The organism is Janthinobacterium sp. CG_23.4, assembly GCF_029892305.1.
Lineage (GTDB): Bacteria > Pseudomonadota > Gammaproteobacteria > Burkholderiales > Burkholderiaceae_D > Janthinobacterium > Janthinobacterium lividum_D.
Genome location: NZ_JARXUX010000001.1, coordinates 3,390,423 through 3,505,765 on the forward strand (window position 1 = coordinate 3,390,423; position 115,343 = coordinate 3,505,765).

Genomic DNA, 115,343 nt, shown 5'->3' on the forward strand with positions numbered 1-115,343 from the left:
CGAAGTAAGGTGACGCTTAGAAGTTCAGCGTACGCTTGTCGACGGCCAGGGCCGCTTCCTTGGTCGCTTCCGACAAGGATGGGTGTGCGTGGCAGATACGCGCGATGTCTTCAGCCGAGGCCTTGAACTCCATCGCCACGACGGCTTCGGAAATCAGTTCAGAGGCCATCGGGCCGACGATGTGCACGCCGAGAATTTCATCGGTGGTCGCATCGGCCAGGAATTTCACCATGCCCGAAGTATCGCCCAGCGCGCGCGCACGGCCGTTGGCCATGAACGGGAAGGTACCAGCCTTGTAGGCGATGCCTTCGGCCTTCAGGGTTTGCTCGGTCTTGCCGACCCACGCGATTTCCGGCGAGGTGTAGATCACCCAAGGAATCGTGTTGAAGTTGGTGTGGCCGTGCTGGCCGGCGATACGTTCGGCCACGGCAACGCCTTCTTCTTCCGCCTTGTGCGCCAGCATCGGGCCACGCACGACGTCGCCCACCGCCCACACGTTCGGCAAGTTGGTCTTGCAGTCGCCATCGACGGCGATGAAGCCGCGCTCGTCGAGCTGCAGGCCGACTTTATCTGCACCCAGACCATTCGTGTTCGGCGTACGGCCGATCGAGATGATCAGTTTGTCGAACACGGCTGTTTGCGCTTCGCCCTTGGCGTCCACGAATTGCACGCTGACGTCTTTCTTGCCTGGCGTGATCGCACCGATCTTGCAACCGAGGTTGATCTTCAAGCCTTGCTTGGTGAACAGCTTCAACGCTTCCTTGGCAATCTGCTCGTCCACGGCGCCGAGGAAGACCGGCAGGCCTTCCAGCACGGTGACATCGGAACCCAGGCGGCGCCAGACGCTGCCCATTTCCAGGCCGATGACGCCGGCACCGATGACGCCCAGCTTGGCTGGAACGGCGTCGATGGCCAGTGCGCCCGTGTTCGACAAGATCAATTTCTCGTCAAATGGTGCGCCCGCCAGTTCGCGTGCGTTCGAGCCCGTGGCGATGACCACGTGCTTGGCGCTCAATGTTTCGTTGGCTTCGCCCGTCACGCTGATTTCATACGTGCCAGCGGCGGCAGCGGCGAAAGCGGCGCGGCCATGGAAGAAGGCAATCTTGTTCTTCTTGAACAGGTACAGGATGCCGTCGTTGTTTTGCTTGACGACGGTATCTTTGCGCTTGAGCATCTGGCCCAGGTTCAGCTTCAGACCGGCGACATCGATGCCGTGCTCGGCGAAGCTGTGGCCGGCGTGCTCGAAATGCTCGGACGATTGCAGCAGCGCTTTCGACGGGATGCAGCCGACGTTGGTGCAAGTGCCACCAGGAGCGGCACCGCCCTTGGCGTTCGACCACTCGTCGACGCAGGCGACGGAAAAGCCCAGCTGCGCTGCGCGGATGGCGGCGATATAGCCGCCAGGGCCCGCACCGATGACAACTACGTCAAATTGTTTAGTACTCATGTTTTGTTATTCCAATCTCTTCGTCTGGTACGAAAATCCACAATAGAAGGTAAATCACCACGCCGAAGCCGAAGGTCAATGTAAACAGGACGAAGACGAGGCGCCAGATCCACGCTTCCATGCCGGAAGCGCGACCCAGACCACCGCAAACGCCACCGAGCCAGCGGTCGTTGCGCGAACGGCGCAGGCGATTAAATTCCTGCACCAGGTCATTCGACGCGCCGGCAGACGCGTTGGCGTCGGACGTGTCGTCCGCCTTGTCCAAGTTGATATTGCTCAGGAGCTTGGCTTTCGCTTGCGCGAACTCGGCATCGCTCAGGGCGCCCGCCAGGTGTAACTCGTGCAGACGCTTGATTTCTTCAGAGACGTTCATGGGAATCCTCTTTCATTGAGATCAGCCAGCTGCGTCTTCTGGCAAGGGGTATCAGCTACATTGCCCCGGCGGCGACGCCGGGGTGCTACAGTGCTTACAGGTCCAGCAGCAGGCGTGCAGGATCTTCCAGCGCTTCTTTCATCGCCACCAGGCCGAGGACTGCTTCGCGGCCGTCGATGATGCGGTGATCGTAGGACATGGCCAGGTAGTTCATCGGACGCACCACGATCTGACCGTTTTCGACGACAGCGCGGTCCTTGGTCGCATGCACGCCCAGGATGGCCGATTGTGGCGGGTTGATGATCGGGGTCGACAGCATGGAGCCGAAGGTGCCGCCGTTCGAGATCGAGAACGTGCCGCCCGTCAGGTCGTCCAGAGTCAGCTTGCCATCCTTGGCTTTCGCGCCGAATTCACCGATTTTTTTCTCGATGTCGGCGATCGACAGCTGGTCCGCATTGCGGATGATAGGCACCACCAGGCCACGTGGCGAACCGACGGCGATGCCGATGTCGAAGTAGCCGTGGTAGATGATATCGTTGCCGTCAACGGAGGCGTTGATGATCGGGTATTTTTTCAGGGCGGCGACGGCGGCCTTGACGAAGAAGGACATGAAGCCCAGCTTGACGCCGTGCTCTTTCTCGAACTTGTCCTTGTACTTGTTGCGCAGGTCGATGACCGGCTGCATGTTCACTTCATTGAACGTGGTCAGGATGGCGTTCGTCGATTGCGATTGCAGCAGGCGCTCGGCGATACGTGCGCGCAGACGGCTCATCGGCACGCGCTCTTCCGGACGGTCGCCCAGGCTGGCAGCCGATGGCGTGGCAACTTGCTGCAGCGCTGGCTTGGCAGCAACTGGCGCCAATGGCGCGACAGCTGGCTTGGCGGAAGCGGCCAGGGCGTCGCCCTTGGTCACGCGGCCATCTTTGCCCGAACCGGCGACGTCGCCAGCGGACAGACCTTTTTCGGACAGGATCTTGGCAGCGGCAGGCATGGCGACATCGCCTTTGCTTGCAGCAGCTGGGGCGGACGCGATAGCGGCGTCTTGCGCGGCGGCGGCCAGCGCTGGCGCAGGCACGGCCGATACTTCCATCGGGCTGACCTTGGCCGAGCCGTCGGTGTCGATAATGGCGATGACTTCGCCGGCGACGACGGTAGCGCCGTCAGCCTTGATGATCTGCACGATCACGCCAGCGACAGGCGCCGGCAGTTCCAGCACCACTTTATCGGTTTCGATATCGATCATGTTTTCGTCGCGCGTCACTGCCTCGCCGACTTTCTTGTGCCATGCCAGCAGGGTCGCTTCTGCAACCGATTCCGACAACTGGGGAACTTTGACTTCGATTTGTGCCATGTAAAACTCCGTTTATTTTGTTATTGCGGCGCCGCCCCTGCGTAGCAAGGGCGGCGCTCCGTCACGATGTATGCGAGCAGGCGCCATGCACTAGGCATGGCACCCGCCATCCTGCCAATTACTTGGTCAGGATAAAACCCTTCAGCTTCGAGAATGCTGTTTCCAGCAGATCTTTTTGCTGGGCGTAGTGCTTGTCATAGTAACCGACAGCAGGCGACGCCGAAGCAGGACGACCGGCGTAAGCCAGACGCTGGCCCGATTCCAGGCCTTCGAAGATGTTGTGCTGGATCTGGAACCAGGCGCCCTGGTTTTGCGGCTCGTCCTGGGCCCACACCACTTCAACCAGGTTCGGGAACTTCTTCAGTTCAGCAGCGAACGACTTGTGCGGGAACGGATACAGCTGTTCCAGGCGCACGATGGCCGTGTCGGTCTGACCGCGTGTCTTGCGTGCGTTGACCAGGTCGTAATAGACCTTGCCCGAGCAGGCGACGACGCGCTTGACTTTCTTGGCATCGATTTTGTCGTCGACTTCGCCGATGACGGTCTGGAAACCACCCTTGGCCAGGTCGGTCAGCGGCGAACCGGCATCCTTGTTACGCAACAGCGACTTCGGCGTCAGGATGACCAGCGGCTTGCGGAACTGGCGCACCATCTGGCGGCGCAGCAAATGGAAGATCTGTGACGCCGTCGTCGGCTGCACTACTTGCATATTGTTGTCTGCGCACAGCTGCAAGAAACGTTCAGGACGCGCCGACGAGTGCTCAGGACCCTGGCCTTCGTAACCGTGCGGCAGCATCATGACCAGGCCCGAAGCGCGGCCCCACTTCACTTCGCCGGAGCTGATGAATTGGTCGATCACGACTTGCGCGCCGTTGGCGAAGTCGCCGAACTGGGCTTCCCAGATCGTCAGCGTATTCGGTTCAGCGGTCGAGTAACCGTATTCGAAGGCCAGTACGGCTTCTTCGGACAGCACGGAGTCGATGACGGTAAACGGTGCCTGGTTGTCCGACACGTTTTGCAGCGGAATGTAAGTACCTGCATCCCAACGCTCGCGGTTCTGGTCATGCAGCACGGCGTGGCGGTGCACAAAGGTGCCACGGCCTGCATCCTGGCCCGTCAGGCGGATGGCGTAACCGGACGATACCAGCGATGCGTAGGCCAGGTGTTCGCCCATGCCCCAGTCCAGGTTCATTTCGCCACGGCCCATGGTGCCACGGTCGCCCAGCACTTTTTCAACCAGCGAATGGACCTTGAAGTCTGCCGGCACGCTGGTGATGCGCGTCGCCAGGCGTTTCAGTTCCGTCATCGGCACGGCGGTGTCGGCCGAATCGGTCCATTTCTTGTTCAGGAACGGCAGCCAGTCAACCGCGTACTTGTTCTTGAAGTTCGAAATGACTGGATCGACGGTATGCTTGCCGGCGTCCATGGCGTCGCGGAAAGCGGCCACCATCTTGTCGCCGCCATCGGCAGGGATCACGCCTTGCGCTGCCAGCTTGTCCGCGTACAGCTTGCGGGTGCCTGGATGCTGGCCGATCTTCTTGTACATCAGTGGCTGCGTCAGTGCCGGCGTATCTTGCTCGTTGTGGCCAAGCTTGCGGTAGCAGATGATGTCGAGGACGATGTCCTTCTTGAATTCCATGCGGTAATCGAGCGCGATCTGCGTCGCCAGCACCACCGCTTCCGGATCATCGGCATTGATGTGCAGGACCGGCGCTTCGATCATCTTGACGACGTCCGAGCAGTACAGGGTCGAGCGTGCATCGCGCGGGTCAGAGGTGGTGAAACCGATCTGGTTGTTGATCACGATATGCACCGTGCCGCCTGTATGGTAGCCACGGGTTTGCGCCAGATTGAGCGTTTCCATGACCACGCCCTGGCCGGCGAAAGCTGCATCGCCGTGCACCAGAATCGGCAGCACTTGTGCGCCCTGCGCGTCGCCGCGGCGATCCATGCGGGCCTTGACGGAACCTTCGACCACGGGATTGACGATTTCCAGGTGCGACGGGTTGAATGCCAGCGACAGGTGGACCGGGCCGCCTGCGGTGGAAATGTCCGACGAGAAGCCTTGATGGTACTTCACGTCGCCGGCAGGCAGGTCATCGCCATGCTTGCCTTCAAATTCTTCGAACAGTTCCTGTGGCGCCTTGCCCAGGGTGTTGACCAGTACGTTCAAGCGGCCGCGGTGGGCCATGCCGATAACGATTTCCTGCACGCCTTTTTCGCCGGCGCGCTGGATGGTTTCATCCATCGAGGCGATGAAGGTCTCGCCGCCTTCCAGGGAGAAGCGCTTCTGGCCCACGTAACGGGTGTGCAGATAGCGTTCCAGGCCTTCCGCCGCGGTCAGGCGGTCGAGGATGTGGATTTTTTTCTCTGCGGTGAAATTCGGGGTGGAGCGGATCGATTCCAGTTTCTCTTGCAACCAGCGCTTTTCGGCCGGATCGGAGATGTACATGAATTCGGCACCGATCGAACGCGTGTAGGTATCGCGCAGATAGTTTTGCAGATCGCGCAAGGTGGCGGTCTCGGGGCCAAAATAGGTGTTGCTGATGTTGAACACGGTGTCCATGTCCGCGTCGGTGAAACCATAGAAGCTCAGCTCGAGCTCAGGAATCATCGGACGTTCCTGACGTTGCAGCGGATCCAGATTGGCCCAGTGCGAACCGAGGTAGCGATAAGCGGCGATCAGTTGCGTGGCAGCGACGCGCTTACGACCCATTTCAGCATCGAAGGAAGCGGTCACAGTGCGAATCGGGCCTGCTTTTGCGCGCTCGGCGAACGAGGCGACGACGGAGGCATGCGCCACGTCAGGCTTGTTGCTGCCGTCGACTGCAGGCACATGCTGCATGGCGTCGAAATAAGCGCGCCAGTTGTCCGGTACCGAACCTGGGTTATTGAGATACGCTTCGTACAGATCTTCGACGTACGGAGCATTCCCACCGAACAGGTAGGAGTTGGACGTTAATTGTTGCATCATATTGCTCACCTTTCTTCGCGCTTCGCGAGATTAGCGGGTTAATCTAACCTTCCGCGACACGGCCTGACCGGTTAGCGGATTGCACATCAAGTTGTGGAGGAAGGGATTTTTTATTGCGCCAGCATTCTGCATACCGTCATTTAGAATAGCACGCGGTATTGTAACGCAACAACCACTAGTTGAATTTTATTTGGCAAGCAAATGTAAGCCGGGCCGTTGCATTTGCGTGCCTTGCCGGCCAGTGACTGTTGCGCTTACGGCACTTCCTTGGCCACGCTGGCGTGCCGCGCGCGCCCGACTTGCCTGCCAGACAACGGCGATAGCGCGATGGCTGCCAGCCACTCGGGGTCGCCGGCAAACCAGTCCACCAGAAAGTCGAGCATCGTGCGCAGCAAGGGCGACATGTGCTGGCGCGACGTATAGATGCCGTAGATGCCCATGTCCTGCGGCTGATACGCGGGCAGCAGTTCCACCAATTGTCCGCTGGCGATCAGCGGCGCGGCCGAATAGCGCGGTTGCAGCGCGATGCCCGCCCCCGCCACCGTCGCCACTAGCAAGACCTGCGATTCATTTGCCGACAAGCGGCCACTGACAGGCACAGTGAGCGCTTCCCCATCGTGCGTGAACTGCCACAGGCTTTTGCCGAAGTAGGTATAGGTCAGGCAGTTATGCAAGGCCAGATCTTGCGCCCGACGCGGCGTGCCGTGCGCTGCCAGATACGATGGTGCAGCGCACACCACCGACGCGCAACTAGCCAGTTGGCGCGCGATCAGGTTCGGTTCGAGCGCATTCGTGATGCGGATCGCCAGGTCGATGCGCTGGTCCACCAGGTTGACGGCGCGGTTCTCCATCTGCAGGTCGACGGCGGTCTGCGGGTAGCACTCCAAGTAAGCAGTCACTGCGCCAGCGAGCGCGGTCTGGGCAAGTGATTGCGAACAGCTAATGCGCAGCAAGCCGTGCGGCGTATGGCTACCCCCGGGTGCCGCCACGAGCATGGCGCCGGCCACTTCAAGCATTTGCCGGCAGCGCGCTAGAGTCGCCTCGCCCGCATCCGTCAAGCTAAGGCGGCGCGTGGTGCGATGCAGCAGACGCGCCCCCGTCCACTGCTCCATCGCGGCCAGGTAACGCGTCACCATGGCGCGCGACATATCGAGCGACTCGCTGGCAGCGACCATGCTACCGCGCTCGGCGATGGCGACAAACACCTGTGCGGCAGTTATGCGGTCCATTGGTACGCCTTCATTAATTAGTCTGACTCAGGCAATGCAGCATGGCAATCGACCCTACTTCACACCTATTCGCGTCACGATCATATGCCATCGCGGTGGCATCCTCAAGCACCATGCGCAGCGGCAGCATCCTGCACCAGCCCGATGAAAGACCGAGCCTGCCAAGCGAAGGACGGCGCGTCGAACTGCATCAGCGGGTAGCGGCACGGCACTGCGCCAGCACAGTCCTGCCCTGCCCTGCCACTCCATGCGATCGGGCAAGGCAAGGCACATACGCTTGCAGGCAGGGCGCACCATAAAAAAAGCGAGCTGGTCGGCTCGCTTTTTTTGCGCCGGGCTGCAAGGCCTGGCAGGAACACGGCGCCGTAACTTAGGCGCGCTTGTCCAGTGGCAGCACTTCGCGGGTCGTCGAACCGACGAACAGCTGACGTGGACGGCCGATTTTTTGCTCAGGATCGGCGATCATTTCGTTCCACTGGGCGATCCAGCCGATGGTGCGAGCCATGGCGAAGATACCGGTGAACAGCGACACAGGGATGCCCAGCGCCGATTGCACGATGCCCGAGTAGAAGTCGACGTTCGGGTAGAGTTTGCGCGAGACGAAGTAATCGTCGCTCAGTGCAATCTTTTCCAGTTCCATCGCCAGCTTGAACAGCGGGTCGTCTTGCAGGCCCAGCTCTTGCAGCACTTCGTAGCAAGTTTCACGCATCAGCTTGGCGCGTGGGTCGAAGTTCTTGTACACGCGGTGGCCAAAGCCCATCAGCTTGACGCCGGAGTTCTTGTCCTTGACTTGCTCGATGAAGGCAGGAATGTTCTCGACGGTGCCGATTTCCTTGAGCATGTTCAGTGCCGCTTCGTTGGCGCCGCCGTGGGCAGGGCCCCACAGGCAGGCGATACCGGCAGCGATACAAGCGAACGGGTTGGCGCCCGAAGAACCGGCCAGACGGACGGTCGAGGTCGATGCATTTTGCTCGTGGTCCGCGTGCAGGATCAAGATACGGTCCAGGGCGCGCACCAGCACGTCGTTGACCTTGTACTCTTCGCACGGGTTGGCGAACATCATGTGCATGAAGTTGGCGCTGTACGACAGGTCGTTGCGTGGGTACACGAAAGGCTGGCCGACCGAGTACTTGTAGGTCATCGCGACCAGGGTTGGCATCTTGGCGATCAGGCGGATGGCCGACACTTCGCGGTGATGCGGGTCGTTAATATCGAGCGAGTCATGGTAGAACGATGCCAGCGCGCCAACGGTGCCCACCAGGACCGACATCGGATGCGCATCGCGGCGGAAGCCACGGAAGAAAAATTGCATCTGTTCGTGCACCATCGTGTGCTTGGTGACGGTGTCGACGAACTTGGCTTTTTGCTCCGCATTTGGCAATTCGCCGTTCAGCAGCAGGTAGCACGATTCCATGAAGTCGGCGTTGACGGCCAACTGTTCGATCGGGTAACCACGGTACAGCAGTTCGCCCTTGTCGCCGTCGATATAGGTGATCGACGAATTGCAGGCGGCCGTCGACATAAAGCCTGGGTCGTAGGTGAATTTGCCGCTACCGGCGTACAGTTTGCGGATGTCGATGACATCCGGGCCAACCGTGCCTTTGTAGATTGGAAATTCAAGCGATGGGCTGCCATCGGAGAACGACAGGGTAGCTTTTGTGTCAGAGATATTCATGGGCTCTTCCTTCTCGGGAGTGAGTCGAAATTAAAATCAAAAATTCTGGCTGCAATTCGCACCGCAATTCGGCAGTGCTACAGCGCGCCACTCGCACCGTTTGCAATGTATCGCCCAGGCGTCTAGGCAATGCGCAGTCGTTGCAGCAGTGCGCACACATGCGGCAGGTCGACTTCGCCTTCCGGCTCTTTACGGGCCAGTACCAGATCCATTAATGCATTGTCCGACAAGTCCAGCAAACGCGTCAGCGCGTCAACTTCTTCATCGGTCAATTCAGTTTCATACGCATCGAGAAAACGGGTCAGGATGATGTCGTTTTCGACCAAGCCACGACGTGAACGCCAGCGCAGGCGGGCGCGGTTGGCCGGGTCGGCCTGATGCGAGGACAAAATTGATTCTGTCATTTGGTTTACCACCTTACATGTGCCTTGCGGCACGGTGTTACTTTGCAGGCGCCGCCTGCAGGCAAGAGAAAATATCCTCTACCGGCAAACGGCGCCCAGCGGATGCAATCAGACGTATCAGATCGCGCGGCGTACCATCAATTCCTTGATCTTGCCGATCGCCTTGTTCGGGTTCAAGCCTTTCGGACAGACATCGACGCAGTTCATGATCGAGTGGCAGCGGAACAAGCGGTACGGGTCTTCCAGGTTGTCCAGACGCGCAGCGGTTGCTTCGTCGCGCGAATCGGCGATGAAGCGGTAAGCTTGCAGCAAGCCGGCCGGGCCGACGAATTTATCCGGATTCCACCAGAACGACGGGCACGACGTGGAGCAGCAAGCGCACAGGATGCACTCGTACAGGCCATCGAGTTCTTCGCGCTGTTCAGGCGACTGCAGGCGCTCTTTTTCAGGCGGGATCGAATCGTTGATCAGGAAAGGCTTGATCGAATCGTATTGCTTGAAAAATTGCGTCATGTCGACGATCAGGTCGCGGATAACTGGCAGACCTGGCAATGGACGCAGCACGATAGGCTCGGACAGCTCGTTCAGGTTGGTGGTGCATGCCAAACCGTTCTTGCCGTTGATGTTCATCGCGTCCGAACCGCACACGCCTTCGCGGCACGAGCGGCGCAGGGCCAGCGAGTCATCGACGTCCGCCTTGATGCGCTGCAGTGCGTCGAGCAGCATCTTGTCGGTGTCTTTCAGTTCGACCGTCAGGTCTTGCATGTACGGCTTGGCATCCTGGTCAGGATCGTAGCGGTAGATTTTGAATTTAAGAGTGCGTGCCATGATATAGCCTTAGAAAGTACGTGGTTTCGGTTTGAAGGTGTCAACCGTCAGCGGCTTGGTCACGACTGGCTTGTATTCCAGTCGGTTGCCTTCCGAATACCACAAGGTGTGCTTCATCCAGTTGTCGTCGTCACGCAGCGGATAGTTATCCTGGGCGTGCGCGCCCCGCGATTCCTTGCGGGCCGCTGCCGAAACGATGGTCGCTTTCGCCGTTTCGATCAGGTTATCGAGTTCCAGCGCTTCCACGCGGGCCGTGTTGAAGACCATCGACTTATCTTTGAAGGAGACGTGCTTGCGACGCTCGTCAAGCTTCATGATTTCTTCGACGCCCTTGTTCAGCATTTCGTCGGTACGGAACACGCCGCAGTACTTCTGCATCGTGGCGCGGATGTCGTTCGCCACGCCCTGCACGGTTTCCGTGCCGGTCGAGTTTTCCAGGCGCGCCAGGCGGCCCATGGCGAAGTCGGCAGCATCGGCTGGCAAAGGCTTGTTTTCCTTGGCTTTCAGACCGCTGCCCACGATGTGGTTGCCGGCCGCGCGGCCAAAGACCACCAGATCGAGCAAGGAGTTCGTGCCCAGACGGTTAGCGCCGTGCACCGAGACGCAGGCGCATTCGCCGATCGCGTACAGGCCGTTGACGACCTTGGCCGAATTATCGGGGCCGGTCGGGGTGACAACCTGGCCGTGGATGTTCGTTGGAATGCCGCCCATCTGGTAGTGAATCGTCGGCACGACAGGAATTGGTTCCTTGGTGGCGTCGACGTTGGCGAACTTGTGACCGATTTCCAGAATCGACGGCAGGCGCTTGGCGATGGTGTCGGCACCGATATGGCGCAGGTCGAGCAGCACATAGTCCTTGTTTGGACCGCAGCCGCGACCTTCCTTGATTTCCTGGTCCATCGAACGCGACACGAAGTCGCGCGGCGCCAGATCCTTCAGGGTCGGCGCATAGCGCTCCATGAAGCGTTCGCCTTCGCTATTGATCAGGATACCGCCTTCGCCGCGCACGCCTTCGGTGATCAGGACGCCCGCACCAGCCACGCCGGTCGGGTGGAACTGCCAGAATTCCATGTCCTGCAGCGGCAGGCCGGCACGCGCCGCCATACCCATGCCGTCACCGGTATTGATGAAGGCATTCGTCGAGGCGGCGAAGATACGGCCTGCGCCGCCCGTTGCCAGCACCGTCGTTTTTGCTTCCAGGATCATGCATTCGCCGGTTTCCATTTCCAGCGCGACAACACCAATCACGTCGCCTTCGGCGTCACGGATCAGGTCGATTGCCATCCATTCGACGAAGAAGTGCGTGCGTGCACGCACGTTGCGCTGATACAGCGTGTGCAACAGGGCGTGACCGGTACGGTCCGCTGCCGCGCAAGCGCGCTGCACCGGCTTTTCGCCGAAGTGGGCAGTGTGGCCGCCGAACGGACGCTGGTAAATCGTGCCGTCAGGATTGCGGTCGAATGGCATGCCGAAGTGTTCCAGTTCATACACGACCTTCGGTGCTTCACGGCACATGAATTCGATGGCATCCTGGTCGCCCAGATAGTCGCCACCCTTGACGGTGTCGAACATGTGCCAGAACCAGTTGTCTTCGGCCATGTTGCCGAGCGATGCGCCGATACCGCCCTGCGCCGCAACAGTGTGCGAGCGGGTCGGGAAAACTTTCGACAGGACAGCGACGTTCAAGCCGGCTTCAGCCAGTTGCAACGACGCGCGCATGCCGGAACCGCCGGCACCAACGATCACCGCATCAAAGCGGCGGGTAGGAATTGCAGATTTATATGCTGCCACGATTACACACTCCAGAGTATCTGTACCGTCCAAGCGGCACAAGCGATCAACCACAGCATGGTGGCAATTTGCAGGGTAAGACGCAGGCCTGCGCTTTTCACGTAATCCATCCAGATGTCGCGGACGCCTACCCATGCATGAAAGAACAGCGCCAGGAAGGTCACCAGGCTGAACAATTTAAACCACTGCTGTGCGAACAGACCAGCCCAGCCTTCATAGCTGAAGTTGCTGCCAGTCAGGAAAGAAATAAGCAGGATGGCCACATAAGCCACCATGACGATGGCGGTGACGCGTTGCGCCAGCCAATCGCGTAAGCCGTAATGGGCACCGACAACGATGCGTTTCGGTCCGATATTATTGTCTGCCATGTTTAAAATACTCCAAACAGTTTCAAAGCGACCAGTGCCGTCAGCAGCAGGCTCACGACCAGCACGGAAGAAGCGGTCTTGCGTGCCGAATCTTTTTCGATGGCAACGTGCACATCCATGAACAGGTGACGGATACCGGCACAGAAGTGGTGCAAGAAGGCCCACACCAGACCCAGGGTGATCAGCTTGACCAACCAGTGCGAGGCGATGCCATGGAAGTAGGCATAGGACATCTCGGAGCGCAGGCTCAGTTCCAGCATGTACAAGATGCACGGCAGCAGGGCGAACATGATGAAACCACTGATGCGATGCAAGATCGAGACGATGGCGCCGACAGCCATGCGGTAGTTTGACAATTCGGTAACATGAATGTTACGGAATTGCGGCCGTTCTTTTTTTGGTACTTCTCTTACGGCTTCAGACATAACAAAAACCTCCCCTTTGAATTTCAACTAAATATTGAAGCCGCGATTTTCGTTGATTTTCGCAACCCTTAACAGTACCTATTGTTACATATAACCAAAATGGCGTTTTACTACAAAATACCGCGCTACTTTCCGTAGTTCACGTAATTTAATTACAGAATCGCCGGCACCGCATGACCCGCCGGAGCGGACCATACTTTAGCTGCGTATTCTGCTGTCTCCGTTGCCCGCCTTGCGGCAGGCGTCTTGCAAGCGACGCGCCTCAGCCTTGCCGCTTGTCTGGGCAAGCACAGCTGCCCCGCTGCTTCAGCTGAGTTCATTCTGGTAATGATGGCGACTTGTCAGATACAAGCCGCGGCGCAATTCGACCGGCTTGTCGCCGTAGGTAAACGACACGCGCTCGGAACTGAGCAAGGGCGTGCCGAGATCGATATTCAAGAGCTGCGCGGCGCCAGCGTCGGCGCACACGGCGCGGATCTGCTCGGACGCACGGATCATGCGCGTGCCAAATTCCGTTTCAAACAGGCCATACATCGGGCCCTTGTATTCCACCAGGCGCTCGGCCGTCAGGCCCTTGAAGATCAGGCCGGGCAGCCACAGCTCCTCAAGGACGGTCGGCACGCCGTCGAAATACTGCACGCGTTTGATGAAGATGACGGCGTCGCCGGACTTCAGCTCCATCAGGCGCGCCACGTCGGCGGGCGCGCGCACGCGCTTGACTTCAATAAACTTGCTTTCAGGATAATGCGGCACGCCTTCGTCCGGCACCAGGCGCAGGAAGCGGAAATGCGCGCGCGCCTCATGGTGGGTGGACACAAACGTGCCCTTGCCCTGGCGGCGCATGACGAGGTTCTCGGCGGACAGTTCATCGATGGCTTTGCGCACCGTGCCCTGGCTGACCTTGAAGCGCCCTGCCAGCTCAACTTCGCTGGGGATCAGCTCGCCCGGCTTCCACTCACCCGTTTGCAAGCTTTGCGTGATGAGGGCCTTGATCTGCTGATACAGGGGACTGAAGGTGGGCGAGGCAGTGACGGCCGGCGTGGCGACGGGCATCGCAGCAGTGGTATTGCTGCTAACAACGACGGCGCCTGGCGTACCAGCGACAGCGGCACCGGGCGCAGCCGGGGAGCTCGCGGTCGGACTGACCGCCCCGCTTGCGGCAGTGGCATTGTTGGTCAGGTTGGACGAGGCGGAATTCATAGTCCGCCATTTCAACACAAATCACCGCCCGCGTCCAGTAAAACACTCGCAGTTATCTGTCTTATATAAGACATAAGATATGATTGACAGATACAGATCAGAGGCCTAAACTGCCCTCGATAAAACTCGTGAACCACCATTTTATGTTGTCGGCCAGCCACTCTGGCCTTGTGCAGCACGAGCTTGACGGCCGCGTACGCCAGCAATTCGGTGGCGCGTGCCGGTTTTGGTATCATTGTAGCTTTTCCGGATAAGCGTAAGCCCAGCTTCAAGCCCGTTTTCTTTCCCATTTTTGGAGATTCATCATGGCTAAAACCCCAATGCGTGTTGCAGTAACCGGCGCCGCCGGCCAGATCGGCTACGCTCTGTTGTTCCGCATCGCCAATGGCGACATGCTCGGCAAAGACCAGCCTGTCATCTTGCAACTGCTTGAAATTCCGGACGAAAAAGCCCAGAAAGCGCTCAAGGGCGTGATGATGGAAATCGACGACTGCGCCTTCCCGCTGCTGGCCGAGATGACCGCCCACGCCGATCCGCTGACGGCATTCAAAGATGTCGACGTGGCCGTACTGGTCGGCGCGCGTCCACGCGGTCCAGGCATGGAACGCAAGGACCTGCTGGAAGCGAACGCGCAGATCTTCACGGTGCAAGGCAAGGCGCTCGACGCCGTCGCTTCGCGCAATGTCAAAGTTCTGGTGGTCGGCAACCCTGCCAACACCAACGCTTACATCGCCATGAAATCGGCGCCATCGCTGCCAGCGAAAAACTTCACCGCCATGCTGCGCCTGGACCACAACCGCGCGCTGTCGCAAGTCGCTGCCAAGACTGGCACCGCCGTCAAGGATATCGAGAAGCTGACCGTCTGGGGCAACCACTCGCCAACCATGTACGCCGACTACCGTTTTGCTAGCGTCAACGGCAAGGCCGTCAAGGACCTGATCAACGACCAGGAATGGAACGCCAACACCTTCCTGCCAACCGTCGGCAAGCGCGGTGCAGCCATTATCGAAGCGCGCGGCCTGTCGTCGGCAGCATCGGCAGCGAACGCCGCCATCGACCACATCCATGACTGGATGCTGGGCACCAACGGCAAGTGGACCACCATGGGCGTGCCTTCCGATGGTTCGTATGGCATCCCTGAAGGCACCGTCTTCGGTTTCCCGGTCACCACCGACAACGGTGAGTACACCATCGTTCAAGGTCTGGAAATCGATGCCTTCTCGCAAGAGCGCATCAACCTGACCCTGAAAGAATTGACCGAAGAGCGCGAAGGCGTGAAACACCTGCTGGCCTAAGTCCAGTTCTGGCGACGCGGCGCAGACCCGCCGCCCGCCAAGAAGGCCGCACCGCGCATGTCGCGGCGCGGCTGTTTTATCAAGTAATCTTTACCTGCAGAAATGCCTTAAGCATGCACCCTTCCGAGGTTTTATTCCAAGGCAAACGCCAGCCGCTATTGCTCGCCGCTTGCGACCACTACGCCGGCTCTGAAAAGCTGATGCGTAAATCGATTGCTTTGCAACAAGAGCTTGGCCCCCTGTTTGACATCACCTTCGACTGCGAAGACGGCGCCAGCGCCGGCAGTGAAGAAAGCCACGCCCAGATGATCGCTGGCCTGCTGCTCAGCGACGAAAACCAGTTCAACCGCATCGGCGTGCGCGTGCACGACGTCGACAGCCCATTTTTTGCGCGCGACGTGGAAATCATCTGCGCCGCTGCAGCCCGCCTGGCCTATATCGCCGTGCCCAAGGTGGGCGGCGTGCAAGACGCCATGCTGGCGATCGACCTGATCAACCACCACGCGCGCCGCGCGGGCCGCGACAACTTGCCCGTACATATATTGATTGAAACGCACGGCGCGCTGCGCGACGCCTACGCGATCGCCGCCCTGCCCCAGGTCGAATGCCTGTCCTTCGGCATCATGGATTTCGTCTCGGCCCATTATGGCGCCATTCCCGCCGCCGCCATGCGCACGCCGGGCCAATTTACGCACCCGCTGGTGGTGCGCGCCAAACTGGAAGTGGCAGCCGCCTGCCACGCGCATGGCAAGGTGCCATCGCACAATGTGACGACGGACGTGCGCGATTCGGCCGTAGTGGCAAATGACGCCCAGCGCGCAACGGCCGAGTTCGGCTACACGCGCATGTGGAGCATCCATCCCGACCATATCAAGCCCATCATCAAGGCCTTCACGCCGCGCCTGTCCGAAGTCAACGAAGCGAGCAACATCCTGACCGAGGCGCAGCGCGCCGACTGGGGACCGATTGCGCAAAATGGCCGCTTGCACGACCGCGCCAGCTACCGATATTATTGGACCGTTTTGCAACGCGCCAAACTGGCAGGCCTGGGCCTGCCCGAGGCGGCCGCAGCATTACTTAACGCCCCCTCTTCCAGCACTACTGAAAACTGACAGGAATTACACGATGTCCATCTCCAAATTAGCCATAGCCTGCAGCGTTGCGCTGAGCGCCATGAGCCTCACGCTGGCGCCAGTCAGCTTCGCCGCTACGGATACCAAGGAGCCGGCAAAAGCCAAGGCAGCCAAGGCCAAGCCGAAAGCCAAGGCCAGCAAGACCACCGATACCAAGGAAGCGCATCCGCTGGCCATGTCGGTGCTCGACAAGGAAGAAGCCGACGAACCCGATACGCTGGGCTCGGCCTCCACCGATTTCAACTGCGAACTTGGTAATAAAATTACCATCTACACCAATGCCAGTGACGACAAACACATCGCCCTGCGCTGGAAGAAGCGCCTGCACCGCCTGAGCCGCGTTGGCACCACCACCGGCGCCAACCGCTTCGAAAACCGCATGTATGGCCTGGTCTGGATCGGCATCCCGGCCAAAGGCATGCTGCTCGATTCCAAGCAGGGCCGCCAGCTGGCCAATGAATGCAAGGATGCGCAGCAAGCCAAACCGGCCGCCTTGGTGGAAGCTCCGGCCTCGCTGGGCGTCTTGCCAGTCGCCGGCGGCTGATGTGCGTAGCAAGGGCCTCTTCGGGGGCTCAGTCATGTTTTGTAATTTGAATCATCAATAAATAGACGATACCCAACAAGGAGAGGTCATGTCCCGCAACACTCTGAACACGCTCAAGGACTTTAATATTTCGGCTAGCAAGAAGGGCAAGCTGTACTCCCTGCCTGCTCTGGAAAAAAGCCTGGGCATCAATGTCTCCCGCCTGCCAGTGTCGATTCGCATCGTACTCGAATCGGTATTGCGCAATTGCGACGGCAAAAAAGTCACCGAAGAACACGTCAAGCAATTGGCGAGCTGGGGCCCGACCGCCGAGCGCACCGACGAGATCCCGTTCGTAGTGGCGCGCGTCGTGCTGCAAGACTTCACCGGTGTTCCACTGCTGGCCGACCTGGCAGCGATGCGCAACGTGGCCGCCAAGATGGGCATCGACGCCAAGAAAATCGAACCGCTGGTGCCGGTCGACCTGGTGGTCGACCACTCGGTCACCATCGATCACTACCGCGAAAAGAAAGCGCTGGACCTGAACATGAAACTGGAATTCTCGCGTAACAACGAGCGTTACCAGTTCATGAAATGGGGCATGCAAGCCTTCGACACCTTCGGCGTCGTGCCACCAGGCTTCGGCATCGTCCACCAGGTCAATCTGGAATACCTGGCGCGCGGCGTGCACTACGCAGGCAAGAAAGCCGGCGACGTGTACTACCCTGACACCCTGGTCGGCACCGACTCGCACACCACCATGATCAACGGCATCGGCGTAGTCGGCTGGGGCGTGGGCGGCATCGAGGCGGAAGCGGGCATGCTGGGCCAACCGGTCTACTTCCTGACGCCAGACGTGATCGGCGTGAACCTGTCGGGCGCGCTGCGCGAAGGCTGCACCGCCACCGATCTGGTACTGACCATCACCGAACTGCTGCGCAAAGAGAAAGTCGTCGGCAAGTTCGTCGAATTCTTCGGCGACGGCACCGAATCGCTGACACTGACCGACCGCGCGACGATCGCCAACATGGCACCGGAATACGGCGCGACCATGGGCTTCTTCCCAGTCGACGAAGCGACCATCGATTACTTCAAGGGCACCGGCCGCAGCAAGGCTGAAATCGCCGCGTTCGAAGGCTACTTCAAGGCGCAAAACCTGTTCGGCGTGCCGAAAGCTGGCGACATCGACTACACCCGCGTGGTGGAACTGGACCTGGCGACGGTCGCTCCTTCGCTGGCCGGTCCGAAACGCCCGCAAGACCGTATCGAAATTGGCAACGTCAAGGCGAACTTCGCCGAACTGTTCTCCAAGCCAACCACGGAAAACGGCTTCAACAAGAATCCAGACGACCTGAACGTCGTGTACGAAACGACGAATAAGGTGAAAGTATCGAACGGCGACGTGCTGATCGCCGCGATCACCTCGTGCACCAACACCTCGAACCCGAGCGTGATGCTCGCTGCCGGCCTGCTGGCCAAGAAAGCCGTCGAAGCCGGCCTGAAAGTGGCACCACACATCAAGACCTCGCTGGCTCCCGGCTCGCGCGTCGTGACCGAGTACCTGACCGCTGCCGGCCTGCTGCCCTACCTGGAAAAACTGGGCTTTGGCGTGACCGCCTACGGCTGCACCACCTGTATCGGCAATGCGGGCGACCTGACGCCTGAGCTCAATGCTGCGATTGCCACGCATGACATCGTCGCCTCGGCCGTGCTGTCAGGCAACCGCAACTTCGAAGCGCGTATTCACCCGAACATCCGCTCGAACTTCCTCGCTTCGCCACCGCTGGTCGTCGCCTACGCCATCGCCGGCAACATGACGCGCGACCTGATGACCGAGCCTGTGGGCAAGGGCAAGGGCGGCAAGGACGTCTACCTGGGCGACATCTGGCCGACCTCGGCTGAAGTGTCGGCCATGATGAAGTTCGCCATGAACGCCAAGGTGTTCAAGGACAACTACGCCGACGTCAAGGGCGCACCAGGCAAGCTGTGGGAAAAAGTAACCACCGTGTCGGGTCAAGTCTACAACTGGCCAAAATCGACCTACATCGCGGAACCACCGTTCTTCGACAACTTCTCGATGACGCCAGCAGCAGTGGCCACCGGCATCGAAGGCGCGCGCGCACTGGGCGTGTTCGGCGATTCCATCACCACCGATCACATCTCGCCAGCCGGCTCGATCCAGGAAAACGGTCCTGCAGGCAAATGGCTGAAGGAAAACGGCGTCCTGAAAGCGGACTTCAACTCCTACGGCTCGCGTCGCGGCAACCATGAAATCATGATGCGCGGCACGTTTGCCAACGTGCGTATCAAAAACCGCATGATCCCTGCCAAGGCTGACGGTTCGGCAGTCGAAGGCGGCATCACGGTTCACCAGCCTTCCGGCGAACAGATGTCGATCTACGACGCAGCGATGAAGTATGTTGCTGAAGGCACGCCAACCATGGTCTTCGGCGGCGAAGAGTACGGTACGGGCTCGTCGCGCGACTGGGCCGCCAAGGGCACCCAGCTGCTGGGCGTGAAAGCCGTGATCACCCGTTCGTTTGAGCGCATCCACCGCTCGAACCTGGTGGGCATGGGCGTGCTGCCACTGCAATTCATCGGCGACGACAGCGTGCAAACGCTGGGCATCACCGGCAATGAAACGTTCGACCTGAAAGGCCTCGAAGGCGAAATCAAGCCACAGCAACTGGCCACCCTGGTGATCCACCGCGCCGACGGCACCAGCGTCGACGTGAAAGTGCTGCTGCGCATCGATACGCCGATCGAAGTCGATTACTACAAGCATGGCGGTATCCTGCCATTCGTGCTGCGTCAGTTGCTGGCCGAGTAATCTGCCCAGCTGTGTAGCAAGACAAGAGCGCCGGTTTCGACCGGCGCTTTTTTTCGTCCCTGCAGCCTGTTTTTCCTTGAAATTTCGACTATTGGCATGATCTGCAAGGAGCTTCTGTATTGCGTGCGGCCGAATCCTCTACAATACGGTCATCAGGGTTTATCCTTGTTAGCCTGATCTATTTTTTCCACTTTCCGAGACTCTTACCCCGCTATGCGTCGTCCTTCCAAAGATTCATCCCATAAACTGACTGCCGACAGCCAGCGCCTGGTCACCTTTGCCCAGGCGATCGTACAGGCAGCCAGCCGTCTCGAAGAGCGGTCCTGGGAACACAGCCTGGATACGCAGCTCCAGAAATTACTCAAAACCGGCCACCAGGACACCATCGACAACACCCTGGGCAGCCTGTTCAAGGAAGACTTGAACGCCTACGACGTACTGATGGACTGCGTTGAAGCCATCAGCGAATCGACCGTCATCACACATGAAGACGTGCGCTACGATGCCCTGCTGGTGGCCGTGCCCATCCTCGCCTGGACGCGCTTTTCCATCGCCTCCGGCACCATGGCCGGCGACGCGCACGGCGTGCTGTCGGCGCATTTCGCCGCCCACCTGCTGGCCGATGGCACGAAGATGGCCATGGCGCCAACTTTGTATTCGATCGACCAATTGCCGCGCAGCCACGTCGAAACGTATACCAAGACGCAGAAACTGGCACTCGCCGCCCTGAAAGGCACAGCCGTCAAGCCCTTGTCCAAAGAAGCGGAAACGGCCCCCTTCCTGGCCGACACGCGCTACCTGCTGGTAGCCGTGGTGGCGCCAAGCGGCGCACCGCTGTTCCGCTGGCAGACGCCGGCCAGCCAGCTCGACTTCATCGCCGAGCGCAGCGCCGCCCTGGAACAATGGCGCACGCAGGCGACGCCGACCATCGCCCGCCTGCTGCCCGGCTGCGGCCTGGAGTTGCTGCTGCCAGAGGCGTACTACGTGGCTTGCCGCGAAGCGGACAAGCTGATACGCCCCGTCTCGGTGCGCGCCGCCGTGCACTTCCTGACGCACACCTTGGCCATCGAAGCGTCGGAACTGCGCGCCGTCATCGCCGGCTTCGGCGAAGAAGCGGCCGATGGCCAGGTCGATGAGTACCGCATCGCCTTCACCCTGCGCCAGGCACCGGACGTCATCTACGGCATCGTCTGGCCCCTGTATGGCCAGGAAGACGAGGATGGCACGCCGATCGAAGGCTTGATCCAGGTCGGCATCGCCGCGCTGGACAAGCAAAAGACGCCTGTCGATGAAATCATCGAGCACCTGAACGCCGCCGGCGTGACACAGATCAAGCGCCACGCGGAACGTTACGTCGGTGAATACTGCGACGATTGCGGCGCGCCCCTGTTTGCCGATTCTGTCGGTGAGCTGGCGCACGCGGAAATGCCCGAGGATACGCCACAGGGTACAGAGCATTTCCACTGATGCTGTAACGGTGTTGTCGGATTACGCCTTACCGGCTAATCCGACCTACGATGCCGGTACGGGCTGTAGGTCGGATTAGCGCGCAGCGCGTAATCCGACAACACCACCAGCGCATGCAAAAAAAGGCGGAACCCCGGTTCCGCCTTTTTGCATTTCAAGCCGCGTTTATCGCCCCATCACCACTGCGAAAACGGTTGCCGGATCAGGTTCGCGTTGTAGTAGCGCGCATCGCCCGACACTTCCGCGCCAACCCAGTCGGGTTTCTCGAAGGGCTGGTCTTCCGAGGCCAGTTCGATCTCGGCCACCACCAGGCCCGCGTTAGCCCCCAGGAACTCATCGACTTCCCACACCATGCCTGCGTGTTCGATGCGGTGGCGGACCTTTTCGATCAGCGGCTGTTCGCACAGGCCGTCGAGCAGTTCAACGGCATCGGCCAGCGCAATCGGATACTCCCACTCGCCGCGCGTTGCGCCCACGTTCGCACCCTTGATGGTCAGCATCGCCTGCTGCCCCTCGATGCGCACGCGCACCACGCGCTCGCGCGCGGACGACAAATACCCCTGGCGCAGCAAGACGGCCTGCCCCAGGCCACGCCAGGCGTCGCCTTGCAACAAGAATTTACGTTCGATCTCGACGCCCATGATCAACGCCGTTCAATCGAGCGACAGCAAGATAGGCTGCAGCATGGCCGCGCCCAGGGCCGCGCTGCGCGCGCCATTCCAGCCTACGGCCGGATCGGGCAAGTCGGCGTTTTCCTTGAACGGCATTTCCAGGGTCAGCGCCAGGCAGCCGAAATGGTGACCGATGTATTTCGATGCCAGCGTCAGCATGTCCGACTTGTACTTGCTGGCAGCATAGCCGAACTTGTCCTGGAAATCGGGGCTGGCCTGCTTGTAGCGCTCGATGAAAGCCTTTTGTTGCGCTGCTTGCTCGGGCGTGAAGTTTTCCAGCATTTCGTTGCCGGCCACAAAGTTGTATGGCAGCGCTTCATCGCCGTGGATGTCGAAGAACATGTCGACGCCCGTTGCGTGGATCTCGTTTTTCACACACAGCACTTCCGGGCTCGATTCCAGCGATGGCGTCATCCATTCACGGTTCAGGTTGGCACCAGCGGCATTCGTGCGCAAGTTGCCGCGGATGGAGCCGTCCGGGTTCATGTTCGGCACGATGTGGAACACGGCGCGCTGCAAAAGCTTGCGCGCGATCGGGTTGGCATCGTCCAACAGGGAATCGATGAGGCCTTCGACAAACCATTCGGCCATCGATTCGCCCGGATGCTGGCGCGCGATGATCCAGATTTTCTTTTCCGCCTGCGGATTGCCGATGGTGACCAAATTCATGTCGCGGCCGTCGACCGTGCTGCCCAAATCGGAAACGCGCGCCAGCGGATGCTCGGCCACTTCGCCCAGCAGGCGCAAATGGCGTTCCCACGAATACGGTTCGAAGTAGGCGTAGTACACGCTGTCGAGTTCCGGCGTGTGCGAAATGGTCATGACCTGGCCGTCGAACGAGGTCGGCACACGGAACCAGTTTTCGCTGTCGTAGCTGGCCACGGCCTGGTAGCCTTCATAGCCGGCCGGATACGTGGCCTGGCCTGCATTGAGGATGCGCAGCGTGCATGCCTGGCCGCGCGCGCCTTGCAGGCGGAAGTGGAACCACTGATGGATATCGGCGTGGCTATCCTTGCGCAAGTTCAGCTCGATGGCAGCAAAGCTGGTGGCGCTCACCACCTCGATGGCACCCGAGTCGAAGTTCTGGCTGATTTTAATGGTCATATAATGATCCCGTCCTAAGTAAGTATTCCGGCTAAGTATTCGGGCCCCGCCTCGTGGGCTGGCGCCGTTGCGCTGAAAACGCAGTGTAAGCTATCGCGCTATTTTCCGCCCTTTGGCGCCGTTCGCAAAGCCTGGACCGGCGATTTATGCAGCAATCAATGGCATCGATGGAAAAGCGCCGGGCAAAAGGACAAAAATCGGTGCCCTGTCGCGTCCACCGGACAAAAAACTCGATTGTAACAATGCCAGACACACTGACGGCCCATCGTCCCCCTATAATTCTTGCTTTCATCGCGTTGCCAGGAAAGAGTCGTGGACAAGAAGTTGACCAATATTCAGGAAAGAAAATTACGCGAGGCCCATACCCGGCGCGAGCACATCATCGAGGTCGTCAAAGATCTCATCAAGCAGGGGGGCGCGCGCGCCGTCTCCATCCGCAAGGTGGCCGAGGCGGCCGGCTTTTCCACCACCGTCGTCTACGCCCTGTTCCGCGACAAGGCCACCTTGATCGCCCAGGCCATGGACAAGGACTTGCTGGAACTGGTGCGCGCCATGCGTGCCGCCTGCACCAACAGCACAGACCCGTGGGAGCGCATCAGCCTGGTCGGCCGCGCCTACATCACGTACGGCTTCCAGCATCCCGACGAGTATGCGCTAATCTTTATGGAAAGGCGTCCACATGCGCACATCGACGCCGTCGACGTGGAACACGGCAATATCGAGCAAGATCCCTACGCCTACGCGCTGCACCTGTTCGGCGAACTGGCACAGGCAGGCAAGGTGCGCCAGGACGCGCCGACGCTGCACGCGATGACGCAAATCTTTTGGCAAGCACTGCACGGCCTCGTTTCGCTGCGCATCGTCATGGATGCGGGCGACCCATGGACGCCGCACCCGGAGATGAACGCGCATATCGACGACTTGCTGGCCGTCGTGACGACAGGCATCGGCCTGCGCTTTGCGCCGGCGCTCTGATCCTTCATCTGACGCAAGCTGCGCCAGGCAACAAATGCGCAGGCGCGGCCATGCGCAGGCCAGCCCTGTCTTTATTTCATTCTTTCAGCGAAGCTCACTGCGCTGCCAGCATGCTCTGCGTTTCCTGGTAGCGCGTATGCCACGACAGCGCCTGGTCCAGAAGGTGCGGCGTGTGGCCGCCACGCTGGCATGCCGCGTCGTAGTACGCACGCAATTGCGCGCGATAATCGGGATGCGTGCAACGTTCGATGATCAACGGCGCCCGTTCGCGCGGCGCCAAGCCACGCAAGTCCGCATAGCCCCACTCCGTCACCAGCACATCGACGTCATGCTCCGTATGGTCGACATGCGAGACCATCGGCACGACGCTGGAAATGCGTCCGCCCTTGGCTGCCGATTTCGACACGAACATCGATACTTGCCCGTTGCGCGCAAAGTCGCCCGAGCCGCCGATGCCGTTCATCATGTGCGTGCCGCACACGTGCGTGGAATTGACGTTGCCGTAGATGTCGAATTCGAGCGCCGTATTGAGGGCGATGATGCCCAGGCGACGCACAATCTCGGGATGGTTGCTGATCTCTTGCGGGCGTAGCACGATCTTCGAGCGGTAATGGTCGATATTGTCCATCAGCTTTTGATGCACCTCGGCCGACAGGGTAATCGACGAGGCCGAGGCAAACGCCAACTGGCCCGAATCGAGCAACTCGATCGCGCTGTCTTGCAGCACTTCCGAATACATCGTCATGTTCTGGAAGGGCGAACCGATCAGGCCATGCAGCACGGCGTTGGCGATGGTGCCGATGCCCGCCTGCAAGGGCAGCAATTCGGGTCCCATGCGCCCGGCCGCCACTTCGCCCTGCAGGAAGGCGATCACGTGGCTGGCAATCGCCTGCGTCTCAGCGTCCGGCGGCAAGGCGTTCGACGGGCTGTCCGGGCTATCCGTGATGACGATGGCGGCGATGCGCGCCGGATCGATGGCGATGGCCGTGCTGCCCAGGCGCTGGTCGACGCGCGTGAGCGGGATCGGTGCGCGGCCCGGCAAAGTTTGCGGAATATAGATGTCGTGCAAGCCTTCCAGCGCCAGCGGCGTGGACAGGTTGATTTCGATGATGAGCTGCGTTGCCTGCTGGGCGAAGGCGGCGGAGTTGCCCACCGACATGGTCGGGATGATGGCGCCGGCGGCCGTGATGGCCGTCGCTTCGATGACGGCGATATCGATGGCGGCCAGGTTGCCCGAGCGCAGTTGCTCGGCCGTTTCCGACAGATGCTGGTCGATAAACATGACTTCGCCGTTGTTGATCTTGCCGCGCAAGACCGGGTCGACCTGGAACGGCATGCGGCGTGCCAGCACGCCCGCCTCGGCCATCAGGCCATCGCTGCCATTACCCAGCGAAGCGCCCGTGATCAACGTCAGGCTCAATGGATCTCTCAGGGCGCGCTCGGCGAGTGCGCGCGGCAGGGCCTTGGCGTCGCCGGCGCGGGTGAAGCCGCTCATGCCGACACGCATGCCGTTATGGAATAATTTTGCTGCCTCATCGGCGCTCATGATTTTGCTGAGCAAGCCTGGGTGGCGAATACGGTCCTCGTACATCGTGATGCTCCTGATATTCTTTATATTCTCAAACTCGATGGCTGTCATACGCCAGCCCCATAAGTCGATTCAGTATAAAATCGTGCTTACATGCATGGCATGAATTAATTTCGTAAAATCCAGTCGATATTTTCATGCCGCGCCGAGGCGAGCCCCATCTTGGATATCCGTTCCCTGCGCTATTTTGTCGAAACCGTACGCCTGTCGAGCTTTACGCAGGCGGCAGAATCGCTGCACCTGACACAATCGACCATCAGCAAGATGGTGCGCCAGCTGGAAGATGAAGTCGGCGCGCAGCTGCTGGTGCGCGACGGGCGCAAGTTGACGCTCACCGACACGGGCCGCATCGTCTACCAGCACGGCCAGGAAATGCTGGCCAATATGCGCCAGCTGACCCTGGAAGTGCGCGATACCCAGGCCTTGCAGCGCGGCAGCCTGACGGTTGGCATCCCGCCCATGATCAATGTGCTGTTCACGCCCGTATTGAAGGCATTTCGCGCGCGCCACCCGAACATCAGCCTGACCCTGCAGGAAGATACGGGCCAGCAAATAGAACGCAAGGTGGCGGCCGGGGAACTCGAAATCGGCATGACGGTGCTGCCGGCCGACCCGGAACTGGATCTCGTCGCCGTCAGCATCGCCAGCTACCCGATCTGGGCCCTGGCCGAAGCGGGCACGTTCCAAAAAAAACGCACGACACTGCCCTTCAAGGCCCTGGCCGGGCTGCCGCTGGTGCTGCTAAAAGATGATTTCGCCCTCACGCGCAGCCTGCGCCAGCATTTCGCGCAAGCGGGCTTCACGCCGAACATTGCGGCGCAGAGCGGCCAGTGGGACTGGCTGGTGGCAATGGCCTCGGCAGGCCTGGGCGTGGCGCTGCTGCCGGAGCCGTTCATCCACCGCCTGGCCGGCGTCCCCCTGGAAACGGTACGCCTCGTCGAACCTGAAGTGGCCTGGCAGGTGGCGCACGTGTGGAGCGGGCGTTATCTGTCGCACGCGGCGCGCGCCTGGCTCGAAGTATGCCAGGACGTGCTGGGCACACAGTTCACGCACTGACGCCGGTGGCCGAGGCCACCCTTTTGATTGATCGCGACAGCGCAGCTTATTTGGCCGCGGCTTCGTTGTACATGCTGGCGTATTTCCAGCCGAAGTACAAGATGAAGGTGTAGCACAGGGCCGGTACCAGGAAGGACAACTGCAGGTTGATGTGGTCGGCCAGAAAGCCCTGGATGAACGGCACGATGGCACCGCCGACGATGGCCATGCACAGGATGCCGGAACCTTGACCCGTTTGCGCACCGAGCTTGTTCAGGGCCATGCTGAAAATGGTCGGGAACATGATGGAGTTGAACAGGCCGACGGCAATCAATGCCCACATGGCCGTATGGCCGCTGGAGAACACGGCAACGAGGATCAGCGCGATCACCACGGCGGCATTGAAGGCCAGGGTCTTGCCCGGGCTGACGTAACGCATCACGGCAAAGCCGACGAAGCGGCCCAGCATGGCGCCACCCCAGTAATAGCTGACAAAATAGGCGGCGTCGGCGTGACTGAGGCCCGCGATATGGCGCTCGCCCAAGAAATTGATCAGGAAGCTGCCAATGCTGACTTCACCACCGACGTAGAGGAAGATGGCCAGCGCGCCCAGCACCAGGTGACGGTGCGACCAGATCGAGACCTTGTCGCCAGCATGCGCCAGCGCCGCCGCCTCGTCCGCGTGCGAAATTTTCGGCAATTTTGCCAGCGCAAACAGCACGGCCAGCAACACCAGGGTCGCGGCCAGCACCAGGTAAGGGCCTTGCACGGAGGCCGCTTCCTTGGCGCGGTAGGCCAGTTGCTCGGCCGCCGGCAGCAGGTCGAACTGCTGCACCGTCAGCACGGTACCTGACAAAATGAGTATGCCGCCCAGCGCCGGCGCCACGGTGGTGCCCAGCGCATTGAACGCTTGCGTCAGGGTCAGGCGGCTCGACGCCGTCTGCGGGTCGCCCAGCTCCGTCACATAGGGATTGGCCGCCACCTGCAGCACGGTGATGCCGGCCGCCAGGATGAAGAACGACAGCAGGAACAGCGCATAGCTGCCAGTGGACGCCGGGTAGAACATGGCGCAGCCGGCGGCGGCGATCAGTAAACCTGCGACGACGCCGCGCTGATAGCCAATTTTCTTGATCAGCATGCCGGCCGGCAGCGAGACGATGGCGTAAGCGCCAAAGAAGCAGAACTGCACCAACATCGCCTGGACATAGGTCAAGGTATAGATCGAGCGCAGATGGGGAATCAGTACATCATTGAGCGATGTCAGCAGTCCCCACATGAAAAACAGCAGCGTGACAATGATCAGGGCGCCTGTATTGTTTTGCGTGCCAGCCTGTGCGGACGGTACGCCCTGGCCTTGCTTTACGTATTCCATACCTTCTCCATTTTTCAATTCCAAGTTGATCTTGCCAGCCGTGGAAGCGTTTCCACCCGGGCAGCACCAAGAAGCGCAAGCAGCGCGCAGATATCAGCGTGGACCATGACTGCCATCAGCGATACGGGGACAGGCAGGGCGACGCTTGCGCGCGGCAGACGCACGACTGACCGTTTCTCGTCAGAACGCTGCTTGCTAGGCGCGGCACACCGACTGGCTGCGTCTTAAAACAACATCCAGCGCAAAACAGTCTTGTAGTAAAACTACGATACTGCGCCGGCATTATGCCTTAAAGCCCTTTATTGCGCAGCTTTCCCACCCGTTATTTCAAAATTGAATAGCTGACATTTGAAATCGAAAGTAGCCTTATATCTTGGAATCGGTATAATTATAGTGCAGTGCAGCATATCGCAGCACGACACACTAGGAGTCTGCCATGTCTACCGCATTTACCTATCACACCACGCAACACAACAATATCGTCGCCACTCTGATCCTCACCGCCAAACGCCTGGGCACCTGGCTGAAGCAACGCAGCGAGCGCCGCGAGCGTGCTGTCGAAGAAGCCTACCTGGCCGAATCGACCGATCGTTACGATCTGGAATACCGCATGCGCGAACTGGCCCGTGCCAACCCGCAGCCAAGCTGGATGAGCGGCCTGAGCCGTTAATTGTGACGCAGTCGCCAAGCACTGACCGCAGCCCAGCATCATCACAGGCTGTTGCAACATCGGTAGCGCCATCCTGCTCGCCTTGCGCTTGAGCACAGGATGGCCTACACAGGCGCGCTGCAAATGCCATCGTCGCGAACCCGGCATGGCGCCGGACCAAGCTCATCATGATGCAGTGCAGCAGGCCGTTTTCGCGCCCATCTACACCTTGCACTAGCAGCTCATGCAGTTTTACCACGCTAGTTTTACTACGTACTTCTAACGGCCGCGCAAGCGACGGCGATCGCGCGGGGCGAGACCATCTTCGCCCTCACGCCGCGCAGCAGCAGCTACGCCGCCTGACGCCGGGCCACGGCGGCACTGAAAACTGCTAACATCGCGCGCCGCCACTTCTTCCAGCCCCACATGACCGTCCTCAGCCATACTCATCCGCTCGTGCTCCAGCTGGAAAACGATTTGCTGCCCCTGTTCCGCGCCGCCCTGGCGCCACTCGCGGCCGCTGCGCCGCAGGTGCTCGCCTCGGTGTTCGCTTTTTCCAGTGGCACGAACAGCACTTTCCAAGACTATCATTTTGGTATTTCCTGCCTGCTCGAAGAGGTGCCCGAGGATGCGCCGGAAGAAGTCGCCCTGCTGGTCAGCGTCACCGGGCTCGACACCGGCGCCCGACTGGGCGCAAAGATCGTCTGGGGCCAGCCATCGGGCCAGGTGGAAGCGCAGGCCGAGTTGCAGGCTGGCGACCTGCCCGCCCTGCATGCTGCCCTGCCCGGCCTGCTAGCGAGCTTGCAACAGGCAGCCAGCCGCGGCACGCCAGCAGTATGACAGGCACATGAAAAAGTGACAGGAAACAACAACTCGCAATTTCCAAATTGCAACTTTGTTGACTTCCACTCACCCTAGCCCCTATCTTTTGTAACGTTTGGTGAGAATGTATGCATATTGCTACGGATGTGCAGACGGTGTAGTCTTACTCGCGCAGAGTCCTTTCCGCATTTGTATATTGCAACCATCAGGGCAACGCGCCTGGACGGCCGCTGCCAGAAGATACGGAGCTAAGTGCCATGAGATCGTACCGCAACCTTCGCGTAACATCCTTGCTCGGCTATGCCCTGCTGCTTGCCGCTCTGCCCGTACAGGCGCAGAGCACGGACAGCACGAACACCACTGCCGCTACTTTCAGCGCCAATGCCAGCCTCACCTCGCAATACATTTCACGCGGCTTTCGCCAGACCTGGGGCAAACCCGCGCTGCAAGTGGGCGCCGACTACGTGCACCCGAGCGGCTGGTCGCTGGGAACGTGGGCTTCCACCGTCAGCGACCGCTATATCGAAGACGCCCGCATCGAATGGGACCTGTATGGCGGCTACAGCGGCACGGCGGGCGAGCTCGGCTATAGCGTGCTGGCGTATTACTACGCGTATCCGGGTGCCGTCTACCGCGCCACAGGCGTCAAATACGACTATGGCGAATTGTCGCTGGGCCTGAGCTACAAGATGCTGTACGCCAAGTACAACCATACCGTCACGCGGGACTTTTTCGGCGTCACCAATGCGCGTGGCACGGGCTACCTGGACGTAGGCGCGAATGTCGACCTGGGCAATGCCTGGACCTTGAATCTGCATGCCGGCAATGGCCGGGTGGCCGGCACTGGCAATGCCATCTGGAACTGGCGCGACGCCAAGGTCGGCATCATACGGGCCTTCGACGGCGGCTGGAGCGCCAGCGCCGCCGTCACGCGCGCCTGGGGTGCCACCAACGCCTATGACAATTACACACTGGGCATCCCGAATGCAGCCGGCCAGTTCGACACCTCGAACCCTGCCGCGACCACGCTGGTCGTGGCCATCAGCAAGACGTTCTAGGCGCGCCGCCCGAGGCACCGATACCACTCCTTACCAAGGAACAGCATCATGCAACTTTCCCTCAACAGCAAAATCTGCGTCGCCGCCACCGCGCTTGCCGTCCTCAGCCTGGGCATCACGGCGGCGGTGATCGGCTACAAGAGCAGCGCCAGCGCCGAGGCAGCCGCTTTGGCACTGGCGCGCACCTCGGCGCGCGAAGTAGCAGCTGCGTTGCAGGCACGTATCGGTAGCAATCTGGCCAGCGTCAGCAGCCTGGCCGGTGCCATGCGCGGCACCAAAAGCGCCAGCCTGCCGCTGCAGCGCGAGCAAATCAATGAACTGACCAAGGCCACCTTGAGCGGTTCGGAAGACTTGATCGGTGCGGCCGTCACGTGGGAGCCGAACGCACTCGACGGCAAGGATGCGGAATTTGCCAACCAGAAACCGAACTACGACGCCAGCGGCCGCTTCATGCCCTACTGGACGCGGGGCGTCGGCGGCAAGCTGCAAGTCGAACCCATCGTCTTCGACCCGAAACCCGGTGCCAACGACTGGTATGACGTGCCCAAGCGCACAGGGAAAACCTTCTTTACGGAACCGTACATCTATCCCGTCGACGGCAAGGATGTACTGATGGCGTCGCTGGTCACGCCCATCATGATCGATGGCAGCTTCAAGGGCACGGCCAGCGCCGACTTCATGCTCACGCGCCTGGCAAAAATCCTGGCCGACCTGAAAGTGATCGAGGGCGGCAAGCTGGCCCTGATCTCGAACGGCGGCCTGTACGCCAGCCACCCCTTGCCTGCGCGGCTGGGCAAGAAGGCCGACGACGTGCCGACTGCCGGACTGGAAAAGATTAGCCAGGGCCAGCCTTATGAATACGAGGATGAACAGGGCTACATCCATTTGCTGCAGCCCCTGCAGATCCACCCCGATATCGCTCCATGGAGCGTGGAACTGAACTTCCCGAAAAGCGTGTCCATCGCCTCGGCCCGCGAGCTGCTGATCTACACCCTGATCGTCGCCCTGCTGTGCGCGGCGGCAACGGCCGGTATTTTAATCCTCGTCGTCAGCCAGCTCATGCGCCCGCTGCGCGCCCTGGGCCGCACCATGACGGACCTGTCCAGCGGCGGCGCCGATCTGCGCGTCAAGCTGGAAGTCAAGGGCACCGACGAGCTGGCCATCATCGGCAAGGGTTTCAACCAATTCGTGGAAAAGATCCACGCCGTGCTGCTGCAAGTGCAAGCGAGCGCCGACAACGTGGCGCGTTCCAGCGCTGAAATTGCACAAGGCAATAACGACCTGTCTGCGCGCACGGAACAGCAAGCCAGTTCGCTGGAAGAAACAGCGGCCTCGGTGGAAGAGCTGACGGGCACGGTCAAGGAAAACGCCGACCATGCGCGCCAGGCCAATCAATTGGCGGCTTCCGCGTCGGATGTGGCGCAAAAGAGTGGCGAAGTGGTCGGCAAGGTGATAGCGACCATGACCTCGATCAATGAGTCGTCGAACAAGATCGTCGACATCATCAGCGTGATTGACGGCATCGCCTTCCAGACCAATATCCTGGCCCTGAACGCCGCCGTGGAAGCGGCGCGCGCGGGCGAACAGGGACGCGGCTTTGCCGTCGTCGCCACGGAAGTGCGCAACCTGGCACAGCGCTCTGCCGCGGCAGCCAAGGAAATCAAACAGCTGATCGACGATTCCGTCGGCAAGGTGGCCACAGGCAGCAAACTCGTCGATGAAGCGGGCGCCACCATGGAGCAAGTAGTCGACAGCGTGCGCAAGGTCACCGCCATCATGGCCGACATCAGCGTCGCCACCAGCGAGCAAAGCGATGGCATCGCCCAAGTCAACCAGGCGCTGGCGCAGATGGATGGCGTGACGCAGCAAAATGCGGCCCTGGTCGAAGAAGCGGCAGCCGCCGCCGAAAGCTTGCAAGACCAGGCCAGCCACCTGGCCCAGGTGGTCAGCGTGTTCAAGCTGGGCGAGCAGGTGCGCCAGACGGCACCCGCAGTCACCGTGGCAACGCCGCGCGCGGCAACGCCAAGCACACCAAAGCCCGCCAAGCGCCTGAGCATCACCAAGCCGCAAGCAGCGCAGCACGCGCCTGCCAAGGCACCGGCCAAGGCACCGGCAGGCGATGACTGGGAAGAGTTTTAAGCGCAGTAAAGCGTCGCTACCGCGCAAAGATCGCCTTTGCGCGGGCGCAGCCGGAGCAGCATCGTGCGCCTTGGTGTTTTTCCATAGGCAATTATTTGCTCCAACCAGGTGACACGAATAAGGGCAAGGGCAAGGACAAGACTAACAAACTCCGCCAGCCTCACTTTTACCAGTACGCAAAAATCAGCGCGCCTGCGCCAACAATACCCACCTTGCGAAAATTCACGCCTACCTGCTGATATCAAGGTAATGCGCCGCCAGCGACACCGATATTGCCGATGCCAAACTTGCGTTCATCAAGCGCTTGCCACTCACGTTCAATGCACACAGTACCCGGCTACTGTTTGCAGATTTGCGCTAATCGGAGGCTGCGCAATATGCCATTCGTAAAATCTGATGGCGTTCTTGCATGCTGCGTTTGGGGCAGTCATGGCACTTTTCCCCATCAGCGCGACGAAAATGCTGGCAGCACGATTGTCTGCAGATGGCAAGGCGTGGTGCTTGCTTTTCCATTTTTACTTCTATCACTGCATCGGTGCAGGGCAGTTGCAGCGCATCAAGCCATTGTTGGCTCCAGTATTTTATGTCGCTATTGGCTATCGTCTTTCGATGTTGCTGGGCATGTAGCAGTGCCGACGTTACGCAATCGGCCTCCAGCATATTGGCCAGTTTTTCTGGCAGTCTGGTGTGCTTGCATAATGCGAGATACAGCGACTCGCGCAGTACAACGATATTTGTTGCTGCAGTCTTAATCAAGCTCTCGGTTTTTGCGGTAAGTAGCGCTTGCTGCGGAAGAGAAAATCCGGCAACAAGCCCAGGGCGCAACGTTTGCCTCATCCCGTTCAGACTCGGTACACAGTGCGCTACATGTGTGCTGAGCACGCAAAGATATACCGGCTGCCATATCAACAGGTTCCAGCAACGACACGACCAGTAATGCGGACCGGCTTCCGGGTAGTTACTTTGCAAAAATTGAAACAGATGTTGTGCTGCCGATGCAGGCGCATGATCGACATCAATTGTCATGTGATGAGATTGCCCATGGCGACCGGCGATACTACCGTCCAGGCCAGGCAGAACCTGGCTGATCATGGCGAATAATTCTTGCAGTGACATGACACCTCATGAAGGCATGACAGCGTTGGAAAAGATCGCGGAGCAAGGTGCATCGCTTGCGTTATGCACCCTGATGTTTGCGCTGATGTGCCGGATCAGAAACGTTTGCGCAGCGTAGCGTTGATATTGCGCGGCTTGCCATACTGGTATTGGTCGTATTGGCCTAGCTGCGAGTAATAAGTCTTGTCGAACACGTTTTCCACATTCACCGTGAGCGACAGCTGCTTGTCAAACTCGTAGCGCGCCATCAGATTCCAGAGCGCGTAAGAACCTTCTTCCAGCTTGACCTTGCTGCGATCAGGTCGGTTGACGATATTGCTGTTCTGACTTTGCCAGTTGGCGCCGCCGCCTAAGGTCAGCTGATTCCATGCGCCCGGGAGCTGGTAGCTGCTGAAAAGTTTGAATTGACGGCGTGGCAAGGTGGTACTGAGTGCCTGCCCTTTATCGTCATGGCTGGAAAATACCGTATAGCCAGCAGTCAGGTTCCAGCCCTTGGCTAACTGGCCGGAAATTTCAGTTTCGAAACCGCGTGTCTTACCACTGCCGACGCTTTGATAGACCTGAACGCGTCCCGGCAGATACTGTCCAGGTACCGCTTGGGCTATGTGTTGGCGATCAATATCAAATACGGCGGCAGAGACATTGACTGCATTACCCAGCAAGGCTGCTTTGACGCCGATCTCCCGGTTCTGTCCAATTTCTGGTACCAGTGCTTTTGCATTGGCATCGAGCACGGTTTGCGGCGTGAAGATATCCGTATAACTGGCATAGACCGACGTGGTATCGGTGAGCGCATAATTGACGCCACCATAGAAGGAGAACTCCTTGTAGTCAGCATCGCTACGCGTACCGAAGTTGTTAGTCTTGCTGTGGTAGTTGGTGAAGCGTCCGCCGACAATGAGCGATAGCGGGTCGGTCAGCGACAGTTGCGTAACAGTGTAGAGTGCCTGCTGTTTGTTACGGCCATCGGAACCTATCGTACTGGTCGAACTCCATGCAGGCTCGGCTATGCCGTAGCCTGAAGTGAGGAAGTCACCGAGCGGTGGCAGTGCTGCGCTCGGATAGTAATACGGAGTATTAAGGCTTTGCTCGTTGAGATTCAAGCCTGCATTGAGCTTATGCTGGCGGCCCAACAATTGGTAATTTCCACTCAGGCGCAGGTCGCCAGCATGTTGAATGCGTGTCGCTTCAATCTTGCTGAAGGCACCACTGTTCAAACCCACATTGGTTTGCGCATTTGGTGCGCCGTAGACGTAGGCATTATTCATCTGCAGTTGGTTGTGACCATAAGCGAAGCTGGCTTGCAGTTGCCAATTTTCGTTGAGCGCATGTCTGAGACTGGCAAATCCATTGAACGCCGTAGTATCTGATTTAGACCAGGGCTGCGCCGTGGAGGACGAGCGCGGATAATTGGTTCTGCTGCCATCACTATAGAACAGCGGTAAGCCACCCGATATCGTGCCGTGAGTACGATTTTTTTGATAATCCATGCCGACTGTGAGGAGCGTATCGCTGCTCAGGTCAGTTTCGATCACGCCATAGAGAACGTCGCGCTGTTGCCGGTACCGGTCGAGGAAAGACTGGTTCTCCTGGTGCGCGCCGACCAGACGCCCACGCACGCTGCCGCTGGCATTGATAGGGCCGGCAACATCGACTTCGCTGCGCCAGGCATTCCACGCCCCCAGCCCAAGCAAGGCACTCCCCTGGAAATCGGCAGTCGGTTTTTTACGCATCAGATTGACCGAGGCCGAGGGATTGCCGGGGCCAGTGGTCAGGCCAGTAGCGCCGCGCACGACTTCCACACGGTCGTACAGCGCGGTGTCCATCGTATTGTCGCCATAGTTAAAACGGGTGTCATAGAAGGTGGGGACGCCATCGTACAAAATGTTAGTAATGCTCATGCCGCGTGAAAACAAGCTGAAACGGTCTGCCTCGTATTGTTTGGCACTCAAGCCCGTCGTGGCATTGATGACATCAATCACGCGTTCGAGCCGTTGGTCTTGCAAGCGTTGATGAGTAATCACACTGACCGATTGCGGTGTATCTCGCAGGGACAGATCAAGACCAGTTGCACTGGAGGCTCTGGGCGCGGTGTAGGACTGCGAATCTTCAGTCGTCGTTGACGATGGACGTTTGGCCGTGACGGTAATCTCGGTTAGCACGGCCGGATCGGAGCTCGTTTCGGCGCGAGCGACAGCTAGTTCTGTCAGGCTGGTGCTGGCCAATAATAAACCGAGGACTTTGCGTGTTTTAGCGCGCTTCATGAATCTGACTCTCTTTCTTGAACAGGAAGTCGATGGTTGTGGTCGTTGCGATTGTTCATATCTGGTCACTGGCTCAAGCCTTGCTGGACAGGCGGAACTGATGCAATGGGTTGTCGAGCATGCCGGCAAATTTCAGATTTTTTTCTCTGTCATCCAGATCTATCATTTGCTGGTTGTTATTGAGTTGCAGACGATTGAGGCAGGTACGCACAAAGTCGGGTTTGAACAGATCAAATTGACGATACTTAGCAGCAAACTGAGGGTGACTGCTTTGGTAGTTCGTCACGCAGCTTGCTACCGCTTGCCAGAATTGTGTTTCCGGTAAATTTGCCTGCCTGTCGAGCAGAGGTGCCAGGTAACGGAAGAAGCAGTCAAAAATATCGAGAAAGATGTAATTGATCTTCATATCGTCTTCGATCTTCACCGAGATACGATCCACGCCGGGTGGCAGTTGGCGATCACTGTTAAGTAGGCCAATCTCCTCGGCGATGTCCTTCATGAAGACAAATTGTGGAACGGCGTCTTCCAGAACGATAATCAGGTTTTCACCGTGCGGCATGAATACAAGGTCATAGGCAAAGAAGGCATGCAGAAGCGGGGTCAGATACGTATCCAGATAGCGCTGCAGCCACTCGTGGGCATCAAGACCTGAGCGTTTGACGAGTGCCGCAGCCAGCGAGTGGCCCTCGTTATCGACATGCAGTAGCGAGGCCATCGTCATCAATTGCTGTCCTGCGCGCAGTTGAGTAACAGGACTCTCGCGCCAGAGGGCTGACAGCATTTTTTTGTACGGCGTATCTTTTTCTACCGCGGCCTCAATATAGCGATTGTGATAACCAATGGAAGCGACCTCACGCAGTACTGTGAAGCGTTTTTCTTTGAAGACACTATCGGCAGCGACCAGCTCTGTGAGCCATTCATTGATTTGCGGCGTGGCACTCATGTAGTAAGGAGACAGACCGCGCATGAAGCCCATATTCAAAATAGATAGCGAAGTTTTGACGTAGCGACGCTGCGGCTTCGATATATTGAAGAAGGTACGGATAGATTGCTGGGCGAGATATTGGTCTTCGCTACTACCCAGATAGACGATATGCGCGTTCGCGATATCGGCAGCAAAACAGGTCGAGATTTTTTCACGCCACTGCCAGGGATGGACTGGCATGAAGTAGTAGTCGCCGATCTGGCAGTCGGCATCAGCAAGTCTGGATTTGAACGATGCCAGTGTGGCTTCGGACAGCTCCGAGGCCAGCAAAGTGGCATAGTCGAGTTCGTGCACACTGGAAAATTTGGCATGTGTTTTTGCCACGGCGATCCACTCCAGTTCCAGCGCAGTTGCACTCTCTGGCGCATAGCGCAAGAAATCCTGGCTGTCGAAGCCGATGCGTCCATTGTTGGCGATAAAAACCGGATGGCCTTCACTCATGCCAGTTTCTACTTGCTGATAAGATGCCTGCACCAGTTCTGCCGAGCTCAGTGTCTGCTTTACCTGCTTGAACGCTTTGCTGTTAAGTGTGGCGCTGATTTCATCGAGATAAATCGGCAGTTGTTGGGTGCTGATACCGAGCCGGTCTTTTAACTCAATGATCAAGGTGAGTGCATCGAGCGCAACTTCCGTATCGTGTTGAAATTTGCGTATGGACTGCGGCACGATATCCAAATGATCGAGCGCGTAACGCTGCGCCGTAAACACGTAACTGATCTCTTGCGCGCTGATATTTACGCGGTAGGTATTGGCCTCTTTTTGCGGCAACACCTCCAGCAGTTTTTCATGCGCAAATTCACTCAGTATTTTGCGTACCAGGTGACGATTTGCCTGTGCCCAATTGGCACTGTTGAGATGGCTGAGTGGATGTTGCAAAGTGGGAATGCGGATATCCATTGATGAAGTCCTCTGTGTCATGTTTGAAGGGTGATACAAGTGCATGCAGGCGGTGGCAAAATCGGCGCGACTGCAAAACGCCAGGCTGGCTAGTTTGTTGCTAAGCTGGATGTCTGCTTGATAGACAAAACCTGCTTTGCGATTAAGCGCATGGATTTTTTGGTTCCGCACATCTGGCTCGACCACGATGCGTTGAATCGAAGGCTCGTGAAACAGGAACTCCAGGATCAGTTCCAGCACGGCCTGAGTGAAGCCGTGCACAGGTTTTTCTGCCGGGCCCACAAAAAAATGCATGCCCCGGTCGCCAGCTTGTACCGGATAGTGTTGTCCTAGCTCGTCATGTGCAGGAGCGTAGCTTTCCATCAAAAAACTCAGCTCGTCTTTGACGATGCCAACGTAAGCATTGGCGTGTCCGCTCGTTTGCAACTGCTGATAAAAGCGGTGGACCTGATCCAGACTTTGTCCTTGCATGCCCCAAAAACGTGCATAGTCGAGGTTGAACCAACGATGCAGCACCGGTATGTCTTGCGCTTGCAGCAGGCGTATCTGCAAAGAACCCAGGCGGGCATGCTGCTTTTCAAAAAGAATGCTTGGTTTCATGCAGTCACCGCTTTCTTTGAGGAGACGTGACATAGCAAGGGATAGCTCAGCACAGAGAAGACAAAGCCAAGAGCGGCCAGCAAGAAAGGTGCAGAAAGCCCCTGGCTTGCCACCAGTGAGCCGGCAGTAAATGACGATCCAATCACGCCGAGGTTTTGAAACAGATTGATCAGGCTGTAGTCCCTGGCGTAGTCGTCTGGCCTACTTCGCTGGAAAAGCAGCACATCGAGGTGGACGGTGACCTGAAACATTGCCCAACCGAACAGGCAGCGTCCCAGCACGATAGCGACAGGCTGCGGCCAGGCTTGCAACAACAGTCCCAGCGCCCCCAGCATGAGACAGGGAAGCGGGCGATTGAGCAGTAAGTGGCTGCGACTGGCAGCATGATTGCTCCACAGTGCCAGCAGTGCCATGCCAGCCGGAATGGCAAACGCCAGACCCGATACCGTTGTGTTATCAATGCCGGAGACCAGTTGCCAGTGCTCTGCAAAGAAAGGGCGAACCAGATAGGCGCTGAAATAGAACAGCATCATCGCTATTCCCAACAGATACAGGGGACGGCGAGCGCGAGAGCTCGCACCATGGCCAAGTACCTGAGCCTCATCGGGTTTTTGCGTGACCTTGCCGCTGCACAGCAGGTAGATGCAGATCAGCGTCTGGATGGCATCACCGGCTGCCATAAACAAGAACACGTCTTCAACTGACCAGCGATCCAGTACAACACCGCCGATGATGGCGCCGAAAATGCCACCAAAGTGGATCACGATGGAAAGCAGGCTAGCCATGAAGACATGTCGCTCTGGCTTTTGCAGGCGCATCATGAAGGGGTAAATCAAGAGATAGCTGGCTTTGCAAGCAATCATGCACAGCGAGACCAGCCAAAACATCGCAAGTGACTCAATGTGCATGCAGTACAAACACAACAGGCCGGCCGCGATCTGAGTAATCACCAGCAATTTAATGACCGCCAGCTTGCGTGCGACTCTTGCCCAGATGGGCAGCGCCACGATCACGGTGGCACTCATTGCCGCCAGATATGCACCGACATGCTCGGGACTTTCCATCCCAAAGCGTTGCGCGAAGAACTGGGGGTAAAACGGAATGAGCATGGTGTCGCTGATGACAGCGACGACCGTCATCGATAGTAAAAAAAAGGCGGTATTCATGCAGCTCTAGCCTCTTCTGGGATGACTTCGCTACCCAGCGGCAGTACAAATTGCTGAAAGGCAATGCGCTGCTCAATGGCGTAATGTTCGACACCGGTGATTTCGCGCACGATAGTGGCATTGCGATAGCAAGCCATGCCCAGATCGGGCGTACTCAAACCGTGGCTGTATAAGCCAACGTTCTGCACAAATACTTCGCTGGCGGCATGATCGACACTGTAATTACGCGCGACGTCCAATCTTTTTTTCTCATCCCATCGCAGACGCGATCGGATTGGCGCCAGGAACTCAGGTAACTGGTAGTGATAACCGGTCGCCAGTACGAGTGCTTCGCTTTGCTGTTGGTAGTCCTGACCGGATTCAGTCTGGCGCAGCACCATGTCGTAACGATCCCTTACTTCGTCGTAATGGCAAAAACGCAGGTCGGCGTTGGTGAGCAAACGTGTGGCTATATCGCCGTTCAGGCGTTTGTTGTAGAGCAGATCAAAAATGTCGTTGATCAAGCTGAGATTAATGCCTTTATACAGGCCGTGCTGTTGCCGGATCAGTTGGTCGCGCTTAGTAGCGGGAAGAGCGTGAAAGTAATCGATGTAATCAGGCGAGGTCATTTCCAGCGTCAGCTTGCTGTATTCCAGCGGATAAAAGCGTGGCGAGCGCGTCAGCCAATTGAGCTGATAACCGCATCGGTCAATATCTTGCAGCAGGTCATAGTAAATTTCTGCTGCACTTTGACCACTGCCGATAATGGTGATGGAGCGCCTGCGTTGCAGGCTAGCTTTGTCGCGCAGATAACTGGCAGCATGTCGCGCACGCACACCTAGGTGGCGGCAGCACTCTGGAATAAACGGACTGGTGCCGGTGCCCAGTACCAGCTTATGCGCACGGTAAGTGCAGATTTGACCGCTGCGAAGGTCGCGGCTATGCACCAGGTATAGCGCTTCTGCTGCATCGTACTCCACACGTTCTACGCGGTTTCCCAAGCGGACGTTAGACAGCTGTGCAAGTGCCCACTGACAGTAAGCGTTGTACTCATTGCGCATCAGGAAAAAGCTTTCCTTGATATAGAAAGAGTAGAGCCGACCCTGCGTTTTAGCGTAATTGAGAAAACTGAAAGGGCTGGTGGGGTCGGCCAGCGTGACCAGGTCCGCCATGAATGGTGTTTGCAAAGTGGCGTTAGGCAACAGCATGCCCGCGTGCCATTCAAACTGCTCCACCTGATCCAGAAACAATGCGTTGACGTCGGTTAAGGGCTCGGTGAGACAAGCCAGACTGAGATTGAATGGGCCCAGGCCAATGGCGATGAAATCATAAGTTTGCAGCTGCATGAGACTTTTTCTCCAGGAGGATTGAGGCAAAAGTTCAATGAGGTAAAGCCCCAATTTTTATTGGCATAAAAAATTCATTACCTCCTTGTGCGAGGTGGCTGAATTGAACGAGTCGAACGTGCTGAGCAGCTTGCAGACCGATGGCTTGAGGTCAGGCAAGTACTGCGTTATGCGAGTGCGCGTTACCTGAAAATCCTGGGGGATGGTTTTGGCGGGGAAAGCAAACCGTTGCCTGTGGATCGTCGCAGGTTGTTGCCGTCTGGGTGGGGGTCGAGGACCTTCCTGGAGTAGCTATGATGTAGCTTTGATTGTCACAAGAAGAGTGGCTGCCGATAAGACTGGCGCTGTTTCTCTTTGATCTATCATGTCACAAGCTCTACAATAATTCAAATGCAAATGATAATCAATACCATTTCGCATAAAATAATATTATTTCGCAGCACATACTAAACGGTGGCACCTTTGCGCTGGAATGGATAGGCTGGGGCCGACGAGGTGATTTTGTCGACACGCAAGCTCGTTGGCGCGGCGTTTCCCGACAGCTTGATCAGCATGTCGGCTGTGCCGTCCGGCTTGCCGATGCTCTTGGTGCGCTTGGTCCGCTTGGTGCTCATGATCTCTGTCGCGACCACGGGGCCAGAGCAATCGGCCTTGAAATAGGTCTCGCCGGTCAAAGTCAGTTCCAGCGAACCGCTGTCGTCGCTGTTAAGTGCAATGACGAGCGATTGACGGTCATGATTGTCTCAGGCCGACTGCCAGGCGCCGACATACGCGGCCAGCGGCGCGGCGCTGCAAAAATCGCCGGCGCAGGCAGTACACGCAGAACGGATGCTTGGCCAGATCGGCGGCGCGAGCTTGCTGCCACTTGTAGCCATAGCCGCGCTGGGTGCTACTTGTCTTGTCTGCGCGCTAGTCGCCAGATGGCATCGTGGCGATGCCTGTGGGCGTGGCAGTAATGCGGGGCTAGAGGTTCGTGAGCTTCATAGGCCCAGCGCACGCGATACCCATCGGATCAGCCGGCGAGGGCGAGCAAAGGGAGCGTGAGCACTCACCTCCTTGCGTACCCATTAAGTCAAGCGCTCATGGTGCAGTTGTAACCCGGTCAGGTGGCAGAGGATGATCAGTGAATCTGCGGCTGCCGCGACGTTGACGACCATCTCAACAGGTGCAGCGACAACCTGCACCACATCAGCAGCGAGGCCGCCCGAGGATTTCAGTAGTCAGAACATGTGAACTTCAAATAGAAAGACGCCTACTACGCAACCTTATTGATGCTTTTAACAATAAATTAAAAACAATGCTATACTTTCTAAATTGCAATATAAGTTGTAATTTGAACGCATATCACTTGGACTTCTAGGGAGAAAAGACATGGGCTGGTTTGATTCAATCGTCGATTATGTTTGTGAAAATCCAATTAAATCTGTCGCAATGCTTGGTGTCGGCATTGCAACGGGGGGGACAGCATTTGCCTTTGCTCCAGCGATTGGCGCAGCAGCCAGCGTTGCGGGCCTTGGTGTTGCTGGTGGAACGCTCACTGGCGCCGCAGCTTCTTCCGCTGGCTTAGCCGCACTCGGTGGGGGTAGCCTGGCAGCAGGCGGACTAGGCATGGCCGGCGGCACGGCTGCTGTAACCGCTGCTGCCGCCGCCGCTGGAACCACTGTAGTGGCCGTAACAACGTAATCAGGTCAAAATCTTATCTTGGCGACTCTGCTTCAGAATAATTCCAAATTCTGAAGCAGGAAAATAAAAAGCCCGCGACCGTATGAACTGCCCCCGCCACCCCAATCTCGCGTGGCGCAAAGGATGGCAGCTTCCCACCTTCGGTGCACATCGGACCGCGCGCAATTGCTTGCGATTCGGCCGAGGTGGCCGCCTGGCAGCAAAAATGCATCACAGCGAGCAAGGGGAAAAGCTGAGGTTTCAAGACGTGCCGCGAGGGGTAATATGAGGCCGTTGATCTGTAGGGGTAAATGTAGGAGTAAAAATCGCGGACATGAAAAAGGCCAATCCGAAGATTGGCCTAAGTCTTTGATTCTTATGGTCGGGACGGGAAGATTCGAACTTCCGACCCCATGCACCCCATGCATGTACGCTACCAGGCTGCGCTACGCCCCGACGAGGTGGGAATTATAGCAGAGGCTTTTAGGTTTTTGCCATGCTTTACGCAGGATTCATATTGAACTGCGCAAAGTTTTTTTCAGCCTGGAGGGAAGCGTTCTACTCGCCCAGCAGCAATGCCGTCAAGACGATGCGGAAACCAGCGATCAAGGGTTCGGCCTTGACCTCGGGATTATGCACCAGCCGCACCGGCAAGCCCTGATACATGGCGATCATGGTATTGAGGCGGCCTTCCAGCATCTCTTCGTCAGCGGGCAAGCCGCGCTTGATGCGCGCATCCCGGATAATGGATAGCAGCAGCTGGCGCGAGCGCTGGTCCGCGCAGTGCAACATGTCCGCGATGACGGGGTTGCGCGACGCCTCGGCAAAAATTTCCAACGGCATCACCCAGGTTTTCGGGTCCAGCTTCTCCATCACATGTTCGCTGGCATTATCGACCACGGCCTGCAGCGGGTCATCGCGCTGCGCCAGGTCCTGAATCATATTGGTGACACGCTCCATCTTCTGAATAACGAAGGCGGCGATGATGGCATCCTTGCTATCGAAATAGTTATAGATGTGGCCCGCGCTCATGCCGGCCGCCTTGGATATCTCGGCCATGCTGGCGCCGTGAAAGCCGCGGCGACTGAAACAGCTTTCGGCCGCATCGAGTACCTGCTTGCGGCGCGTGTTGGCGCGCTCGGGATCGGGGTGCTTCTTTTCAACTTGCTTCATGACTTTTCCAGTAGCGCGCCAGCCCTGCCCCTGCGGACAAGGGCAAGGCCGGCGTCGGCGTCCCCGTGATTATTGGACGCCGCCAGCGGCTGCGACGGCTGTCTGCTCAGGCTGCCAACCGCCGCCCAGCACCTTGTACAAGGTCACCAGGTTGGTCGATTTGGCCAGGCGCGCCGTAATCAGGCTTTGCTGCGCCGAGTACAGCGCGCGCTGGGCCACCAGCGCGTTCAAGTAGGATTCGGCACCCTGCTTGTAGCGCGCGTCGTGGATGGCGTAGCTCTTCGTCGACGCTGCGACCAGCGCAACCTGCGATTGCAAGCGCTCGTCGATGGTGCCACGCTGGGCCAGCGCATCGGACACTTCACGGAAGGCGACCTGGATCGCCTTTTCATATTGCGCCACGGAGATTTCACGCTGCACCTTGGCGATATCGAGGTTGGCGCGATTCACGCCGGCATCGAAGATCGGCAAGCTGATCTTTGGAATGAAGCTCCACGTGCCGCTGCCTGCATTGAACAGGCCCGACAGGTTGTCGCTGAGCGAACCGGCCGTCGCCGTCAGCGAAATGCGCGGAAAGAAAGCCGCGCGCGCCGCACCGATGTTGGCATTCGCCGCACGCAGGGTACGCTCGGCCGCCAGCACGTCGGGACGGCGCTGCAGCACGTCCGACGGCAAGCCGGACGGAATATCTGCCAGGGCGGTCACAGTGCCGAACTCGGCTGGCGGCAGCAAGTCGGCCGGCACGGGACCGCCGACCAGCAAGGCCAGCGCATTTTGATCCAGCGCCACCTGGCTGGTAAACACAGCCACGTCGGAACGGGCCGACTCGACGCTGGTCTGGGCATCGTACTTGTCCAGGCCGGAAGTAGCACCGGCATTGAAGCGACGCACGGCCAGCTCATACGACGACTGCTGGCTCTTCAAGGTATCTTGCGCCACGCGCAGGCGCTGCTGGTCGGCCACCAGGTTCAGATAGGTGCTGGCCACTTCGGCCACCAGGCTGATCTGCTGCGCACTGCGTGCTTCTTGCGTGCCCAGGAATTGCTCCAACGCACTGTCGGACAGGCTGCGCACGCGACCGAAGAAGTCCAGCTCGTAGGCCGACACGCCCAGGTTCGCCGTGTACTGGCGATTGATGGACGCTTCGCCGTTGGCGCTGGCGTTCTTCGGCACGCGCGTGGCCGTCTGGCCGCCCGAGGCCGACAAGGTCGGCATCAGGGCGGCGCGTTCGATGCCGTACGTGGCGCGCGCCTTCTCGATGTTCAGGATAGAGACGCGCAGGTCGCGGTTGTTGGCCAGCGCCAGTTCCAGTACCTGACGCAGGCGCGCATCGGCAAAGAACTCGCGCCAGGCGACGTCGGCCACCGGCTTGGCGGCGGCCGTGTCAGCCGTGTCGGCCTTGTAGGAAGGGCCCGTCGGCCACGCCGCAGGCGCCGGTGCTGCCGGACGCTCATACGTGGGAGCCAGGCTGCAACCGGCCAGCAAAGCCAGTGCCGCCATGGAGAGTAGCGTTTTTTTCATATTAATGCGCATCCTTAGAAAGCGTGACGGCTGGCGAGCCAGGCGTCGCCGGCGTGGCTGGCGCATCGGGCTTCGAGAAGAAGCCGCGCACCAGCACGAAGAACACCGGCACGAAGAAGATACCGAGGAAGGTGGCCGTCAACATGCCGCCCAGCACGCCGATACCGATGGCGTTCTGGCTGCCGGAACCGGCGCCGCTGGAAATGGCCAGTGGCAACACGCCCAGACCGAAAGCAATCGAGGTCATCAGAATCGGCCGCAGACGCAGACGCACCGCATGCAAGGTCGCGTCCAGCAGCGACATGCCCGATTCCTGCATTTCCTTGGCAAACTCGACGATCAGAATCGCGTTCTTCGCCGACAGGCCCACCACCGTGAGCAAGCCCACCTGGAAGTACACATCATTCGACAAGCCAAACATCCACGTGCCCAGCACGGCGCCGATCACACCCAGCGGCACCACCAGCAGCACGGAGAACGGGATCGACCAGCTTTCATACAGCGCAGCCAGGCACAGGAAGACGATCAGCAAGGACAGCGCATACAGCTGCGGCGTCTGCGAACCGGATTCACGCTCTTCCAGCGACACGCCGGTCCAGCTGAAACCTATGCCCGGCGGCAACTGCGCCACCATCGCTTCCATCGCATTCATGGCCGCACCCGTGCTCTGGCCCGGCGCCGGCGTACCCAGGATCTCTACCGACGGCAAGCCGTTGTAGCGTTCCAGGCGTGGCGACGCATAAATCCACTTGCCAGTGGCAAAGGCCGAGAAAGGCACCATCTGGCCAGCGCTATTGCGCACGAACCACTTGTTCAAGTCTTCCGGCAGCATGCGCGATTCGGCATTGCCCTGCATGAACACTTTCTTCACGCGACCACGGTCGAGGAAGTCGTTGACATAGGAACTACCCCAGCCCACGCTCAGCACGCGGTTGATTTCCGATATCTGCAAGCCCAGCGCGGTAGCTTTCTGCTGGTCGATATCGATCTTGTACTGCGGCGTATCTTCCTGGCCGTTCGGGCGCACGCCGACCATGGCCGGGTTTTTCGACGCCATACCCAGCAACTGATTACGCGCGGCCATCAAGGCGTCATGGCCGACACCGCCAACATCTTGCAACTGCATGTCGAAACCGGTGGCATTACCCAGTTCCAGCACGGCAGGCGGTGCAAACGTAAACACCATCGCATCCTTGATCTGCAATAACTTGCCCATGGCGCGACCGGCCACGGCCGGCGCTTTTTGCGCCACGTCCTTGCGCAGCGCCCAGTCTTTCAGGCGCACGAAGGCGATACCCGTGTTCTGACCGTTACCGCCGAAGCTGAAACCGGCGACGGCAAACACGGAAGCGACGTTGTCTTTCTCGCTGTTCATGAAGTGCTCTTCGACTTGCTCGATCACTTTCAGGGTGCGCTCTTGCGTGGCGCCAGTCGGCAATTGAATCTGCGTAAACAAGATGCCCTGGTCTTCTTCCGGCAAGAACGATGTCGGCAAGCGCATGAAGAGCAATACCAGGCCGGCCAGCAGTATCACGTACAGCAACATCGAACGGCCACGGTGGCGTATCATGCTGCCGACCCAGCCCTGGTAGGTGTTGCTGCTGCTGTCGAAGCTACGGTTGAACCAACCAAAGAAACCCTTGTTGGTGGCGTGATGGCCTTTCTCGACCGGCTTGAGCAAGGTCGCGCACAAGGCTGGCGTAAATACCAGCGCGACGATGACAGAGAGCACCATCGACGAGACGATGGTGATCGAGAACTGGCGGTAAATCACGCCCGTCGAACCGCCAAAGAAGGCCATCGGCACGAACACGGCCGACAGTACCATGGCGATACCGACCAGCGCGCCGGTGATCTGCGTCATGGACTTGCGCGTCGCTTCCAGCGGCGACAAGCCCTCTTCGCTCATCACGCGCTCGACGTTTTCCACCACCACGATGGCATCATCGACCAGCAAACCAATGGCCAGCACCATGGCAAACATGGTGAGCGTATTGATCGAATAGCCAAACGCATTCAGGATGCCGAAGGTACCGAGCAGCACCACCGGCACGGCCATGGTCGGGATCAGCGTGGCGCGGAAGTTTTGCAGGAACAGATACATCACCAAAAATACCAGGATGACCGCTTCGACCAGGGTTTTGACCACTTCTTCGATCGACAGTTTCACGAACGGTGTCGTATCGAACGCCACCTGGTAGCTCATGCCTTCAGGGAATTGCTGGCTCAGCTTGCCCAGCATGGCTTTCGCCGCATTCGCCGTATCGAGCGCATTCGCGCCCGTCGCCAGCTTGATCGCCACGCCGGTGGCCGCATTGCCGTTGTAGCGGGCCACGGTGTTGTAGTTCTCGCGCCCCAGTTCCATGCTGGCCACGTCCTTCAGGTACACCATGGCACCGTTGGTGGTGGTTTTGAGCAAGATGGCACCGAACTGCTCGGCCGTTTGCAAGCGGCTTTGCGCCGATACGGTGGCGTTCAACTGCTGGCCCTTGACGGACGGCGTGCCGCCCAGTTCGCCGGCCGACACTTCCGCATTCTGCGCCTGCACGGCCGTAATCACATCGGCCGGGGTCAGGTTGAAGCTTTGCAGCTTGGCCGGATCGAGCCAGATGCGCATGGCGTACTGCGAACCGAACAGTGTTACATCGCCCACGCCAGCCACACGGCTGAGCGGATCGACGACGTTGGCGGCCACATAGTCGCTCAAGTCGGTCTGGTCCATCTTGCCGTTTTCAGAAATGAAGCCGAACACCATCAGGAAGTTCTTCGTCGCTTTCGAGACGACCAGGCCTTGTTGCGTGACAGCGGTCGGCAGCAGTGGCGTCGCCAGCTGCAGCTTGTTCTGTACCTGCACTTGGGCAATGTCCGGGTTGGTGCCACTGATGAACGTCAGCGTGATGCTGATGCCGCCAGTGGCATCGCTCGACGAGGCAATGTAGCGCAAGCCGTCGATACCCTTCATCTTTTGTTCGATGACCTGGGTCACCGCATCTTCCACCGTCTTGGCGGAAGCGCCAGGGTAGGAGCCGCTGATCGAAATCGACGGCGGCGCGATGCTCGGATACTGCGCGATCGGCAGGCTGAGGATCGAAATCACGCCGGCAAGCATGATGACGATGGCGATCACCCATGCAAAAATCGGGCGATCAATGAAAAAACGGGCCATTGATATTCTCCTCGATTAGTGGGCGCTGGCAGCCGATGCGGCGGCAGAAGCGGCAGCGGGCGCAGGAGCAGCTTCAGCCTTGGCCGGCACGGCAACGGCCGGGGCACCTGGCTTGACTTTTTGCAAGCCCTCCACGATCACGCGGTCGCCCGCAGCCAGGCCGGATGTCACGAGCCAGTCGTTGCCGACCGTGCCGCTGGTGGTCAGCACGCGTTGCTCGACCTTGTTTTCCTTGTTCAGTATCAAGGCCGTTGCCTGGCCCTTCTGGTTGCGCGTCACGCCCACTTGCGGCACGGTGATGGCTTTTTCATCGACGCCTGTTTCCAGCCGCGCACGCACGTACATGCCTGGCAGTAATTCACCTTTAGGGTTCGGGAACAGCGCGCGCAAGATCACGTTGCCGGTACTCGGATCGACTGTCACGCCGGAGAACTGCAGTTTGCCCGCTTCGCTGTACTTGCTGCCGTCGGGCAGGATCAGGTCAACCTTGGCCTGGCCTTCACCCACTTTTTTCAGCGAACCGTCCGCCATCTGGCGTTTCAGGCGCAGCAGGTCGGTACTCGACTGGGTCACGTCGACATAGATCGGGTCGAGCTGCTGCACGCTCGTCAGCGCTTCGGCCTGGCCCGCCGTCACCAGCGCGCCAGCTGTCACGCTCGAGCGGCTGGTGCGGCCGCTGATCGGCGCCGTCACGGTGCTGTATTTCAGATTGATATTCGCCAATTCCAGCGCTGCGGTGGCGGACTCGACATCTGCCTTGGCTTGCTCGAACGCGGCGACAGCGTCATCGTATTCCTGGCGGCTCACGCCTTCGATGGCAACCAATTCCTTGTAGCGTGCCGCTTTCGGGCCGGCCGTCAGCAGGTTGGCCTTGGCTTTCGACAGCGCGGCCTTGGACGAATTGGCAGCGGCCTGATAGGTGGCGGAATCGATCTGGTACAGCGCCGCGCCGGCTTTCACATCGCTACCCTCGACAAACAGGCGCTTCTGGATCAAACCGCCAACTTGCGGGCGCACGTCGGCGACCTGGTAAGCGTTCGTGCGGCCCGGCAATTCGGCACTCATCGGCAACGCGGCCGGATTCACGGTAAACACGACCACCTGTGGCGCTTGCTGCGCGCGAGGTGCTTCCTGTTTTTTACTGCAGCCGGCCATCACTACAGTGGCGCACAAAACAGCAATAGCGCCGCTCGTACGCGGCGACGTCAAGAAAAAGGTTGGTTGCATCTTGGACTTTCTGAAAAAGAAGCTGGCTAGTGTCGTTAGAAATGAGGAAATTTATTAACGCAGATCAAAGAATGAACGATCATTCTAAAATCGTCAAGCGTCGTTACAATTGAAACATAGTAACTTTCAAGTGGATTAAATTATCAATTTATAAACAAAATAAGGACAGCAACAGCGGCGGCAGGCCGGCAAAGTGGCGCCGGGACCTAGCCGCAGTGGTAAAACGGTAGAGCGGGAAAGGTATATTGAGTAACGACTTTAGCAGGCTCAAGATTTCTTTGCTGAACTGAGCGACAAGGATGCGATATGGGGGCGCAAGACGGGGCGCAATACAGGGCACAAGCGGCCTGGACACGCGCCCTCGCCGAGCTCAACGGGCGTCGCCGGCGTCGCCTGCTGCTCGCTGCGCTGTCCGAACTGGAACGGCAAAACCAGGCGCATGGCAATCACCGGTGCCGCTTGCGTATGCTGCAATAACGGGGCGTGCCGCTAGTGGCACGCAATGACGTTCATTTCCACTTGCCGCGCAATTCCTGCACCTTTTGTTGCAGCAACTCCGGCGTGGCGGCCTCGGGTGCCACCGGCATGCCCACGGCCAGCGACAAACGCGAACGCAAGCCAGCCTTGAAGGCGCGCTCGAACAGGTGGCCGTTGCGATGGCTCAACAGATGGCCCCACAAGCCGCGCAGCGCCAGCGGAATCACGGGCACCTTGCTGCGCTCGACGATTTTGGCGATACCGCCCTTGAATTCGCTGATCTGGCCCGTGCGCGTCAGCTTGCCTTCAGGGAAGATGCACACCAATTCCCCCTCGTGCAGCGCTTGCGCAATATCGATGAAGGCCCTTTCCATCAGGAAAGGATCTTCCTTGGCTGGCGCAATGGGGATGGCCTTGGCCGTGCGGAAAATCCAGCCCATCAGCGGCATCTTGAAGATGCGGTGGTCCATGACGAAACGGATGGGGCGAGGACTGGCCGCCATGATGACGATGGCGTCCACATAGCTGACATGGTTGCACACCAGCACCGCTGCGCCTTCCGCAGGGATACGCTCGGCATCGACGACATTCACCCGATGCACGGTCTGGATGAGTATCCACGCCAGGAAACGCATGAGAAATTCCGGCACCAGCGAAAAGATATAGACCGCCACCAGCGCATTGAGAATCGCCGTGACGAGGAACAGCTGCGGTATGCTAAAGCCCTGCCCCAGCAGTACGATGGCCACGCCAGCGGCCGCCACCATGAACAGGGCATTCAAGATATTCATGCCGGCAATGGTGCGCGAAATGTGTTTCGGGTCGCAGCGCGTCTGGATCAGGGCGAACAGGGGCACGATGAAGAAACTGCCAAACACGCCGATCATGACGATGTCGAGCAAGATACGCGGCACGCCCGCCTGGCTCACAAACGCCAGCGCGTCGACTACTTGCGTATTTGCATAGGCATTGCTGGCGAAATACAGGTCGATGCCGAACAGCGACAGGCCGATGGAACCAAACGGCACCAGGCCGATCTCGATCTTGTGGCCGGACAGGCGCTCGCACAGCAGGGAACCGGTGCCGATGCCGATGGAAAACACCGTCAGCAGCAGTACGAACACGCTATGGTCGCCATGCAGGAAATCCTTGGCATATACGGGGAACTGGGCCAGGATCAGGGCGCCATAAAACCAGAACCAGGAATTGCCCAGCATGGCGAGGAAGACGGGGCGGTTCTTGCGTGAAAAATTCAGGTTGCGCCACGATTCGGCGACAAAGTTCAAACTTACCTTCAAGTCCGGCTCGGGCGCAGGCGTGCGCGGCACGCGATAGCTGGCGAGCAGGCCGAAGACGGCCACGGCAATCGTGGCGCCGGCCACCAGTTCCACGCCCAACGGCTTGTGCACAATCAAGACGGCGCCCAGGATTTCACCCAATAGAATGCCGACGAAGGTGCCCATCTCGATCAGGCCATTGCCGCCGACCAATTCCTCGCGTTTTAGCTGCTGCGGCAGATAGGCATACTTGACGGGGCCGAACAGGGTCGAATGCACGCCCATGCCAACCACGGCGGCCACCAGCAGCCACAGCGTATGCGTCATCCAGCCGACGGCGGCCACCGCCATGATCGCCAGTTCCATCCATTTGACGAAACGCGCCAGGCCCGCCTTTTCGAATTTGTCGGCCAACTGGCCCGCCGTGGCCGAGAACACGACATAGGGCAGGATGAACAGGCCAGGAATCAGGTTGGTAATGGTGGACGGGTCTAGCGTGGTCCAGCTCAGTGCATCGTAGGCAAGGATCACCATCAGGGCCGTCTTGAACAGATTGTCGTTGAAGGCGCCAAAGAACTGGGTCCAGAAGAAGGGCCCGAAACGGCGCTGCGACAATAAGGAAAACTGGCTGCTTTGACTCATGGCATGGGAGGAGGCGGGCTGAAGGAATCGCTAAAATACAGCACTATCCTGCGCACGACAATGTGAATGTCGTCCTCTTGCCCGGCGTCAATACAAAAAGTACGCCGCGGCCAATGCCAGTGATGCAGCCGAGCAGGGCTAGCCACTTGCCTTGGTCCGACTAAAATCGCCGGCCTCAGGGCAATAAAACACCGCACTCGTAGCGTGGGGCCTGGCGTTTGCTATCGCAGATCAAGAATGAACAGCCGCCCGCGCGATAACATGACGCGCCAGATCGACGTCGTCACGGTCGACTCCATCGTGCGCTTCATGCGCCAGCGCGAAGCGTCGGTGCAGGAAATCGTGGTGCAGGGGAATGAAGGCACTTGCTGCACGAACGAGGTGGCCGGGATGGCCACCTCGGCACCGTTAAAACACCCAGAGCTTATCGGCTGGCATGTGCAGCCAGTACTTGCCCGCTTCGAGCTTGTGGCGCGAATACGCGCGCAGGCTGATGTTCTCGGCACCAGCGCGCTCGAACAGGCATTCCCAGCGGTCGCCCAAATACATGCAGGTCAGCAGCGGCAACTCGATGGCGTTGTCCACCTGCGTGGCGCTGATCTTCACCTCTTCGACGCGGATCATGGTGGTGACGTCCGTGCCGACATTGGCGCCACGCGCCACGCCCTGCATGGCGGCGCCATCGATCAGCAGGCCCACGGCACTGCCATTACGCTGCAGCACCTTGCCGGGCAGGCGGTTGTTACTGCCCATGAATTCGGCCGTAAACAGGGTGTCGGGCGTTTCATACATGCTTTGCGGCGTGCCCTGCTGCTCGATCCTGCCGTTATTGAGCAGCAAGATACGGTCGGAAATGGCCATCGCCTCGCCCTGGTCATGCGTCACCATCAGGGCTGACAGGCCCAGGCGCACGATCAGTTCGCGCAGGAAGGCGCGCGCTTCCTCGCGCAACTTGGCGTCCAGGTTCGACAGCGGTTCGTCGAGCAGGATCACGGGTGGGTTGTACACCAGCGCTCGAGCGATTGCCACGCGCTGCTGTTGGCCACCGGACAGCTGATGCGGATAGCGTTCGCCCAAATGACCGAGACCCAGCTGCGTCAGTACTTCCTTGATGCGCGCGGCGATTTCCGTGCTGCCCATCTTGCGCAATTTGAGCCCATAGGCGACGTTGTCGAACACGGTCTTGTGCGGCCACAGCGCGTACGACTGGAACACCAGGCCCAGGTTGCGATGCTCGGCCGGCATCTCGAAGTGTTTCGCGCCATCGTAGACATTGCGCTCGCCGATCTCGATGGTGCCCGCCTTCGGGCTTTCCAGCCCGGCGACGGCGCGCAGCAAGGTCGTCTTGCCACTCCCCGAAGGCCCCAGCAAGGCGACCACTTCGCCTTTTTTCAGGTGCATGGAGACACCCTTCAGTATCTGGTTGGCCGCAGCGCCAGTGCCGTAGTCCAGGTACAACTCATTGACGGTCAATTCATTCATGATGTGGTCTCAGTCTATTTTTAGTTATGCAGCTCAGTTATGCAACTTCACGCCAAAGCGCAGCGCGATGCCCAGGCCGATGGCCACCAGGGTGATATTGATGAAGGACAGCGCCGCCACCAGGTCGGTCGAGCCGCCAGCCCACAGCGATACCAACATGGCGCCGATCACTTCCGTACCCGGCGAAAGCAGGTACACGCCGGTCGAATATTCACGCTCGAAGATCAGGAAGACCATCAGCCAGGCGCCCAGCAAGCCGTATTTGATCAGCGGCAAGGTCACGTCGCGCGTCACCTGGCCGCGGCTGGCGCCGACGGCGCGCGCCGCCTCTTCCAGCTCCGGTCCCACTTGCAGCAGCGCGGTAGAAATGAGGCGCATGCCGTACGCCATCCATACCACCGAATACGCCAGCCACAGGGCGAAGATGGTCGAGCGCACTTCGCGCAGCACGGGTATGACATGGCCACTCAGCCATAGGGCCACGCTGTTGTCCATGCCCTTGAGCATGCCGTCAAGCCAGGCTGGCACGAACAGGAACACCCACAGGAACGACAGGCCGGCCAGCAGGCCCGGCACGGCGCGCGGCACCAGCACGCTGTAGTCGAGCAGGCGCGTGATGCCGTCCTGCTTGCGGTGCATGGCCAGCGCGATGAAGCTGTAGCAGCCCACGGCCAGGGCGCCGCCGACGACACCGATCAGGATGGTGTTGACGATGCCGCGCACCAGCGATGGCTGCTCGAAAATATCGCGGAAATGCTGCAGTGTCAGCACGTCGGCCAAGTGCACGCCTTCGCCCCAGTACTGCACGAAGGAGCGCAATACGATACCCGTCAACGGCAAGATGATGGTGAAGATCAGCCAGCCGGCCAGCAAGGCAAAGGCCAGCCATTTCCAGCGACCCAGCGGCATGGCCTTGCTGCGCGCGCCCTTGCCCTTGATCGACACATACTTGTTGGCCGACTTGAGCAACCAGCGCTGTAGCATCACCAGCGGCATGGTCACCATCACCAGGCAGACGGCGACGGCGGCCATCAGATGGTAGGACGGCGTGCCCAGCTTGTTGGTCAGCTTGTACAGGTAGGTCGGCAGCACCAGATGGCCTTCCGGATCACCGAGCACCAGCACCAGGCCGAATACTTCAAAGCCAAGGAAGAACACCAGCACGCCCGCATATGCCAGCGCCGGCATGATCATCGGCAGCGACACATTGAGCATCACCTGGATCGGCGAGGCGCCGGCCACGCGGGCCGCTTCTTCGACATCGGAACCGAGGCTTTTCAGCGCCGAGGAGGCGTACAAGTAGACGTGCGGCACGTGCGTCAGGCCGGCGATGATGACGATGCTGGTGAACGAGTAAATATTCCAGGGCACGAAGCCGAGCAACTCCTTGGCCCATATCGAGTAAAAGCCCACGGGGCCCATCGAGACGACGTAGCCAAAGCCCATCACCATCGGCGAGACAAAAATGGGCACCAGCAGCATCGGCGCCACCCAGCCGCGGCCGGGCAAGTCGGTGCGCACCATCAGAAAGGCCAGCATGCCGCCCAGCGGCACGGCGATGACGGTCAGGCCGAAGGCCAGCATCAGGCCATTCTTGAAGGCCATGGCAAAATCGGGATCATCGAAGATGAAACGGTAGGAATCAAAGCCCAATTCGCGCACGGGCATGAAAAACGGCGCGTTCAAAAAGCTCTGGTAAAAAATCAGGAACAGCGGGAGGAAAATGGCGATCAGCGTGATCGTCACGACCACGCCGCGCGACCAGTTCAGGCGCGACAAGGGAGAGCGCGACCGTGCAGGCAGCGGCAAGATGGCAGTTTGCATGATGAATCCAATGTATGAAGGGGGCGGCGTGCGCCCGCGAGCCAGGCTCGCGGGCGGCCAAGACGGCGTTGGCTATTCCTACTTCTTGCCGGCGGTCTCTTTCCACTGCTTCAGGAAGGCCATGCGCTTGGCAGGTCCCAAAAACTGCAGGATGATCGGGTGTACGGGAATCGGCTTGACATTGGCTGCGCCGATTTGCTTGATCAGGTCGGCCGACGTGGTTTCGCCCGTGACGTCGGCGCGGATGGCGAATAGCTTGGCGCCATTGGCAATGATGGTCTGGCCGCGCTGCGACAAGATGTAATCGAGCCATAGCTTGCTGGCGTTGACGTTCTTCGCATTCTTGTTGATGAACTGCACGCGCGACAGGATCAGGGTGTAATCCTTGGGCAGCACCACGCCGATAGACGGATCGGTCTTGGCGCGCACCAGCGCATAAGAACCCAGCACGTTGTAGCCGATCAGGTTTTCCCCCGAGGAGATGCGCTCCATCATGGTGCCCGTCGACGACTGCACGCGCACCTTGGCCGTGCCGAACGCGTTTTGCAGCGCCAGAAATTGCGGGTATTCCTTGGCATCCTGCGCCATGAACATGAAGCCCACGCCCGATTTTTCGATATCGTAGGTGGTGACCTTGTCCTTGAATTTCGGCGTGGCGATCAGCTTGACGAAGTCGTCGTGATTCTTCGGCACTTCCTTCGGATCGAGCAAACGCTTGTTGTAGACGATGGCGGCCGGCTCGAATGTGGTGCCGTAAGCCTGGTCATCCCACATGGCCCAACCGGGAATCTTCGCCGCTTCGACCGATTTGTACTTGAGCGCATAACCATCGGAGGCCAGGCGCATCTGCAAGTCCATCGCCGACGACCACATCACATCGGCCGTATTGCCGCCGGCGGCCACTTCGGAAATGAAACGGTTATACACTTCGGTGGAATTCATGTCGTTGTATTCGACCGAGATGCCGGGATACAGGGCGCTGAAGTCCTTGATCAGCGGAGCGGCAGCCTTGCTGTCGGTGGCGCTGTAGATCACCACCTTGCCTTCCTTCTTGGCCGCGTCGATGATCTTTTGATAGTCGGCCGGATAGCCGGCCGGCACTTGCGCAAATACGGCGCTGGCCAGGCTGGCAAACGCGGTGGCAAGGGCAGCTTGAAGCAGGGTCTTGGTTTGCATGGGGTTGTCTCCGTCTATGGATAGGTTTTTTATTAGGATGTCGTTCAGCGCATCAAGCCAAGCTCATTCGCCTGCCTGGCATACTCATCGACCGCCTGCTTGACATACGCTGTCAGCTTCGGCCCCGTCAGGGCGAATGGGTACAGGCCGGCCTGCGCACGCCACTGCGCGAACTGCGGCGTAGCCATCACGCGGTCAAAGGTAGCCACCCAGCGCTGGTAATTTGCCTCGGGTACCTGGGGGCCCATCCATACGCCGCGAATGATCGGCCAGACCACGTCGAAGCCCTGCTCGCGCGCAGTCGGCACGCCGGCCAACACGCCAGGCAGGCGTTTTTCCGACAGTACCGCCAGCACGCGCGCATGGTTGGCGCTGGCGTTCAGGGTGGCCTCCGAGGTGTCGCCCGAGACCACCTGCACGTAACCGGCCTGCATCGCCGTAAACACTTCGCCGCCGCCCTCGAGCGCCACAAAACGCAGCACTTTCGGATCGATGCCGGCATGGCGCGCCAGCAACGCCATCTTCAGCCAGTCCTGGCTGCCGATGGTGCCGGAGACGCCGATCAGTACCTGGTCTGGATGCTGGCGCAGCGCCGCGATCAGGTCGGCCAGGCTCTTGTAGGGCGAATCGCTGCGCACGGCGATCATGCCGTAGTCGGCACCCAGCGCCGCCACCCAGCGCACGTCGCTCGCCTTCGCATTGCCGAACTTGCCCTGCGCCAAATTGAGCAGCGAACCGCCCGAAAACGCCACCAGGGTGTTCGCTTCCGCACGGCGTCGTTGCGATGCCATCGAGTGCCAGGCCACCGCACCGATGCCGCCGGGCAGATAGCTGATGCGCATTGGGCCCGCCAGGCCTGCCGCGCCCTCCTGCGCCAGGCCTTTTTTTGCCAGCTTGCAGGTCAGGTCCATGGCACCGCCCGGTTTGGACGGCACCACGCACTCGGCCGCAGCAAACGCCTGCGCCCCCGCGACGGCGGGCAGCAGGCACAGCAAAGACAGCAGCAGAGAACGCAGCATCGTCATGCCTTAGAAGCGGTGCTGGATGCCGGCCATCACACCGCGCTGGGTGTCGCCGAAACCGGCATCGTCGCGCGACAGGCTGACCAACTGATTGTGCTTGGCCTTGGCATAAGCGCCGGCCACGTACAGGTCAGTGCGCTTGGACAGCGCATAGCGCACGCGCGCCACGTACATGATCGGATCGGCATTCAGGTTGGCCGCCACATTCTTTACGTCCTGGTAGTAGATCACGCCCGTCAGGGTGATTGCCGGCGTGGTCATGTAGCTGACGCCGCCCCAGTACAAGGTGCCGCGCACGTCGGCCTTGCCGGCGGCAGCCGGATCGAGCTTGTAGTCGCGCGCCGCCGCCTGCACCTTCCACGGGCCATTGTCATACATGGCGCCCAGGTGGTACACAGTGGTCTTGTCGCGCGCGCCGCCAGCGATGGCATTGCCGTTCACCTGTTCATACGTCGCGAGCAGGCTGACAGGACCGGTCTTGTAGGTAACTGCCGTCGACAGCTTGGCGCTGTCCGAGTTGCCCGTCGACTGCTCGCCGACACCATACGAGGCGCCGTAGCTGAAGTCGCCCGTCTTGCCCGAGTACTTGACCAGGTTGTCGAAGGCGGTTGTCATGCCATACTTGCTCGGGCCCGTCGCGTTGGCCGAGGTAGCCCACGAGTAGAACGGCGCATACGCCATCGGATCGAACGGCAGCACAAAGTCATATACAGTGGTAAACGAGCGGCCCAGCACGACGCGGCCAAACGCACCTTCCAGGCCCACATTGGCCTGGCGCTTGAACAGCGCGCCGTCGGCTGCGCCCGTGTCGACCAGGATGCCGCCTTCCAGATTGAAGACCGCTTTCAGGCCGCCACCCAGGTCTTCGCTGCCCAGGATGCCCCAGCGCGAGGTGTTCATGCCGCCGGAGCTCACTTGCGTCATCGAGCTCTTGTTCGGACCGGCGTTGCTGGTGTTGCTGATACCAGCGTCAAGGCGGCCATACAGGGTCACGTTCGACTGGGCCTGGGCGCTGCCGGCTGCGGCGAGCACCGCCATGGCGGCCAGCGAGAATGCAGTTTTCTTCATGTGAAGTGTCTCCCTTAGATATAGTTATTAGTGATATGCCTGATCCATTTCATGAATCAGAGTCACACTATATGAGCGTCAGCCTTTCAATTGGCTTTCAGCACGACAAGTGTCGCCAGCCAGCCACAATCGAGCCCAACATATTCATCGCCCCCCTGCCGCCACGCTTACACTGGAGCATTTCAACGAATGGCGGAGACCATGCGCATATTATTAGTGGAAGACCATCTGGAGCTATCGCACTGGCTGGCAAAGGCCCTGCGCGACGCGCACCTGACGGTGGAGACCGCCCACAACGGCGCCGATGCCGACGCCCTGCTGCACACGCAGGAATACTCGCTGGTGCTGCTCGACCTGACCCTGCCGAAGATGGACGGCCTGGACGTGCTGCGCCGCCTGCGCGCGCGTGGGGGCACGCGCGGCAAGACTCCCGTCATGATACTCACGGCGCGTGGCGGCCTGGATGAAAAAGTGCAGGGCCTGAACCTGGGCGCCGACGACTACATGGCCAAGCCGTTCGAACTGGCCGAACTGGAAGCGCGCGTGAAAGCCCTGCTGCGCCGCAGCCAGGGCAACGAAGCGCTGGTGCATACCTGCGGCGCGCTCAGTTTCGACACCGTCACGCGCATGTTCAGCTATGCCGGCGCCCCTTTTCCCCTGACGCCGCGCGAACACGCGGTGCTCGAAGCGCTGATCACGCGCTCCGGACGTGCAGTATCGAAGGAAAAGCTATTCGACGAAGTCTTCGCGCTGGCCGACGACGTTAATCTGGACGCCATCGAACTGTATATCCACCGCGTACGCAAAAAACTTGAAAGCAGCTTGGAAAACGGCATCGACAGCGGCGCGCCCGACGGCGCCGTCATCACCACTCTGCGCGGCATCGGCTACCTGCTGCAGCCGCGCAGCGCCATGGCGCTGGCTGCAGCAAAATGAGCGACGCCATGCAACGCCCGCGCAGGCCCCTGTTCGAGCGCCTGCGCCGGCGCTGGGCGCTGGGCCGGCCGCTGGGCAGCCTGCGCAGCCAGTTGCTGCGCTGGCTGCTCATACCGCTGGCGATGCTGGTGCTGCTCGACGCTTTTTTTGTCTACCGCAATGCGCTCGACGCCGCCGACATGGCTTATGACCGCTCCCTGCTGGCATCGACGCGGGCGCTGGCCGAGCGCGTCTCCATCGTCGGCGGCAAGGTGGTGGCAGAAGTGCCTTACGTGGCGCTCGACAGCTTCGAAACCGATACCCTCGGCCGCATCTATTACAAGGTCACAGGCATCAACGGCGAACTGGTCTCGGGCTATGGCGACTTGCCGCGCGTGCCGAAAAACGTGCCCCGTTCGCAAAACTATCCGGCCCTGGTGCGCTTCTACCACGCCGATTACCATGGTAAGCCGATCCGCATCGCCGCCCTGCTGCAACCGGTGTATGACGACTCGATGCGCGGCATCGCCCTGATACAGGTTGCTGAAACACTCGATGCGCGGCGCGGCCTGTCGAACCAGATCCTGTTCGATACCCTGAGCTGGCAGGCGGCAATGATACTGGTGATGGGCGCGCTCGTGTGGTTTGCCGTACGCCTGGTGCTGCGGCCGCTGATGCGTTTGAAAACGGAAGTCGAGACGCGCACCCTGTCCGATCTGTCCGACGTCGATCCCACGCTGGTGCACAAAGAAATGCGCCCGCTGGTGAGCGCCATGAACGGCTCCATGTCGCGCTTGCAGCAACTGATCGCCAGCCAGCGTCGCTTCATCGCGGACGCCTCGCACCAGCTGCGCACGCCGTTGACGGTACTGAAAACCCAGGCCGAACTGGCCCTGCGCGAGTGCGACCGCCAGGCCGGCGCGGCGTCCGACATGGCCGCCCTGCGCGACATCGTACGCTCGATCGCCAGCACCACCGATTCGACCGTACTCTTGGCCAACCGCCTGCTGACCCTGGCGCGCATCGAGCATGGCAGCGACAGCCTGGCCATGGATATCGTCTCGCTGCGCCGCGTGGCGCAGCAGTTAGGGCTGGCAATGGCCATGACTGCCGTCGGCAAGCATATCGATTTATCGCTGGAAGCGCCCGACGACGCGCCCGTGCATGGCCAGGCCTTGCTGCTGCACGAACTGCTGGCCAACCTGGTCGACAATGCCCTGCGCTACACGCCGCAGGGCGGCAGCGTGATCCTGCGCGTGCGCGCGGCGCAGACAGAGAACGGACACGGCGCCATGCTGGAGGTGGAAGACAGCGGCCCCGGCATCGCGCCGGGTGAACGCGAACGCGTATTGACGCCGTTCTACCGGGTCGGCGCGGCACTCGAGAGCAACCCTGGCGGCGCAGGACTGGGCCTGGCCATCGTGCGCGACATCGCCGCCCTGCACGGCGCCCGGCTGGAGTTGGCAACGGCCTCCAATGGGCATGGGCTGAAGGTCAGCGTGCATTTCAGGGCGATCACCTGAGGCACTGCACGGATATATCTTCGACATTAAGTGTTGCCGCAAACCAACACATGGTTTATTTTCAATGTTTTTTAAATAATTGCCTTACACAAACATATTTATCCCTATATAATTCGCCTCCCATTACGCAACGAGACAATCTCTGCGCGTTAATTATCAATAGGATTAAAAATGAAAAAGCAATTGTTCGCAGCCGTCGTCGGCGCCGCCCTGGCATTCCCATTGTTCGCCCAAGCTGAAGGCGCTTACATCGGCGCTAACGTCGGCCGTTCGGAATTGAAACTGTCGGGTGATTTCGGTTCTGGCAAAGACAACAAAACCGGTTACAAAGCTTACGCTGGCTACGACTTCACGCAAAACTTCGGCGCAGAAGCCGGCTATGTCAATTTCGGCAAAGTGAAAGATAGCGAAAACAATGATTCGGTGAGCGTTGACACCAGCGCATTTTACGTCGCCGCCACCGGCACCCTGCCACTGAACGAACAGTTTTCGCTGTTCGCCAAGGCTGGCGTGTCGCAAAATCGCACCAAATTTAATGTTGACGCGATGGGTTTCAATTTCAACGTGTCGAAAAACAAAACCGCTGCCCTGTTTGGCATCGGCGCTGCTTACAACATCAACAAAAACCTGTCGGCTGTTGCTGAGTATGAAAACTTTGGCAAGACGCTGAGCGTGAACGGCGCGACTGTAAAAGCCGACCTGCTGTCGATCGGCCTGCGCTACAAGTTCTAATTCACGCTTGCGCGAATGCAACCCCAGCCGCTGTAAGGGCTGACAAAAAACCGGCTGGCAAGCCGGTTTTTTTATGCGCGCGTGGCGCGCCAGCGGCACCGATGTTAAGATCGCACCCTGGAATTGACTGAAAGCCCCGCCATGATGACCAAAGAAGATGTAACCGAACTGTTCGCCAATATCGCCGAGAACGCGCCGTGGGATTTGTCCCAGCCGCTACTGTGGGGCTATTACTTCACCAATCCCACGTCCGAGCCGCTGGAGCAGGCCGCCACCTTGCTGGCACTGCAGGGCTACCGCCCGGTGGAACTGTATCAGCCCGAACTGGACGACCCGGCCGCCGCCCCCGTGTGGGTGCTGCATGTGGAAAAAGCCGAAGTGCATGACGTCGAGAGCCTGCATGCACGCAATGGCGAACTGATGGTGTTTGCCCAGGAAAACCAGTTGGCCAGCTACGACGGCATGGATGTCGGTCCGGTCGGTACCGCAGCGTAGGTCGGATGAGGTCCGAAGGACAGTAATCCGACAACATTGTTGGCACGGCCTTGGCACGGCCGGTGGTGATGTCGGATTACGCTGCGCCTCGGCGGCCCCGCTAATCCGACCTACATCACAAACGCAAAACGGCGCCCGAGGGCGCCGTTTTGCATGCAGCTTTGTAAAAATCAGCTCAGGTTTTCCAGGCGGATCTTGGTCACCATACCCACCACGCTCTGGAGCGCTTCCATCTTTTCGATGGCCGCCGTGACGTTCTTTTCCTGCGTCTGGTGCGTCAGCATGATGATGTCGGTATGCGTCTCGCCTTCGGCCGGCTCTTTTTGCAGCATGGCGTCGATCGAAATGCCGCGTTCGGCCAGGATGCGCGTCAAGTCGGCCAGCACGCCCGGCTGGTCGGCCACGTGCATGCGCAGGTAGTAGCTGGTGGTAATTTCCGACATCGGCAAAATCGCGATATCGGTCATCGCGTTCGGCTGGAAGGCCAGGTGCGGCACGCGGTGTTCCGGGTCGGCCGTGGCCAGGCGCGTAATGTCGACCAGATCGGCGATCACCGACGAGGCGGTCGGTTCGGCGCCCGCGCCGCGGCCCGAATACAGGCTGGCGCCAACGGCGTCGCCGTGCACCAGCACCGCATTCATGGCCCCTTCCACATTGGCGATCAAGCGCTTGGCCGGGATCAGGGTCGGATGCACGCGCAACTCGATGCCTTCCACGCCATTGACGGTGGCGCGCTTGGTAATGCCCAGCAGCTTGATGCGGTAGCCCAGTTGCTCGGCGTAGCGGATGTCAACGGCATTGAGATTGCTGATGCCTTCCACGTAGGCCTTGTCGAACTGCACCGGGATGCCGAAGGCGATGGCCGACATGATGGTGGCCTTGTGCGCGGCATCGATGCCTTCGATGTCGAAGGTGGGATCGGCTTCCGCGTAGCCCAGTTCCTGCGCCTGTTTCAGCACGGTGGCGAAATCGAGGCCCTTGTCGCGCATTTCTGAGAGGATGAAATTGGTGGTGCCGTTGATGATGCCGGCGATCCATTCGATGCGGTTGGCCGTCAAGCCTTCGCGCAGCGCCTTGATGATGGGGATGCCGCCGGCGACAGCCGCCTCGAATGCCACCATCACGCCCTTGTCCTGGGCGGCGGCAAAGATTTCGTTGCCATGCACGGCCAGCAGGGCCTTGTTGGCCGTCACCACGTGCTTGCCGTTGGCGATGGCCTGCATCACCAGGGTTTTCGACAGGTCGTAGCCACCGATCAGTTCGACGACGATGTCGATCTCGGGATCGTTGACGATCAGCTGCGGGTCATTGACGACCTTGCAGGCGCCGGCGACCAGCGCTTCGGCGCGCGCCACATCGCGCACGGCGACGGCAACGACTTCAATGCTGCGGCCGGCGCGACGCTTGATTTCTTCCTGGTTGCGTTTCAGGACGCTGAACGTGCCGTAACCGACATTGCCCAGGCCCAGCAGACCGATCTTGATGGATTTCATAATTGTGCTTGAGTGCTCATAAGTGGCGCCCTTGGGGGGGCGCCAGGTTGATCGGTATGGTTGATCGAGATGCTGCTGGCTGGTTCAGCCGCGGCCGTGACGCTTGCGGTAACCTTCGAGGAAGCGCGCGATGCGTCCCATGGCCTCGGTCAGGTCATCGGAGTTGGGCAGGAAGACGACGCGGAAATGGTCGGGCGCGATCCAGTTAAACCCCGTGCCCTGCACGATCAGGACCTTCGCTTCGGCCAGTAATTCATAGGCAAACTGCTGGTCGTCGGCGATCGGATAGATCTCCGGGTCCAGGCGCGGGAACATGTACAGCGCGGCCTTGGGCTTGACACAGGTGACGCCCGGAATATCGGTCAGCAGCTTGTGCGCCAGGTCGCGCTGTTTCAACAGGCGCCCGCCAGGCCCCACCAGGTCTTGTATGCTCTGGTAGCCGCCAAGCGCCGTCTGGATGGCAAACTGCCCCGGCGCGTTGGCGCATAGCCGCATCGAGGCCAGCATATTGAGGCCTTCGATGTAGTCTTTCGCGTGGCGTTTTTCACCCGAGACCACCATCCAGCCGGAGCGGTAGCCGCAGGAGCGGTAATTTTTCGACAAGCCATTCATGGTGATGAACAATACGTCGTCGGCCAGCGAGGCGATCGACACGTGCTCGGCTTCGTCGTACAACACCTTGTCGTAGATCTCGTCGGCGAAAATGATCAGCTGGTGCTGGCGCGCCAGTTCGACGATCTGCTGCAGCACCGGCACCGGGTACAGCGCGCCGGTAGGATTGTTCGGGTTGATGACGACGATGGCTTTCGTTTGCGGCGTGATCTTGCGGCGCATATCCTCGATATCGGGATACCACTCGTTCTGCTCGTCGCAGACATAATGCACGGGATTGCCGCCCGACAGGCTGACGGCGGCCGTCCACAGCGGATAGTCAGGCGCCGGCACCAGCACCTCGTCGCCACTGTTGAGCAAGGCATTCATCGCCATGACGATCAATTCCGAGGCACCGTTGCCCAAGTAAATATCATCGATGGTCACGCCGGCGATATTCTTGCTCTGCGTGTAGTGCATGACGGCCTTGCGCGGCGCGAACATGCCTTTCGAATCCGTATAGCCGGCCGCGTTGTGCAAATTGAGCATCATGTCGCGCACGATTTCATCGGGCGGGTCGAAGCCGAATACGGCCAGGTTGCCGATATTGAGCTTGGTGATCTTGTGGCCTTCTTCTTCCATTTGCCTGGATTTTTCCAGGACCGGCCCGCGGATGTCGTAGCAGACGTCCGCCAATTTATTCGATTTCTGAATCGGTCGCAAAATAAATCCCTGTCGTGATGCGGCGCGGCCGGCCTACGCTTGCAGCATGAAAGCCGCGCCAGAACTGTGAACCCCTGAGACTGCAATGCGAAAACAGCCATTCTCGCCGAAAGCAGCCCATTTTATCAAATTAAACATGGCAAACTGCAGCATTTCGCGCCGTTTATGCCACGCTACCAGGCACGCGCATGCTTTTCCTACCGGACGCTCTTCATCTTCCCTTAATCTTTGCCTATTACTATGGCGGGCGGCCGCTACCACTGTTGCGCCAAAGCATAGCCAACAGATTGCAAATTGGAAAGGATGTTGCTTTTCAATCGCTCTTTTTTAGCATTTATGGCATGCTTACGCCCTTGGCCGCAGCGCTACCAAACCGCGCGCGCACCGATCAACCGACACGAACAGCCCGGACATCGTCATGAAACTTCATGCCAGCAGCACCCTACAATACCAAACCGTCACAGGCTACGACGAAAATGGCGTGGAGATCAATGCCCAGCCGTACAACTATAGCCTGATCATCATGCCGGAAATGCCGCCACGGGCGTGGGACGTGGGCAGTTTCGAGCAACTGAGCGAGGCGCATTTCGCGCAAATCCTGGCCGACGCGCCAGATGTGGTCATCCTCGGCACGGGCGAGCGCCAGCGTTTCGTGCATCCGAAACTGACGGCCGCGCTGACCATGCGCCGCATTGGCGTCGAGTGCATGGATAGTCAGGCAGCCTGCCGTACCTACAACATCCTGATGGGCGAGGGCCGCAAAGTTACCCTGGCCCTGATCATGGCTCCCGGCGCAGGCAGCGCTGCATGAAGATCAACGTCAACGAACTGCATAGCTCGCGGCTGTTGATGTGGTCACTGCTGGGCATTTTCATCGTCACCACCCTGTATGCGCTGGGCGTGCGCACCCTGGTGCCGCCCGACGAGGGCCGCTACGCCGAGATGGCACGCGAAATGTTCGTCACGGGCGACTGGATTACTACGCGCCTGAACGGCATCAAATACTTTGAAAAGCCGCCGCTGCAAACGTGGATGAATGCGCTGACCTTCGCCGCCTTCGGTCTGGGCGAATGGCAGGCACGCCTATGGACTGGCCTGTGCGGCATCATCGGCGTGTGCATGACGGCTTGCGCAGGCAAGAAAGTGTTCGGTCCGCGCGTGGGCTTGTATGCCGGCCTGGTGCTGGCGTCCAGTCTGTTCTGGCTCGCTTCCGGCCAGATCAATTCGCTCGACATGGGCCTGTCGGGCATGATGAGCATAACCTTGGGCAGCCTGCTGATCGCCCAGCGCGACGATGCCACCGCGCATGAACGGCGCAACTGGATGCTGGTCTGCTGGGCCGGCATGGCGCTGGCCGTGCTGGCCAAGGGCTTGATCGGCATCGTGCTGCCTGGCGCCGTACTGGTGCTGTACACGCTGTGTGCGCGCGACTGGAGCATCTGGACGCGTTTGCACCTGGTCAAGGGCTTGCTGGTGTTCTTTGCCATCGCCACGCCCTGGTTCGTGCTGGTCGCCCTGCGCAATCCGGAGCAACCGCATTTCTTTTTCATCCATGAGCATTTCCAGCGTTTCCTGATGAAGGGGCACCAGCGCGAAGGCGCTTGGTACTACTTCCTGGTCTTGCTCATTCCCGGCATCCTGCCGTGGATAGGCGTGCTGCCGCAAAGCCTGGCCGCCGCCTTCAAGCGCCAGGAAGGGACCTTCCAGCCCCGCTTGATGCTGCTGGCCTGGGCCATCTTCATTTTCTTTTTCTTCAGCTATTCGACCTCGAAGTTACCTGGCTACATCGTCCCCATTTTCCCGGCGCTGGCATTGCTGGTGGGGCTGTTCCTGGAATCGGCCTCGCGCCGCCAGCGCATGCTGGCCGCCGGCCTGCTGTGCGTGCTGGGCGCGGCCATCCTGATCGGCGGGCCGATCGGTTTCAATCACGCTAGCGGACGCGATCCGGCCGAACTGGCAGCACTCAAGGGTTACCAGGCATGGGTGATGGCGGCCGGCTTCTTCGCCCTGGCCGGCGGCGCGCTGGCCTTGTTGCATGCGCGCCAGCTGCGCCGCGACATGACCGTGCTGACGATCGCCGGCGCCGGCTTCCTGGCCACGCACTGCATCTTGGCCGGCTCCGAACTGTATGGCCAGAACCGCGCAGGCACCGCCATACTGCCGCAGATCCAGGCAGAACTGACGGCCGACACCAAACTCTATTCGGTCGGCATCTATGAACAGTCGCTCACGTATTACCTGCAGCGGCCGGTGATCCTCGTCGATTACTGGGATGAATTTACGTTTGGCCTGAAACAGCAGCCTGAACTGTCTATGCCGAGCATCGATGCATTCATCACACAGTGGACCAACGATGCCAACGCCGGCGTGCGCGACATGGCCATTATCAGCCTGCAGCGTTACAAGGACTTGCAACAACGTGGCGTACCCATGCGTGTCATTGCCGAGGATGCGCGCCGCATGGTGATTGCCAACAAATAAAGTTTACAGGCGCGCGAGGCAGCACGGCGCGCGCCCTCACCACTGCAGCAGCAGTCGCAGTAGCGGATTTTTTCACCGCTGCAGCGGCTGCGCCGCCATACTGACGATATAAAATAAGCTTGCCTGCCAGCGAACCTTGACCGCATTGACGGCCTCGGCGACACCGCCCCTGACAATATATAGACCCAAGAACCGCGCCCCATGACCTCTACCCTGCCCTTTTTGCCCTTTTCCAAACCCACCATCGATGAAGCAACCATCGCCGCCGTCGGCGAAGTGCTGCGCTCGGGCTGGATCACCAGCGGCCCGAAGGTGCAAGCCTTCGAAGCCCAACTGTCAGAGTATTTTGGCGGGCGCCCGGTGCGCACCTTCAATTCTGGCACTTGCACCATGGAAATCGCACTGCGCATCGCCGGTGTCGGCCCTGGTGACGAAGTCATCACCACGCCCGTGTCGTGGGTAGCGACCGCCAACGTCATCATCGAAGTCGGCGCCACGCCCGTATTTGCCGACATTGACCCGGTCACGCGCAATATCGATCTCGACAAACTTGAAGCGGCCATCACGCCACGCACGAAAGCCATCATTCCCGTCTACCTGTCGGGTCTGCCCGTCGATATGGACCGCCTGTACGCAATTGCTGAAAAGTATAATTTACGCGTCGTGGAAGACGCGGCGCAAGCGTTCGGCTCCACCTGGAAGGGCAAGCGCATCGGTGCGTTTGGCGACTTTGTCTCGTTCAGCTTCCAGGCCAACAAGAATATCACCACGGGCGAAGGCGGCTGTCTCGTCCTCAACAACCTGGAAGAAGCCAAGCTGGCCGAGAAATACCGGCTGCAAGGCGTCACCCGCAGCGGCGTCGACGGCATCGATGTCGATGTGTTGGGCGGCAAATACAATATGAGCGACATCATGGCTGCCATCGGCCTGGGCCAGTTCGCCAACATCGAGGCCATCACGGCCCACCGCCGCGCGCTGGCACGCCATTATTTCGCGCAATTGGGCAGCGATTTCGAAGCGGCAAGCGGCGCGCAGCTGCCCGTGCAAGACTTTGAAAACAGCAACTGGCATTTGTTCCAGATCATCCTGCCCGACAACGGCCCCGGCACGCGCGCCGCGTTCATGCAGCAAATGGCGCAGCAAAACGTGGGAACGGGCTATCATTACGCACCAATACACTTGTTTTCCCTGTACCGCGAACGCGGCTTTACCGAAGGCATGTTCCCCGTCTCGGAAAAGATCGGCCGCCTGACCGTGACCTTGCCGATGTTCTACGCCATGACCACAGAAGACGTGGAGCGGGCTGTCGCCAGCGTCAAATCCATCCTCATCAAATGAGCAGCGCATCGATGAAACCTGAACTATCCATTATCATTCCAATCTACAACGAGCAAGATGGCTTGGCCAGCTTGTTCGCCCGTCTGTACCCGGCCCTCGATGCCTTGCAAACGAGCTACGAGATCATCTTCGTCAATGATGGCAGCAGCGACAATTCGGTGGCCATTCTGGCGGAACAGTTCCGCCAGCGCCCAGACGTCACGCGCGTGATCTTGTTCAACGGAAATTACGGCCAGCACATGGCAATCCTGGCCGGCTTTGAAGCCTCGCGCGGGCAGATCATGATCACGCTCGACGCCGACTTGCAGAACCCGCCGGAAGAAATCGGCAACCTGGTGGCGAAGATGCGCGAAGGCTACGATTATGTGGGCTCGATCCGGCGCAAGCGGCAAGATTCTGCATGGCGCACGCTGGCGTCGAAGATGATGAACCGCCTGCGCGAAAAGATCACGAATATCAAGATCACCGACCAGGGCAATATGCTGCGCGCGTATGGTCGCAATGTCATCGACTTGGTCAACCAGTGCGCCGAAGTCAACACCTTCGTGCCGGCCCTGGCCTACACGTTTGCCCGCAAGCCCACGGAAATTACCGTCGAGCATGAAGAACGGGCTGCCGGCGAATCAAAATACTCGCTGTACAGCCTGATCCGCCTCAATTTCGACCTGGTGACGGGCTTTTCGCTGATTCCCCTGCAAATCTTTTCCATGCTGGGCATGGCGATGTCGCTGGGCTCGGCATTGCTGGTGGTATTCCTGCTGGTGCGCCGCTTCCTGCTGGGCGCGGAGGCCGAAGGCGTATTTACCCTGTTTGCCATCGCCTTCTTCTTCATGGGCGTGATCCTGTTCGGCATCGGCCTGGTGGGCGAATACGTGGGACGCATCTTCCAGCAAGTGCGTGCCCGTCCCCGCTATGTGGTGCAAACCATCTTGCAAGACGGCATGGCCCAGGCGGAAGCGGAGGCGCCAGCGTATGTGCGCCTGGACAAGCGCCAGGTGAGCCGCTGATGGGCGCGCCACGCGCCGTCGTCTTCGGCTACCACAATGTCGGTGTGCGCTGCATCAAGGTGCTGCTGGCCGGTGGCGTCGATATCGCCCTGGTCGTCACGCATGAAGACAGCGCCACGGAAAACCTGTGGTTCGAATCCGTCGCCAGCCTGTGCCTGGCCGAAGGCATCGCCTGCATCACGCCTCTGGACGCGCGCGCGCCGGAACTATTGGAGCAGGTGCAAGCGGCCAAGCCGGACATGCTGTTCAGCTTTTATTATCGCCACATGTTGCCCGCTAGCATATTGGAAGTGGCTCCCGCCTACAATATGCACGGCTCGCTGCTGCCGCAGTTCCGCGGTCGCGCGCCCGTCAACTGGGCCGTGCTGCATGGCGCCACGGAAACGGGTGCCAGCCTGCATGAAATGACCGTCAAGCCCGACGCCGGCGCCATCGTGGCACAAACGGCCGTACCCATCCTGCCCGACGATACGGCGTATGAAGTCTTCGGCAAGGTCACCGTGGCGGCAGAACAAACGCTGTGGGGCGTGCTGCCGGCCCTGCTGAACGGTACGGCACCGCGCCTATTGAACGATCTGCGCCAAGGCGGCTATTTTGGCGGACGCAAGCCGGAAGACGGCCGCGTCGACTGGACGTTACCCGCGCAGCAAGTATACAACCTGCACCGCGCCGTCGCCCCTCCTTATCCGGGTGCCTTCACCGAAGTTGACAATGTCATTTACACCATCGAAAAAGCGCGTTTGAGCAAACGTTGCGCAGGAAGTTTGCCACTCGGCTTGGCGGTAGTGGATAATTGCATCTTTGGCGTCTGCGGAGACGGTCGCCTGTTGGCCATTTCCGCGCTGAGGGCTGCCGGGGAGCCAATTTCGGCTCATCAATTGCAGGCCAGGCTGACCGCCCGCGCCAGCACACACTGATATCACTCAAGAGAATCTCACATGAAAAAAGTCCTCATTTTAGGCGTCAACGGCTTCATCGGCCACCATCTGTCCAAGCGCATCCTGGAAACCACAGACTGGCATGTCTACGGCATGGACATGAACACGGACCGCATCACGGAATTGCTGGAAGATGACAACTACAAGTCGCGCATGCACTTCTTTGAAGGCGACATCACGATCAACAAGGAATGGGTCGAGTACCACGTCAAAAAATGCGATGTGATCCTGCCGCTGGTGGCCATCGCCACGCCGTCGACCTATGTCAAGCAACCGCTGCGCGTGTTCGAACTGGACTTTGAAGCCAACCTGCCTATCGTGCGCTCGGCTGCCAAGTACGGCAAGCACCTGGTTTTCCCGTCGACCTCGGAAGTGTATGGCATGTGCCATGACGAGGAATTCGATCCGGAAAACTCGGAACTGATCTGCGGCCCGATCAACAAGCCACGCTGGATCTATTCGAACGCCAAGCAGTTGATGGACCGCGTAATCTGGGGCTACGGCATGGAAGGCTTGAACTTCACGCTGTTCCGCCCATTCAACTGGATCGGTGCCGGCCTGGACTCGATCCACACGCCGAAAGAAGGTTCCTCACGCGTGGTGACACAATTCTTCGGCCATATCGTACGCGGCGAGAACATCTCGCTGGTCGATGGCGGCGCGCAAAAACGCGCGTTCACCTATATCGATGACGGTATCGATGCGCTGATCCGTATCATCGCCAACAAGAATGGCATCGCTAGCGGCAAGATCTACAACATTGGCAATCCAGTTAACAATTACTCGATCCGCGACCTGGCCGGCATGATGCTGAACCTGGCCGCCGAGTACCCGGAATACGCCGAAGGCGCGAAACACGTGAAAATCGTGGAAACGACCTCGGGCGCCTACTACGGTGCCGGCTACCAGGACGTGCAAAACCGCGTGCCGAAAATCACGAATACCTGTGAAGAACTGGGCTGGGCGCCAAGCACCACCATGGCCGATTCCCTGCGCAATATTTTCGACGCCTACCGCAGCCAGGTAGCCCAAGCCAAAGCATTGATGGATTAATGTTGAGCAAGCCGTTCCTGACCCTCAAAATCGACGTCGATACCTATCGCGGCACCCGTGAAGGCATGGGCAATCTGGTGCGCATGCTGACCGCGCACCAGGCCAAGGCTACCTTTCTGTTTTCGCTGGGCCCCGACCATACGGGCTGGGCCCTGCGGCGGGCCTTGAAACCCGGCTTTTTCAGCAAGGTGTCGCGCACTTCGGTGGTCGAGCACTATGGCTTGAAAACATTGATGTATGGCACCTTGCTGCCGGGACCCGATATCGGCAAGCAATGCGCTGCGCAATTGCGCGCCGTGCGCGATGCCGGCTTCGAGTGCGGCATCCACACCTGGGATCACACCCTGTGGCAAGACAACGTGGCCAAGCGCAACACCGCCTGGACCGTCAACATGATGCGCAAGGCTGCCAACCGCTACGAACAGGTATTTGGAACAAAGGCGCACACACACGGCGCGGCCGGCTGGCAAATGAATGTCAGCGCCTTTGTCGAACACGACACGGCCGGCTACCGCTTTGCCTCCGATGGCCGCGCCATGCTCGACGCGCGCGGCGCCATGCTGCATCCGGGCAATGGCCCACACCGCGTGCGCAATGGCAACACCATCTTGCAATGCGTGCAATTGCCCACCACCTTGCCCACCCTGGACGAGTTGCTCGGCTGCGAAATCGACGGCAAGCTGATCACGACCGGCAATGTTGCCGCGCATATATTGTCGCTGACGCAGGAAAATCCCCGCGACCACGTATATACCTTGCATGCGGAACTTGAAGGACAGAAACTCGCCCCCATTTTCGAACAACTGCTGGCTGGCTGGAAAGCTCAGGGCTACCAGTTTGCGGCGATGGGCGATTATTATGAAAAGATACGCCATACCGACTTGCCCGTTTGCCCCGTCACCTGGGATCAGTTACCTGGGCGTTCGGGACGCCTGATTGTGCAGGGCAAAGCGGCCTGAATGCTGTATTGTTGCACCTGGATGCGTTGCCAGATTAAAAAAAACAGCGCTGATGATCACCGTTCAGGAGAGAACCTGTGGCTGATAGCCTATCCCTCGTTAGCATGCCCGACTTTAACGCCACCATGACAAACGGCAAGACCTTTCAGTTGCTGGGCCGCCCAGCCAAGGCCACGGTGCTGTTTTTCTATCCGAAGGACAACACCCCCGGCTGCACGACTGAAAACATCGCCTTCCGTGACGCCTATCCGCAATTTGTCGCCGCCGGCGCGGAAATCTATGGCATCAGCCGCGATTCACTGCGCTCGCACGAAAGCTTCAAAGCCAAGCTGGAACTGCCGTTCGAACTCATTTCCGACCCGGACGAAGCCGTTTGCCTACTGTTCAACGTCATGAAGATGAAACAGATGTACGGCAAGACCGTGCGTGGCGTCGAGCGCAGTACGTTTGTGATTGACGCCCAGGGCCGATTGGTGAAAGAATGGAGAGGCGTGAAGGTCGCAACTCACGTGGAAGAAGTGCTGGAATTCGTAGCGCATCTGAGTTGATCATCTGTTTTGATCGTATGCGCGTTGTCGGCATCGAGCCAGCTTAGTTCGCAATTATCTCAACCTTAGCTCAACCGCAGTTCAGTTCACGGTACCTATCGCCATTTTGAGTCAACGAAGCGCCTCCACCCACTCCGCCAGGCGGGCCTGTAGCCCGCCGATGGCATCCATGACCGGCCATGCTGCCGGGCTTCCGGCAGTCTCTCGTCCTGTAGCATTGTTGTCCTCCCGCATCCCCCCCATGAGAAGTGCCGCCAGAAGCTGGCTGCCCATGGGCGATTCATTCCAGAAATTTTTTGATTGAGATCCTGATGCCACTGCCAAAATTACCGAGCAAGCCAGCCACCATCCTGGCCACCCAAGATTACCCAAGCGCAGGCGCAGCGCGCCCGGCCAGCAAAACCCCGGCAGCCAAGAAAGTGGCTGCCCCCGTCATGCAAGCGGCGATCGCCGACGTTGCCAAGCCGGTCCGCAATGCGGCCACAAAGATCAAGCAAGTGGCAGCCCTGATGGCCGCCAAGCCTGCACCGGCGCCAGCCGCTAGCGTGCCTGTGGCCGCCCCGGCTGTCGCACCTGCTGCGCTGGCCAAAGCCGCACCGGCGGCAAAAGGCAAGGTCACGCCGATCAAATCCGTCAAGCAGGCCGAACAGCCACATCCGGCCAAGCACAAGGCGGTCGAAGTGCAGCTCAAGTCGTCCGCCAGCCGCGCCGCCGACCAGCGCGGCATCAGCAAGCTGTTCGTGCTCGACACCAACGTGCTGATGCACGACCCATCATCGCTGTTCCGCTTCGAAGAACACGATGTGTACCTGCCAATGATGACGCTAGAAGAGCTCGACAACCATAAAAAGGGCATGACGGAAGTTGCGCGCAATGCACGCCAGGTATCGCGCACGCTCGACGCCCTGATCAGCAACACGGATGACGACGCCATCGAACACGGCATCTTGCTGTCCAAGCTGGGCAACAAGGATGCCAAGGGCCGCTTGTTCTTCCAGACGCGTTTGCAAAGCGCCGACCTGCCAGTAGGCTTACCAGTAGGCAAGGCGGACAACCAGATCCTGGCCGTGGTGCGCTCGCTGGAGTCGGAACAGGAAGGCCGCCCGGTGGTGCTGGTATCGAAAGATATCAATATGCGCATCAAGGCGCGCGCCCTGGGCTTGCCGGCCGAAGATTACTTCAACGACCATGTGCTGGAAGACACGGACTTGCTGTACTCGGGCATCGTGCAGTTGCCGGACGACTTCTGGAATAAGCACGGCAAGGACATGGAATCGTGGCAGGAAAGCAAGAACGGCTATAGCGCCACCTTCTACCGCGTGACGGGCCCCTTCATTCCATCGCTGCTGGTCAACCAGTTCATCTACCTGGAACCGAAAAACGGCGAAACGCCGTTCTACGGCCAGGTGAAACAGATCAACGGCAAGACCGCCGTGCTGCAAACCCTGCGCGACTTCAGCCACACGAAGAACAATGTGTGGGGCGTGACGGCGCGCAACCGCGAACAGAATTTCGCGCTGAACTTGCTGATGAATCCAGAATGCGACTTCGTCACCCTGCTGGGCCAAGCCGGTACCGGCAAGACCCTGCTGGCCCTGGCCGCCGGTCTGGCGCAAGTGCTGGAAACCAAGCTCTACAATGAAATCATCGTCACCCGCGTGACGGTGCCTGTCGGCGAAGACATCGGTTTCTTGCCAGGCACGGAAGAAGAAAAGATGTCGCCATGGATGGGTGCCTTCGACGACAACCTGGAAGTGCTGAACAAATCCGACGCCGATGGCGGCGAATGGGGCCGTGCGGCAACGCAAGACCTGATACGCTCACGCATCAAGATCAAGTCGCTCAACTTCATGCGCGGCCGCACTTTCGTCAATAAGTTCCTGATCATTGACGAAGCGCAAAACTTGACGCCTAAACAAGTCAAGACTCTGGTCACGCGCGCCGGTCCCGGCACGAAGATCCTGTGCCTCGGTAACATCGCCCAGATCGACACGCCGTACCTGACAGAAGGCTCGAGCGGCCTGACCTACGTGGTCGACCGCTTCAAGGGCTGGACCCACAGCGGCCACGTCACCCTGGCGCGCGGCGAGCGTTCGCGCCTGGCCGATCACGCCAGCGAAGTACTGTAAGTTTGAACGGGCGGCGCAAGCCGCCACAGTCATTCAAAAGCCCCGGCTGCAGCGATGCAGGCGGGGCTTTTTTCATGCGCGCAACTGTTCGCATCGATATGCTCGAATACCGCGCTCTTTCCTCATGGACGCCGCGGACCAGGCACCGGCCTTGCTGGCGTGGGTGATGGCGTTCGGCCGATATGCTTGGCAAGCGCTGCCAAGGTAACGCCAGGCTCCGCCTGCGACGGGTGTGATTGCACTTGCTCTAGAGGTAAAAGGAAACAAAAATATTCGTGAAGAACATGGCGCCACAGGAATGAAAACTACAGATGAAATGTTCATTCATGAAATTAATAAGCGCCATTATCACTGTGAATTGGCTCAAAGCGAAACAGCGGCCTATACTCCGATCCTCGCCCCTACATTGCCTCCCATGCACACCCAGCTCAGCGCGCACACACAGCGGGCTTTTTGTTCCCGGCATTTATCAATCCGTCTTTCCATCTTTACCGATCACCAGGCTCAAACCGGGAGCGCAGCATGATCGTGCGTGAGCGTCCCTCGGCGCTACGGCTGTTCCTGGTAGTGCGCGGTTCCGTCTTGCCGCGCATCCGCACCACTCTCATCGTCAACACCCTGATCGCCACGCTCGTTACCTGGTGCCACGGCACCCTGTTCGACCACAAGATCATCCTCACCACCATCCCGTTTACCCTGATCGGCTTGCCACTGGCCATCTTCCTGGGCTTTCGCAACACGGCCGCCTACGACCGCTACTGGGAAGCGCGCAAGCTGTGGGGCGAACTGGTGTTGCGCAGTCGTAATTTCTCGCGCCAGTGCCAGAGCATGATACGTAGCGACACGCCCGCCCACGCCAGGCTGGGCCTGGACGATGTGCGCGTGCGCATGATTTACCGCAGCATCGCCTTTTGTCACGCCCTGCGCCACCAGTTGCGCGACACGCGCGGCGCGGCCGACTTGCAGCCGCTGCTGCGCCCGGTTGAATGGGAAGCGGCATGCAAGGCTGCGAACCCGTCAGACTACCTGATGCTGCAGATGGGCCACGACCTGGCCGACTGCGTCCAGCAGGGGCGTATCGACAGCATCCTCACCGCACAGATCGATAACACGATCTCGGCCATGGTTGCGGCGGGCGCCTCGTGCGAACGTATCCGCAGCACGCCGATTCCCTTCTCATATTCGCTGCTGCTGCACCGTACGGCTTATCTATACTGCTTTCTGCTGCCTTTCGGCCTGGTTGACTCGCTCGGTTTCATGACGCCCTTCGTCGTCGCCATCGTCGCCTACACCTTCTTTGGCCTCGATGCGCTGGGCGACGAGATCGAGGAGCCATTCGGCGAAGATGCCAACGATTTACCGCTATCAGCCATGTGCCGCGCCATTGAAATCAGCTTGCGTACGTCGGTGCAAGATGACAATGTGCCGCCGCCCATGCAAGCGGTCGACTTCATGCTCAATTGAGCCACGCTTTCCCTTGACCTTACCATCGGGGGAAGGCTTACAGTGAGAACACTTAATCATTCAAGGAGTGCTTGCCATGTATCAGTTAGAAGTTGACAACATGAGCTGCGGCCATTGCGTCGGCGCGGTCACGAAAGCGGTGCAAGGCATCGATCCTGCCGCACAGGTGCAAATCGACCTGGCCAGCAAGCGCGTCACGGTGGAATCGGCGGTCGAACTGCATGCTATCAGTGCCGCCATCGTGGAGGCGGGCTACCCCGTCACCAGCGCACAGTAGCAGCACAGCCGGCCCATGCGCCGGCTATTGTCGCTTGCCCGTTCCCTTGCGCGTCATGGCCCAAGACGCCCTCCTCATCAAAAGGGCTTCTACGCTTCGATTCCATATAGCGGGCGACGTTCAATCAGCAAGTCAGTGGCAACAGGCTTTCGCCTCCGGTTCACCGACCAGCCCCAGGCTTTGCAAGATGGGGCAATCGGGCTTGTCATCGCCGTGGCACGATTGCGCCAGACGCGACAGGGTATCGCGCATTTCCGTTAGTTCAGCGATGCGTGTATTCAAGTCGCTCACATGGGCTAGCGCGATGCCTTTCACGTCCGCGCTGGCGCGCTGATCGTTTTGCCACAGCGACAGCAGTTCGCGGATCTGTTCCAGCGAAAACCCCAATCCCCGCCCACGCTTGATAAAACGCAAGGCGTGCAAGTCGCTCGGCGTGTAAATGCGGTAACCGGCGTCGCTGCGCGCGCTGGGTTTTAACAGGGCAATGCTTTCGTAGTAGCGTATCATTTTTGCCGATACGCCCGTTTCGCTTGCCGCCTGGCCGATATTCATCCTATGACTCCTTGGTGTGCGCACTAACTGACTGACTGCGGGCCTTCCAGCGGCGCAGCAACAGGGCATTGCTGATCACGCTGACGGAACTGAAGGCCATCGCCGCACCTGCCACCATCGGGTTGAGCAAGCCGAAGGCGGCCAGCGGAATGCCGATCATATTGTAGATAAATGCCCAGAACAGATTCTGCCGTATCTTGCCGTAGGTGCGGCGCGAGATATCGATGGCATCTGCCACCAGGGCCGGGTCGCCGCGCATCAGGGTAATGCCGGCCGCGTGCATGGCGACATCCGTCCCCGTCGACATGGCGATGCCCACATCGGCGGCCGCCAGCGCAGGCGCATCGTTGATGCCGTCACCCACCATGGCCACCGTGGCGCCCGCGCCTTTCAGTGCGATGATTTTAGCGGTTTTATCGGCTGGCAGCATTTTTGCCGCCACCGTGTCGATGCCGAGCAGCTTGCCGACGGCGTCGGCGCTGCCCTGATTATCGCCGGTCAGCATCAGCGTGGCGATGTCCAGGCTGTGCAGATGGGCAATGGCCGCCTGCGCATTCGGCTTGACCTGATCGCTGAAGGCGAACAAGCCCAGCAACTGTGTGCCCGAGGCCAGCCAGGAAATCGTGTTGCCCGTGCTTTCCAGCACCTGCGCCTGGCTTGCCAGCGGCGCCAGGTCAACAGATAGCTCCTGCATCAGCCGCGTGCTGCCCAGCTTGAGTTCCAGGCCATCGACTTGCGCCGCCAAACCGCGCCCTGGCAAGGCGCGCAGCGCCGTGGCGGGCAAGGGCTCGATATGGCGCGCGGCCGCTGCATCGAGCACGGCCGTAGCCAGGCTATGCTCGCTGCCACGCTGGATGCTGGCCGCCAGTTGCAACAGTCGTGCTTCCTCGATGCCGAGCGCATGGAGGGCCGCCAGCGCAGGTTTGCCCACCGTCAGCGTCCCCGTCTTGTCGAAGACCACGGTGGTGACGGCGTGCGCCACTTCCAGCGCTTGCGCATCCTTGATCAGGATGCCGTAACGGGCAGCGACGCCCGTGCCGGCCATGATGGCCGTTGGCGTGGCCAGACCCAGCGCGCACGGACAGGCGATGACCAGCACAGCGACGGCATTGATGATGGCGTTCTCCAGCTCACCGTTGGCCAACCACCAGCCGAACATGGTCAGCAGCGCCAGCAGCAGCACCACGGGAACAAAAATCGCGCTGACCTTGTCGACCAGATGCTGGATGGGCGCCTTGGCCGCCTGCGCATCTTCCACCAGGCGAATGATGCGCGACAAGGTGGTCTCGCCGCCCACGGCCTGCGTGCGCACCAGCAACAAGCCATCGGCATTGATGGCGCCACCGGTCACCTTGTCGCCCACATGTTTATCAACCGGCAAGCTTTCGCCCGTGATCAGCGATTCGTTGATCTGACTGGCACCTTCCAGCACCACGCCATCGACGGCCACCCGTTCACCGGGGCGTATCAACACCAGATCGCCCACTTGCACCAGCCCCACGGGCAAGTCGATTTCGACGCCGTCGCGGCGCACGCGGGCCGATTCCGGACGCAGCACTTGCAGCGCGCGGATGGCCGAGGCCGTTTGGCGCTTGGCACGGCTTTCCAGCCATTTTCCCAGCAGCACCAGAGTGACGACGACGGCCGATGCCTCGAAATACAGGTGCGGCAGCATCGCGCCAGGGGTGGACAATTGCATCAGCCACTGATACACGGACAAGCCATACGCGGCGCTCGTGCCCAGCGCCACCAGCAAATCCATATTCCCGCTGCCGGCGCGGGCCGCCTTCCAGCCGGCCCGGTAGAAACGCGCGCCAAAGTAAAACTGCACGGGCGTGGCCAGGGCAAACTGCAACCAGCCGGGCAGCATTAGGTGGATGCCGACCCATGCAAGCAGCATGGGCAGCATGAGGGGGAAGGCCAACACGGCTGCGAACGCCACTTTCATGCCAGCGCGGTTCGGCGCGGCAGCGGGCGCACTGGACTGACTGGCGACAGGCACCTTGGCCGCATAGCCGGCCTTGTCGATGGCGGCGATCAGGGCACCCGCCTCCAGATCGCCCGTTACCTTGACGCGCGCGCTCTCCGTGGCCAGGTTGACGCTGGCGGCCAGTACGCCCGGCACCTTCAGCAAGGCTTTTTCCACCCTGCCCACGCACGAAGCGCACGTCATGTCAGCGATATTGAGGTCGATCTCGCGCTGCGCCAGCGTGTAGCCAGCCTTTTCCACGGCCGCCTGCAAGGCGGCCAGGGCAATCGGCATGCTCGATGTGACCTTCGCCACTTCGGTGGCCAGGTTGACGCTGGCCTGGATCACGCCCGGCACGGCGGCCAGGGCTTTTTCCACGCGGCCCACGCAGGAGGCGCAGCTCATGCCGTCGATAGACAGCGCCTGCGCATGTGCGGCGGCGGAAGGGGCAGTGGTGGGAGCGGGGATACGCTGCTGCATGGCAGATCCTGGACGAAAGATGGACGAAGAGGCCGAGGATCTGCTATCCCATGATGGGAAGGTCAAGCGCTATTCGTCGCGTGCGCAGCTATTTCTCAGAACACTTAGCGCACGATACAGTCGACGGCCGCTGCCTTGCCGCCACCTGCGGCGGTGCCCAAGCCCGATGGCGGCGCCGAAAAGGCTGGCGGCGGCGTGAACTTCATGCCGGGATTAACGGGCAAGATCACGGGCGGCTGCTTGATGCTGGGTGTAAAACCGAACTGGCCAGCGGCGATATCGAGCGTGCCGCCTGGATTGCTTACCACGATTTGTCCGGTGGTCACCGACGTGTACAGCCCTGGCGCAAGGGTCGCTCCTGCCGGCGATCCCGTTTTGGGTAGCGACGAGCCTGGTGCCACATAGCCACCGGCACTGACATACTCGACAGTGAAATACGTGCCACGGATGCCGATGGTGGCGACCGGCGTCTTCATCTCGAAGCGCTCCTTGTTGCGCTTGCCCAGCAGGCCCGTGGCGGAACGCAAGCCGCCCTTGAGCAAACTGAAGATGGCGTGGTCGCCGTCGGGCTGCTCGGCGGCGTAGCTGAATTGTTCGATCACGAAACTGGTATTCGGTTTCAAGGTAATTTCGCTATTGTCGATCAGCTTGATCAAGGCATAGGTGTCCTTTTCCGTCAGCAAGGTATCACCCTGCTCGACCTCGGACTGGATGGCCAGGATTTTCACCTTGCCATCGGCCTTCTTGGCCATGAGCGGACCACTCAATTGCATGACGCTGCCGGCCACCTGCCCGGCCCAGGCGTGCGCACCCAGGTACATCAGGGCTAAGCACAACAGGACTTTAGTTACAGTAGGTTTTTTTAATCGAGTCATTGTATTTATATCCTGTTGATTTACCTGTGTCACCGGCGACATCCTTGCTGTCTTTCGTCTTGTCATCATTTTTGACTGGCGAGATGGAAGCGAGCGGGTCATTGGCACGGTCGGCTTGTTTGATGACGCGCAAGGCATTGTCGATGGCGACGACGACGCTGACATCGATGAGGAACGGGTATATCGTCGCGGCAGGCAGGAAGATCGGGTCCGGCATGGCCACCGTACCTTTCGGCGCCAGCAAACTGACGTCGGCACGCTGGCGGTTGAAACGCACGCCCAGCGTACCGGTGATGCTGCCCGTTTTCGCCAGCACGCTCATGCCGGCCACCGCCGGCACGGTGAGGCTTGCCGTATCCGCAAAGCGCACATTGCCTGCCGCACTGGCGCTGAAATTGCCGCCACCGAGGACCTGGGCATTGCCTTCGAGACCAATATCGCCGCCAGCGACCAGGCTGACATCGCGCGCCGCTGCCAGCTGTGCTCCCTCGCCCAACAGCATGTCCGTGCTGGCATTAAGTGTAATGTCATTGCCTATGAGCTTGCCGTTGACGGTGACGGGGCTATGCGCCGTCAAGGTAATATTGCCGCCATTGGCATTGATATTGCCAGCGGCGATGCCGCCCGTGTTATCGATGGCGATATTGCCCGCGCCAGTGAGCAGCGGCCCCAGGAGCAGCTTGCCCGGCGCCGAGGTATTGTTCAACGCAATGCCTCCCGCTGCGCTATTGCTGGCAGTAAAACTGCCCACCTGATTACCCGTATTGCCCAGTACGATGCCATTTTGCGCCTGCGCCGTCAGGCTGCTGGCGCGCAGCGCACCGTCCTGGCCGATGGCGCCATTCAGGGCGCTCAAGCGTACTTCGTTCGCTGCCAGGCTGGCAAAGCGCAAGTCGCCGCTCGCTTGCGTGATGGCCAGTTGGCCAGCGAGCCCAATAGCGCCAGCCGCCTGGCTGAAGCTATTGGCGACGAGCAAGTTACCGTTACCGCTCAGCACACCGCCGCCTTGCGCGTAACGCTGCGCCGACAGGCTGCCGTTCAGCAGCAAGCTGCCGCCATTGATTTCCAGGCCGGCCAGGCCGTCCAACACCGAGCCGTCGAGCGCGCTTTCACCGAGGCTCAGCTCACCGCCGGTCAACAGCAAACCGGTGGCAGAAGTCAGGCGCTTCAGGAAGGTGCTGCCAGCTGCCGCGCTATAGGTGACGATGCCCTTGCTGCGGGAGAAATCGACGGCCAGCACGTTCGCGCCTTCCGGCACCACGCCGCCGTCCCAGTTGGCGGCATCGCTCCACAAGCCGTTGCCACTGCCGATCCAGGTGGACATCTGTTTTTGCGCAATCGTTGCCTGCGCTGTCGCCCCCGTCGTTTGCAGCGTGTAGTTACCCGCATCGGCGCCGGCCAGGCGGAAACCGCTAGCCGTCACCAGCTTGCCGGTGCCCGCGTTCTTGTCGGCAAAGTTGCCGCTGCCGCCTACAACGTTGACCACATCGCGGCCCAGCACGCCGTTCACCGACGCGCTGACCGTCGCGGAAGTCGTTCCGTCATACACCTTGTCGGTGGCGCTCACGCCTGCCAGGGTCAGGCTGGCCGGTGTAATGCTGGCCAGCAAGCCTGTCGGCAAGACGATAAAGTAATTTCCCGCATCGGCACCCGTCAATGTCGCGCCACTCAGCTGTACAGTCTTGCCCGCCCCCACGTTTTTGTCCGCAAAGCTGGCTACGACCGAGGCCGTCAATCTGTCGCCAGCGAGGCGGTCATCCCCCAGCAGGTTCAACTGCGCACCCGTCGTGCCATCATAAACCTTGTTGCCGGCCGCGCCAGACAGGTTCAGCGCGCGCGCGCCAATATCGGCCGTGGTGCTGCCCGCATAGTCGTAGAGCACATAGTTGCCCGCATCGGCGCCCGTCAGGTGCCCAGTCGCAATCTGGTAGTCGACGTTCTTGCCAGTGCCCACGTTCCTGTCACGGAAGCGGCCCAGCAAACCGGCCATGCTGACCTGGTCGCCAGTCACCATACCTTCAAAATAACCATTCAGGGCAGCATGCAAGCTGCCGTCGTAGACGCGGCTCTGCGCGCCAGTGACGCTATAGTTCAACGCGCGCGGCGTGATGGCAAAGCTTGTCGTGCCGCCCAGGCTGATATCGTACTTGGTCGACCACAGGCCCGTCGCTGCATAGTTGCCCACATTGCGCGCGCTACTGCCGTAGCCAAGGCTGCCATTCACGCCGACATCGCCATCGACTAATGCTGTATAGGCGATCGAACCGAGGAAGGTGGCCAGTTGGCCATCGTAGACCTTGCCAGTGGCGCTGCCCGAAAGAGTCACTTGCAAGGGTTTCAGGAAAGCCTTCAGCATCGGCGACGTGTAGCCGTCATAGATGCGCCAGACGGGCGCGGCGCCGAAGACAAAACCGTCGAAGCTCGATAGGCGCGACATCTGCGCCGCCGTGCGGCCGATGCTGGCACCGCCATCGTGCGCCTGGCCGGAGCTGTCCATATTCCAGTAAGTGCTCGCCAAGGCGCCGCTATTGCTGCCAACCAAGCCGCCCACCGCACTGAAGCCGCCGCCCGCGATAGCGCCGCTGGCATAGGCATTGCTGATGCTGCCCGTGTTCTCGCCAGCCAGGCCACCGATATGCTCGCGCGCGAGTCCGGCATCCGCATTGCCAGCTACTCCGACCGCGCCGGTGGCGTAGACATCAGCCAGCGTGCCCTTGTTGCTGCCCACCAGGCCACCCACATTGCGTGCGCCGCTGACGCCGCCGCTGGCGTACGAGACGGCAATACGGCCCCGGTTGATGCCCGCCAGGCCACCGACGCCATCCTGGCCGGCCACGTTCATGCTGCTTTGCACCTGCTCTATCGTGCCGCCCGCAGCGACCACGCCAGCCACGGCGCCCACATTGTTGTTGCCGCTGACATTGCCACCCAGCAGGTTCAACTGGCGCACCGTGCCTGTCGTACCGTTACCCAGCTTGCCAAACAAGCCGGTGTTCAGGTTACCATTCGGCGCGCTCTCGCCGTGGATCTGCAAGCCGCTGACGGCATAACCGGCGCCGTCCAGCAGCCCGGAAAAACCGCCCGAGTCGCTATGCGCGATGGGACGAAAACCGGCGCCGCCATTCCAGGCACTCGTGCCGCTGGCGTCGATATTGCCAGCCAGGCGATAGCTATTGCCAAGGTCGAGGCTGGCGATGCCTTGCAAGCCATAAATATCGGCGAGCAGATAAGGGGCAGTGACGCCGTCGCCACCGACCGCGCGCAGGAAACTGGCGCCGCTGCCGATGGCAAAGCTTCTGGCGCTGAATGCTGGCAGGGTCGCCGCGTTTTGCACCCAGTTGCCGCCGTCGAGCACAAAGCTGCCACCTACCGTCACGGCGCCAGTGGCCGTGATGGTGGCAGCTGCATTGAAGTGCAGATCACCTGTCCTGGCGAGCGCATCCGATATGCTGATGCCACCCGTATTCGTGCCGTCGCCGATGGTCAGCGAAGACGCTGAGATAGCCGCCAGCTCAATCGCGTTCAAACTCAGGGCCGTACCCGATTTGCTGCCCAGGTCGATGCTGCGCGAACTGCTCAGCGGCTTGATGATGACATTCGCGCCGCCCGCCGTGCCGCCGACATCGATGCCGCCGCCGAGGGTGACATTATCGGCCTGCAGGGTCACCGTCTGGCCGGCGATGCCGCTCCCGCTGAGCTGGTTTGCGCCGCCCGACAGGCTGATGCCGCCCAGCACTTGATTCGCGCGCAAGCTCAGATTGCCATTGCCGACATTGACGGCAGCAGCCCCCGCCACGCCGGCACCGGATAGCGAAATGTTGCCGCCATTGCTGGTAATAGGCGCGTTCAAGTTCACGTTCGCTCCGGGACCGGTCGCAGCACCGCTGCTGGCGTCGTTCGCCGACAGGCTCACATTGCCACCGTTGGTGGTAATGGCAGCGTACACGTTGATCGTTTCACCGGCCGTGGCGCTCAGGCCGATGCCCGGATTGAGCATGTTGACGGCGGCGCTGAAATTGATACGGTGCTGGGCCTGCAAGATGACATTGCTGCTGGCTGCGGACATGGTATCGGCACCGATGCTGGTGCTACTGGCGGGCAGGCCCTCCATGAACTGGTTGACGTCTTCGAGGTTGCCGCCATTGCCCTGCACGATATCGATATCGAATGGATCGAGCAGCCAGTTGCCGCGCTTGCCTCTGCCGGAGCGGGCGCTGGTATCGACGCGGACGCCGTCGACGGCCAGATAATGGCCGGACGTTTCGACCAAGCCGCCGTCGCCGCCCTGTGCACCGCCGCGCGCGGAAAGGCTGCCGTGCACCTGCGCCGAGGCATTACCCCAGGCAATGATCTTGCCGCCGTTGCCGCTGTCGATGGCATCGGCATGCACGCTGGCGTCTTTGCCGACGAGCACCTGGCGCGCATTTTGCACGGCCGCATTCTTGCCCTGGTAATCGCCGCCCAGCAAGACCGTGCCGCCGCCGGTGGCGCCGCTGGCATCGATGCTCGCATTGCCGAGCAAGCCTACCTGCTCGCCCAGCACCGATATCTCGCCACCCTTGCCAGCGGCGCCCGTGGCGCTGGTGGCGCTGCCCGCTTCGAGCAGCGCCTTGCCGCTGGCCTTGAGGACGATCGTGCCATGCTCGCCGAGGACGGCGCTATTGGCGTTGAGCACGCCACGCTGGCTGACCAGCGCGCCGGCCATGCCGATGCTGCCACCGTGGGCGATGATCTGTCCCAGGTTCAGCGCCTGATCGTTTGGTGCCGAAACCAGCACGCGTAATTGCGGATTGCCGGGGTCGGCCAGCTGCACGCTGTGCCCGGCTGCCAGAATCACTTCGCCATTCGGCGCCGTGATGATGCCGGTGTTTTCCACGTTCGGCGCGATCAAGAGTACCTGCCCGCCCTTGCCCGCATTGATCACACCCGCATTGCTGACGCCGCCGGCCACGCTGCCGGCCGTGAACTGGCCCTTGCCAGACAGAAAATCGTCATTCGACATGCCCAGGCTGGACGCTAGCAGAGCGTTGACGTCCACTTTCGCGCCCTGGCCGAAGACGATGCCGTTCGGATTGATCAGGAAAACCTTGCCATTCGATTCGAGCGCGCCCAAAATTTTACTGGGGTCTTGCCCGGTAATGCGGTTGAGCACGGCGCTAGTGCCGTTTTGCTGGATAAAGCGCGTGATTTCGCCCGCGTGGATGGAAAAACTCTGCCAGTTGATGATGGTATTGGGCGTGTTCGTGATCGACAATACATTGCCCTGCTGGCTGAACGTCGCCTGTCCATGGACCAACTGCGGCGAGGCCGGGTTGGCCTGCGCCGCGCCGAAACAGCCAGCCAGCAGCAACGCCAGCGCCGTGCGGCGCAAGGGCGGCGCAAACGGTGACGAAAATGATGGCGTCAAGATGGACGCGGAGGCGTGCTGGACATGATTGTGCATGGTGTTCATCCTGATGCTAGTAGGCCAGGGCGAGACGGAAATGCAGGCGCTTGGCGCCCCGCTGTCCCGTGTCGCCGGCATTGACGACCTGGGCGTAATCGAGTTGTAGATTGGCGTAGCGGCTCAGCAGCAAGCGCAGGCCGAGGCCGCCGCTGCTGATGCCTTGCGACGCGCTTTCACCTGGCAGCGCGTGGTTGCGGCGCAGCCAGGCCGTGTCATAGAAAGCCAGCGCGCGGCACTGGTAAGCGAGCACCTGGCCACACCAGTTCGGCGTGTACAGTTCCAGGTTCAGGTTGACGCCCGAATCATTGGCCACCGCGCGCTCGGCAAAGCCGCGCACGGACCCGGCACCACCGGCGCCGAACTGCTCGCCCGGCACCAGTGCGTCCGGCGTCACTTGCGCGTTGGCCAGCGCGCGCCATTGCCAGTCGTCGGCCAGTACGCGCCCCGTGCTGGCGCTCAGGCGCACGGTGTTGTAGGCCGCCTTGGCATGCGCGCGCACGCGCTCGAAATCGGCTTGCGCACCATGTTTTCCACCAGCAATATTATGCGCGAACGTGAGCGCCACGCTGGCCTCTCCCGCCGGCAAGGTCCAGTTGCCGATGTAGCTGATGCTCAGCGGGTGCACGCTGACGTCAGCGCCCAGCTGCATGCCGAGCAGCTGCACGCTGTTGCGGTAAGCCTTGTAGTCGATGCCATACACGAGCTTGGGTTCGAAATCGTCGCTGCGGGCAAAGTTCTGGTTGTAGCGGATGCCGGCCGTGCTGCCTTGGCCGTTGACGGCCAGGTCAAAGATGCCGGCCGAGACGCGGCCCGAATCGACGTTCGAGTAACTGGCAAAAAAGTCCATCGAGTCACCCAGCGCATACAGCGGCACATGGTAGCCGGCACCATACACGCCCACCTTGTCCGGTTTTTCCAGGCTACTCGTGTATTGCAAGCTGGCGACATGATCGAGGCCAAACAGGTTGGCATGCTGCAGCACCACGCCCACATGCGTCTTGCCCGTCTGCGCACTGCCCGTGTTGTCCACGTTGAGCATGGCTTTCCAGGGCTTTTCATCGGCCACCGTGACGATGGCGTCAATCGCGCCCGCCGACTCGTCAGCCTGCAAGCGCACTTCGATCTTGCGCGCCGGGTTTTCATTGGCCAGCTTCAGGCTTTGCGACAAGGCCGGCAAGTTCGGCGTCTCGCCTGCACGCAGAAGCGGCAAGGCGCGCCGCACGTTGGCCTCGTCGACGTAGGCATTGCCGCTGATGGCAATCTTGCCCAGCGGCGTATGCAGCACGTTCAGGCGCACCACGCCACGTTGCAGCTCCTGCTCGGGCAGTTGCACCTGCACGGCGCTGTAGCCACGCTCGCGGTACGCCATTTCCAGCGCCTCGACGGCGCGGGCAATATGCGAAAAATCGCGCTGCGCTCCCACATACGGCGCCAGCAGGGCTTGCACCTGAGCCTGCGTGAGCAGCGTCTTGCCCTGCACGTCGAAGCGGCGGATCTCGAAGCGCGGCACGCCATCGTCTTGCACGACAGGAGCGCCGTCATCCATGGAAACAGCGGCGCCGACGGCGCCGACGGCGAACAGCAGCGCGGAACCCGCAAGCAGGTGCAGCAAACGATATGTCATGTGAAGGATTTCTAGTGTAACCGGACAAGCACGCGACCTGCAGGCGCCAGCGTGTCCGGCAATGGATTGAAGGCAAATTTTAGACGGCTTTTAGTTTCCAGTCAGAAATTTCTAACATTTCTCCCTGATTTCTTTCGCAGCGCAGCAAACAGTGCCCAATAATGCTGAAAAATGGCGCCATTGCCTGCTTTTTCGCCCCGCTGGCAGGCCTACTTGCTATGCAAGACGGTCACGCCATCCCAATCGGCTGGCGGCGGCATGCAGCGATAGCGCGCCAGGCGTGCCGTGTACAGCAGATACAGGCCATCGTCGGGAAAGTCCGTCTGCAACTGTGCCAGCAAGACGCCCGCTGCGCCCCAGTCGCGCGCACGCAGCCGTGCCAGCACCGCGTGCCAGCGCTCCAGCTGCGCCAGCTCTGCCGCGTCGGCATCGGCCAGCAGGCAACGCGGCTCGAAGATGGCCACCGCTTCCTGCTTGCCCAGCACGCGGATGCAATCGAGTTCGCGGTATATAAAGTGCGGTGCGGCGGCGCGCGTGGCGTCGCCCACGACGATGCCCACGCCATACAACTTGCTGGCGCCTTCCAGGCGCGCGGCCAGGTTGACGCTGTCGCCCATCACGGTGTAGGCGCGGCGGATGCGAGAGCCCATGTCGCCCACATGCATGGGCCCCGTGTTGAGGCCGATGCCGATGCGCAGCGCCGGCCAGCCGCGCGCGGCAAATTCGCCATTGAGGCGCGCCGCGCTGCACTGCATCAGCAGGGCGCTGGCCACGGCCCGGCTGGCATGGTCGGCAAAAGCGACGGGCGCGCCCCAGAACGCCATGACGGCGTCGCCGATGTATTTGTCCAGCGTGCCGCCATGGCTATCGCGGATATCTTCCGACATCGCTGTCAGGTACAGATTGATGTATTCGCGTAGCACCGCCGGCGCCAGTTGCTCGGAAATGGCCGTAAAACCGCGCACGTCGGCGAACAGCACCGTCAATTCGCGGTTCTCGCCCTCCATGGTGTAACGCTGCGGATCGTCGACCATCTCTGCCACCAGCTCGGGCGCCACATATTCACCGAAGCGCGCCACCAGCGCGCGTCCCTTGCGCACCTCGAAAAAGTAGCCCCAGGCCAGGTTGGCGATGAACAGCGCAACGATCAGCATCAGCAGCACGGCGCCGCCCAGCACCAGGTCATGCACGCCATACAGGTACAGGTTGATGGCGATGGCGGCCGCCAGCCCCGCCACAGTGGCCAGCATCACGCCGGCCGGCGGCAGCACGGCCAGGGCAGCGGCCAGCAGCAAGCCAAACAAACCAATCTGCAGCAATTCGAACGCCGGTGCGTAATCGGGCCGGGACTTGAAGCGCCCATCGAGCATGGACTTGATCAGGTTGGCGTGCACCTCCACTCCCGGATACTCGGCATTCACGGGCGTGGCGCGGATATCGTTCAAGCCAGGCGCCGTGGTCCCCACCAGCACGATGGCGCCCTTCAGCAGCGCGGGCGGCACCGTCCCGGCCAGCACGTCGGAGGCCGACACATAGCGGAAGGCACCGCCATCGGGGCCACCCCTGCCCCGGTACTGTACCGTGGTGGTCAGGGCTTCGCCCACCGGTATCGCCATCGCGCCGCGCGGCGTAAACAGCATGATATGTTCGAGTCCGCCGCTGGTCAATTCGCGCGCCGACAGGGTATCTGCCGTGCCCGTAAAGCGGGGGGCGATGGCGCGCGCCTGCAGGTAGACGGCCACGGTGGCCAGCGATAGCGAAGGATAATAGCCGTCGCCGATGCGCGTCAGCAGGGTCGAGGAACGCACCACGCCGTCAGTATCGGTCAGCGCCGTGAAGATGCCGGCGCCTTGCGCGGCCGCCTGCAGCGGTGCGATATTGGCTTCGTAGCCGCGCGCCACATAGGCCGTGACGCTGCGCCCATTCAAATCGGCCACGCTGAAAGCGGGTGCCGGCAGCACGCCCTTGGTTTGCCGTTCCGAGACGCCGTAGCCCAGCACCACGGGCTGGCCGCGCATGGCACTGGCAAACAGGCCGTCGTAATCCATGGCAGGGCGCAGTTTTTCCAGCTGCGCCGGCAAACCGGCCACGCCGGCCAGTGCGCCGCGCGCCAGACCTTGCAGCACGGCGTAGCCTGAACTGGTATCGGTTTCGGGAAACGAGATGTCAAACGCCAGCACAGACACAGCGTAATGCGCGGTGAGCTGGCGCACCAGGCGCGCCTGAATATCGCGACTCCAGGGAAAGCGACCGACGCGGGTCAGGCTTTGCTCGTCGATGTCGACGATGACGATGCGGCGCTCCAGCTGCGGCGTCTCGGCACGCATGCGCCAGTCGCCCAGCATGGCGTCAAGCCGGGCGATATTGTCGTTACCCGCCAGGCACAGCAGAGCGGCGGCAAGGCTCAGGAAGAGCCCCAGCAAAAAGCGCGCGCCATGCTTGCGCAAGGCTTGTAGCAGCACGCTGTGCCAGGCCCGCGTCACGGTGTATAGCCGGGAATGGCGACCTCGTCGACGGCATCGATCTGGCTCGGATGCAGGTGCTTTTCAGCGAAGCTCAGGTACACCTTGCTGCGGATGAAAACGTCGAACAGGTCCGGATCGATATGCCCGTTCAGGCTGAAATTACCGAGGATGCGCAAGGATTCGGAGAGTGGCTTGCCCTTTTTATATGGCCGGTCGCGCGCTGTCAAAGCCTCGAAAATGTCGGCAATCGCCATCAGGCGCGCCGGTACCGACATCTGCTCCTTGGTCAGTCCGCGCGGATAGCCCTTGCCATCCATGCGCTCGTGGTGGGCACCGGCATATTCGGGTACCTTCTGCAGGTGCTTGGGCCACGGCAGCGCTTCGAGCATGCGGATCGAGACGCTGATATGGTTGTTGACGATGGCCCGCTCGGCCGCCGTCAGGGTGCCGGCCCGGATGGTCAGGTTTTCCGTTTCGTCGGCGTCGAGGAAATCGCGCAGTTCGCCGTCGGCCGCACGCCAGCGGCGCCTGGCGATCCGCCGCACTCTTTCCTGGTCGGCTGGCGCCATGCTTTCGCCGCCGATATTGGCCTTGCGGATGAAGTCGCGCTCTTCGCGCAGGCTCGCCTGTTCCAGCGCCAGCGCACGGGTGATGGCCTCGGTCTGCTGCGGCTGCGCCGCCTGCTGGCGCAACGCGGCAATCTCGGCATCGCGCAGCAGCACTTCGTAGCGCGTGTCGATCAGCGCGATGCGGTCAAAAATGGTTTCCAGCTTGGTGGCCTTGTCGACCACGTGCACGGGCGTGGTAATCTTGCCGCAATCGTGCAGCAGGCCGGCCAGCCACAACTGCTTGCGCTCGTTGTCACTGAGCCGGAAATCGGCCAGCGGTCCGTTCTCGGTCGCGTGCACGGCGTCGGCCAGCAGCATCGTCAACTCGGGCACGAATTGGCAATGTCGCCCCGTGTAGGGCGACTTTTCATCGATGCCGATATTGATCAGGGTAACGAGCGATTCCAGCAGCTCTTCCAGCTGCGAAATGAGCAATTGATTCGTCAGCGCCACGCCCGCCTGCGCAGCCAGGGCCTCGATGAAACGCTGGTCGGTGGAAGAAAAAGCGCGCACCTGGCCAGTTCCCCCATCCTTGGCATTGACCAGTTGCAGCACGCCGATCAAATCACCCTCATGGTCACTCATGGGGACCGTCAGAATCGATTGCGTGTGGTAGCCATGGTGACGGTCAAAGTCGCGCATGCCGGAAAAATTGAAGCACTCGTCGCGGTACACATCGGCGATATTCACACTGCGGCGCATGTTCGCGGCATACGCGGCCACCGACGTCAGGTTGGGCTGGCCCGCGCCATCGAACAGGGGCACGCCCGGCAATCCCATGTCGGCCCCCTGCGCGATGCCCAGGCTATCGTTGACGCTAATGTCGAAAGCCAGTTGGCGGCAGTCTGGCATGGGCCGGTACAGAGTGGCGCCATCGGCACCACTCATGCTTTTTGCCAGCATGACGATGCGCTGCAACAGCGCGCCGATATCGTGTCCCGCGCCGCCCAGGCCGTGGCCGAGCGCGACACTGAGTTCGGTCAATTGCTCCAGTCTGTGGGCGATTTTCTCAGGGTGCAACTGCGGCATGTTGATAGCAATCAGGTAAGGAAAAGTAAGTCGGCAAGCACCAGTGTAACGGCCACCCACCGCACTGTACATTACTTAGTTGCAACAAAACGAAATAACTTTCCATATGGCAACATGCACAAATGTTGCTGCCAACGTCATCAATTAGAATAGAATCAACAACAATTACACCGTAACAAGGTACTGAATGAAATTCACGTTCAGGGGCGTGCGCGGCTCCATCCCCTCCCCCGGCCCGCGCACGGCGCGCTATGGCGGCAACACCACATGCATCGAAGTACGCACCGACAACGACAGCCTGATCATTCTCGATGCCGGCAGCGGCATCTTCTCGCTGGCGCAGCAACTGCCGGCCGGCCTGCCGGTCGACGCGCACGTCTTCATCACGCACAGCCACTGGGACCACATCCACGGCCTGCCCATGTTTAGCCCCCTGTTCGTCGCTGGCAACCGCATGCGCCTGCATGGCGCCTACGATGCCGTCGCCGGCAGGGGCATCGAGCACGTGATGGCAGTACAGTTGCAAGACAGCTATTTCCCTGTCAGCGAAGCGGCCATGGCGGCCAGCATCGAGTACCGCACCCTGGCACCGGGCGAAAACGTCGAGGTGGGAGGTGCATGCGTGCGCGGCGCGGAAATGAACCATCCGGTGGTCAACCTGGGCTACCGCATCGACTGCGGCGGCGCTTCGCTGTTTTTCAGCGGCGACCATGAACCGTTCTACAACCTGCATCCGCCCGGCCATGCCGAGCATGCCGCCTGCGCGCAGCGCAATGTGCAGCGCCAGGCAGGCATCGACGCGGCGGTCGCCGGCGTCGATGCGCTGATCATGGACTGCTCATACACGCGCGAGGAGTACACGGGCAAGCAAGGCTGGGGCCACGGCACCTTCGACGCCGCCTTCGAGCTGGCTCTGCGCTGCGGCGCGCGGCGCCTGTACTGCACCCACCATGAGCCGACCCGCAGCGATGAGCAACTCGAAGCCGTATTTGCCGACGTGATGGGCCGCTATGTGCACCGTCTCGATGGCTTGCAAGTGTTCCTCGCCTGCGAAGGACTCACGGTGGAACTGGCCGGGGTATAAAAAGGGAGCCGCAAGGCTCTAATGGCGTTCAGTTAGTGTGTTAGTGAAGCTATTTTTAGCCCAAGAACCAGGACAGGGGTCGGACCCTGAGGGTCCGACCCCTGCTCTTTGCCTCTGGGGTTAGCGAATTTACTGGCGCTCATAAATCACGCCAAAATCCTTAACTGAACGGCATTAGCCGCAAGGCTCCCTTTTTACTGGCGATGGCTATCCATTACATGATGTGGTGGCCTATCCACCATGCAACCGCCGCCACGAAAGCGGAGGCAGGAATCGTGAATATCCAGGCCCAGACGATGTTGCCCGCGACACCCCAGCGCACAGCCGACATTTTTTGTGCCGAGCCGACGCCGACGATGGCGCCCGTAATGGTGTGCGTGGTCGACACGGGAATACCCAGCGCCGTCGAAACGAACAGGGTGATCGCGCCGCCCGTTTCAGCGCAGAAGCCGCCGACGGGTTTGAGCTTGGTGATCTTCTGGCCCATGGTCTTGACGATGCGCCAGCCGCCGAACAGCGTACCGAAACTGATGGCCGTGTAGCACGAGATGATGACCCACAGCGGCGGCATCTGGTCGTTCACGCTCGAGTAGCCGGCGGCGATCAGCAGCATCCAGATGATGCCGATGGTCTTTTGCGCATCATTGCCGCCGTGGCCCAGGCTGTAGGCCGCCGCTGATGCCAGTTGCAGACGGCGGAACCACTTGTCGACCTTGCGCGGCGTCGATCGCACGAATATCCAGGATACCAGCAGCATCATGATCGAGCCGAACACAAAGCCCAGCACCGGTGCGATCACGATGAAGGCCACTGTTTTCCACAGGCCGGCCGCGACCAGCGCGCCCGTACCCGACTTGGCGACGGCGGCGCCCACCAGGCCGCCGATCAGCGCGTGCGAGGAAGACGATGGAATACCGTAATACCAGGTAAACAAATTCCAGAAGATGGCGCCCATCAGCGCGCCAAAGACCACGTACTGGTCAATCACTGTCGGGTCAATGGTGCCTTTGCCCACCGTGGCAGCGACGGTCAGTTGGTGGAACACGAAGATGGCGACGAAGTTGAACGTGGCGGCCATGGCAACGGCGGTCTGCGGTTTCAATACGCCCGTCGAGACCACCGTGGCGATCGCGTTGGCGGCATCGTGGAAGCCGTTCATGAAGTCAAACAGCAGCGCGAGGGCGATCAACAGGCCTAGCACGTAGATGCTGATTTGTATGGTCATTGTAATTTCTTTTCTGATTCTGGTTCAGGACATGCCCAACGCTTACGCGTTTTCGACGATGATGCCTTCGATAATATTGGACACATCTTCGCAACGGTCGGTCACGGTTTCCAGAATTTCGTAGATCGCTTTCAGCTTGATCAAGTTGCGCACGTCCGGCTCGTCGCGGAACAACTTGGACATGGCAGCGCGCATCACGTGGTCGGCGTCCGATTCCAGACGGTCGATCTCTTCGCAGATGGCGACGATCTTGCGCGAGTTGTCCATGTTGTGCAGCATGGCGACGGCATCGCGCACTTTTTCGGTACAGGCCAAGACCAGTTCGGCCAGGCGCTTGGCTTCCGGCGTGACAGCTTTCAAGTCGTACAGCGAGACGGTTTGCGCCGCGTCTTCCAGCAGGTCGAGGATGTCGTCCTGGCGCGTGATCAGTTGATGGATGTCGTCACGGTCGATCGGCGTGATGAAGGTTTTGTGCAGCATTTCCACGGTGGCGTAAGTGACTTTGTCGGCCTGTTTCTCGATGCTTTCGATCGCATGCACGCGGTTTTCCAGGTCGTCGAAATTGGTCATCAGGCCGAGCATTTCTTTGGCGCCCTTGACGCACAGTTCCGCGTGCTGGTTAAACAATTCAAAAAACTTGCCCTCAGTGGGCATCAAGCGTCCAAACATGTGATTCTCCGTTAAGCATTAAATCGTGATATTTACTACAGAAAGCCGCCCCGCAAGAGGGGGCAGCGATGGGGTGCCAGTGCTGCGGGGTCTTAGTCGCCTTGGTAAAGCGCCAGGCCACCGCTGTAATTGCCAAATTTGGTGTACTGCCCCATGAAGGTGAGACGAATGCTGCCGATTGGACCGTTACGTTGTTTACCGATGATGATTTCGGCCGTACCCTTGTCTGGCGAGTCGGGGTTATACACCTCGTCACGGTAAATGAACAGGATTACGTCGGCGTCCTGCTCAATAGCGCCCGATTCGCGCAAGTCCGACATCACAGGACGCTTGTTCGGGCGTTGCTCCAGCGAGCGGTTCAACTGCGACAGGGCAATCACCGGGCAACCGAGTTCTTTCGCCAGGCCTTTCAAGCCGCGTGAAATCTCGGAAATCTCCGAGGCGCGGTTATCGCCCGGCGTATTGGCCGACATCAGCTGCAAGTAATCGACGATGATCAAACCGAGCTTGCCGCATTGACGCGACAAACGGCGCGAACGGGCGCGCAGTTCGATGGAATTCAAGGCCGGCGTTTCATCGATGTACAACTGGGCGTCGTTCATCTTTTGAATCGCATTCGTCAGGCGCGGCCAGTCTTCGTCATTCAGGCGGCCCGTGCGCAGACGATGCTGGTCCAGCTGCCCGACGGAGCCTAGCATACGCATGGCAAGCTGGGCGCCGCCCATCTCCATCGAGAACACGGCCACGGGCAAGCCGCTGTCAATGGCAACGTTTTCGCCGATATTGACGGAAAACGCCGTTTTACCCATCGATGGACGGCCCGCCACGATGACCAGGTCGCCCGGCTGCAGACCTGAGGTCATGCGGTCGAGGTCGATGAAACCGGTGGGCACGCCCGTGATTTCACTCTGGTTGTCGCGGCTATAGAGCTCGTCAATGCGCTCGACCACCTGCGTCAGCAGGGGCTGGATAGCGGTCCAGCCCTGGGCGCCGCGCGCGCCCTCTTCGGCGATGGCGAAAATCTTCGACTCGGCCTCGTCGAGCATCTGCTTGACTTCCTTGCCTTGCGGGCTGAAGGCCGTGCCGGAAATATCGTCGGCGACGGTGATAAGTTTGCGCAGCACGCCGCGGTCGCGCACAATCTCGGCGTAACGCCGGATGTTCGCGGCCGATGGCGTATTTTGCGCCATGGCGTTCAGATACGCGAGTCCGCCCACATCATCGGCCTTGCCGAGCTGGGTCAGGGTTTCAAAAACAGTAATGACATCGGCTGGCTTGGAAGCGTTAATCATCTTGACGATTTGCTCGAAGATGATGCGATGGTCATAGCGATAGAAATCCTCCGCATGCATGAAGTCGGCGATGCGGTCATACGCTGCATTATCGCGCAGCAGACCACCGATAACGGATTGTTCTGCTTCGATCGAATGCGGCGGAATACGGAGGGAATCCAGTTGCGGATCAGAGGGGACGTTCATGGCGCGAATTATACCCGCTTCGGCGTGCTGGCAAAAATAAAGGGCTGAAATTGAGCGAAAAAAAGGCCATAAAAAAGCCGGGCGAACCCGGCTTTTCATAGAGCGTCACGCTTGCGGGCCAGGCCCGCAAACGATTACGCGTTCGCGTCTGGAACGACAGCGATAACGACTTCGACGACGACGTCGGTGTGCAGAGCAACCGAAACGTTGTGCTCGCCAACGGTCTTCAGCGGGCCGGTAGGCATGCGGATTTGTGCTTTTTCAACAGCAAAACCTTGCTTGGTCAGCGCTTCAGCGATGTCGAAGTTGGTGACGGAACCGAACAGACGGCCATCGACGCCAGCTTTTTGAGCAACTTGAACGGTCAGGCCGCTCAGTTTTTCGCCCTGGGCTTGCGATGCGGCCAACTTGGCGGCAGCAGCTTTTTCCAGTTCGGCGCGCTTGACTTCGAATTCAGCCACAGCGGTTGCCGTAGCACGACGTGCCAGGCGTTGCGGGATCAGGAAGTTACGTGCGTAACCGTCTTTGACTTTGACGACTTCGCCGAGGTTACCGACGTTAACAACTTTTTCTAACAGAATGATTTGCATAGTTCTTCTCCAGGAATATCTGACCGATTAAGCGTGGTGCAGATCGGTGTATGGCAGCAGCGCGAGGAAGCGAGCGCGCTTGATTGCGGTGTCAACTTGGCGCTGGTAGTGCGCTTTGGTACCGGTCAGGCGTGCTGGCATGATCTTGCCGTTTTCTTGGACGAAGTCTTTCAGCGTGTCGACGTCTTTGTAGTCGACTTGCTCAACGTGAGCTGCGGTGAAGCGGCAGAACTTCTTGCGTTTGAACAACGGATTTTGCTGTTTGCGTTTTTCTTTAAGCTTGAGCTTATTTTTGTCGAACTTTTTACCGAATGCCATGTCAGGCTCCTGTATCTAAAATGCGCTAGTCGGGGTGACTGCACTAAAATCAATGATGTGAAACACCAAACTCTTGCTGTTGCGGCTTTTTCTGGCCAGGAAACCCGTGAACTGATACACCCCGCCCAAGCTTGCCTGACTGAACCGGCCTGAGATTTCACCAGCGGCTAGCGCGGCAATATCAAACTCGGTCAAACGGGCAATTCCTGCTTCCATCTGCTGCGAAGAGTGTTGCAATACTGCATTCACAATCGGCAACCCTGCCGGGGTATAGCGCAATATTTCGCGCTCGGCAATGATGGCAGTGACTTGTAGCTGGTTCAGCGCACGATCCTGGTCAACAATTAGGCTGCTGCGGCTGGAGCGGCTGCTGGTGCTTCGGTGCGGTGGCTTTTGGCCGCGTCTTCGCGTTGTACCGATTTCATCATCGGCGAAGGAGCTGTTTCAGCTTTCTTCATTTTAACGGTCAGGTGACGCAACACGGCATCATTGAATTTGAATGCTGTTTCCAACTCGACCAGGGTCTCGTTGTCGCATTCGATGTTCAGGCAGATGTAGTGTGCTTTAGGCAGCTTTTGGATCGAGTAAGCCATTTGACGGCGGCCCCAATCTTCCACGCGGTGAACCGAACCGCCGCGGGTGGTTACGCTGGCTTTGTAGCGTTCGATCATCGCGGGCACTTGCTCGCTTTGGTCCGGATGGACGATAAAGACTATTTCATAATGACGCATGCAAACTCCTTCAGGTCGGATTGATAATCGCCCACCCCGGCGTCAAGACGGGTGTGGGAAGGTCAGCCGGAGATTATAACCGCCTTTTGCAAACGTTTCAATGATTGCTTCAACAAGCGGCCCATTCACGCGGCCAGCCAGCGGCTTTTTACCGTGCATTCCAGTATTTCACACGAAATTGGCGCAAATAAGGGAAATCCCCTTGCATAGTGGACGATACTGTACAAAAATACAGACTGTTCATATAGACAGCATTTTAGTATGCACCCACCGCTCATGATCAAGCTGACTGCACGACAAGAACAAATCCTGAACCTGATCAAGGATGCGATTGAAAATACGGGCTTCCCTCCTACCCGTGCCGAAATCGCCAATGAATTGGGTTTCAAATCGGCCAATGCGGCCGAAGAGCATTTGCAAGCCCTGGCCCGCAAGGGCGCGATCGAGATTTCGCCAGGCACCTCGCGCGGCATCCGCCTGATCGGTGCAGCGGCGAGTGCTGTCGCCGAGGCGCTGTCCTCGAAAGTGCAGGCAGCGCTACTGATGTCGCTGCCCCTGATCGGCCGCGTGGCGGCCGGCTCGCCCATCCTGGCGCAGGAAAACCTGGAAGCGAGCTACAACGTCGACCCGGCCCTGTTTTCAGCCAAGCCCGACTTTCTGCTGAAGGTGCGCGGCTGGTCCATGCGCGACGCCGGCATCATGGATGGCGATCTGCTGGCAGTGAAAAAAGTCGATAGCGCCAAGAACGGCCAGATCGTCGTCGCCCGCATCGGCGATGAAGTCACCGTCAAACGCTACAAGAAGACGGGCTCCGTCATCGAACTGCTGCCGGAAAATCCCGACTTCAAGGTCATCACTGTATCGCCGGAAGATGAGTTTGCGCTGGAAGGTTTGGCGGTAGGCTTGATGCGCAGCTGGCATTAAGCCACCGCATGTAAAAGTGCATGCCGGGGTCAGACCCGCCGGGTCTGACCCCAGTTTTTAGCTTGCGGCCCCTCTCATGCCGGACACGCAAGTTTCAATGTCCGACAAAACCGTGGCGAGCGGAAGGGGGAGGTGGCCAAGAAGCAGAACCGTACTCAGTACGGGGCGCCGAGCCGGTGAGCATCACAAGCCGCCTATACCGACCCGCAGCAGGTTTGGTTGGGCATCATTGCTCCAACGCGCTACGGAAATCCTCGAGCAAATCGGCCTCGTCCTCGATGCCCACCGACACGCGGATCAGCGACTCGGCAATGCCCATGCTGGCGCGACGCTCGGCCCCCATCTCGTAAAAGATCGTATGGGCGACGGGAATGACCAGGGTGCGCGTGTCGCCCAGGTTGCTCGCTGGAATGGCCAGATTCAAACGATTGAGGAAATCGAAACAATCGATCCCGTCCTTCAATTCAAAACTAAACAGGGAACCATAGCTGCGGAATAGCTGCGTCGCCAGCGCGTGCTGCGGATGCGACGGCAAGCCTGGGTAATGCACTGCCGCCACGCGCGGATCGGCTTGCAACATGCCGGCCAGCGCGCGGGCGTTCGAGCAGGTGCGCTCCATGCGCAAGGCCATGGTTTCCGCGCCGACGGCAAGATGGTGCGCCGCTTCCGGTCCCAGCGATGCGCCGAAGTCGCGCAAGGCCTTGGCGCGGATTTGCGCAATGCCCCACTGCACCGGCGCCGCCTTTTTATAGTTCTCGAAGATGTTCGGATACTGCGTCCAGTCGAACACGCCCGTGTCCGTCAAGCTACCGCCCAGCGCATTGCCGTGGCCGCCAATGGATTTCGTGAGCGCATTGACCACCAGACCGGCACCCACCGCTTTCGGGCGGAACAGGTAGGGCGTCGTCATGGTGTTGTCGACGATGTACAAAATGCCACGCTCCTTGCACAGGGCGCCGATTTTCGCCAGGTCGGCAATCTGCGTGCGCGGATTGGCGATGGTTTCCACAAACACGATGCGCGTCGCCGGCGTGATGGCGGCCACCACGTTGGCCACATCGGTGGCGTCGACGAAGGACACGGCAATGCCCTGCCCCGTCGCCGTTTGCCACAGGCTGTTGCTGTTACCAAACAAGAAAGCCGATGAGACGACATGGTCGCCTGCGCGCAGCAAAGACTGCACCACGGCGCCGATGGCGCCCATGCCGGTGGCGAAGCACAGGGTCGCCACGCCGTCTTCCATCTTGTTGACCTTCTCTTCCAGCGCAGAAACCGTCGGGTTGCCCTGGCGACCGTAGCGGAAGCCCGGTTCCTTGCCCTGGAATACGGCAGCGAGCTGGCGCGCGTCGCCGTAGCCAAACGCCACGGAGGTGTGTATCGGCTTGTGCAGCGAGCCATGCTCGATGCCCTTGCGGCGGTCGCTATGCAAGATGGTGGTGGTAAAGCCGTAGTTTTTTTTGGTGGTCATGGTGGATGCTGGAAACTATTAACCCTAAACAAAAGCTGGGGTCAGACCCTAATGCCGTTCAGTTAAGAGTTTTGGCCTGATTTATGAGCGCCAGTAAATTCGCTAAACCCAGAGGCAAAGAGCTGGGGTCGGACCCTCAGGGTCCGACCCCAGTCCTTGTTCTTGGGCTAAAAATAGCATCACTAACACTAACTTAACGGCATTAGGGTCAGACCCGACGGGTCTGACCCTAATGGCAAGGCGGCGATTACGCTTCTGTCGTTGCCAGGTTCAAGTTCAGCTGGGGACGGGGCGTATCTTCAGGCGCTGCTGCTTTCGGATGATGGCGCGCGTATTCCAGGCGGTCCAGGTATTCCTGCGACACATCGCCCGTCACATACACGCCATCGAAGCACGAAGCCTCGAAGTTCGTGAGCGCCGGATTGACGTCGGCAATGGCCTGCTTGAGCGCGCCGATATCCTGGTACACCAGATAATCGGCCGTGATTTCACGGCAGACTTCTTCCGTCGTGCGGCCGTAGGCGATCAATTCGTCGCGCGTCGGCATGTCGATGCCGTACACGTTCGGGTAGAGCACCGGTGGCGCGGCCGAGGCGAAGATGACTTTTGTCGCCCCCGCTTCGCGCGCCATCTGCACAATTTCACGGCTGGTGGTACCACGCACGATGGAATCGTCGACCAACAGCACTACTTTATCCTTGAATTCGGAAGGAATAGCGTTGAGCTTCTGGCGCACCGATTTCTTGCGCGCCGCCTGGCCCGGCATGATGAAGGTACGGCCGATGTAGCGGTTCTTGATGAAGCCTTCGCGATACTCGATGTTCAGCGCCAGGGCCAGCTGGATGGCGGCAGGACGCGAGGAATCGGGAATCGGCATGACCACATCGATATGCACGTCAGGCAGTTCGGCGCGGATCTTTTCAGCCAGGTACTCACCCATTTTCAGGCGCGTGGCGTACACCGAGGCGCCGTCGATGACGGAGTCGGGACGGGCCAGGTAGACGAATTCGAACACGCAAGGATTGAGGCTGGCATTGTCGGCGCACTGGGCGCTGTGCAATTTCTTGTCGGCATCGATGAAGACGGCTTCGCCGGGACCGATGTCGCGCACGAAACGGAACCCCATGCCTTCCAGCGCGACGGATTCGGAAGCGATCAGGTATTCAGGCCCCAGTTCCGTTTCATTGATGCCCAGGCACAAAGGACGGATGCCGTGCGGGTCACGGAAAGCCAGCAAGCCCACACCGGCAATTTGCGCCACGGCAGCGTAGCCACCCTTGACGCGGCGGTTCAGCACGGTGACGGCCTTGAAGATGGCTTCCGGGTCCAGATTCAGACCCGTCGTCGCTTCCTGGATTTCATGCGCCAGCACATTGAGCAGCACTTCGGAATCGGAATCGGTATTGATGTGGCGGCGGTCGTTCTTGAACATTTCCTGTTTCAACTGTTCCCAGTTGGTCAGGTTGCCATTGTGCGCCAGGGTGATGCCGAATGGTGCATTGACATAAAACGGCTGTGCTTCCTCTTCGCTCGACGAACCGGCCGTCGGGTAGCGGCAATGGCCGATGCCCGTTGTGCCCTGCAGCGAACGCATGTTGCGCGTACGGAAGACGTCACGCACGAGGCCATTGGCTTTGTGCATGGAAAACATACTGCTGTGATTAGTCGCAATCCCTGCCGCATCCTGACCACGATGTTGCAAGAGCAACAATGCATCATAGAGCAATTGATTGACAGGTTGATGGGAAACGACGCCGACGATGCCACACATGGTGTGCTCCTAAACTGTGCTACTGATTTTAAAAAAAATTCAAAATTTCACATGCTGCGCGTAAGCGGCAGGCAGATAAGGCTTGATGGCACGCGCGCCCTGCTCGGCGAACGGGCTGAGCGACGCATTTTTCCAGAACGGCTGCTGCGGTATGGACGTCATGCCACACAAGATGACGGCCGTCAGCACGATCATCAGGCCGCGCGCCACGCCGAACAGGCTGCCCAGCGTGCGGTCGGCCAGGCTCAAGCCCGTCACCTTGACCAGTGCGTCGACCGTCATGGACAGCAAGCCCATCAAAATGCGCACACCGATGAACAGCAGCACAAAGGCCAGCAACAAACGGATGACTTCGCCCGGCACCGCTTCGGGCAGCAATTTCGCCAGGCTGGCACCATACGCGTTGGCAACGACGAAAGCGACGACCCAGCTGACCAATGACAGCATTTCCTTGACCAGGCCGCGCATCATACTGATCAGCACGGAAGTGACCAGGACGAACAGCACCAAATAATCGAAGATCGTCACCTTCAGCCTTGCAACATCACGCCGGCACCAAGCTGCCGCCCAGGCCCAGCTTTTGCAGCTTGGCGCGGGTCTTTTCGGCGTCTTCACGGTTGCCGAACGGCCCCACGCGCACGCGGATGCGCTCGCCCGCCGGGCTAGCTACTTTCTGCGTGTAAGACTTGATGCCCGCTTCGCGCAGCTTGTCCTGCAATTCATCGACCTTGTCCTGCGTCGCCAGGGCCGCCACCTGCAGCACGAACTTGCCGCCGCCGCCGCCGGCCTCGTGCGTCTTGTCCGGTGCTTTCTCTTGCGCCTTGTCGAGTGGCTTGCCTTCCAAAATGGCCATGGCGCGCGCCGCATCATCGGCAGATTGCACCGACTTGGCAGGCTTGGGCTCGGGCTTGGGCTCCACCTTTACTTCATGCTTGGGTTCGGGCTTGGGTTCGGGCTTGGGTTCATGCTTCGGTTCCGCCCTGGCTTCATGTTTCGGCTCGGGTTTCGGCTCCACCTTGGCGGGCTTGGGTTCGGGCTTGGGTTCAAGCTTGGGTTCAAGCTTAAGTTCAGGCTTGGATTCGGCTTTCGGCTCGACATAGTCCGGTTTGAGTGGCGCGGGCTGAACGGCGGCCAGCACGGCAGCTGGCGCAGGCCTGGCCGCAGGCGGCAGCGGAGAGTCGACGATTTCCTCGGACTGGTCCAGGCCATGCGCTGCGGCCTGGGTCGTGACGGCGGGCACGGGCGCAGGCGCGGCAGCCTTTTCTTTCGAGGGAATGTCGATGGCGATATCGTTGAAAGGCGCTTTCGGCTCGGAATCGAGCAGCATCGGCAAGCCGACAGCGACACCCAGGGCCAGGGCGATGGCCCCGACCAGGCGGCGGCGTGCCCGCTTTTTTTCTGGCAAGACAGGGTCCGGCGCTTCCTTGCCACCACGGCGCGCTGCGCGGCCACCGGAAGTGTTGGCGGCGCGCTTGCGGGTCGGCGACTGTGCTTCGCCAGGGACATAAAAGCCGCTGTCTTCGCCAGAGGATTCTTGCTTGTTTTTAAACAGTTTCGAGAACAAGCCCATGCGTGATTTTCAGTCGAGTGCGTTTCAGTGAAGTGAGGATTTTCGGGCCTTCATCACGCCGGCGACGGTGAGGAAAGAGCCAAAGACCACAATTCTATCATTCTCACCGACCCGGCTCATCGCATTTGCATAAGCTTGTGCCGGATCAGCAAAAATAGACACAGTATGCTCGCTGCTGTCGGGCTTATCTGCCAGCATGATCTGCACCTTGGCGGCCAGTTCGGAAGCCGTGGCCGAACGCGGCGAAGGCAGATCCGTCAGGCACCAGTGGTCAACGTGTTCGCTCATCGCAGCGAGCACGCCATCGATATCCTTGTCCTGCATGGAACCGAACACGGCATAGGTGTACGGGTGATAGCCCATATTGCCCAGGTTCTGATTCAGCGCCGAGGCAGCGTGCGGATTATGCGCGACATCAAGGATCACGCTGGGACGGCCAGGCAAGACCTGGAAGCGGCCCGGCAGTTCCACCGTCACCAGGCCGGTGCGCACTTCCTGCGCGCCCACGGGCAACTTCAGCCTCAGCGCTTCCAGCGCGGCCAGCACGGCCGCCGCATTGAGGATCTGGTTGGCGCCGCGCAAGCTTGGATAGGCGAGCGAATTGCGGCGCTGCTCGCGCCCGCCATAGTTCCACTGCTGCTTGTCGCCCGAATAATTGAAATCGCGGCCCATCAGCCACAGGTCTGCACCGATGGCTTGCGCATGGTCGATCAAGGATTGCGGCGGCACGGGATCGCTGCAGATGGCCGGTTTGCCCGGGCGGAAGATGCCGGCTTTTTCAAAGCCGATCGCTTCGCGCGTATCACCGAGGTAATCCGTGTGGTCGATATCGACGCTGGTGACGATGGCCACGTCGGCATCGATCACGTTGACGGCATCGAGGCGCCCGCCCAGGCCCACTTCCAGGATGGCTACGTCCAACTGGGCTTGCGCCAGCAGGTGCAAGATGGCCAAGGTAGTGAATTCGAAATACGTCAGTGCTGTATCGCCACGCACGGCTTCGACGACGTTGAAGCTGGCGACAAGCTGTTCGTCGCTGGCCATCTCGCCCAGCACGCGCGCGCGCTCATTGAAGTCGAGAAAATGCGGCTTGATGTACAGCCCCACTTTGTAGCCGGCGCGCAAGAGTACCGATTCCAGCATGGCGCAGGTGGAACCCTTGCCATTCGTGCCGGCGACCATGATCACGGGGCAAGTAAAAGCGAGCTGCATGCGCGCCTTGACGGCTTGCACACGGTCCAGGCCCATGTTGATCTGAGTTTCCGAATGGCGACTTTCCAGCATGGCGAGCCAGTCCGGCAAGGTGGTGGGGAGGATTTGCATGGGAGACTTCTTGATTAGAGTGCGCGAGGCGGGAAAGACATGGGACCCAAACCGAAGACTGGGGTCGGACCCTGAGGGTCCGACCCCGGCAGTTCAGGTTTTGGGGTAAATCAAATTAAGCCAGCACTTCCACAGCCTGGTTTTGCAACAAGGCCAGCAAGCGGGCGATTTCTTCGCGCATCTTGCGGCGGTCGACGATCATGTCGACGGCACCCTTGGTGACGAGGAACTCGGCGCGCTGGAAGCCTTCCGGCAGTTTTTCACGCACGGTGTTTTCAATCACGCGCGGGCCGGCAAAGCCGATCAGCGCTTTCGGCTCGGCAATGACGACGTCGCCCATGAAGGCGAACGAGGCCGACACGCCGCCCATGGTCGGGTCGGTCAACACGCTGATGAATGGCAATTTCTTTTCCGACAGCTTGGTCAGCATGGCCGTCGTTTTTGCCATTTGCATCAACGATAGCAAGCCTTCCTGCATGCGCGCACCACCGGTGGCGGTGATGCAAATGAATGGCACTTTCTGCTCCAGCGCAATCTGCGCGCCGCGCACAAAGCGCTCGCCCACGACGGAGCCCATGGAGCCGCCCATGAATTCAAATTCAAAGCACGCCACGACCACTGGCAGGCTCATGATGGCGCCGCCCATGACGACCATCGCATCGGTTTCACCGGTCGCTTCCATGGCGGACTTCAGGCGGTCCGGGTATTTCTTGCTGTCCTTGAATTTCAAGGTATCGACGGGCAGGATTTCCTGACCGATTTCATAACGTCCGCCCGCGTCGAGCAAGCTGTCGAGACGTTCACGCGCGCGGATGCGCATGTGGTGATCGCATTTCGGGCACACGTGCAGGTTCGATTCCAGGTCCGTACGATACAGCACGGCTTCGCATGAAGGACACTTGACCCACAGGCCTTCCGGCATGGTCTTGCGCGCGGCAGCATCAGAACGCTGTATGCGCGGTGGCAGCAGTTTTTCCAACCAACTCATATTTTCTCCTTGGGCCCTTGTAGGGGTAGCGTCAATGGACACCCCCAGCAGACGGTAAGCGGCGACGGCCCGGCAGGGCGGCACCAAAAATTTTATCTATTGCACAATGACAGGCATTCAGTGGCCGAAGTGTAGCCGTTTATCGCCGGGCTGTCGAACTTTGCCGCTTACGCATCTTGCGTAAGCGGCAAGCTTACTCAGGCATCAAGTGCAGCGCGGATGCCGGCCGTGAAGCTGCGCGCGGCCTCTACGGCGCCCCCTGGCGGGGCGTTTTCAATCTCTTGAATGATGCGGCTACCAATCACGACGGCATCGGCCACCTCGGCCACGGCCTTGGCCGTGGCGCCATCGCGGATGCCGAAACCCACGCCGATAGGCAACTTTACATGCTGGCGAATGGCGGCGAGGCGCTCTGCCACCTGTTGCGTATCAATGTTGCCCGCTCCCGTGACACCCTTGAGCGACACATAGTAGCTAAAGCCGCTGCCCACCTTGGCCACTTGCGCGATGCGCTCTTCGGTCGAGGTGGGCGCCAGCAGGAAAATCAGGTCGAGGTCGGCGGCGCGCATGGCGCTGGCAAATTGCTCGCACTCTTCGGGCGGATAGTCGACGACGATGGCGCCATCGACGCCCGCCGCTTGCGCTGCCTGAATGAACGCGGCGCTGCCGATGCGCTCGACGGGATTGGCATAGCCCATCAGAACCACGGGCGTTGTCTGGTTCGTTTCGCGGAACTGGCGCACATAGCCAAACACGTCGTGAATGCCGACGTTGAATGCCAGGGCGCGTTCGCAGGCGCGCTGGATGACAGGGCCTTCGGCCATGGGGTCGGAAAATGGCACGCCCAGTTCCAGTATGTCGGCACCGCCCTCGACGAGCGCGTGCATCAGCGGCACGGTAACGTCAGGGCCGGGGTCGCCGGCGGTAATGAAGGTGACCAGGCCGGTCTTGTTATTCGATTTTAATTGGGCAAAGGTAGCGGCGATACGGGACATGGGAAGCTTTCTTGACGGTAAATAGATGGAATATTTTTCAAACCCAAGGGCAAATGCTGGGGTCGGACGGGGACGCCGAGTCCCTGAGCGCCCGTCCCCCGGCTCTTGCTTTGGGGTTAAGAAAAATTCAATCCCATGCGTTCTGCCACGGTATGCATGTCCTTGTCGCCACGGCCCGACAGGTTGGCCAGCAGGGTCTTGTCTTTCGGCAAAGTGGCCGCCAGCTTGACCGCATACGCCAGCGCGTGCGCCGATTCCAACGCTGGAATGATGCCTTCGATATGGCAGCAGTCATGGAAAGCTTGCAAGGCTTCGTCGTCCGTGATGGACACGTATTGCGCGCGACCCAAGTCTTTCAACCATGCATGTTCCGGCCCTACGCCCGGATAGTCCAAGCCAGCGGAGACAGAATGCGTCTCTGCGATCTGGCCATTCGCATCCTGCAACAGATAGGTGCGGTTGCCATGCAGCACGCCCGGGAAACCGGACGCCAGCGAGGCCGAATGTTTGCCTGTATTTAAGCCTTCACCGCCCGCTTCCACGCCGATCAGTTGCACATCCTTCTGGTCGATATACGGGTAAAAGATGCCCATGGCGTTCGAGCCGCCGCCGATGCAAGCGAGTACGTAGTCAGGCTGGCGGCCCGTCATTTCCGGCATCTGCACCAGGCATTCCTCGCCGATCACGGACTGGAAGTCGCGCACCATCATCGGGTAAGGATGGGGGCCGGCCACGGTGCCTATGATATAGAAGGTGTTTTCGATGTTGGTGACCCAGTCGCGCATGGCTTCATTGAGCGCGTCTTTCAAGGTCTTGGAGCCCGATTCGACGGGCACGACGGTGGCGCCCAGCAATTTCATGCGATACACATTCTGCGCCTGGCGCTTGATGTCTTCGCTGCCCATATAGACCACGCATTCGAGGCCGAAGCGGGCGCAGATGGTTGCCGTGGCAACGCCATGCTGACCGGCACCCGTTTCGGCGATGATACGCGGCTTGCCCATGCGCCTGGCCAGCAAAGCCTGACCGATCACATTGTTGATCTTGTGCGCGCCCGTGTGATTCAAGTCCTCGCGCTTGAAATAGATTTGTGCGCCACCGGCCATCTCGGACCAGCGCTTGGCATGGTAGATGGGCGACGGACGGCCAACGAAGTGCTTGAGCTCATAACGGAACTCTTCGAGGAATTCCGGGTCAGTGCTGTAGCGCGCGTAAGCGGCTTTCAGCTCATCGAGTGCGTGCGTGAGCGTTTCAGCAACAAACGCGCCGCCATACGGGCCGAAGTGGCCGCGCGGGTCAGGAAAAGGATAATCGGTGGCGTGGAACAAGCCGGCGGCAGCGCCGGGAGCGGTGGTGTGGTCATTCATGGTTGTTTCCTCTGGCAATGATGGTGTCGGCATCCTGCACCGCGGCGATGAACGCGCGGACTTTGGATGCGTCTTTGATACCCCTGAGCGCTTCGACACCACTGCTGATGTCGACGGCGTAAGGGCGCACGCGCACCACTGCGTCAGTCGCGTTTTGTACGCTCAAGCCACCACTTAAAACGACCCGAGGCGCGAGTTCTTTTGGAATGAGAGACCAATCAAATACCTTTCCTGCACCGCCATAGGCATCCACATAAGTATCGAGCAAGAGACTCGAGAACAAGGGACTGGCGGCGCGATAGCGCTTTTCATATTCTAACAAATCTTCGCAGCGGGCGTCAGGTTTGACACGGAACACTTGCGTAAATGGCGTTTGCACTGCGCCAGCGAGCGCAGCGCTGTGTTCGGGCGTCTCGTCGCCATGAAATTGCAGCAGCGACAAGGGGGCCACGGCCTTGGTTGCCAGCACCTCTTCCACGCTGGCATTGACGAACAGGCCCACCGTCGTCACGTACGGCGGCATGGCCGCGATCAGGCTGGCAGCCTGCTGCGGCGTCACATAACGCGGGCTTTTCGGATAAAACACGAAACCGATGGCGTCGGCGCCTGCCGCCACGACAGCCTCGATGTCTTCGGCGCGGGTCAGGCCGCAGATCTTGATGCGTGTACGTGGCATGTTATTCCTTACAACAATTGAATGAAAACGTCAGAACCAGGGCAAGGCGCTGCTGCTGTCTTGCGGCAAGGCCCATTTCGGGTCGTAATCGATCTGCGCCAGGTAAAGGCCATCGGGCATGAAGGTGGGCGCGGCCGCGTGACGGTCCTTGCTTTCCAGTAAATGTCCGAGCCATTCCGGCTTTTCACGCCCGGTGCCGATATACACGAGGGAACCGACCAGGTTGCGCACCATGTGGTGCAGGAAGGCATTGGCCGTGATGGTGAAGATGACGCAATCGCCACGCCGCTCGATGCGGATGTCGTGCATCAGCTTGACGGGTGACTTGGCTTGGCATTGCGCGGCGCGGAAGGCCGTAAAATCATGCCAGCCCAGCAGCGGCTGCACGGCCTGGCGCATCAACGCCACGTCCAGCGGACGGAAAAAAAAGCCGGCGCGCCCTTCCACCAGCGGCGAACGGGTGGCATTGTTATACAACACATAATGGTAGGTGCGCGCGCGCGCGCTGAAGCGGGCGTGGAAGAAATCGTTAACGGTGGGATCGCCAGCGAGCTCCTTGGCCCAGCGCACGGCGATGGATTTCGGCAGGAAGGCGTTGACGCCGCGCACCCACGAGTGCACATCGCGGTTCAGTTGCGTATCGAAATGCACAACCTGCTCCAGCGCATGCACGCCCGTATCCGTGCGCCCGGCGCAGGTGGTGGCCAGGCGCACGCGGGCAAACTGCTCGAGCGCGTTTTCCAGCTGGTCCTGTACCGTTTGCCCGTCTTCCTGTTTCTGGTAACCATGCCAAGCCGTGCCGTCGTACTGCAGACCGAGGACGATACGCTTGCATGGCGTTGCTGTCGTAATATTTTGCATCAGAGCATTATACCGGCGCAAAGGCGGCCCCGCATTCCGGCCACACAAGCGCCTGAGGCGGCGTTCAGGGCAAGGCGCGCGGTCGAAGACAGTACGAATAGCACGGCCAGACCGTGCCACGCAGCCATGGACGTCGTCTCGGGCGCTTAGCTCAGCAGCGCACGCATGGTATTGGCCTTCGCGACCTGCTCTTCGCTGCCGCCCTTGATGACTTCATCGATCAACTCGCGCGCGCCTTCCTTGTCGCCGATTTCCTGGTAGGCGATCGCCAGGTCAAGCTTGGTATCCATTTCCATGTGGATGGCCGACAAGGGATCATCCACGCCCACGCTGGCCGTCTTGCCATCGTGGAGGTCCAGGTCGATGCCGGACAAATCGAATTCTTGGGCCGGCGGTATGGCTTCCGGCAAGCTCGCTGGCGCTTGCGCTTCGTCAAACAGGCTGTCGATGGAAGGCGCGGCGGCCGCCACCGGCGCCGCTGCGGGTGCCACCGGCTCGTCGAGGTCGAAATGCGCCAAGTCCACATCCGTCAGCGGGTCGGGCAAGGGCGTCATGCCGGCGCCCACGCCATTGACGGGGCCCGCTGGCGGCTCCAGGTCGAGGCCGAAATCCATGCTGGCGTCATCGTGCGCTTCGTGCATATCCTGTGCGCTCTGCGTGGCGGCCGGCGACTTGCGATCCGGTCCCGGCATGGCGATCGGATCGCTGGTGGAGACCGGTTCGAAATCGAGACTGTCGAGGTCGAAGTCGAGGGGGTCGCGTGCATCGCGGGGGCTCACGGAGGCAGGCGGCGCGGCCGGCGCCAGGTCGGCTAGCGGTGTGGGCGCAGCCCGATCGTCGGACAAGTCAATGCTCTGGCCACGCACGTCACCGCCGCCCTGGCTCAGGCTGACAACGGCATCGTCTTGCGTATCGCCATACAGGGGGTTGACAGGGTCGAGCGCCAAGCCCAGCGCAGCTGCTTGCGCCCACTCTTCACCCTGCCCCCGTGTCAGGCTGTAGAGCTCACCAGCCTGGTCTTCAAACGCGCGCACATCATTGCGGGCAGAATAGATTTCCAGCAACTTCAGGCGAGCCGCATGACGCTCGGGATGGCTGCGCAAGGCTTCCTTGAGAATATCTTCCGCCTGGCCATCACGGCCATAGGCGATATACACGTCGGCTTCGGCGACAGGGTCAGTTTCATTGCCTTCAAGCATACTGGCACCCGCTGCGGCAGCCACGCCGGCAACGGCGGCTGGCGTACCGTCCAGCTGGCTATCGACCGCGGATTGCTGGCCTTCCGGCACCAGGCCCGCTGGCGGCGCCACAGGCGCTTCCGGCGCGAACACCGGGGCGATATTGTCGCGCGAGAGTGGCGTTTCCTTGCGGCGGCGCGCGATCACCAGCGCCGCCACGGCCGCCAGCAAGGCAGCCAGGCCGATGCCGACGGCACCCAGATGGTCGCTGATCTTGTCGGCCAAGGTGGGCTCCAGCGGCGAAGGTTTCTTGACCAGCGGCACCGGTTTCACTTTCGGTGCGGCCGGCTCAGGTGCGGCCGGCTGCGCCTCGGTCGGCGCGCTGGCGACGGCACTGGCCGCTGAACTGGCAACTGCGCTGGCCGCGACCTCGGCCGGCTTGGCGGGAGCGGGAGCGCTCTTGTCGGCCATGGCCTTGCTCTTGACCGCCATCAACTTTTCCAGGTCGCTGACGTTCTTTTCCAGCTCCTTGACGCGCGCAGCCGCTTCATCGACCTGTTTCGCCTTGGCGATCTTGTCTTCCTCGCTGGCGACGGCGCTCTTGCCGGCCGACTTGGCCGCCGGCTCCGCTTTCGACAGTTTCAGCTTGTCTTGCGACTCGCTGACGGCCGTCGGCTTTTCCTGCACGCGGGTAGGCCCGATCTTGCCAGCCGTGCTTTGCGTCGGCTGCGCAGCCTTGCCCGGCTTGCTTTGCGACACCTGGCCTGCCAGCTTGTTGCGATAGGCTTCAAAATCGATGGCGTGCGCCGTCACGACGGCTTTTGCTGCGACCGCATCGGTGGCACGCAGGGCGTGCGCATCTGGCACGGCCAGGATGCGCCCGGCCTGCATGCGGTTCATGTTGTCGCCCTTGAAGGCATCGGGATTGGCGCGGTACAGGGCGACGAGCATCATGTCGAGCGAGACGCCTGCTGGTTTCATTTCGCTGGCGATGCGGCTCAGGGTGTCGCCCGCCTTGACCTTGTATTCGCCTGCCGCCTTTTTCGGCGCAGTCGCCTCCGCCGGCTTGCTCTTGCCCGCAGCTACTGGCGCGGCCACTTGCGCGCCGCGCGTTTGGCGCACTTCGGGTGTATCGAGCACGAATGCATATTCACGTACCTGGCGCCCGCTCTTGCTGCTCAGTTCCAGCAGCAAATCGACCATGGGTTCGGCCACCGCTTGCGCCGAACTGATGCGGATGAAGGCCTTGCCGTTGCGGTTTTCCACGGCAAACGTCAGCGCATTTAGAGCGGGATTGAATTCCACGTTGGCCTGCCGGTAGGCGTCCGGCGGCGCCAGCCTGGCCAGCAGGCCAGCTGCCTCGCCTGGCTTGACGGCCGATAATTCGACTTCGGCGCGTAGCGGCTGTCCAGCGGCGGACAGCACCGTAATCTTGCCCAGCTCGGCTGCGGATGCCGCCGGTGACAATAACACCGCACAGGCGACAGCGCTGCTCAGTGTTTGAATGACAAGGGAGGCGACCCGGGGACGAGTGTGTACAGGCATAGTTGGTGGTATCTTAGTTGACGTGGGAAAACTGTTACTTTTCCAGAAGTATCAACATATCATCATGCCCAGTGCTATGCAAGCTCCGCATGGTTGCGCCTTGAGGGGCTCAGGACGAAAAAAAAGCCGGGGAAACAGTCCCGGCTTGATCTTGATCAGCAATTAGTGTCCATTACGCATCGAGCAAGATGCGCAGCATGCGGCGCAGTGGCTCGGCCGCGCCCCACAGCAATTGGTCGCCCACGGTGAAGGCCGACAGATATTCGCCGCCCATGCTCATCTTGCGCACGCGGCCGACGGGTATCGTCAAACTACCGGTGACGGCGGCAGGCGACAAGTCGCGCACGGACGCTTCGCGCGTGTTCGGCACCAGCTTGACCCATTGATTGTTGCTGGCGATGATGTCGTTGATTTCATCGAGCGGCACGTCTTTCTTCAGCTTGATGGTCAGCGCTTGCGAATGACAGCGCATGGCGCCGATGCGCACGCACAGGCCATCGACAGCAATTTCCTTGGTGCCAAAGTCGCTGCCGCGACCAAGAATCTTGTTCGTTTCCGCGCCCGCCTTCCACTCTTCCTTGGACTGACCGTTGCCCAGGTCCTTGTCGATCCACGGGATCAGGTTGCCGGCCAGCGGCGCGCCGAATTGCTTGATTTCATCTGAGGAATAGCCATGCTGGGTGGCCAGCACCTGGCGGTCGATTTCCAGGATGGCGGAAGCGGGGTTGTCCAGCAGCGCCTTGACGGCGCTGTTGATGGTGCCAAATTGCGTCAGCAACTCGCGCATGTGCTGCGCGCCGCCGCCCGATGCCGCCTGGTACGTCATCGACGTCATCCAGTCGATCAAATCGTGCTGGAACAGGCCGCCCAGGCCCATCATCATGCACGACACGGTGCAATTGCCGCCGATGTAGTTCTTCACGCCCTTGCCCAGCGCATCCTTGATGACGTGCAGGTTGACGGGATCGAGTACGATGACGGCGTCTTTTTCCATGCGCAAGGTCGAGGCCGCATCGATCCAGTAGCCATTCCAGCCCGCTGCGCGTAACTGCGGGAAGACCGCGCTCGTGTAGTCGCCACCCTGGCAGGAAATGATGATGTCGCACTTGGACAGTTCGGCGATATTGCTGGCATCCTTGAGGATGGTTTCATTCTTCGCCATGGCCGGCGCCGCGCCGCCCGTGTTCGAGGTCGTGAAAAACACCGGTTCGATATGGGCGAAATCGCCCTCTTCCTGCATGCGCTGCATCAGGACCGAACCGACCATACCGCGCCAACCTACCAAGCCAACTAATTTCATTACCATTCCTCAAGATGAGACGGCGACTGCCGTCATTAGACTATTTTATCCCAGTGCTTTTACAACTGCATCACCCATGGCCTCGGTACCGACCAAAGTCGTGCCCGCTTCATGGATGTCGGCCGTGCGCAGACCTTGCGCCAACACCTTCTTCACCGCAGCCTCGACGCGCAGCGCCTGCTCTTCGCGGTTCAGCGAATAGCGCAACATCATGGCCGCCGACAGGATCGTCGCCAGCGGATTGGCGATGCCCTTGCCCGCGATGTCGGGCGCCGAACCGTGCGAAGGCTCGTACAAGCCCTTGTTGTTGGCGTCGAGCGAAGCGGACGGCAGCATGCCGATCGAGCCCGTCAACATGGCGGCCGCGTCCGACAAGATGTCGCCGAACATATTGCCCGTCACCATGACGTCAAATTTCTTCGGCGCCCGCACCAGCTGCATGGCCGCGTTATCGACATACATATGATCGAGCGCAACGTCAGGATATTGCTTGTGCACGTCGATGACGATGTCTTTCCAGAACTGGAACGTTTCGAGCACGTTCGCCTTGTCCACGCTGGTCAGGCGCTTGTCGCGCTTTTGCGCCGCCTGGAAAGCCACGTGGGCGATGCGGCGGATTTCGCCTTCCGCATAGCGCATGGTGTCAAAACCTTCGCGCTGGCCCTTGAACGGACCGTCCGGGCACTCGCGCACGCCACGCGGCTGGCCAAAATAAATGTCGCCCGTCAATTCACGGATGATCAAAATATCCAGGCCGGACACCACTTCCGGC

At 60.0% G+C, this 115,343-nt stretch carries 92 protein-coding genes and 1 tRNA gene (1 of these 93 only partly in view); 31 read left to right on the forward strand and 62 right to left on the reverse strand.

The window, feature by feature from the left end:
- Positions 1-16: 16 nt before the first annotated feature.
- From lpdA to H4V96_RS15300, 12 genes are all read right to left on the reverse strand, one after another.
- Complete coding sequence (gene lpdA / locus H4V96_RS15245; RefSeq protein ID WP_010399900.1) at positions 17-1,447, reverse strand: dihydrolipoyl dehydrogenase; 1,431 nt, start codon at positions 1,445-1,447, stop codon at positions 17-19.
- The gene (locus tag H4V96_RS15250; protein ID WP_196855886.1) at positions 1,437-1,820 is read right to left on the reverse strand and encodes a PspC domain-containing protein; all 384 of its coding nucleotides are present in this window, start codon (positions 1,818-1,820) and stop codon (positions 1,437-1,439) included. Before H4V96_RS15250 ends, lpdA begins: the two co-directional genes overlap by 11 nt.
- A 94-nt stretch (positions 1,821-1,914) precedes the next feature.
- Positions 1,915-3,171, reverse strand: a complete 1,257-nt coding sequence (odhB, locus tag H4V96_RS15255; RefSeq protein WP_010399905.1) for a 2-oxoglutarate dehydrogenase complex dihydrolipoyllysine-residue succinyltransferase — start codon at positions 3,169-3,171, stop codon at positions 1,915-1,917.
- A gap of 118 nt (positions 3,172-3,289) precedes the next feature.
- Positions 3,290-6,145, reverse strand: a complete 2,856-nt coding sequence (locus H4V96_RS15260; RefSeq protein ID WP_043462383.1) for a 2-oxoglutarate dehydrogenase E1 component — start codon at positions 6,143-6,145, stop codon at positions 3,290-3,292.
- Between the two features lie 254 nt (positions 6,146-6,399).
- Positions 6,400-7,374: a LysR family transcriptional regulator gene (locus tag H4V96_RS15265; protein WP_196855887.1), complete on the reverse strand. Its 975-nt coding sequence runs from the start codon at positions 7,372-7,374 to the stop codon at positions 6,400-6,402.
- 370 nt (positions 7,375-7,744) lie between these two features.
- Complete coding sequence (gene gltA, locus H4V96_RS15270; protein ID WP_010399909.1) at positions 7,745-9,049, reverse strand: citrate synthase; 1,305 nt, start codon at positions 9,047-9,049, stop codon at positions 7,745-7,747.
- A gap of 122 nt (positions 9,050-9,171) precedes the next feature.
- On the reverse strand, positions 9,172-9,453 hold the full coding sequence (locus H4V96_RS15275) for a succinate dehydrogenase assembly factor 2 (RefSeq protein ID WP_010399910.1): 282 nt from the start codon (positions 9,451-9,453) through the stop codon (positions 9,172-9,174).
- A 117-nt stretch (positions 9,454-9,570) separates the two neighbouring features.
- Positions 9,571-10,281 (reverse strand): succinate dehydrogenase iron-sulfur subunit, encoded by a 711-nt coding sequence (locus tag H4V96_RS15280; RefSeq protein ID WP_010399911.1) that lies wholly within the window; start codon positions 10,279-10,281, stop codon positions 9,571-9,573.
- Between the two features lie 9 nt (positions 10,282-10,290).
- Positions 10,291-12,072, reverse strand: a complete 1,782-nt coding sequence (gene sdhA, locus H4V96_RS15285; RefSeq protein WP_196855888.1) for a succinate dehydrogenase flavoprotein subunit — start codon at positions 12,070-12,072, stop codon at positions 10,291-10,293.
- A gap of 2 nt (positions 12,073-12,074) precedes the next feature.
- On the reverse strand, positions 12,075-12,440 hold the full coding sequence (gene sdhD / locus H4V96_RS15290; protein WP_010399913.1) for a succinate dehydrogenase, hydrophobic membrane anchor protein: 366 nt from the start codon (positions 12,438-12,440) through the stop codon (positions 12,075-12,077).
- A 2-nt stretch (positions 12,441-12,442) separates the two neighbouring features.
- Positions 12,443-12,865 carry a succinate dehydrogenase, cytochrome b556 subunit gene (gene sdhC / locus H4V96_RS15295; RefSeq protein WP_196855889.1) on the reverse strand — a complete coding sequence of 141 codons (423 nt, stop codon included), beginning with the start codon at positions 12,863-12,865 and terminating at the stop codon, positions 12,443-12,445.
- Positions 12,866-13,171: 306 nt separating this feature from the next.
- Positions 13,172-13,918, reverse strand: coding sequence for a GntR family transcriptional regulator (locus H4V96_RS15300; RefSeq protein ID WP_070346641.1), 747 nt, complete (start codon positions 13,916-13,918; stop codon positions 13,172-13,174).
- Between the two features lie 452 nt (positions 13,919-14,370).
- On the opposite strand from H4V96_RS15300, the gene H4V96_RS15305 reads away from it, so the two are divergent.
- From H4V96_RS15305 to H4V96_RS15325, 5 genes are all read left to right on the forward strand, one after another.
- Entirely contained in the window at positions 14,371-15,360 is a 990-nt protein-coding gene (locus H4V96_RS15305; protein WP_010399917.1) for a malate dehydrogenase, read from the forward strand.
- A gap of 113 nt (positions 15,361-15,473) precedes the next feature.
- Positions 15,474-16,472 carry an aldolase/citrate lyase family protein gene (locus H4V96_RS15310; protein WP_196855890.1) on the forward strand — a complete coding sequence of 333 codons (999 nt, stop codon included), beginning with the start codon at positions 15,474-15,476 and terminating at the stop codon, positions 16,470-16,472.
- Between the two features lie 13 nt (positions 16,473-16,485).
- Positions 16,486-17,037, forward strand: a complete 552-nt coding sequence (locus H4V96_RS15315; protein WP_010399919.1) for a hypothetical protein — start codon at positions 16,486-16,488, stop codon at positions 17,035-17,037.
- Between the two features lie 88 nt (positions 17,038-17,125).
- Positions 17,126-19,846: an aconitate hydratase AcnA gene (gene acnA / locus H4V96_RS15320; RefSeq protein WP_010399920.1), complete on the forward strand. Its 2,721-nt coding sequence runs from the start codon at positions 17,126-17,128 to the stop codon at positions 19,844-19,846.
- A gap of 213 nt (positions 19,847-20,059) precedes the next feature.
- A complete protein-coding gene (locus tag H4V96_RS15325; RefSeq protein ID WP_010399921.1) occupies positions 20,060-21,313 on the forward strand; it encodes a DUF2863 family protein in 1,254 nt (417 codons plus the stop codon).
- 176 nt (positions 21,314-21,489) lie between these two features.
- Here the strand turns inward: H4V96_RS15325 and H4V96_RS15330 are convergent, their stop codons facing one another.
- Positions 21,490-21,954, reverse strand: coding sequence for a CYTH domain-containing protein (locus H4V96_RS15330; protein ID WP_010399922.1), 465 nt, complete (start codon positions 21,952-21,954; stop codon positions 21,490-21,492).
- A gap of 12 nt (positions 21,955-21,966) precedes the next feature.
- Entirely contained in the window at positions 21,967-23,088 is a 1,122-nt protein-coding gene (locus H4V96_RS15335; protein ID WP_010399923.1) for a M14-type cytosolic carboxypeptidase, read from the reverse strand.
- A 312-nt stretch (positions 23,089-23,400) separates the two neighbouring features.
- Here H4V96_RS15335 and H4V96_RS15340 point away from each other — a divergent pair, with 312 nt between their 5' ends.
- The gene (locus tag H4V96_RS15340; protein ID WP_010399924.1) at positions 23,401-24,063 is read left to right on the forward strand and encodes a TetR/AcrR family transcriptional regulator; all 663 of its coding nucleotides are present in this window, start codon (positions 23,401-23,403) and stop codon (positions 24,061-24,063) included.
- Between the two features lie 94 nt (positions 24,064-24,157).
- Here H4V96_RS15340 and H4V96_RS15345 read toward each other — a convergent pair whose 3' ends face one another.
- Positions 24,158-25,654 carry a succinate CoA transferase gene (locus tag H4V96_RS15345; protein ID WP_196855892.1) on the reverse strand — a complete coding sequence of 499 codons (1,497 nt, stop codon included), beginning with the start codon at positions 25,652-25,654 and terminating at the stop codon, positions 24,158-24,160.
- 159 nt (positions 25,655-25,813) lie between these two features.
- Here H4V96_RS15345 and H4V96_RS15350 point away from each other — a divergent pair, with 159 nt between their 5' ends.
- On the forward strand, positions 25,814-26,707 hold the full coding sequence (locus tag H4V96_RS15350; protein ID WP_196855893.1) for a LysR substrate-binding domain-containing protein: 894 nt from the start codon (positions 25,814-25,816) through the stop codon (positions 26,705-26,707).
- Positions 26,708-26,753: 46 nt separating this feature from the next.
- Here H4V96_RS15350 and fucP read toward each other — a convergent pair whose 3' ends face one another.
- On the reverse strand, positions 26,754-28,058 hold the full coding sequence (fucP, locus tag H4V96_RS15355; protein ID WP_196855894.1) for an L-fucose:H+ symporter permease: 1,305 nt from the start codon (positions 28,056-28,058) through the stop codon (positions 26,754-26,756).
- A 436-nt stretch (positions 28,059-28,494) separates the two neighbouring features.
- On the opposite strand from fucP, the gene H4V96_RS15360 reads away from it, so the two are divergent.
- The 4 genes from H4V96_RS15360 to H4V96_RS15375 all read left to right on the forward strand — a co-directional run bounded on the left by H4V96_RS15360 (position 28,495) and on the right by H4V96_RS15375 (position 32,726).
- Positions 28,495-28,728 (forward strand): DUF3563 family protein, encoded by a 234-nt coding sequence (locus tag H4V96_RS15360; RefSeq protein WP_196855895.1) that lies wholly within the window; start codon positions 28,495-28,497, stop codon positions 28,726-28,728.
- Between the two features lie 405 nt (positions 28,729-29,133).
- Positions 29,134-29,547: a hypothetical protein gene (locus H4V96_RS15365; RefSeq protein WP_070346486.1), complete on the forward strand. Its 414-nt coding sequence runs from the start codon at positions 29,134-29,136 to the stop codon at positions 29,545-29,547.
- Between the two features lie 239 nt (positions 29,548-29,786).
- The gene (locus H4V96_RS15370) at positions 29,787-30,587 is read left to right on the forward strand and encodes a TorF family putative porin (RefSeq protein WP_280721038.1); all 801 of its coding nucleotides are present in this window, start codon (positions 29,787-29,789) and stop codon (positions 30,585-30,587) included.
- 48 nt (positions 30,588-30,635) lie between these two features.
- Entirely contained in the window at positions 30,636-32,726 is a 2,091-nt protein-coding gene (locus H4V96_RS15375) for a methyl-accepting chemotaxis protein (RefSeq protein ID WP_196855896.1), read from the forward strand.
- 357 nt (positions 32,727-33,083) lie between these two features.
- Here the strand turns inward: H4V96_RS15375 and H4V96_RS15380 are convergent, their stop codons facing one another.
- The 6 genes from H4V96_RS15380 to H4V96_RS15405 form a co-directional block, all read right to left on the reverse strand.
- Entirely contained in the window at positions 33,084-33,842 is a 759-nt protein-coding gene (locus H4V96_RS15380; protein ID WP_196855897.1) for a siderophore ferric iron reductase, read from the reverse strand.
- Positions 33,843-33,937: 95 nt separating this feature from the next.
- Positions 33,938-36,106, reverse strand: a complete 2,169-nt coding sequence (locus H4V96_RS15385; protein WP_196855898.1) for a TonB-dependent siderophore receptor — start codon at positions 36,104-36,106, stop codon at positions 33,938-33,940.
- Between the two features lie 73 nt (positions 36,107-36,179).
- On the reverse strand, positions 36,180-38,588 hold the full coding sequence (locus tag H4V96_RS15390; protein WP_196854858.1) for a GNAT family N-acetyltransferase: 2,409 nt from the start codon (positions 38,586-38,588) through the stop codon (positions 36,180-36,182).
- Complete coding sequence (locus tag H4V96_RS15395) at positions 38,585-39,754, reverse strand: MFS transporter (RefSeq protein WP_196854857.1); 1,170 nt, start codon at positions 39,752-39,754, stop codon at positions 38,585-38,587. Before H4V96_RS15395 ends, H4V96_RS15390 begins: the two co-directional genes overlap by 4 nt.
- A complete protein-coding gene (locus H4V96_RS15400; protein ID WP_196854856.1) occupies positions 39,751-41,079 on the reverse strand; it encodes a SidA/IucD/PvdA family monooxygenase in 1,329 nt (442 codons plus the stop codon). Before H4V96_RS15400 ends, H4V96_RS15395 begins: the two co-directional genes overlap by 4 nt.
- A 446-nt stretch (positions 41,080-41,525) precedes the next feature.
- Positions 41,526-41,753: a hypothetical protein gene (locus tag H4V96_RS15405; protein ID WP_196854855.1), complete on the reverse strand. Its 228-nt coding sequence runs from the start codon at positions 41,751-41,753 to the stop codon at positions 41,526-41,528.
- Positions 41,754-42,450: 697 nt separating this feature from the next.
- Between H4V96_RS15405 and H4V96_RS15410 the strand changes: the two genes are divergently transcribed.
- Entirely contained in the window at positions 42,451-42,762 is a 312-nt protein-coding gene (locus H4V96_RS15410) for a hypothetical protein (protein WP_280721039.1), read from the forward strand.
- Positions 42,763-43,120: 358 nt separating this feature from the next.
- On the opposite strand, the gene H4V96_RS15415 is transcribed toward H4V96_RS15410, so the two are convergent.
- From H4V96_RS15415 to H4V96_RS15435, 5 genes are all read right to left on the reverse strand, one after another.
- Positions 43,121-43,197, reverse strand: a tRNA-Pro gene (locus H4V96_RS15415).
- A 102-nt stretch (positions 43,198-43,299) separates the two neighbouring features.
- Complete coding sequence (locus H4V96_RS15420) at positions 43,300-43,914, reverse strand: TetR/AcrR family transcriptional regulator (protein ID WP_010399948.1); 615 nt, start codon at positions 43,912-43,914, stop codon at positions 43,300-43,302.
- A 69-nt stretch (positions 43,915-43,983) separates the two neighbouring features.
- Positions 43,984-45,435, reverse strand: coding sequence for an AdeC/AdeK/OprM family multidrug efflux complex outer membrane factor (adeC, locus tag H4V96_RS15425; RefSeq protein ID WP_196854853.1), 1,452 nt, complete (start codon positions 45,433-45,435; stop codon positions 43,984-43,986).
- A gap of 1 nt (position 45,436) precedes the next feature.
- A complete protein-coding gene (locus H4V96_RS15430) occupies positions 45,437-48,601 on the reverse strand; it encodes an efflux RND transporter permease subunit (RefSeq protein ID WP_196854852.1) in 3,165 nt (1,054 codons plus the stop codon).
- A 15-nt stretch (positions 48,602-48,616) separates the two neighbouring features.
- Positions 48,617-49,828 (reverse strand): efflux RND transporter periplasmic adaptor subunit, encoded by a 1,212-nt coding sequence (locus H4V96_RS15435; protein WP_010399957.1) that lies wholly within the window; start codon positions 49,826-49,828, stop codon positions 48,617-48,619.
- 306 nt (positions 49,829-50,134) lie between these two features.
- Between H4V96_RS15435 and H4V96_RS15440 the strand changes: the two genes are divergently transcribed.
- On the forward strand, positions 50,135-50,305 hold the full coding sequence (locus H4V96_RS15440) for a hypothetical protein (protein ID WP_196854851.1): 171 nt from the start codon (positions 50,135-50,137) through the stop codon (positions 50,303-50,305).
- Positions 50,306-50,337: 32 nt separating this feature from the next.
- Here H4V96_RS15440 and H4V96_RS15445 read toward each other — a convergent pair whose 3' ends face one another.
- The 6 genes from H4V96_RS15445 to H4V96_RS15470 all read right to left on the reverse strand — a co-directional run bounded on the left by H4V96_RS15445 (position 50,338) and on the right by H4V96_RS15470 (position 58,796).
- On the reverse strand, positions 50,338-52,224 hold the full coding sequence (locus tag H4V96_RS15445; RefSeq protein ID WP_196854850.1) for an MFS transporter: 1,887 nt from the start codon (positions 52,222-52,224) through the stop codon (positions 50,338-50,340).
- Between the two features lie 408 nt (positions 52,225-52,632).
- Complete coding sequence (locus H4V96_RS15450; protein WP_010399963.1) at positions 52,633-53,706, reverse strand: ABC transporter ATP-binding protein; 1,074 nt, start codon at positions 53,704-53,706, stop codon at positions 52,633-52,635.
- 33 nt (positions 53,707-53,739) lie between these two features.
- Complete coding sequence (locus tag H4V96_RS15455; protein ID WP_196854849.1) at positions 53,740-55,530, reverse strand: iron ABC transporter permease; 1,791 nt, start codon at positions 55,528-55,530, stop codon at positions 53,740-53,742.
- A 78-nt stretch (positions 55,531-55,608) separates the two neighbouring features.
- Positions 55,609-56,706: an ABC transporter substrate-binding protein gene (locus tag H4V96_RS15460; RefSeq protein ID WP_196854848.1), complete on the reverse strand. Its 1,098-nt coding sequence runs from the start codon at positions 56,704-56,706 to the stop codon at positions 55,609-55,611.
- 44 nt (positions 56,707-56,750) lie between these two features.
- Positions 56,751-57,731, reverse strand: a complete 981-nt coding sequence (locus H4V96_RS15465; protein WP_010399968.1) for a tripartite tricarboxylate transporter substrate-binding protein — start codon at positions 57,729-57,731, stop codon at positions 56,751-56,753.
- Between the two features lie 3 nt (positions 57,732-57,734).
- On the reverse strand, positions 57,735-58,796 hold the full coding sequence (locus H4V96_RS15470; protein ID WP_196854847.1) for a porin: 1,062 nt from the start codon (positions 58,794-58,796) through the stop codon (positions 57,735-57,737).
- Positions 58,797-58,997: 201 nt separating this feature from the next.
- On the opposite strand from H4V96_RS15470, the gene H4V96_RS15475 reads away from it, so the two are divergent.
- The 4 genes from H4V96_RS15475 (at position 58,998) to H4V96_RS15490 (ending at position 62,461) form a co-directional block, all read left to right on the forward strand.
- Positions 58,998-59,732: a response regulator gene (locus tag H4V96_RS15475; RefSeq protein ID WP_029496563.1), complete on the forward strand. Its 735-nt coding sequence runs from the start codon at positions 58,998-59,000 to the stop codon at positions 59,730-59,732.
- Positions 59,733-59,740: 8 nt separating this feature from the next.
- On the forward strand, positions 59,741-61,234 hold the full coding sequence (locus H4V96_RS15480; RefSeq protein ID WP_196854846.1) for a sensor histidine kinase: 1,494 nt from the start codon (positions 59,741-59,743) through the stop codon (positions 61,232-61,234).
- 171 nt (positions 61,235-61,405) lie between these two features.
- Complete coding sequence (locus H4V96_RS15485) at positions 61,406-61,966, forward strand: outer membrane beta-barrel protein (RefSeq protein WP_196854845.1); 561 nt, start codon at positions 61,406-61,408, stop codon at positions 61,964-61,966.
- Positions 61,967-62,107: 141 nt separating this feature from the next.
- Positions 62,108-62,461 carry a ribonuclease E inhibitor RraB gene (locus H4V96_RS15490; protein WP_196854844.1) on the forward strand — a complete coding sequence of 118 codons (354 nt, stop codon included), beginning with the start codon at positions 62,108-62,110 and terminating at the stop codon, positions 62,459-62,461.
- Positions 62,462-62,631: 170 nt separating this feature from the next.
- Here H4V96_RS15490 and H4V96_RS15495 read toward each other — a convergent pair whose 3' ends face one another.
- Both H4V96_RS15495 and H4V96_RS15500 read right to left on the reverse strand, forming a co-directional pair.
- Entirely contained in the window at positions 62,632-63,954 is a 1,323-nt protein-coding gene (locus tag H4V96_RS15495) for a homoserine dehydrogenase (RefSeq protein ID WP_010399979.1), read from the reverse strand.
- A gap of 84 nt (positions 63,955-64,038) precedes the next feature.
- Complete coding sequence (locus H4V96_RS15500) at positions 64,039-65,268, reverse strand: pyridoxal phosphate-dependent aminotransferase (protein WP_070346475.1); 1,230 nt, start codon at positions 65,266-65,268, stop codon at positions 64,039-64,041.
- A gap of 418 nt (positions 65,269-65,686) precedes the next feature.
- On the opposite strand from H4V96_RS15500, the gene H4V96_RS15505 reads away from it, so the two are divergent.
- From H4V96_RS15505 to H4V96_RS15560, 12 genes are all read left to right on the forward strand, one after another.
- Positions 65,687-66,079 (forward strand): Mth938-like domain-containing protein, encoded by a 393-nt coding sequence (locus H4V96_RS15505; RefSeq protein ID WP_010399981.1) that lies wholly within the window; start codon positions 65,687-65,689, stop codon positions 66,077-66,079.
- Positions 66,076-67,749: a glycosyltransferase family 39 protein gene (locus H4V96_RS15510; RefSeq protein WP_196854843.1), complete on the forward strand. Its 1,674-nt coding sequence runs from the start codon at positions 66,076-66,078 to the stop codon at positions 67,747-67,749. The genes H4V96_RS15505 and H4V96_RS15510 overlap by 4 nt, the downstream gene beginning before the upstream one ends.
- A gap of 201 nt (positions 67,750-67,950) precedes the next feature.
- Positions 67,951-69,087 carry a DegT/DnrJ/EryC1/StrS aminotransferase family protein gene (locus tag H4V96_RS15515; RefSeq protein ID WP_010399983.1) on the forward strand — a complete coding sequence of 379 codons (1,137 nt, stop codon included), beginning with the start codon at positions 67,951-67,953 and terminating at the stop codon, positions 69,085-69,087.
- Positions 69,088-69,098: 11 nt separating this feature from the next.
- Complete coding sequence (locus H4V96_RS15520; protein WP_029496566.1) at positions 69,099-70,094, forward strand: glycosyltransferase; 996 nt, start codon at positions 69,099-69,101, stop codon at positions 70,092-70,094.
- Positions 70,094-71,011 (forward strand): formyltransferase, encoded by a 918-nt coding sequence (locus tag H4V96_RS15525; RefSeq protein WP_010399986.1) that lies wholly within the window; start codon positions 70,094-70,096, stop codon positions 71,009-71,011. The genes H4V96_RS15520 and H4V96_RS15525 overlap by 1 nt, the downstream gene beginning before the upstream one ends.
- Before the next feature lie 21 nt (positions 71,012-71,032).
- Positions 71,033-72,085 (forward strand): bifunctional UDP-4-keto-pentose/UDP-xylose synthase, encoded by a 1,053-nt coding sequence (locus H4V96_RS15530; RefSeq protein ID WP_010399989.1) that lies wholly within the window; start codon positions 71,033-71,035, stop codon positions 72,083-72,085.
- Positions 72,085-73,044 carry a polysaccharide deacetylase family protein gene (locus H4V96_RS15535; RefSeq protein WP_010399991.1) on the forward strand — a complete coding sequence of 320 codons (960 nt, stop codon included), beginning with the start codon at positions 72,085-72,087 and terminating at the stop codon, positions 73,042-73,044. The genes H4V96_RS15530 and H4V96_RS15535 overlap by 1 nt, the downstream gene beginning before the upstream one ends.
- Positions 73,045-73,148: 104 nt before the next feature.
- Positions 73,149-73,592: a peroxiredoxin gene (locus H4V96_RS15540; protein ID WP_196854886.1), complete on the forward strand. Its 444-nt coding sequence runs from the start codon at positions 73,149-73,151 to the stop codon at positions 73,590-73,592.
- Between the two features lie 311 nt (positions 73,593-73,903).
- Entirely contained in the window at positions 73,904-75,721 is a 1,818-nt protein-coding gene (locus H4V96_RS15545) for a PhoH family protein (RefSeq protein ID WP_196854841.1), read from the forward strand.
- A 232-nt stretch (positions 75,722-75,953) separates the two neighbouring features.
- Positions 75,954-76,247: a hypothetical protein gene (locus tag H4V96_RS15550; RefSeq protein ID WP_196854840.1), complete on the forward strand. Its 294-nt coding sequence runs from the start codon at positions 75,954-75,956 to the stop codon at positions 76,245-76,247.
- Positions 76,244-77,185 carry a bestrophin family protein gene (locus tag H4V96_RS15555; RefSeq protein ID WP_196854839.1) on the forward strand — a complete coding sequence of 314 codons (942 nt, stop codon included), beginning with the start codon at positions 76,244-76,246 and terminating at the stop codon, positions 77,183-77,185. Before H4V96_RS15550 ends, H4V96_RS15555 begins: the two co-directional genes overlap by 4 nt.
- A gap of 76 nt (positions 77,186-77,261) precedes the next feature.
- Positions 77,262-77,462 carry a heavy-metal-associated domain-containing protein gene (locus tag H4V96_RS15560; RefSeq protein WP_010399996.1) on the forward strand — a complete coding sequence of 67 codons (201 nt, stop codon included), beginning with the start codon at positions 77,262-77,264 and terminating at the stop codon, positions 77,460-77,462.
- Positions 77,463-77,594: 132 nt separating this feature from the next.
- Here H4V96_RS15560 and cueR read toward each other — a convergent pair whose 3' ends face one another.
- From cueR to H4V96_RS15595, 7 genes are all read right to left on the reverse strand, one after another.
- Positions 77,595-78,014, reverse strand: coding sequence for a Cu(I)-responsive transcriptional regulator (gene cueR / locus H4V96_RS15565; protein WP_010399998.1), 420 nt, complete (start codon positions 78,012-78,014; stop codon positions 77,595-77,597).
- Position 78,015: 1 nt separating this feature from the next.
- Complete coding sequence (locus H4V96_RS15570) at positions 78,016-80,463, reverse strand: heavy metal translocating P-type ATPase (RefSeq protein ID WP_196854838.1); 2,448 nt, start codon at positions 80,461-80,463, stop codon at positions 78,016-78,018.
- A 104-nt stretch (positions 80,464-80,567) separates the two neighbouring features.
- Positions 80,568-81,299: a FecR family protein gene (locus H4V96_RS15575; protein ID WP_334685975.1), complete on the reverse strand. Its 732-nt coding sequence runs from the start codon at positions 81,297-81,299 to the stop codon at positions 80,568-80,570.
- 7 nt (positions 81,300-81,306) lie between these two features.
- Positions 81,307-86,781: a YDG domain-containing protein gene (locus H4V96_RS15580; protein ID WP_196854837.1), complete on the reverse strand. Its 5,475-nt coding sequence runs from the start codon at positions 86,779-86,781 to the stop codon at positions 81,307-81,309.
- 16 nt (positions 86,782-86,797) lie between these two features.
- Positions 86,798-88,408, reverse strand: coding sequence for a ShlB/FhaC/HecB family hemolysin secretion/activation protein (locus H4V96_RS15585; protein ID WP_196854836.1), 1,611 nt, complete (start codon positions 88,406-88,408; stop codon positions 86,798-86,800).
- A 209-nt stretch (positions 88,409-88,617) separates the two neighbouring features.
- Positions 88,618-90,891: an adenylate/guanylate cyclase domain-containing protein gene (locus H4V96_RS15590; protein WP_280721040.1), complete on the reverse strand. Its 2,274-nt coding sequence runs from the start codon at positions 90,889-90,891 to the stop codon at positions 88,618-88,620.
- Complete coding sequence (locus H4V96_RS15595; RefSeq protein ID WP_196854835.1) at positions 90,888-92,510, reverse strand: HD family phosphohydrolase; 1,623 nt, start codon at positions 92,508-92,510, stop codon at positions 90,888-90,890. Before H4V96_RS15595 ends, H4V96_RS15590 begins: the two co-directional genes overlap by 4 nt.
- A 187-nt stretch (positions 92,511-92,697) precedes the next feature.
- Between H4V96_RS15595 and H4V96_RS15600 the strand changes: the two genes are divergently transcribed.
- Positions 92,698-93,594 (forward strand): MBL fold metallo-hydrolase, encoded by an 897-nt coding sequence (locus tag H4V96_RS15600; RefSeq protein WP_010400011.1) that lies wholly within the window; start codon positions 92,698-92,700, stop codon positions 93,592-93,594.
- Between the two features lie 214 nt (positions 93,595-93,808).
- Here the strand turns inward: H4V96_RS15600 and H4V96_RS15605 are convergent, their stop codons facing one another.
- The 7 genes from H4V96_RS15605 to rpsF all read right to left on the reverse strand — a co-directional run bounded on the left by H4V96_RS15605 (position 93,809) and on the right by rpsF (position 98,605).
- On the reverse strand, positions 93,809-94,819 hold the full coding sequence (locus H4V96_RS15605) for an inorganic phosphate transporter (protein ID WP_010400013.1): 1,011 nt from the start codon (positions 94,817-94,819) through the stop codon (positions 93,809-93,811).
- A gap of 42 nt (positions 94,820-94,861) precedes the next feature.
- Entirely contained in the window at positions 94,862-95,488 is a 627-nt protein-coding gene (locus tag H4V96_RS15610; RefSeq protein WP_010400015.1) for a DUF47 domain-containing protein, read from the reverse strand.
- Between the two features lie 92 nt (positions 95,489-95,580).
- Positions 95,581-96,966 (reverse strand): replicative DNA helicase, encoded by a 1,386-nt coding sequence (locus H4V96_RS15615; protein WP_010400018.1) that lies wholly within the window; start codon positions 96,964-96,966, stop codon positions 95,581-95,583.
- A gap of 134 nt (positions 96,967-97,100) precedes the next feature.
- The gene (gene rplI / locus H4V96_RS15620) at positions 97,101-97,556 is read right to left on the reverse strand and encodes a 50S ribosomal protein L9 (RefSeq protein ID WP_010400021.1); all 456 of its coding nucleotides are present in this window, start codon (positions 97,554-97,556) and stop codon (positions 97,101-97,103) included.
- Positions 97,557-97,583: 27 nt separating this feature from the next.
- The gene (gene rpsR / locus H4V96_RS15625; protein WP_010400024.1) at positions 97,584-97,874 is read right to left on the reverse strand and encodes a 30S ribosomal protein S18; all 291 of its coding nucleotides are present in this window, start codon (positions 97,872-97,874) and stop codon (positions 97,584-97,586) included.
- Between the two features lie 15 nt (positions 97,875-97,889).
- Positions 97,890-98,198 (reverse strand): primosomal replication protein N, encoded by a 309-nt coding sequence (priB, locus tag H4V96_RS15630; protein ID WP_029496570.1) that lies wholly within the window; start codon positions 98,196-98,198, stop codon positions 97,890-97,892.
- Between the two features lie 20 nt (positions 98,199-98,218).
- Complete coding sequence (gene rpsF / locus H4V96_RS15635; protein ID WP_010400028.1) at positions 98,219-98,605, reverse strand: 30S ribosomal protein S6; 387 nt, start codon at positions 98,603-98,605, stop codon at positions 98,219-98,221.
- Positions 98,606-98,881: 276 nt separating this feature from the next.
- Here rpsF and lexA point away from each other — a divergent pair, with 276 nt between their 5' ends.
- Entirely contained in the window at positions 98,882-99,529 is a 648-nt protein-coding gene (gene lexA, locus H4V96_RS15640) for a transcriptional repressor LexA (RefSeq protein WP_196854883.1), read from the forward strand.
- Between the two features lie 226 nt (positions 99,530-99,755).
- On the opposite strand, the gene H4V96_RS15645 is transcribed toward lexA, so the two are convergent.
- The 13 genes from H4V96_RS15645 to leuB all read right to left on the reverse strand — a co-directional run.
- Positions 99,756-100,997 (reverse strand): cystathionine gamma-synthase family protein, encoded by a 1,242-nt coding sequence (locus H4V96_RS15645; RefSeq protein WP_070346470.1) that lies wholly within the window; start codon positions 100,995-100,997, stop codon positions 99,756-99,758.
- A 247-nt stretch (positions 100,998-101,244) separates the two neighbouring features.
- The gene (gene purF, locus H4V96_RS15650) at positions 101,245-102,768 is read right to left on the reverse strand and encodes an amidophosphoribosyltransferase (RefSeq protein ID WP_029496571.1); all 1,524 of its coding nucleotides are present in this window, start codon (positions 102,766-102,768) and stop codon (positions 101,245-101,247) included.
- Between the two features lie 39 nt (positions 102,769-102,807).
- Positions 102,808-103,296: a CvpA family protein gene (locus H4V96_RS15655; protein ID WP_196854834.1), complete on the reverse strand. Its 489-nt coding sequence runs from the start codon at positions 103,294-103,296 to the stop codon at positions 102,808-102,810.
- 16 nt (positions 103,297-103,312) lie between these two features.
- Positions 103,313-104,338 (reverse strand): SPOR domain-containing protein, encoded by a 1,026-nt coding sequence (locus tag H4V96_RS15660; protein ID WP_196854833.1) that lies wholly within the window; start codon positions 104,336-104,338, stop codon positions 103,313-103,315.
- 24 nt (positions 104,339-104,362) lie between these two features.
- On the reverse strand, positions 104,363-105,661 hold the full coding sequence (gene folC / locus H4V96_RS15665) for a bifunctional tetrahydrofolate synthase/dihydrofolate synthase (protein WP_196854832.1): 1,299 nt from the start codon (positions 105,659-105,661) through the stop codon (positions 104,363-104,365).
- Positions 105,662-105,776: 115 nt separating this feature from the next.
- Positions 105,777-106,649 (reverse strand): acetyl-CoA carboxylase, carboxyltransferase subunit beta, encoded by an 873-nt coding sequence (gene accD / locus H4V96_RS15670; RefSeq protein WP_010400390.1) that lies wholly within the window; start codon positions 106,647-106,649, stop codon positions 105,777-105,779.
- A gap of 197 nt (positions 106,650-106,846) precedes the next feature.
- Positions 106,847-107,644, reverse strand: a complete 798-nt coding sequence (gene trpA / locus H4V96_RS15675) for a tryptophan synthase subunit alpha (RefSeq protein ID WP_070346467.1) — start codon at positions 107,642-107,644, stop codon at positions 106,847-106,849.
- Between the two features lie 116 nt (positions 107,645-107,760).
- The gene (gene trpB / locus H4V96_RS15680) at positions 107,761-109,011 is read right to left on the reverse strand and encodes a tryptophan synthase subunit beta (RefSeq protein ID WP_010400392.1); all 1,251 of its coding nucleotides are present in this window, start codon (positions 109,009-109,011) and stop codon (positions 107,761-107,763) included.
- Positions 109,004-109,687 (reverse strand): phosphoribosylanthranilate isomerase, encoded by a 684-nt coding sequence (locus H4V96_RS15685; RefSeq protein ID WP_010400393.1) that lies wholly within the window; start codon positions 109,685-109,687, stop codon positions 109,004-109,006. Before H4V96_RS15685 ends, trpB begins: the two co-directional genes overlap by 8 nt.
- A 30-nt stretch (positions 109,688-109,717) precedes the next feature.
- Positions 109,718-110,548, reverse strand: a complete 831-nt coding sequence (truA, locus tag H4V96_RS15690) for a tRNA pseudouridine(38-40) synthase TruA (RefSeq protein ID WP_070346466.1) — start codon at positions 110,546-110,548, stop codon at positions 109,718-109,720.
- A gap of 146 nt (positions 110,549-110,694) precedes the next feature.
- Positions 110,695-113,271, reverse strand: a complete 2,577-nt coding sequence (locus H4V96_RS15695; RefSeq protein ID WP_280721041.1) for a FimV/HubP family polar landmark protein — start codon at positions 113,269-113,271, stop codon at positions 110,695-110,697.
- 172 nt (positions 113,272-113,443) lie between these two features.
- Positions 113,444-114,571 (reverse strand): aspartate-semialdehyde dehydrogenase, encoded by a 1,128-nt coding sequence (gene asd / locus H4V96_RS15700; RefSeq protein ID WP_010400401.1) that lies wholly within the window; start codon positions 114,569-114,571, stop codon positions 113,444-113,446.
- A gap of 45 nt (positions 114,572-114,616) precedes the next feature.
- Positions 114,617-115,343 carry the 3' portion of a 3-isopropylmalate dehydrogenase gene (leuB, locus tag H4V96_RS15705; RefSeq protein ID WP_010400403.1) on the reverse strand. The gene runs 344 nt beyond the window's last position, so only the last 727 of its 1,071 coding nucleotides appear in the window; its start codon lies beyond the right edge, outside the window; the stop codon is at positions 114,617-114,619.

Excerpts from the sequence above, each read along its gene's own strand:
- lpdA (WP_010399900.1), bottom strand. The coding sequence starts at position 1,447 with ATGAGTACTAAACAATTTGACGTAGTTGTCATCGGTGCGGGCCCTGGC.
- H4V96_RS15250 (WP_196855886.1), bottom strand. The coding sequence starts at position 1,820 with ATGAACGTCTCTGAAGAAATCAAGCGTCTGCACGAGTTACACCTGGCG.
- odhB (WP_010399905.1), bottom strand. The coding sequence starts at position 3,171 with ATGGCACAAATCGAAGTCAAAGTTCCCCAGTTGTCGGAATCGGTTGCA.
- H4V96_RS15260 (WP_043462383.1), bottom strand. The coding sequence starts at position 6,145 with ATGATGCAACAATTAACGTCCAACTCCTACCTGTTCGGTGGGAATGCT.
- H4V96_RS15265 (WP_196855887.1), bottom strand. The coding sequence starts at position 7,374 with ATGGACCGCATAACTGCCGCACAGGTGTTTGTCGCCATCGCCGAGCGC.
- gltA (WP_010399909.1), bottom strand. The coding sequence starts at position 9,049 with ATGAATATCTCTGACACAAAAGCTACCCTGTCGTTCTCCGATGGCAGC.
- H4V96_RS15275 (WP_010399910.1), bottom strand. The coding sequence starts at position 9,453 with ATGACAGAATCAATTTTGTCCTCGCATCAGGCCGACCCGGCCAACCGC.
- H4V96_RS15280 (WP_010399911.1), bottom strand. The coding sequence starts at position 10,281 with ATGGCACGCACTCTTAAATTCAAAATCTACCGCTACGATCCTGACCAG.
- sdhD (WP_010399913.1), bottom strand. The coding sequence starts at position 12,440 with ATGGCAGACAATAATATCGGACCGAAACGCATCGTTGTCGGTGCCCAT.
- sdhC (WP_196855889.1), bottom strand. The coding sequence starts at position 12,865 with ATGTCTGAAGCCGTAAGAGAAGTACCAAAAAAAGAACGGCCGCAATTC.
- H4V96_RS15300 (WP_070346641.1), bottom strand. The coding sequence starts at position 13,918 with ATGCCCGTCGCCACGCCGGCCGTCACTGCCTCGCCCACCTTCAGTCCC.
- H4V96_RS15305 (WP_010399917.1), top strand. The coding sequence starts at position 14,371 with ATGGCTAAAACCCCAATGCGTGTTGCAGTAACCGGCGCCGCCGGCCAG.
- H4V96_RS15310 (WP_196855890.1), top strand. The coding sequence starts at position 15,474 with ATGCACCCTTCCGAGGTTTTATTCCAAGGCAAACGCCAGCCGCTATTG.
- H4V96_RS15315 (WP_010399919.1), top strand. The coding sequence starts at position 16,486 with ATGTCCATCTCCAAATTAGCCATAGCCTGCAGCGTTGCGCTGAGCGCC.
- acnA (WP_010399920.1), top strand. The coding sequence starts at position 17,126 with ATGTCCCGCAACACTCTGAACACGCTCAAGGACTTTAATATTTCGGCT.
- H4V96_RS15325 (WP_010399921.1), top strand. The coding sequence starts at position 20,060 with ATGCGTCGTCCTTCCAAAGATTCATCCCATAAACTGACTGCCGACAGC.
- H4V96_RS15330 (WP_010399922.1), bottom strand. The coding sequence starts at position 21,954 with ATGGGCGTCGAGATCGAACGTAAATTCTTGTTGCAAGGCGACGCCTGG.
- H4V96_RS15335 (WP_010399923.1), bottom strand. The coding sequence starts at position 23,088 with ATGACCATTAAAATCAGCCAGAACTTCGACTCGGGTGCCATCGAGGTG.
- H4V96_RS15345 (WP_196855892.1), bottom strand. The coding sequence starts at position 25,654 with ATGTACGAGGACCGTATTCGCCACCCAGGCTTGCTCAGCAAAATCATG.
- fucP (WP_196855894.1), bottom strand. The coding sequence starts at position 28,058 with ATGGAATACGTAAAGCAAGGCCAGGGCGTACCGTCCGCACAGGCTGGC.
- H4V96_RS15360 (WP_196855895.1), top strand. The coding sequence starts at position 28,495 with ATGTCTACCGCATTTACCTATCACACCACGCAACACAACAATATCGTC.
- H4V96_RS15365 (WP_070346486.1), top strand. The coding sequence starts at position 29,134 with ATGACCGTCCTCAGCCATACTCATCCGCTCGTGCTCCAGCTGGAAAAC.
- H4V96_RS15370 (WP_280721038.1), top strand. The coding sequence starts at position 29,787 with ATGAGATCGTACCGCAACCTTCGCGTAACATCCTTGCTCGGCTATGCC.
- H4V96_RS15375 (WP_196855896.1), top strand. The coding sequence starts at position 30,636 with ATGCAACTTTCCCTCAACAGCAAAATCTGCGTCGCCGCCACCGCGCTT.
- H4V96_RS15380 (WP_196855897.1), bottom strand. The coding sequence starts at position 33,842 with ATGTCACTGCAAGAATTATTCGCCATGATCAGCCAGGTTCTGCCTGGC.
- H4V96_RS15385 (WP_196855898.1), bottom strand. The coding sequence starts at position 36,106 with ATGAAGCGCGCTAAAACACGCAAAGTCCTCGGTTTATTATTGGCCAGC.
- H4V96_RS15390 (WP_196854858.1), bottom strand. The coding sequence starts at position 38,588 with ATGAAACCAAGCATTCTTTTTGAAAAGCAGCATGCCCGCCTGGGTTCT.
- H4V96_RS15395 (WP_196854857.1), bottom strand. The coding sequence starts at position 39,754 with ATGAATACCGCCTTTTTTTTACTATCGATGACGGTCGTCGCTGTCATC.
- H4V96_RS15400 (WP_196854856.1), bottom strand. The coding sequence starts at position 41,079 with ATGCAGCTGCAAACTTATGATTTCATCGCCATTGGCCTGGGCCCATTC.
- H4V96_RS15410 (WP_280721039.1), top strand. The coding sequence starts at position 42,451 with ATGGGCTGGTTTGATTCAATCGTCGATTATGTTTGTGAAAATCCAATT.
- H4V96_RS15420 (WP_010399948.1), bottom strand. The coding sequence starts at position 43,914 with ATGAAGCAAGTTGAAAAGAAGCACCCCGATCCCGAGCGCGCCAACACG.
- adeC (WP_196854853.1), bottom strand. The coding sequence starts at position 45,435 with ATGAAAAAAACGCTACTCTCCATGGCGGCACTGGCTTTGCTGGCCGGT.
- H4V96_RS15430 (WP_196854852.1), bottom strand. The coding sequence starts at position 48,601 with ATGGCCCGTTTTTTCATTGATCGCCCGATTTTTGCATGGGTGATCGCC.
- H4V96_RS15435 (WP_010399957.1), bottom strand. The coding sequence starts at position 49,828 with ATGCAACCAACCTTTTTCTTGACGTCGCCGCGTACGAGCGGCGCTATT.
- H4V96_RS15440 (WP_196854851.1), top strand. The coding sequence starts at position 50,135 with ATGGGGGCGCAAGACGGGGCGCAATACAGGGCACAAGCGGCCTGGACA.
- H4V96_RS15445 (WP_196854850.1), bottom strand. The coding sequence starts at position 52,224 with ATGAGTCAAAGCAGCCAGTTTTCCTTATTGTCGCAGCGCCGTTTCGGG.
- H4V96_RS15450 (WP_010399963.1), bottom strand. The coding sequence starts at position 53,706 with ATGAATGAATTGACCGTCAATGAGTTGTACCTGGACTACGGCACTGGC.
- H4V96_RS15455 (WP_196854849.1), bottom strand. The coding sequence starts at position 55,530 with ATGCAAACTGCCATCTTGCCGCTGCCTGCACGGTCGCGCTCTCCCTTG.
- H4V96_RS15460 (WP_196854848.1), bottom strand. The coding sequence starts at position 56,706 with ATGCAAACCAAGACCCTGCTTCAAGCTGCCCTTGCCACCGCGTTTGCC.
- H4V96_RS15465 (WP_010399968.1), bottom strand. The coding sequence starts at position 57,731 with ATGACGATGCTGCGTTCTCTGCTGCTGTCTTTGCTGTGCCTGCTGCCC.
- H4V96_RS15470 (WP_196854847.1), bottom strand. The coding sequence starts at position 58,796 with ATGAAGAAAACTGCATTCTCGCTGGCCGCCATGGCGGTGCTCGCCGCA.
- H4V96_RS15475 (WP_029496563.1), top strand. The coding sequence starts at position 58,998 with ATGCGCATATTATTAGTGGAAGACCATCTGGAGCTATCGCACTGGCTG.
- H4V96_RS15480 (WP_196854846.1), top strand. The coding sequence starts at position 59,741 with ATGCAACGCCCGCGCAGGCCCCTGTTCGAGCGCCTGCGCCGGCGCTGG.
- H4V96_RS15485 (WP_196854845.1), top strand. The coding sequence starts at position 61,406 with ATGAAAAAGCAATTGTTCGCAGCCGTCGTCGGCGCCGCCCTGGCATTC.
- H4V96_RS15490 (WP_196854844.1), top strand. The coding sequence starts at position 62,108 with ATGATGACCAAAGAAGATGTAACCGAACTGTTCGCCAATATCGCCGAG.
- H4V96_RS15495 (WP_010399979.1), bottom strand. The coding sequence starts at position 63,954 with ATGAAATCCATCAAGATCGGTCTGCTGGGCCTGGGCAATGTCGGTTAC.
- H4V96_RS15505 (WP_010399981.1), top strand. The coding sequence starts at position 65,687 with ATGAAACTTCATGCCAGCAGCACCCTACAATACCAAACCGTCACAGGC.
- H4V96_RS15510 (WP_196854843.1), top strand. The coding sequence starts at position 66,076 with ATGAAGATCAACGTCAACGAACTGCATAGCTCGCGGCTGTTGATGTGG.
- H4V96_RS15515 (WP_010399983.1), top strand. The coding sequence starts at position 67,951 with ATGACCTCTACCCTGCCCTTTTTGCCCTTTTCCAAACCCACCATCGAT.
- H4V96_RS15520 (WP_029496566.1), top strand. The coding sequence starts at position 69,099 with ATGAAACCTGAACTATCCATTATCATTCCAATCTACAACGAGCAAGAT.
- H4V96_RS15525 (WP_010399986.1), top strand. The coding sequence starts at position 70,094 with ATGGGCGCGCCACGCGCCGTCGTCTTCGGCTACCACAATGTCGGTGTG.
- H4V96_RS15530 (WP_010399989.1), top strand. The coding sequence starts at position 71,033 with ATGAAAAAAGTCCTCATTTTAGGCGTCAACGGCTTCATCGGCCACCAT.
- H4V96_RS15535 (WP_010399991.1), top strand. The coding sequence starts at position 72,085 with ATGTTGAGCAAGCCGTTCCTGACCCTCAAAATCGACGTCGATACCTAT.
- H4V96_RS15540 (WP_196854886.1), top strand. The coding sequence starts at position 73,149 with ATGCCCGACTTTAACGCCACCATGACAAACGGCAAGACCTTTCAGTTG.
- H4V96_RS15545 (WP_196854841.1), top strand. The coding sequence starts at position 73,904 with ATGCCACTGCCAAAATTACCGAGCAAGCCAGCCACCATCCTGGCCACC.
- H4V96_RS15555 (WP_196854839.1), top strand. The coding sequence starts at position 76,244 with ATGATCGTGCGTGAGCGTCCCTCGGCGCTACGGCTGTTCCTGGTAGTG.
- H4V96_RS15560 (WP_010399996.1), top strand. The coding sequence starts at position 77,262 with ATGTATCAGTTAGAAGTTGACAACATGAGCTGCGGCCATTGCGTCGGC.
- cueR (WP_010399998.1), bottom strand. The coding sequence starts at position 78,014 with ATGAATATCGGCCAGGCGGCAAGCGAAACGGGCGTATCGGCAAAAATG.
- H4V96_RS15570 (WP_196854838.1), bottom strand. The coding sequence starts at position 80,463 with ATGCAGCAGCGTATCCCCGCTCCCACCACTGCCCCTTCCGCCGCCGCA.
- H4V96_RS15580 (WP_196854837.1), bottom strand. The coding sequence starts at position 86,781 with ATGCACAATCATGTCCAGCACGCCTCCGCGTCCATCTTGACGCCATCA.
- H4V96_RS15585 (WP_196854836.1), bottom strand. The coding sequence starts at position 88,408 with ATGACATATCGTTTGCTGCACCTGCTTGCGGGTTCCGCGCTGCTGTTC.
- H4V96_RS15595 (WP_196854835.1), bottom strand. The coding sequence starts at position 92,510 with ATGCCGCAGTTGCACCCTGAGAAAATCGCCCACAGACTGGAGCAATTG.
- H4V96_RS15600 (WP_010400011.1), top strand. The coding sequence starts at position 92,698 with ATGAAATTCACGTTCAGGGGCGTGCGCGGCTCCATCCCCTCCCCCGGC.
- H4V96_RS15605 (WP_010400013.1), bottom strand. The coding sequence starts at position 94,819 with ATGACCATACAAATCAGCATCTACGTGCTAGGCCTGTTGATCGCCCTC.
- H4V96_RS15610 (WP_010400015.1), bottom strand. The coding sequence starts at position 95,488 with ATGTTTGGACGCTTGATGCCCACTGAGGGCAAGTTTTTTGAATTGTTT.
- H4V96_RS15615 (WP_010400018.1), bottom strand. The coding sequence starts at position 96,966 with ATGAACGTCCCCTCTGATCCGCAACTGGATTCCCTCCGTATTCCGCCG.
- rplI (WP_010400021.1), bottom strand. The coding sequence starts at position 97,556 with ATGCAAATCATTCTGTTAGAAAAAGTTGTTAACGTCGGTAACCTCGGC.
- rpsR (WP_010400024.1), bottom strand. The coding sequence starts at position 97,874 with ATGGCATTCGGTAAAAAGTTCGACAAAAATAAGCTCAAGCTTAAAGAA.
- rpsF (WP_010400028.1), bottom strand. The coding sequence starts at position 98,605 with ATGCGTCATTATGAAATAGTCTTTATCGTCCATCCGGACCAAAGCGAG.
- lexA (WP_196854883.1), top strand. The coding sequence starts at position 98,882 with ATGATCAAGCTGACTGCACGACAAGAACAAATCCTGAACCTGATCAAG.
- H4V96_RS15645 (WP_070346470.1), bottom strand. The coding sequence starts at position 100,997 with ATGACCACCAAAAAAAACTACGGCTTTACCACCACCATCTTGCATAGC.
- purF (WP_029496571.1), bottom strand. The coding sequence starts at position 102,768 with ATGTGTGGCATCGTCGGCGTCGTTTCCCATCAACCTGTCAATCAATTG.
- H4V96_RS15660 (WP_196854833.1), bottom strand. The coding sequence starts at position 104,338 with ATGGGCTTGTTCTCGAAACTGTTTAAAAACAAGCAAGAATCCTCTGGC.
- folC (WP_196854832.1), bottom strand. The coding sequence starts at position 105,661 with ATGCAAATCCTCCCCACCACCTTGCCGGACTGGCTCGCCATGCTGGAA.
- accD (WP_010400390.1), bottom strand. The coding sequence starts at position 106,649 with ATGAGTTGGTTGGAAAAACTGCTGCCACCGCGCATACAGCGTTCTGAT.
- trpA (WP_070346467.1), bottom strand. The coding sequence starts at position 107,644 with ATGTCCCGTATCGCCGCTACCTTTGCCCAATTAAAATCGAATAACAAG.
- trpB (WP_010400392.1), bottom strand. The coding sequence starts at position 109,011 with ATGAATGACCACACCACCGCTCCCGGCGCTGCCGCCGGCTTGTTCCAC.
- H4V96_RS15685 (WP_010400393.1), bottom strand. The coding sequence starts at position 109,687 with ATGCCACGTACACGCATCAAGATCTGCGGCCTGACCCGCGCCGAAGAC.
- truA (WP_070346466.1), bottom strand. The coding sequence starts at position 110,548 with ATGCAAAATATTACGACAGCAACGCCATGCAAGCGTATCGTCCTCGGT.
- H4V96_RS15695 (WP_280721041.1), bottom strand. The coding sequence starts at position 113,271 with ATGCCTGTACACACTCGTCCCCGGGTCGCCTCCCTTGTCATTCAAACA.
- asd (WP_010400401.1), bottom strand. The coding sequence starts at position 114,571 with ATGAAATTAGTTGGCTTGGTAGGTTGGCGCGGTATGGTCGGTTCGGTC.